Annotated in this window: 91 protein-coding genes, 2 tRNA genes, 4 pseudogenes and 1 riboswitch (1 of these 98 only partly in view); of the genes and pseudogenes, 59 read left to right on the forward strand and 38 right to left on the reverse strand. The window is 43.2% G+C overall.

What is annotated here, in order from left to right:
- Positions 1-52: 52 nt before the first annotated feature.
- Positions 53-1,663 (reverse strand): peptide ABC transporter substrate-binding protein, encoded by a 1,611-nt coding sequence (locus IJ23_RS01770; protein ID WP_033905169.1) that lies wholly within the window; start codon positions 1,661-1,663, stop codon positions 53-55.
- Positions 1,664-1,927: 264 nt separating this feature from the next.
- On the reverse strand, positions 1,928-3,034 hold the full coding sequence (locus tag IJ23_RS01775; protein ID WP_033905170.1) for a M20/M25/M40 family metallo-hydrolase: 1,107 nt from the start codon (positions 3,032-3,034) through the stop codon (positions 1,928-1,930).
- A 539-nt stretch (positions 3,035-3,573) separates the two neighbouring features.
- Between IJ23_RS01775 and hppD the strand changes: the two genes are divergently transcribed.
- The 8 genes from hppD to IJ23_RS01815 all read left to right on the forward strand — a co-directional run bounded on the left by hppD (position 3,574) and on the right by IJ23_RS01815 (position 9,186).
- On the forward strand, positions 3,574-4,647 hold the full coding sequence (gene hppD / locus IJ23_RS01780) for a 4-hydroxyphenylpyruvate dioxygenase (RefSeq protein WP_033905171.1): 1,074 nt from the start codon (positions 3,574-3,576) through the stop codon (positions 4,645-4,647).
- Positions 4,640-5,770 carry a homogentisate 1,2-dioxygenase gene (locus IJ23_RS01785; protein WP_033905172.1) on the forward strand — a complete coding sequence of 377 codons (1,131 nt, stop codon included), beginning with the start codon at positions 4,640-4,642 and terminating at the stop codon, positions 5,768-5,770. The genes hppD and IJ23_RS01785 overlap by 8 nt, the downstream gene beginning before the upstream one ends.
- Positions 5,771-5,779: 9 nt before the next feature.
- Positions 5,780-6,817: a fumarylacetoacetate hydrolase family protein gene (locus tag IJ23_RS01790; RefSeq protein WP_033905173.1), complete on the forward strand. Its 1,038-nt coding sequence runs from the start codon at positions 5,780-5,782 to the stop codon at positions 6,815-6,817.
- A gap of 21 nt (positions 6,818-6,838) precedes the next feature.
- Positions 6,839-7,507, forward strand: a complete 669-nt coding sequence (gene maiA / locus IJ23_RS01795; protein ID WP_005377832.1) for a maleylacetoacetate isomerase — start codon at positions 6,839-6,841, stop codon at positions 7,505-7,507.
- A gap of 195 nt (positions 7,508-7,702) precedes the next feature.
- Positions 7,703-8,362, forward strand: coding sequence for a DUF2726 domain-containing protein (locus IJ23_RS01800; RefSeq protein WP_005377831.1), 660 nt, complete (start codon positions 7,703-7,705; stop codon positions 8,360-8,362).
- Positions 8,363-8,481: 119 nt separating this feature from the next.
- Positions 8,482-8,820, forward strand: coding sequence for a hypothetical protein (locus IJ23_RS01805; RefSeq protein ID WP_005377830.1), 339 nt, complete (start codon positions 8,482-8,484; stop codon positions 8,818-8,820).
- Positions 8,821-8,999: 179 nt separating this feature from the next.
- A tRNA-Val gene (locus tag IJ23_RS01810) sits at positions 9,000-9,076 on the forward strand.
- A 33-nt stretch (positions 9,077-9,109) separates the two neighbouring features.
- Positions 9,110-9,186: transfer RNA gene (locus IJ23_RS01815), tRNA-Val, on the forward strand.
- A 185-nt stretch (positions 9,187-9,371) separates the two neighbouring features.
- On the opposite strand, the gene IJ23_RS01820 is transcribed toward IJ23_RS01815, so the two are convergent.
- Positions 9,372-10,184: a tyrosine-type recombinase/integrase gene (locus IJ23_RS01820; RefSeq protein WP_033905174.1), complete on the reverse strand. Its 813-nt coding sequence runs from the start codon at positions 10,182-10,184 to the stop codon at positions 9,372-9,374.
- 51 nt (positions 10,185-10,235) lie between these two features.
- Positions 10,236-10,517: pseudogene (locus IJ23_RS01825) on the reverse strand (helix-turn-helix domain-containing protein); the annotation flags it as partial.
- Positions 10,518-10,689: 172 nt separating this feature from the next.
- Between IJ23_RS01825 and IJ23_RS01830 the strand changes: the two are divergent.
- The 5 genes from IJ23_RS01830 (at position 10,690) to IJ23_RS01865 (ending at position 15,094) form a co-directional block, all read left to right on the forward strand.
- On the forward strand, positions 10,690-10,905 hold the full coding sequence (locus IJ23_RS01830; protein WP_033905175.1) for a hypothetical protein: 216 nt from the start codon (positions 10,690-10,692) through the stop codon (positions 10,903-10,905).
- Positions 10,906-11,456: 551 nt separating this feature from the next.
- Positions 11,457-11,900 carry a hypothetical protein gene (locus IJ23_RS01840; RefSeq protein WP_033905177.1) on the forward strand — a complete coding sequence of 148 codons (444 nt, stop codon included), beginning with the start codon at positions 11,457-11,459 and terminating at the stop codon, positions 11,898-11,900.
- Positions 11,901-12,051: 151 nt separating this feature from the next.
- On the forward strand, positions 12,052-12,360 hold the full coding sequence (locus IJ23_RS01845) for a hypothetical protein (protein ID WP_033905178.1): 309 nt from the start codon (positions 12,052-12,054) through the stop codon (positions 12,358-12,360).
- Between the two features lie 1,261 nt (positions 12,361-13,621).
- Positions 13,622-13,849, forward strand: coding sequence for a hypothetical protein (locus tag IJ23_RS01855; RefSeq protein ID WP_033905180.1), 228 nt, complete (start codon positions 13,622-13,624; stop codon positions 13,847-13,849).
- Positions 13,850-14,686: 837 nt separating this feature from the next.
- Positions 14,687-15,094: a hypothetical protein gene (locus IJ23_RS01865; RefSeq protein WP_033905182.1), complete on the forward strand. Its 408-nt coding sequence runs from the start codon at positions 14,687-14,689 to the stop codon at positions 15,092-15,094.
- Between the two features lie 184 nt (positions 15,095-15,278).
- On the opposite strand, the pseudogene IJ23_RS01870 reads toward IJ23_RS01865, so the two are convergent.
- From IJ23_RS01870 to IJ23_RS01880, 4 genes and pseudogenes are all read right to left on the reverse strand, one after another.
- A pseudogene (locus tag IJ23_RS01870) lies at positions 15,279-16,256 on the reverse strand (DDE-type integrase/transposase/recombinase).
- A 1,034-nt stretch (positions 16,257-17,290) separates the two neighbouring features.
- Positions 17,291-17,455, reverse strand: coding sequence for a hypothetical protein (locus IJ23_RS25260; protein WP_161781338.1), 165 nt, complete (start codon positions 17,453-17,455; stop codon positions 17,291-17,293).
- Between the two features lie 610 nt (positions 17,456-18,065).
- Positions 18,066-18,635, reverse strand: a complete 570-nt coding sequence (locus IJ23_RS01875) for a hypothetical protein (RefSeq protein WP_033905183.1) — start codon at positions 18,633-18,635, stop codon at positions 18,066-18,068.
- Positions 18,635-18,964 (reverse strand): AHH domain-containing protein, encoded by a 330-nt coding sequence (locus IJ23_RS01880; RefSeq protein ID WP_081248153.1) that lies wholly within the window; start codon positions 18,962-18,964, stop codon positions 18,635-18,637. Before IJ23_RS01880 ends, IJ23_RS01875 begins: the two co-directional genes overlap by 1 nt.
- 652 nt (positions 18,965-19,616) lie before the next feature.
- On the opposite strand from IJ23_RS01880, the gene IJ23_RS01885 reads away from it, so the two are divergent.
- The 4 genes from IJ23_RS01885 to IJ23_RS01905 all read left to right on the forward strand — a co-directional run bounded on the left by IJ23_RS01885 (position 19,617) and on the right by IJ23_RS01905 (position 22,152).
- The gene (locus IJ23_RS01885) at positions 19,617-19,886 is read left to right on the forward strand and encodes a YegP family protein (RefSeq protein WP_225452469.1); all 270 of its coding nucleotides are present in this window, start codon (positions 19,617-19,619) and stop codon (positions 19,884-19,886) included.
- 1,000 nt (positions 19,887-20,886) lie between these two features.
- Positions 20,887-21,120, forward strand: coding sequence for a hypothetical protein (locus IJ23_RS01895; protein WP_033905186.1), 234 nt, complete (start codon positions 20,887-20,889; stop codon positions 21,118-21,120).
- A gap of 183 nt (positions 21,121-21,303) precedes the next feature.
- Positions 21,304-21,597, forward strand: coding sequence for a hypothetical protein (locus IJ23_RS01900; RefSeq protein ID WP_033905187.1), 294 nt, complete (start codon positions 21,304-21,306; stop codon positions 21,595-21,597).
- A 165-nt stretch (positions 21,598-21,762) separates the two neighbouring features.
- Positions 21,763-22,152 (forward strand): hypothetical protein, encoded by a 390-nt coding sequence (locus tag IJ23_RS01905; protein WP_033905188.1) that lies wholly within the window; start codon positions 21,763-21,765, stop codon positions 22,150-22,152.
- A gap of 392 nt (positions 22,153-22,544) precedes the next feature.
- Here the strand turns inward: IJ23_RS01905 and istB are convergent, their stop codons facing one another.
- The 10 genes and pseudogenes from istB to IJ23_RS01955 all read right to left on the reverse strand — a co-directional run bounded on the left by istB (position 22,545) and on the right by IJ23_RS01955 (position 31,486).
- A complete protein-coding gene (gene istB / locus IJ23_RS01910) occupies positions 22,545-23,285 on the reverse strand; it encodes an IS21-like element helper ATPase IstB (protein WP_033905189.1) in 741 nt (246 codons plus the stop codon).
- Positions 23,286-23,295: 10 nt separating this feature from the next.
- Positions 23,296-24,807, reverse strand: a pseudogene (gene istA / locus IJ23_RS01915) (IS21 family transposase).
- A gap of 193 nt (positions 24,808-25,000) precedes the next feature.
- Positions 25,001-25,204, reverse strand: a pseudogene (locus IJ23_RS01920) (GNAT family N-acetyltransferase); the annotation flags it as partial.
- Positions 25,205-25,354: 150 nt separating this feature from the next.
- The gene (locus IJ23_RS01925; protein ID WP_033905190.1) at positions 25,355-25,735 is read right to left on the reverse strand and encodes a hypothetical protein; all 381 of its coding nucleotides are present in this window, start codon (positions 25,733-25,735) and stop codon (positions 25,355-25,357) included.
- A gap of 153 nt (positions 25,736-25,888) precedes the next feature.
- Positions 25,889-26,293 carry a DUF1801 domain-containing protein gene (locus tag IJ23_RS01930; protein WP_033905191.1) on the reverse strand — a complete coding sequence of 135 codons (405 nt, stop codon included), beginning with the start codon at positions 26,291-26,293 and terminating at the stop codon, positions 25,889-25,891.
- Between the two features lie 141 nt (positions 26,294-26,434).
- Entirely contained in the window at positions 26,435-26,767 is a 333-nt protein-coding gene (locus IJ23_RS01935) for a YnfA family protein (RefSeq protein ID WP_005377819.1), read from the reverse strand.
- 64 nt (positions 26,768-26,831) lie between these two features.
- The gene (locus IJ23_RS01940) at positions 26,832-27,299 is read right to left on the reverse strand and encodes an Sbal_3080 family lipoprotein (protein WP_005385757.1); all 468 of its coding nucleotides are present in this window, start codon (positions 27,297-27,299) and stop codon (positions 26,832-26,834) included.
- Between the two features lie 416 nt (positions 27,300-27,715).
- Complete coding sequence (locus tag IJ23_RS01945) at positions 27,716-28,399, reverse strand: DUF4336 domain-containing protein (RefSeq protein WP_033905192.1); 684 nt, start codon at positions 28,397-28,399, stop codon at positions 27,716-27,718.
- Positions 28,400-28,648: 249 nt separating this feature from the next.
- Positions 28,649-30,124 carry a Na+/H+ antiporter NhaC family protein gene (locus IJ23_RS01950; RefSeq protein WP_005377816.1) on the reverse strand — a complete coding sequence of 492 codons (1,476 nt, stop codon included), beginning with the start codon at positions 30,122-30,124 and terminating at the stop codon, positions 28,649-28,651.
- Between the two features lie 18 nt (positions 30,125-30,142).
- Positions 30,143-31,486: a glutamine synthetase family protein gene (locus tag IJ23_RS01955; RefSeq protein ID WP_005377815.1), complete on the reverse strand. Its 1,344-nt coding sequence runs from the start codon at positions 31,484-31,486 to the stop codon at positions 30,143-30,145.
- Positions 31,487-31,826: 340 nt separating this feature from the next.
- On the opposite strand from IJ23_RS01955, the gene IJ23_RS01960 reads away from it, so the two are divergent.
- The 9 genes from IJ23_RS01960 (at position 31,827) to IJ23_RS02000 (ending at position 42,573) form a co-directional block, all read left to right on the forward strand.
- Positions 31,827-32,573, forward strand: coding sequence for a gamma-glutamyl-gamma-aminobutyrate hydrolase family protein (locus tag IJ23_RS01960; protein WP_005377814.1), 747 nt, complete (start codon positions 31,827-31,829; stop codon positions 32,571-32,573).
- A gap of 18 nt (positions 32,574-32,591) precedes the next feature.
- Positions 32,592-33,149: an HTH-type transcriptional regulator PuuR gene (gene puuR / locus IJ23_RS01965; RefSeq protein ID WP_033905193.1), complete on the forward strand. Its 558-nt coding sequence runs from the start codon at positions 32,592-32,594 to the stop codon at positions 33,147-33,149.
- Positions 33,150-33,184: 35 nt separating this feature from the next.
- Positions 33,185-34,669, forward strand: coding sequence for an aldehyde dehydrogenase (locus IJ23_RS01970; RefSeq protein ID WP_033905194.1), 1,485 nt, complete (start codon positions 33,185-33,187; stop codon positions 34,667-34,669).
- Between the two features lie 37 nt (positions 34,670-34,706).
- A complete protein-coding gene (locus tag IJ23_RS01975; protein WP_033905195.1) occupies positions 34,707-35,984 on the forward strand; it encodes an NAD(P)/FAD-dependent oxidoreductase in 1,278 nt (425 codons plus the stop codon).
- 17 nt (positions 35,985-36,001) lie between these two features.
- The gene (gene aguB / locus IJ23_RS01980) at positions 36,002-36,868 is read left to right on the forward strand and encodes an N-carbamoylputrescine amidase (protein ID WP_033905196.1); all 867 of its coding nucleotides are present in this window, start codon (positions 36,002-36,004) and stop codon (positions 36,866-36,868) included.
- 12 nt (positions 36,869-36,880) lie between these two features.
- On the forward strand, positions 36,881-37,963 hold the full coding sequence (aguA, locus tag IJ23_RS01985) for an agmatine deiminase (protein WP_033905197.1): 1,083 nt from the start codon (positions 36,881-36,883) through the stop codon (positions 37,961-37,963).
- 54 nt (positions 37,964-38,017) lie between these two features.
- On the forward strand, positions 38,018-39,445 hold the full coding sequence (locus IJ23_RS01990) for an NAD-dependent succinate-semialdehyde dehydrogenase (RefSeq protein WP_033905198.1): 1,428 nt from the start codon (positions 38,018-38,020) through the stop codon (positions 39,443-39,445).
- Between the two features lie 14 nt (positions 39,446-39,459).
- A complete protein-coding gene (gene gabT, locus IJ23_RS01995; RefSeq protein WP_033905199.1) occupies positions 39,460-40,731 on the forward strand; it encodes a 4-aminobutyrate--2-oxoglutarate transaminase in 1,272 nt (423 codons plus the stop codon).
- Positions 40,732-41,076: 345 nt separating this feature from the next.
- Positions 41,077-42,573 (forward strand): EAL domain-containing protein, encoded by a 1,497-nt coding sequence (locus tag IJ23_RS02000; RefSeq protein WP_033905201.1) that lies wholly within the window; start codon positions 41,077-41,079, stop codon positions 42,571-42,573.
- 132 nt (positions 42,574-42,705) lie between these two features.
- Here IJ23_RS02000 and IJ23_RS02005 read toward each other — a convergent pair whose 3' ends face one another.
- Complete coding sequence (locus tag IJ23_RS02005; protein WP_033905202.1) at positions 42,706-43,593, reverse strand: DMT family transporter; 888 nt, start codon at positions 43,591-43,593, stop codon at positions 42,706-42,708.
- Positions 43,594-43,703: 110 nt separating this feature from the next.
- On the opposite strand from IJ23_RS02005, the gene IJ23_RS02010 reads away from it, so the two are divergent.
- The 4 genes from IJ23_RS02010 to IJ23_RS02025 all read left to right on the forward strand — a co-directional run bounded on the left by IJ23_RS02010 (position 43,704) and on the right by IJ23_RS02025 (position 45,631).
- On the forward strand, positions 43,704-44,186 hold the full coding sequence (locus IJ23_RS02010; RefSeq protein WP_017633984.1) for a MarR family winged helix-turn-helix transcriptional regulator: 483 nt from the start codon (positions 43,704-43,706) through the stop codon (positions 44,184-44,186).
- A gap of 23 nt (positions 44,187-44,209) precedes the next feature.
- On the forward strand, positions 44,210-44,563 hold the full coding sequence (locus tag IJ23_RS02015; protein WP_017633985.1) for an MmcQ/YjbR family DNA-binding protein: 354 nt from the start codon (positions 44,210-44,212) through the stop codon (positions 44,561-44,563).
- 119 nt (positions 44,564-44,682) lie between these two features.
- Positions 44,683-45,117 (forward strand): Mpo1 family 2-hydroxy fatty acid dioxygenase, encoded by a 435-nt coding sequence (locus IJ23_RS02020; protein WP_033905203.1) that lies wholly within the window; start codon positions 44,683-44,685, stop codon positions 45,115-45,117.
- 202 nt (positions 45,118-45,319) lie between these two features.
- Positions 45,320-45,631, forward strand: a complete 312-nt coding sequence (locus IJ23_RS02025; protein WP_005377799.1) for a hypothetical protein — start codon at positions 45,320-45,322, stop codon at positions 45,629-45,631.
- A gap of 146 nt (positions 45,632-45,777) precedes the next feature.
- Here IJ23_RS02025 and IJ23_RS02030 read toward each other — a convergent pair whose 3' ends face one another.
- The 7 genes from IJ23_RS02030 to metA all read right to left on the reverse strand — a co-directional run bounded on the left by IJ23_RS02030 (position 45,778) and on the right by metA (position 55,889).
- Positions 45,778-46,869, reverse strand: coding sequence for a hypothetical protein (locus IJ23_RS02030; protein ID WP_033905204.1), 1,092 nt, complete (start codon positions 46,867-46,869; stop codon positions 45,778-45,780).
- A gap of 1 nt (position 46,870) precedes the next feature.
- On the reverse strand, positions 46,871-47,347 hold the full coding sequence (locus IJ23_RS02035) for a hypothetical protein (protein ID WP_017633987.1): 477 nt from the start codon (positions 47,345-47,347) through the stop codon (positions 46,871-46,873).
- A gap of 9 nt (positions 47,348-47,356) precedes the next feature.
- Positions 47,357-50,533 carry a response regulator gene (locus IJ23_RS02040; RefSeq protein ID WP_081886387.1) on the reverse strand — a complete coding sequence of 1,059 codons (3,177 nt, stop codon included), beginning with the start codon at positions 50,531-50,533 and terminating at the stop codon, positions 47,357-47,359.
- A gap of 156 nt (positions 50,534-50,689) precedes the next feature.
- Entirely contained in the window at positions 50,690-52,846 is a 2,157-nt protein-coding gene (locus IJ23_RS02045; protein WP_033905205.1) for a GGDEF domain-containing phosphodiesterase, read from the reverse strand.
- Positions 52,846-53,775: a phosphate/phosphite/phosphonate ABC transporter substrate-binding protein gene (locus IJ23_RS02050; protein ID WP_033905206.1), complete on the reverse strand. Its 930-nt coding sequence runs from the start codon at positions 53,773-53,775 to the stop codon at positions 52,846-52,848. Before IJ23_RS02050 ends, IJ23_RS02045 begins: the two co-directional genes overlap by 1 nt.
- A 267-nt stretch (positions 53,776-54,042) precedes the next feature.
- Positions 54,043-54,768 (reverse strand): type IV pilus biogenesis/stability protein PilW, encoded by a 726-nt coding sequence (gene pilW, locus IJ23_RS02055; protein WP_033905207.1) that lies wholly within the window; start codon positions 54,766-54,768, stop codon positions 54,043-54,045.
- Positions 54,769-54,947: 179 nt separating this feature from the next.
- Positions 54,948-55,889, reverse strand: a complete 942-nt coding sequence (gene metA, locus IJ23_RS02060; protein ID WP_005377792.1) for a homoserine O-acetyltransferase MetA — start codon at positions 55,887-55,889, stop codon at positions 54,948-54,950.
- Positions 55,890-56,229: 340 nt separating this feature from the next.
- Between metA and IJ23_RS02065 the strand changes: the two genes are divergently transcribed.
- The 3 genes from IJ23_RS02065 (at position 56,230) to IJ23_RS02075 (ending at position 58,446) form a co-directional block, all read left to right on the forward strand.
- Positions 56,230-56,616, forward strand: coding sequence for a DUF6559 family protein (locus IJ23_RS02065; protein ID WP_005377791.1), 387 nt, complete (start codon positions 56,230-56,232; stop codon positions 56,614-56,616).
- A 123-nt stretch (positions 56,617-56,739) separates the two neighbouring features.
- Positions 56,740-57,075 carry a DMT family transporter gene (locus IJ23_RS02070; RefSeq protein WP_169644527.1) on the forward strand — a complete coding sequence of 112 codons (336 nt, stop codon included), beginning with the start codon at positions 56,740-56,742 and terminating at the stop codon, positions 57,073-57,075.
- 420 nt (positions 57,076-57,495) lie between these two features.
- The gene (locus tag IJ23_RS02075) at positions 57,496-58,446 is read left to right on the forward strand and encodes an LpxL/LpxP family Kdo(2)-lipid IV(A) lauroyl/palmitoleoyl acyltransferase (protein WP_031778977.1); all 951 of its coding nucleotides are present in this window, start codon (positions 57,496-57,498) and stop codon (positions 58,444-58,446) included.
- Positions 58,447-58,516: 70 nt separating this feature from the next.
- Here the strand turns inward: IJ23_RS02075 and IJ23_RS02080 are convergent, their stop codons facing one another.
- Positions 58,517-59,989 carry a carboxypeptidase M32 gene (locus IJ23_RS02080; RefSeq protein ID WP_033905209.1) on the reverse strand — a complete coding sequence of 491 codons (1,473 nt, stop codon included), beginning with the start codon at positions 59,987-59,989 and terminating at the stop codon, positions 58,517-58,519.
- A gap of 223 nt (positions 59,990-60,212) precedes the next feature.
- On the opposite strand from IJ23_RS02080, the gene IJ23_RS02085 reads away from it, so the two are divergent.
- On the forward strand, positions 60,213-60,848 hold the full coding sequence (locus tag IJ23_RS02085) for a LysE family translocator (protein WP_017820932.1): 636 nt from the start codon (positions 60,213-60,215) through the stop codon (positions 60,846-60,848).
- Entirely contained in the window at positions 60,848-61,414 is a 567-nt protein-coding gene (locus IJ23_RS02090) for a hypothetical protein (protein WP_005385713.1), read from the forward strand. Before IJ23_RS02085 ends, IJ23_RS02090 begins: the two co-directional genes overlap by 1 nt.
- 118 nt (positions 61,415-61,532) lie before the next feature.
- Here IJ23_RS02090 and IJ23_RS02095 read toward each other — a convergent pair whose 3' ends face one another.
- Positions 61,533-62,909, reverse strand: coding sequence for an alanine/glycine:cation symporter family protein (locus IJ23_RS02095; RefSeq protein WP_005377785.1), 1,377 nt, complete (start codon positions 62,907-62,909; stop codon positions 61,533-61,535).
- 122 nt (positions 62,910-63,031) lie between these two features.
- Positions 63,032-63,131, reverse strand: a riboswitch (glycine riboswitch).
- A gap of 527 nt (positions 63,132-63,658) precedes the next feature.
- Between IJ23_RS02095 and IJ23_RS25335 the strand changes: the two genes are divergently transcribed.
- Both IJ23_RS25335 and IJ23_RS02105 read left to right on the forward strand, forming a co-directional pair.
- Positions 63,659-63,817 carry a hypothetical protein gene (locus IJ23_RS25335; protein ID WP_005377784.1) on the forward strand — a complete coding sequence of 53 codons (159 nt, stop codon included), beginning with the start codon at positions 63,659-63,661 and terminating at the stop codon, positions 63,815-63,817.
- A 31-nt stretch (positions 63,818-63,848) separates the two neighbouring features.
- Positions 63,849-64,583 (forward strand): chromosome partitioning protein ParA, encoded by a 735-nt coding sequence (locus tag IJ23_RS02105; RefSeq protein WP_033905210.1) that lies wholly within the window; start codon positions 63,849-63,851, stop codon positions 64,581-64,583.
- A gap of 89 nt (positions 64,584-64,672) precedes the next feature.
- Here IJ23_RS02105 and IJ23_RS02110 read toward each other — a convergent pair whose 3' ends face one another.
- The 6 genes from IJ23_RS02110 to proV form a co-directional block, all read right to left on the reverse strand.
- Complete coding sequence (locus IJ23_RS02110) at positions 64,673-65,056, reverse strand: hypothetical protein (RefSeq protein ID WP_005377782.1); 384 nt, start codon at positions 65,054-65,056, stop codon at positions 64,673-64,675.
- 99 nt (positions 65,057-65,155) lie between these two features.
- Positions 65,156-65,521, reverse strand: a complete 366-nt coding sequence (locus IJ23_RS02115) for a VOC family protein (RefSeq protein ID WP_033905211.1) — start codon at positions 65,519-65,521, stop codon at positions 65,156-65,158.
- A 146-nt stretch (positions 65,522-65,667) separates the two neighbouring features.
- Positions 65,668-67,617: an LTA synthase family protein gene (locus IJ23_RS02120; RefSeq protein ID WP_033905213.1), complete on the reverse strand. Its 1,950-nt coding sequence runs from the start codon at positions 67,615-67,617 to the stop codon at positions 65,668-65,670.
- Between the two features lie 194 nt (positions 67,618-67,811).
- A complete protein-coding gene (gene proX, locus IJ23_RS02125) occupies positions 67,812-68,819 on the reverse strand; it encodes a glycine betaine/L-proline ABC transporter substrate-binding protein ProX (protein WP_005385703.1) in 1,008 nt (335 codons plus the stop codon).
- Positions 68,812-69,897 (reverse strand): glycine betaine/L-proline ABC transporter permease ProW, encoded by a 1,086-nt coding sequence (proW, locus tag IJ23_RS02130; RefSeq protein WP_005377778.1) that lies wholly within the window; start codon positions 69,895-69,897, stop codon positions 68,812-68,814. Before proW ends, proX begins: the two co-directional genes overlap by 8 nt.
- Before the next feature lie 4 nt (positions 69,898-69,901).
- Positions 69,902-71,089, reverse strand: a complete 1,188-nt coding sequence (proV, locus tag IJ23_RS02135) for a glycine betaine/L-proline ABC transporter ATP-binding protein ProV (protein ID WP_017633996.1) — start codon at positions 71,087-71,089, stop codon at positions 69,902-69,904.
- 438 nt (positions 71,090-71,527) lie between these two features.
- Here proV and IJ23_RS02140 point away from each other — a divergent pair, with 438 nt between their 5' ends.
- From IJ23_RS02140 to IJ23_RS02170, 7 genes are all read left to right on the forward strand, one after another.
- Complete coding sequence (locus IJ23_RS02140) at positions 71,528-73,408, forward strand: DUF294 nucleotidyltransferase-like domain-containing protein (protein ID WP_005377775.1); 1,881 nt, start codon at positions 71,528-71,530, stop codon at positions 73,406-73,408.
- On the forward strand, positions 73,408-74,154 hold the full coding sequence (locus IJ23_RS02145; RefSeq protein ID WP_017820938.1) for a 3'-5' exonuclease: 747 nt from the start codon (positions 73,408-73,410) through the stop codon (positions 74,152-74,154). Before IJ23_RS02140 ends, IJ23_RS02145 begins: the two co-directional genes overlap by 1 nt.
- A gap of 192 nt (positions 74,155-74,346) precedes the next feature.
- On the forward strand, positions 74,347-76,005 hold the full coding sequence (locus IJ23_RS02150) for a BCCT family transporter (protein WP_005377772.1): 1,659 nt from the start codon (positions 74,347-74,349) through the stop codon (positions 76,003-76,005).
- Between the two features lie 314 nt (positions 76,006-76,319).
- Positions 76,320-76,853: a diaminobutyrate acetyltransferase gene (gene ectA, locus IJ23_RS02155; RefSeq protein WP_005393379.1), complete on the forward strand. Its 534-nt coding sequence runs from the start codon at positions 76,320-76,322 to the stop codon at positions 76,851-76,853.
- A 34-nt stretch (positions 76,854-76,887) separates the two neighbouring features.
- Positions 76,888-78,153, forward strand: coding sequence for a diaminobutyrate--2-oxoglutarate transaminase (gene ectB, locus IJ23_RS02160; RefSeq protein ID WP_017820939.1), 1,266 nt, complete (start codon positions 76,888-76,890; stop codon positions 78,151-78,153).
- Between the two features lie 14 nt (positions 78,154-78,167).
- Positions 78,168-78,554, forward strand: coding sequence for an ectoine synthase (locus IJ23_RS02165; RefSeq protein WP_005377769.1), 387 nt, complete (start codon positions 78,168-78,170; stop codon positions 78,552-78,554).
- Positions 78,555-78,640: 86 nt separating this feature from the next.
- Positions 78,641-80,062, forward strand: a complete 1,422-nt coding sequence (locus tag IJ23_RS02170) for an aspartate kinase (protein ID WP_033905214.1) — start codon at positions 78,641-78,643, stop codon at positions 80,060-80,062.
- A 176-nt stretch (positions 80,063-80,238) separates the two neighbouring features.
- On the opposite strand, the gene IJ23_RS02175 is transcribed toward IJ23_RS02170, so the two are convergent.
- Positions 80,239-81,804 carry an arylsulfatase gene (locus IJ23_RS02175; RefSeq protein WP_005377767.1) on the reverse strand — a complete coding sequence of 522 codons (1,566 nt, stop codon included), beginning with the start codon at positions 81,802-81,804 and terminating at the stop codon, positions 80,239-80,241.
- Between the two features lie 389 nt (positions 81,805-82,193).
- Here IJ23_RS02175 and IJ23_RS02180 point away from each other — a divergent pair, with 389 nt between their 5' ends.
- Complete coding sequence (locus IJ23_RS02180) at positions 82,194-84,524, forward strand: tetratricopeptide repeat protein (protein ID WP_033905215.1); 2,331 nt, start codon at positions 82,194-82,196, stop codon at positions 84,522-84,524.
- Between the two features lie 46 nt (positions 84,525-84,570).
- Here IJ23_RS02180 and IJ23_RS02185 read toward each other — a convergent pair whose 3' ends face one another.
- Positions 84,571-85,359: a formylglycine-generating enzyme family protein gene (locus tag IJ23_RS02185; protein WP_033905216.1), complete on the reverse strand. Its 789-nt coding sequence runs from the start codon at positions 85,357-85,359 to the stop codon at positions 84,571-84,573.
- A gap of 178 nt (positions 85,360-85,537) precedes the next feature.
- On the opposite strand from IJ23_RS02185, the gene IJ23_RS02190 reads away from it, so the two are divergent.
- From IJ23_RS02190 to IJ23_RS02200, 3 genes are all read left to right on the forward strand, one after another.
- Positions 85,538-86,863 (forward strand): anaerobic sulfatase maturase, encoded by a 1,326-nt coding sequence (locus IJ23_RS02190; protein WP_033905217.1) that lies wholly within the window; start codon positions 85,538-85,540, stop codon positions 86,861-86,863.
- A gap of 53 nt (positions 86,864-86,916) precedes the next feature.
- Positions 86,917-88,014: a hypothetical protein gene (locus tag IJ23_RS02195; RefSeq protein ID WP_033905218.1), complete on the forward strand. Its 1,098-nt coding sequence runs from the start codon at positions 86,917-86,919 to the stop codon at positions 88,012-88,014.
- Positions 88,015-88,176: 162 nt separating this feature from the next.
- A complete protein-coding gene (locus IJ23_RS02200; RefSeq protein WP_033905219.1) occupies positions 88,177-89,175 on the forward strand; it encodes an HAD family hydrolase in 999 nt (332 codons plus the stop codon).
- Between the two features lie 107 nt (positions 89,176-89,282).
- Here IJ23_RS02200 and IJ23_RS02205 read toward each other — a convergent pair whose 3' ends face one another.
- Positions 89,283-90,800: an arylsulfatase gene (locus IJ23_RS02205; RefSeq protein ID WP_033905220.1), complete on the reverse strand. Its 1,518-nt coding sequence runs from the start codon at positions 90,798-90,800 to the stop codon at positions 89,283-89,285.
- A gap of 247 nt (positions 90,801-91,047) precedes the next feature.
- On the opposite strand from IJ23_RS02205, the gene IJ23_RS02210 reads away from it, so the two are divergent.
- From IJ23_RS02210 to IJ23_RS02260, 11 genes are all read left to right on the forward strand, one after another.
- Positions 91,048-92,484, forward strand: coding sequence for an arylsulfatase (locus IJ23_RS02210; protein WP_225455402.1), 1,437 nt, complete (start codon positions 91,048-91,050; stop codon positions 92,482-92,484).
- A gap of 152 nt (positions 92,485-92,636) precedes the next feature.
- Positions 92,637-104,777, forward strand: coding sequence for an Ig-like domain-containing protein (locus tag IJ23_RS02215; protein WP_033905222.1), 12,141 nt, complete (start codon positions 92,637-92,639; stop codon positions 104,775-104,777).
- Positions 104,774-106,945, forward strand: a complete 2,172-nt coding sequence (locus tag IJ23_RS02220) for a type I secretion system permease/ATPase (RefSeq protein ID WP_050550048.1) — start codon at positions 104,774-104,776, stop codon at positions 106,943-106,945. Before IJ23_RS02215 ends, IJ23_RS02220 begins: the two co-directional genes overlap by 4 nt.
- Positions 106,942-108,255, forward strand: coding sequence for an HlyD family type I secretion periplasmic adaptor subunit (locus IJ23_RS02225; RefSeq protein ID WP_021033865.1), 1,314 nt, complete (start codon positions 106,942-106,944; stop codon positions 108,253-108,255). Before IJ23_RS02220 ends, IJ23_RS02225 begins: the two co-directional genes overlap by 4 nt.
- 15 nt (positions 108,256-108,270) lie before the next feature.
- Positions 108,271-109,584, forward strand: coding sequence for a TolC family outer membrane protein (locus IJ23_RS02230; RefSeq protein ID WP_033905223.1), 1,314 nt, complete (start codon positions 108,271-108,273; stop codon positions 109,582-109,584).
- Positions 109,577-110,197, forward strand: coding sequence for an OmpA family protein (locus IJ23_RS02235; RefSeq protein ID WP_033905224.1), 621 nt, complete (start codon positions 109,577-109,579; stop codon positions 110,195-110,197). The genes IJ23_RS02230 and IJ23_RS02235 overlap by 8 nt, the downstream gene beginning before the upstream one ends.
- The gene (locus IJ23_RS02240) at positions 110,187-111,029 is read left to right on the forward strand and encodes a hypothetical protein (protein ID WP_033905225.1); all 843 of its coding nucleotides are present in this window, start codon (positions 110,187-110,189) and stop codon (positions 111,027-111,029) included. Before IJ23_RS02235 ends, IJ23_RS02240 begins: the two co-directional genes overlap by 11 nt.
- A 177-nt stretch (positions 111,030-111,206) precedes the next feature.
- Positions 111,207-111,980, forward strand: a complete 774-nt coding sequence (locus tag IJ23_RS02245) for a DeoR/GlpR family DNA-binding transcription regulator (protein ID WP_033905226.1) — start codon at positions 111,207-111,209, stop codon at positions 111,978-111,980.
- An 11-nt stretch (positions 111,981-111,991) separates the two neighbouring features.
- Positions 111,992-113,032 (forward strand): oxidoreductase, encoded by a 1,041-nt coding sequence (locus IJ23_RS02250; protein ID WP_033905227.1) that lies wholly within the window; start codon positions 111,992-111,994, stop codon positions 113,030-113,032.
- Positions 113,029-113,499, forward strand: a complete 471-nt coding sequence (locus IJ23_RS02255; RefSeq protein ID WP_033905228.1) for a heme-degrading domain-containing protein — start codon at positions 113,029-113,031, stop codon at positions 113,497-113,499. Before IJ23_RS02250 ends, IJ23_RS02255 begins: the two co-directional genes overlap by 4 nt.
- Before the next feature lie 184 nt (positions 113,500-113,683).
- Positions 113,684-115,261, forward strand: a complete 1,578-nt coding sequence (locus IJ23_RS02260) for a sensor domain-containing diguanylate cyclase (protein WP_005389121.1) — start codon at positions 113,684-113,686, stop codon at positions 115,259-115,261.
- Between the two features lie 51 nt (positions 115,262-115,312).
- Here IJ23_RS02260 and IJ23_RS02265 read toward each other — a convergent pair whose 3' ends face one another.
- Positions 115,313-115,343: the 3' end of a DUF3750 domain-containing protein gene (locus IJ23_RS02265; protein WP_033905229.1), read on the reverse strand. It continues 527 nt past the right edge of the window; 31 of the gene's 558 nt are visible here — the last part of the coding sequence; its start codon lies beyond the right edge, outside the window; the stop codon is at positions 115,313-115,315.

Below are 115,343 nucleotides of genomic sequence, written 5' to 3' on the forward strand. Positions count from 1 at the left end.
GAGGAACGGCAAGTAAACATTGAACTTGCCGACTCAGACCGAAAACATGCTTTTAGTGGGCTTTTACATAGACATTCTTGCGGTAGTACGACGACTCAGGGTTTGTCAGTTCGTAGCCGCCCACGTAAGGCTTGATGAGGTATTGATCGTTACCCGGACGATAAATAGGAATAATGGCCATGTCTTCAATCAGCATGCTTTCTGCTTGTAAATACAGTTCTGATGGGTTGCTCATGGTCTTTGAGCGAGCCATTAACTCGTCGTATTGCGGGTTGTTATAACGAGAATCGTTGTACTCACCACTAGAAACGAAGATATCCAACCATGTAGAGGCTTCATTGTAGTCGGCCGTCCAGCCGCCGCGAGTAATGTCGGTCGGCTCTTTAAGTGCGTAGAACACTTTCGGTTCTAGCTGTTTTATCGTGACTTGCGCACCCAACCGGCTTTTCCACATGCCTGCCATGGTGGTTGCCATTTTTACGTCCATCGAGAAAGTTGGTACGGTAAACGTTAACTTAAGCGGATTGCTTTTATCGTATCCAGCTTCTGACAGTAATTGCTGCGCTTTTTCGATACGTTTATGGCGGTTCCAAGTTGCGAACTCTGGAGTGTGAGATTTAAAACCATCTGTTTGAGGTGGCACAAGGGTATACATTGGAACCCCACCGTTTCTCAAAATAGCACTCGTTAATAGTTGACGGTCAATGGCATATGAGAGGGCTTTACGAACCCGCACGTCTTTTGTTGGCCCTTGTTGAGTGTTGAGGTAATAGAATGTGGAGCCAAGAGACGCACTGGTGCTTGCCACTTCTTGTGGGCGTTGTTGAATTAACTTTTTCTTCTGGGCGGCAGGAATGGAAACCGCTTGGTCTATCTCACCAGCTAGGTAGCGGTTTAGCACTACGTTTGCATCACCAATTGGTAGCCAGGTGACTTTTTCCAGCACTACATTGCTTGCGTCCCAATAATGTGGATTTTTAACCATCACCAGTTTTTCGTTAACTTTCCATTCAGAGACAGTAAACGCACCATTTGTAACGATATGCTCAGGCTGGGTCCAACGGTTGCCATGTTTTTCAATGGTCGCTTTATGAACGGGGGCAAGCACTGGATGACTTAATAGTTTCGTAAAGAAGGGAATAGGCTCTTCGAGTGTAACCTGGAATGTTTTTTCATCCAGCGCCTTCACGCCCAAAGACTCAGGCTCGGCTTCGCCCTTCATAATGGCTTGCGAGTTTTCGATATTTGGAATGGCTGCAAACCAAGCGTACGGTGAAGCAGTGCTTGGATTCAGTAAGCGTTGCCAACTGTAGACAAAATCTTGTGCAGTGACCGTTTCGCCATTTGACCATTTTGCATCACGTAAGTGGAAGGTATAAACCGTATTGTTGTCATTGACTGACCAAGATTCAGCAACACCAGGAATGGTTTTACCTTGCTTATCTTGAATGACCAGACCTTCAAACAGGTCTCGACCGAGATTGAAAGCGGGCTCTGCGGCTTGCTTGGCTGGGTCAATAGAAGTAACTTCAGCCCCATTGTTTAGCGTAATTTCTTGTGTCTCATCGAGGGTCACACCTACGGGATACGGCGCGGCATAGCTTGATGTTGCCAGTATTGGACTCATCATCGACGCTAATAAAAGCAACTTAGGTAATTTCATCCTTGTCTCACTCTTTTCATCCTGAAAGATGCCAAAAATGTATATTGTATAAATTGTCTACACAATCGAGTTTTAACATTACTGTAACAGGGTGTCAGGTGTTGAGCTGTCTAGTCTCAAAAAGTGAGCTAGGGGAATTTCTTTGAAGATCTGATATCAAGTTGGCATGACGGGAAGTAATTTTGCTTCGATACAAATTAAAATCCCCTTCAAGCACAGGCTAGAAGGGGAAGATAGTCAGTCTGCTCTTCAAAAGGCATGACGTTAACTGACTAGGAAATGTTTCACGAACTCAGTGATTTTGACCATATCACTTACCGCGATAAACTCTTCTGTCGTGTGTACTTTTGCCATGCCAGTTGAAAGGTTGACCGTTGTGAGACCTTTCTTGTTAAAGTTGTTGGCATCGCTACCGCCGCCAGTGCCTTTTGTGAAGGCGTCAATTCCCAACTCTGAAAACGCTGCTTTTATAGCGTTTACGTGTGGGTGGTTTTCTTCAATAACAAAAGCGTCGTAGGCTCGGCTAGATTCAATTTCGACTTCTGCACCGTGTTTTTTACAGACAGACTCTAATGTTGAGATCATATGATTGACCTGAGCATCTAGTTTATCGCCATTCAGGGAGCGTGCTTCTGCCACGATTTTTAATTCAGGCATAACAATGTTTGTGGCCTGACCGCCGTTAACCATACCGATGTTGGCTGTCGTTTCTTCGTCGATGCGAAGCAGCTTCATTTGGTTGATGGCATCTGCCGCCACCATGATCGCACTGATGCCTTCTTCTGGCGCAAGCCCTGCGTGTGCTGGTCGACCTTTGATTTTTGCCATGATTTTTTGCTGGCCTGGGGCTGCGGTCACAATGGTGCCAATAGGGCCACCTGTGTCTAACACGATTGCTTCCGTTGAAGTGACGTGTGACATATCGAAGTATTGTGAACCGAATAAGCCGCCTTCTTCATACACGGTGAAAGCAAGTTCTAACGTTTTGTGCTCACGGTTTTCCGCTTGAATACAACGAACGGCTTCCATGATAGCAGCAATACCAGATTTATCATCGCCACCAAGAATCGTATTGCCTTTTGAACGGATAACACCGTCTTCGATGATTGGCTCAATGCCAATGCCTGGAGTGACCGTATCCATATGACAGCTCATTAGGATAGAGCTGTCTTTTTTGCCGTCTAAACGGGCGTATAGGTTAAAGCCGTTAGAAATGTGCTTAGGCACTGGAAGCTTGTGCACGGTGAAGCCTAGGTCGCCTAGCTGCTCTGCCAGTGTTTCTGCAATTTGTTTTTCGTTTGTTGATTCGCTATCGATACGTACCAGTTGGCAAAAATGTTCAACTAAGCGTTCTTGATTAATGTGTGTCATTAGATGTCTCTTTTTCTGATCGAGCGTGAAGCCTTGTGGCTCGGCTCGATAGGGAACAGAGCACCACTTATGGCATAGTTACTTTTGAATAAAACTGAGGTGAATCAATAAAGGGGTATCCATGACACGATTCTGACCGATGAGTCCTTCGAACTGTATGAAGCGTCACGAAACATTACTTTCGATGTTTTGTAGGACCAAATGAATGAAGCAGATAGAAATAGGGGGCAATAGGCTTTCTATCCCTCTTTTACTTTTTAAGCTACGTTGCCAAGATAAAATGCCAAAGTAACAACTTATTTACATTTTACATGTTTGCGTAAAGCCGAAAATATCAATCTAATGTATTGAAAATAAGCAGTTTATTTAATGTTTACGAAAGTGGATTCGATGCGCCTCCTGTGTGTAACATATTTTTTACAATTATGCGTAAAAATCGCCAAGGTAAAGATTTCTCCCCACGTATTCCAATTTCTCAAGACCTGCGCCAAGTTAGAAAAATAAGTCCAAACAAAAGCTACTGAGACAAGGAGAAAGTCATGGTTGATGCATATAACCCACTAGGAACAGACGGATTTGAGTTTGTTGAATATACCGCTGCAGACAACAAAGGCATTCAACAGCTTAAAGATCTGTTTATATCGTTAGGTTTTGCGGAGATTGCAAAGCATCGCTCAAAAGAAGCGTGGTTATATCGACAAGGTGACATTAGCTTTATTGTGAATGCGCAGCCGCATAGCCAAGCTGAGGGATTCGCCAAAGTTCACGGTCCGTCGGTTTGTGGCATGGCATTTCGTGTGAAAGACGCCACCGTTGCTCTGGCGCATGCGTTAGAGAATGGCGGTAAAGAATATAAAACGGAAATTGGGCCGATGGAGCTTAGCATTCCTGCTATTTATGGCATCGGTGAAAGCTTGCTTTATTTTGTCGACCGTTATGGAAAGCAGAGTATTTATGATGTCGATTTTCGTTTTTATGATGATGCTGATGAGCGTTTATCAAAAGCGAATGTTGGTCTTTACGAAATCGACCACTTAACGCACAACGTTAAGCAGGGCAACATGGATGTCTGGTCAGGTTTCTATGAGCGCATTGGTAACTTCCGCGAAATTCGTTATTTCGATATCGAAGGTAAGCTGACTGGTCTTGTCAGCCGTGCGATGACCGCACCTTGCGGCAAAATCCGAATTCCTATCAATGAGTCGTCAGATGATAAATCACAGATTGAAGAGTTTATCCGTGAATACAATGGCGAAGGTATTCAACACATCGCATTGACCACAGACGACATCTACGAAACGGTCAAAACCTTGCGTGAGCGCGGCATGGACTTTATGCCAACGCCAGATACTTATTACGAGAAAGTCGATGAGCGTGTTGAAGGCCACGGTGAAGATGTAAGCAAGCTTCGTGATTTGCAGATTCTTATTGATGGTGCGCCAACGAAAGATGGCATCTTGCTACAAATCTTTACTCAAACCGTTATCGGCCCTGTGTTCTTCGAAATCATCCAACGTAAAGGCAATGAAGGCTTTGGCGAGGGTAACTTCAAAGCGTTGTTTGAATCGATAGAAGAAGACCAAATTCGCCGAGGAGTATTGAGCGATGCATAAATGGATCACATTCCCTCACCGGGAGGGAGTGTGCTCTAAACAAGCGCATGCTGACTTCCCGGAAGAGGCAATTTATGAACGTGAGGCAGGTCGAAGTGGCTTCTTCGGCCCCGCAACACATTTTCATCATCAACATGCCCCAACGGGGTGGTCTGAGTGGGAGGGCGAGCTACGTCCACGAGCGTTCGATTTTAATCTAGTTGAGAAAGCCAGCCATATTACCCCGTGGGCAGTCCCGCATCTATTACACAACGCGAATTGTAAAGTTCGTGTTTGGCGTATGGATGAAAAAATGGACTTCTTGGTGAGAAATGCAGATGGCGACGAACTGCTATTCATCCACCAAGGTACGGCAGATCTCTACTGTGATTATGGTCATTTGAAAGTGAGCGAAGGGGATTATGTCATGATCCCGCGCTCAACGAGCTGGCGTTTAGAGCCAAGCGAGCCGATGTTCATTCTGATGATCGAAAACACCGATGCGGCTTATACATTGCCCGAAAAAGGCATGGTTGGAAACCACGCGGTGTTTGATCCGGCGGTTCTAGAAACGCCGTCGATCAACGATCAGTTCCGTGCTCAATACTCTGATAATCAAACACAGGTTCAGGTGAAACGCCACGATAAAGTCAGTGTTATCACTTACCCATTCAACCCGTTGGATGCGATTGGGTGGCATGGTGATTTGGCGGTAGTAAAAGTGAACTGGCGTGATATTCGTCCACTTATGTCACATCGTTACCATTTACCGCCTTCTGCACATACTACATTTGTAGGAGCAGGATTTGTGGTGTGTACCTTCGTTCCTCGTCCAATTGAAAGTGATCCTGGAGCGCTCAAAGTACCGTTCTACCACAACAATGACGATTATGACGAAGTCTTGTTCTACCATGCAGGTGATTTCTTCAGCCGTGACAACATTGAAGCAGGCATGGTGACATTCCATCCAGCAGGATTTACGCATGGTCCTCACCCGAAAGCATTCAAAGCAGGGCGAGAGCACAAGAAGACTTTCACCGACGAAGTTGCGGTCATGATTGATACTCGTCACGCACTTCAGTTTTCGGATGAGCTGGAAAAAGTAGAAAACAAAGAATACGTCTATAGCTGGCAAGAGAAGTAAGAGGCAAGGATGAAATTAGCAACCAAGAAAAATGGCACTCGTGACGGTTTGTTGATGGTCGTGAGCAAAGACTTAACGCGCTGCGTACCTGCGACAGAAATTTTCCACCCCATGAACTTAGCTCCGACGATGCAGGTGGCGCTTGATAACTGGGATACGCTAGCACCACAACTGGAAGAGCTATACGTTGCACTGAACAATGGCATGGTTGCAGGGTATGAAGAGTTTGAAGCGCACTACTGTGAGTCGCCGCTTCCTCGCGCTTATCAGTGGGCTGATGGCAGTGCTTACGTAAACCACGTTGAGTTGGTTCGAAAAGCTCGCGGCGCTGAAATGCCAGAGAGTTTTTGGACGGACCCGTTGATGTACCAAGGAGGCTCTGATGCCTTTATTGGACCTTGTGACAACATCGAGTTTGCGAGTGATGAATGGGGTATTGATTTCGAAGGTGAAGTTGCTGTGGTAACTGGTGACGTACCAATGGGCGCGAGTGTTGCAGAGGCTCAGGAGTCGATTCGTTTGATCATGCTGGTGAATGATATCTCACTGCGTGGTCTAATTCCGGCAGAGTTAGCTAAAGGGTTTGGTTTTTTCCAATCTAAACCTTCTTCTGCGTTTTCTCCTGTGGCAGTAACACCTGACGAACTAGGCGATGCGTGGTACGAAAACAAAGTGCATTTACCACTGGTCTCTACATACAACCACAAGCCGTTTGGTCGCCCAAATGCGGGTATCGATATGACGTTTGATTTTGCAGACTTAATTGTTCATGCGACTAAAACGCGCCCGCTATCTGCTGGGGCGATTATAGGCTCAGGTACGGTATCCAACAAGCAGGGAACGGAACATGGCACTTCTATTGAAGAAGGTGGCGTTGGCTATTCATGTATCGCGGAAGTTCGCATGATTGAAACCATTCGTGATGGTAAGCCGTCGACTAACTTCATGTCGTTTGGAGATTCAATCAGATTGGAAATGTTCGATGCGGATGGCAACAACATATTCGGCTCGATTGACCAACAAGTTAGCCAATATCTCAAGCACTAACAATGCTGGTTGGGAGACGATATGAGCGATAGCATGATTTTATACGGATACTGGCGATCATCGGCGGCGTATCGTGTGCGTATTTGCTTGAATCTTAAAGAGTTATCGTATGATTCAAAATCGGTACACTTGGTGCGCAATGGTGGCGAACAACACAGTGACGAGTACCATGAGTTAAACGCTTCTGAACTGGTTCCTTTGCTGGTGGATGGGGAGGTTCAGTTAACCCAGTCACTGGCGATCATTCAATACTTAGAAGAACACTACCCGGATGTCACTGTGATCCCCGAGCAAACGCCGCTTCGATACCAAGCGCTAGCTTTGGCTCAGGATATTGCAATGGAGATTCATCCCCTGAATAACTTAAGAGTTCTACAGTATTTAGAGGGGGAGTTAGCTTGCGAGCCAGAGCGCAAAGTCGCTTGGATTCATCACTGGATCCACAAAGGTTTTACAGCATTAGAAGAGAAACTTCAGAAGCATCGTAAACTAAATGGTGATTGCAAGTTTAGCCTGACAAGCTCGCCATCTATTGTCGATATTTGTCTGGTACCACAATTTTATAACGCACAACGCTTTGGTGTAGATACCTCTCTTTATCCAACCATTAACGCTGTTGTGCAGTCATGCAATCAACTGCCAGCTTTTATTGATGCGATGCCAGAGAATCAGCCAGACGCTAATAGTTGATTCTTAGCATACATAATGTATTAACAAAATTTAAACGAGCCAATCCAAGTGTGTGATTGGCTCGTTTTTATTGGTGAGCAAAATTTTCTGTTTCTCGCTATCGTCGTGGCGCCTCAAAATTGCGAGGTTTTGTTGCTCTGCATAACATTTCCATTTACGCTTTGAGCAACGAGTTGTTTTGGATGCACTTTATTTATGACCAACATTTTTATCATTGTTGTTCTTCTGGTTTTATTCTTCTTTGTTATTCAAAAGTACGTGATTAAGCACGATGACACGCGTGATTATCCTTATCGCTCGAAAGGCCCTCTGCTCAGAGGTCAAGAGGGTGCGTTCTATAATGCGTTAAGAGCGGCGGTAGGGGAGCATGCCGTAGTATTCGCGAAAGTAAACATGTCCAGTTTGGTTACGCCAAAAGAAATCAAAAATAAGAAGCAGTTTTTTGTCGCGAACAATCGTATATCTCGAAGCTATTTTGATTACGTTATTTGTGACCCAAGGACACTAGAGCCGCGCGTTATCGTTGAATTGGATAATGGGCAGGAGCTAAACAAGGGTAAGATAGAAAGACAAAAGTTATTGATTCATGTTTGTAAGACGGCCAACCTGCCTTTAATTGGCGCCTCGATAAAGCACAGTTATCAAGTTGGGCGATTACGTCGTTTGCTTGCGGCACACATTGATTTGATTGAGCCCGATAAAGAAGTGCGTTTTTGTAAAAAATGCGGCAGTCCGATGATCATTAAAACCGCAAGCCAAGGTGAGTTCAAAGGGAGACGTTTCTTTACTTGTAGCCGTCAGCCGAATTGTACATACACCGAAAATTATAACGTTGTGTTTGAGGCGGACGACTAAACACGACAATTAACCAGCAGAAACAAGGGGCTTTGATTAGAGATGATCAAAGCCTTTTTTGTATCTGTCCTCAAGGCAAGACCTATACTTTGAAAAAGAGTGCAGAATAGGGCAGCCATATGCGATACGGATGGATTTTGTCAGCATTGTTCATCGCATCTAATGTTAGTGCGATACCTAATTTGAAACCACTGGAGTGTGAATTGACAGAGACACCCCAAGATCATTTCTTGTTTTACCGAGAGCAAATGGTTTACCACAGTGAGCAGTTTGTCATATTTCAAAACTTCAAAGGCAGGGTGAGCACTCAAGTGGACGTCAAAACAGGAGAGTTGATTCGTACAACCTATATCGGCGAACCATTTAAACCTAAATATCAGATTTTGTTCGGCACTTGCCCTAAGGTATCGCAAACCTTACAGATTTGGATGCTCAGTGAAGTGCCTTACGACAATTAAGTGAGATAATAAAAGTTATATAGATCACACTTTTAAACCCTGCAGGCTCAGTCCTTGTCGATAAAATCATCTGAAAACGCGTGTTGAGTTTACATTTTCGCCAAACGGTTCAAAGTTGGTAAATTTGTGCTTGCACCGTCGTTCGCTTATAGCTAATATCCTCGTCGTTCCAGAGAAATGCGTCCGTAGCTCAGCTGGTTAGAGTATCGCCTTGACATGGCGGGGGTCGGTGGTTCGAGTCCACTCGGACGCACCATTCTGAATTGAATGGTTAGGAACATAAAAATTTGGGTCCGTAGCTCAGTTGGTTAGAGTACTACCTTGACATGGTAGGGGTCGGCGATTCGAGTTCGCCCGGACCCACCAAATTTTAGAAAAAGCCCACCTCTTGGTGGGCTTTTTTGTGTCTATAACTTATTGATATTCAAGTGGAATTCCTTCTTTTTTCCTTTTTATCCCCTTGTTATTACTCTGCGTTAGTACTGAGTAAAGTTCGAGGGGGTGGTAAAAAGGTGGTAAAATACAGTAGTTTGTACAGCGCTTGAAATGGGCTATATTGCGACGCTTATGGCTGGTACTTCATGCCATTCTACGTCGTGACTATCAGTGTAAATCTGAGTGGTTCTATCACTGGCATGTGCCATGCGTTGGCGAGGGTTTACACCCATTTCATCGATGAGTTTTGCCGATAGCCTTCGGATTTCATGGAAAGTAGGGCGCTTAGCTTTTTCTACGTTAGAGTACAAACCGAGTTCGTCGCGTACTTTGGAAAATGTTTCGCTGATCATGCGACTGGTCACTTGGTAACGGTGGTCACACTGCTTAGCGATATTATTGTTTCTTGCAGGTCTACGATGCACTACGTAAGGGCAATGTAGCTTATCTGTTTTAGATAGCTCTACAACTTCTTTGATAGCGCTTGTCACCGGAATAGCAACATAAGACGTTTTAGCATTCTTAACCTTTGCTCGATGTATGTACAAGGTACCAAATACAATTTCTCCGTTCTCTGGTTTTGGAGTATCAAACCAGACAATTCCACATGTATCCGGTTTTGGTATACGGTATTTTATTCTATGTAGTTCAGCTACTGCGTGAGTCGATTGAATCGATAACCCCATCGCTACTTTTAAAAATAGAGGGGCCTCTTTTTCAATTGCTTTGAATGCTTCTATATCTAAACCCAAGCGTTCTTTCTTATTATCAGAAACATTTAGCCATTTTGGTTTTTTGTTAAACATAAAGTTTTCACTAATTGCGGATTCATCTGCTAGATAGCTAAAGCTCTTCTTTAATCGAGAAAGTTTCTTGTTATAAACCTCTTTGGATTTATCGCCATAATATGTATTTAGAAAGTCGTTCATGGTTTCCTAAGTTAATTGACTTGGAAAGCTTGTCTCCTACAAACTCATTAAGTCGAGCATTATAAGTGCGTCAATAATTTTGAAATCGTGCTTGGTATACCGCTTGTTACGCCGTGATCGGCTTAACCTGTTTCTAGCTCTTTGTTGCGCTCTAGCTGGCTGATAGGAAGGGTTGGGGCGATAGGCATTATATCGAGAGTTACGTTTAAAGTCTCGGTAGATAGTGCTCTTGTGACGCCCTAGCTCTTTAGCGATGTTGACGACACTAATGCCTTGCTTTCTAAGTGCGGACATCATATACCTTTCATTCTCAGTGAGGTGTGTGTAATTCATGGTTTTTCACTTCTTGGCGGGAGTAAAACTTATGAATAGCACATCTCACAGTTTTAAATTTCAGGGGTGTCGCACTTCGTACTTGAATCCAAGCGGTATAACAAGTTACTTCAGAGTGATTCGCAACGCACTAAGTCGACATGATATTTATAAACATTATTAAGAGGAAAAGATGAAATTTGATATGTCTGTTAATGATAACTCTGCTTCATTCTTTTATGAGGGGAGTGAAATGTGTATTTTCGTTGATAGTTTTGATAATAAAAGCTTTGATGTGAGACTAGGAAATATAAGTGAATCAGAGTTAATTGGCTCAATTTCTGCGAAAAGTGACTCTGAATTGAACTCGAAGCTTGAAGAGCTTTATCGTAGCTTTATGGAGGGGTAAACATGATTTCACGATCTCAAATAGCTGCTCTCGAACGTTCAGTGAATAAGATTTTACGTTGCCATAAATGTCATTTAAGTCATCTAAGCACTTTGTTAAAGATAGAATGAATGGCATACGTAATAATCTATTGATAATTATTACTGAGCTTAACTCTATATTTAACAGGTTAACAGTATTACATGTAGAGGTGCTTAAGAAGTTGAGTTACAATGATACTTTTAATATTAGGTGTACGGTTTCGCATATAAATATGCCTTGCGCTGTTAATAAGATTCACGTTGATGGTGATGAGCATCAACGTGAATATAGTTATTACAGTAATGAGGAAAAAAGGACTGGAAGTCAACGGACCCCAAAGAATTTCTTGTTTAACTTAATAGCGCGCTAACAAAGCGTTTAAGAGGGATTTTGCACACGTGGCATTTTTACTATGCGTCGATTTAAGTTATTAAGGTGGTATGCGTCAGCTTCGGCATTGCGTTGCTCACACCTTAACAGGGTGTTAGCTGTAATGCCAGATATTGCCTAATGTAAATTGGAGGAATAACATGAATGGAATCTTACCTGACTTGATTCAAAGCTTTGAAGAGTGCTTAAAAATGGTTGGCGGCCAAAACGATCATTACGATGTTGACGCAGCATTGGCGATGACTCTTATTTTGATGCAAAGAAAAGTTTTCAACGAACAAGAGCGCAGTATCTTGTCCATGAAATTATCCAAAAAGTGTCTAAAACGGGAAAATATATTTAATGATGTGAATGAGCAAGCTGAATTTTTAGAAATGGCCAGTTTTTATCCTGAGACAGTAAAATATTTGGTTAATAACGGAGTGTTTAATCTTTCAACTCTTCGTCTTGCGCTAGATAATTTGAATCATGAAGTACGTAAGAGTAGTGGCTATAGCTCTATGGCACAATGCGCGATGCAAACTCAAAGTAAAGCTGATAGTGCAATCATCATTCAAAACTGTATCAATTTGATAGATAGCTAACAAACTGTTTAAGAGTGATTTCCAACGCTTGGCATTTTTACTATGCGTTAATTTGAGTGATTAAGGTGCTTTGCGGTGCATCGGTTTTGCGTTACTCACCCCCTTAATTGGGCGTTAGCAGACAAAAGTAAATCAAGGAAGAGGGTACGTTATGTCTGATAAAGTAATTAAGTCTTCAACAGCTACAACTCAATTCGGTGCGACTAAAGCAGATGGGAAATTAGAACTAACGAAGCCGGATTTAATTTTTATTCCGTACAACGAAAAGTTGGGTTTTGGTCCATATCAATTAAAGCGCCAAGGCATTGCTGCCGTAGCTAAGTACTTGGGCAAAGGTGGTGGTGTAACTCCAACCAACACGAATGCATTTCGCATAAAGCTAGCCAACAACACGTGTTACGAGTTTATTGTAGCGAAGCCAGAGCAATGGATAGATGCACTCGGTGAAACTTTCAGCTAACAAACTGTTCAAGATGGATTCTCGATTTCATTACAAGGCATTGTTTTATATGTAATATTATCTTGGTGTTACCCTCTAGGGAAACATTGAGAGGAACTGCGAAAATAACTCCTAATTGTGATTTAAATCACTGTTTGTGCTTGTTTTTGTTTCGGATCTTCACCGAATAGCCTCTAAGATCAAAATGTGCTCAAGAGGAGTAATTCAAGTTTGTGGAATTAATCTCAGGATTTAAGATAGCGCCCAAGTTTTTTAAAGTGGAGTTCAAATTCGTTAATTTGCCTCATTTCCTGCTGGCAATAAGTAAGAAACCCTTACCTGTTGCTTTCCAACTCAAAGCAACTCTTTAGTTGTTGCGTCCGTATATTCGGTTTCTTGATGAAGGAGCTACCCTCTAGCCTTTTATGCTTCATCATCTTGTAAAGTTATTGAATTTATTAATGATTAAGCACTGAGCAATATGGGTTTGTATTCGGTGTGCTCTGTTCCAATGATACTGGGAGCTCAAATAAGCGAGTTGCCATACATCAGTTAATTCATGCTCTACTAAATTAGAAAAACGCAACTCTGAACTGTGCAAAGGCGTGTCAGATGTCGACCACGGCAGACTCACCTTTGCCTCAAAATAAGTTTCACCAAGTTACAATCAACGATGCAACTTTACAAGTTTGCATCAGCTTTTGTAACCTAAAAGTGGATACCCCTACCAGATCTCACTTTTAATATAGTTCTATATATCAATACATTAGAAGTAAATGACATTTTACAAACGAAACGCCTACTTAATATTATGTAATGATTTGTGTATTGAAATTACCTAAGGACTTTTAGGCATGGACTCTTTAAGCGTCACATCTTCCAGATACACCCATCGGCAACACAATCAAGATCCGTTAAAGTTTTTCATTGTTCTCATGGGTCTAGAACCATATAAAAATGATTTACATCGTGAAAATCAATCGTTAAGCCTTTTATCTGGTATTGTGTTGTACAGACATTTATCGAAGCCCGACCAAAGAATAGTAACGAGTAGTGTGTTGAATTTAAAAAACAATCGCTTGAAGTCTAAACTCTATGGAATGATAGGCCAAATCGGCGCAAATCCATACTGGTTCTGCTGGTCACTAAGTGATTCTGAGTTAAAAAGTTATTATAATTCAAACAAGAAAATCTCTGACTTACTCAGTAGCCCTGGCTTGATGTTCCAACGATTTCAGTCGGAGTGTTACCCGCTGGCGTATATTCTGTTTTTAATGAAGGAATGAAAACAACAGTGACCAAAGGTCTAACGAGTATCGTTAGTTCGAATAAGGTGTTAGAGACAGCGAAAAAATTGGGATTAAGAAAGCAACTTGTAGGTGAGTCAGGGCGAATGCTTGGCGCTTTTGTGATAATGATTATTGGTTTTAATGCAATGCAAACCAAAGGCATGAAAGATGCCAGAAAAGAGCTGATCCTCAGAGGTCTAATCAATCCTTCGGAGTTATAATGATTATAGCAATATTGGGTCTTTTCGGTGGGTGCACTTTACTCTTCTTTTACTTGCAAGGACTAAAGACAGAGCTAAGAGAGGGCTCATCCGGTATAGTTAAATTCAACGCTTTTCCATTCAACGTAGCGATGTTGATTGGTGTTATTGTCGGCTGCTTATTCTACATCGTGATGGCTGTAGACAGTTTGGCTGTGGTATCAGCGACGATAGCGATAACATGGTTTATCTTACGTATATTTCGCGATCGAATAATTCGTGCACTCTTAAAGGGCCTATGAACTACTATCTACCCTTTGATGTTTGCTTCGAGTTCTTAGTATCAAGTTTGAAGTGCGACACTTAGAGTAACTGCTATTTTTGAGTGTGTTAGAGTGCTTTTTGTTTCAGTGAGGTACGTACAGTGTCAGTAATTCAATTTGTCAAGTTGTGGAAAAACCATCCATACCCAAAATCTCCTTGTGATAGGGCTCATTTTCCTAATCAGTGTGCTATTCGTACGGGTTGCTCTGGAGGAAACAGGTATCGACACTTCAAGTTTTGACCAAAAATATCCTAATAGGCGCTGCTACCCTGGCTTTAAACATAGTCCTAGACACATTTTAGCAGCCCAAGAGTTAGCAAATTGGATCTCTGTTAACCCTAATATATTTGGAAATAAAGAGCTTATTAAAGAGCAAAGAGAAAATCATTAATGGGTCGGAGAGGGATTATCTTTATCAGGAATGGGTGGGGTAGTACCGATCACATTGACGTTTGGGATGGCGAGCATATGAAGGGAGGCGCCCCTGATTGGATTAATCTTGGTGATGAAGTTTGGTTTTGGGAGATAAAACAGTGAAACAAACAACTACGCTACTTTTATCGTTTGTTAGTTTTTCTTCCTTAGCATTTAATCTGTCAGTTAACAATGGATCATCTTGTACTTTGTTTGAAGAGTCTACCATTTTTGAAACAAAACTAACTTCTCAATGTAATTGGGCAGTTAATGCTCAAGGTGATTTACAGACACTCAGTGTAAAAGGTAACAAAGTAGCCATTCTTCTAGGCCAACCTATATCTTCTAATCAAGCTGAAAAATGGGGGGTGAGTGTCGAACAGAACTGTTCTCTTGAATCTGTTGGTGTAATGATTGATGAGGTTTCAAAAGTAATCGCGGTCAGTAAGCCGCTTGAAGGGGCATTGTTGTGCCCGGTTCTTCCTATAGATGATGTGTTTTTCAAAAGCTACAATTGGTCTCTCTAGCCGCTATACATAACAAAGCATTTAAGAGTGATTCCCAACGCGTGGCATTTTCATTATGCGTTGGTTTTAGGGATTAGAGTGGTGTGCGGCGGCTTTCGTATTGCGTTGCTCACACCTTCACAGGGCGTTAGTCGCCAGAAAAAGCTAGCAATCAAAATCATGTTTCTAAGCTTAAATGTGTGATTCATAGAGATGGTTTCACTTTTCTTAGCTGAAGATCGAGCTTGTAATTCTGCTCTTGATACCTCTCTTTCTTGATCTCGTAGTTCTGAGATACCTCTTCAGACAAAAGGGTTTGATCAGAATCTTAGTAATCCTGTCTATCCGAGGTTAGCCCATTTAACGAGCTGTGGGGCCGTTCCTAGGTGTAGTAGTGTTGCCATTCAGCTAGCAGCAGGTCCAGTTCTTCCAACCCCACATAGACATCTATGGTCGGATAGAACTCACTTTTATCTGTTTTCTGCGAGAGTTCCATTTTACCATTCAAGTGAGGTGAACCAGGGTTATTTGGGCGAAACTTGATCCCATAAATCATGAGTTGTTTCTGGACTTTCTCAGCAAAGAATTCACGCTCTCTGTCCGTCTGAATACGCTGGATAGGAAATGGTATCTCTTCCACGACACAATCGATAAAGTCAACTGTATTTGCTGCTGTGCGCCGAGAGCAGCACCTTAGAACCCGATAGCGAGAGCAGTCATCAATAGCTGTATAATGGTAAATTCCAGGCGCTATTTTACAGGTGTTCATGTGGACTCTATCACCAGGAATTGGGCGCTCATATCTTTGGAAATCTTTTTTTCGTCGGTAAGTTACGATGAGTTTGACTGGTGCTTCGTATAAAACTTTATGGAGTGTCGCTGTGCTTAGATGTATTTGGTGAAGTCGGATTACTTTCGTTTGTATACGCCGCGCCCCTAAATTGCCTTTCTCACGCATCGTAACGATCAATGCTCTTAGCTCATCATAGAGCTTGGCAACTGGAGATGAATGAGGGCGTCTGCTCTGGCTTTCCAGACCAGCGATTCCATACTGCTTCTATCGCCTAGCCCACTTATGTAATGTTGGTCTGGAAATACTACAGCGTCGACATACCAGGCCTGCATAACCACATTCCTCATACATTTTTACCCACCGTAGTCTTTGTTGGATTTCTCTGTCCATAGACACCCAGCATAGTTGAAAGAATGTCTATGAATCACACAGTTTAGGATAAAGACTCTAAAATCTGAAGGGGCTGGTTTGTGTACGGATAGCGTCTTGGTTGTAGAGGTTTAAATTAGAGACATCCTTTAAAACATGATAGGGCCAAGCTTTGAAAGTTAACTCTAGTCACTTCGTAATATCTTGTATTTGAGGTTGAAAATCCTCCCCTATGGCTGACCGATAAATTAAATTCTTAGCTAACTCACGCATCACTTTAGTACGCATTGACATAAAATGATTTATTTTGTCTCGGTCGACACTATAAGTAATTAAATGAATCAACCCCATTCTCATGTGTTAACTTCAGTTTCTTGCGGAGTTTCTTAATATACTGTTTATCGTCATCTTTTTTGCCCTTGCAATCTCCTGGCTCAAACACATAATTAATTAGTATATCTTCCAATTGTTGATATTTTAGAGGGTGCTCGTCATTTTTCGGCGACGTGAATTACGCTGAAGCCAGTCCGTAACCACTACTAGTTCTTCATCGGATTGAGTAGTAATCAGAAAGCTAGTTGTAGATAGAATAATCAACATCTTTGGTATATTCTTGGGTTTTTCGTCGTCATTTGTGTTTGGGGTACATAGATAATTTGACTCCCTTCTGGATCATACCCTGCACAATTTCGAGAACCACAGTATAAAAATATCATACTAGTCTCATACTCTTTAGTCCGGAATGTGACTTTGTCATTTCCATTGCTTTTTATAACTGCTATCACATCATTTTCTCTAGTGACGCCTTGTTTTTCATGATTGGATATATGACAATAAAAATGAATTTTGCTAAAAGCAATCCTCAAGATACCTTTAAATATGATAGATATTTATCTTCTATTTTCGTTGGATTTTTAGTATTTAACCTAAAGTGCTTTTGACCTGGCTACTTTTCTGGCTAAAAATTTTACGTATATTTGTACTGATTGATATTCTAAAAAATGAATATACAAACACGCATCCAAACGAAAGAAGCTAAAAATCTACAATATTATTTAAGATTTATATAAAACCTCATAAATAATTTCTTGGAAGCTTCGCTCTAATAAATCGCCATCAAGACCTAAGGTTCTAAAATATCCATGTTTAAATTCTGTGCTAGCACAGTATAAACATTCAGTAATTAAAGCAGTAGCTCCCGCGCTGTCAACTAACTTCATATAATTCCCTTTTAAGACTATAATGGAATATTACTTTGTGATAATTTTAATAATTAACTTTAACCACGAAGGTCGCTATTTAATTGAAAATGCCAAGCGTTTGAGTCATTCTTAAGGGATTTTATAAAAGCCGACGTATGTTTACCACCAAGGAAAATACTTTGCTATTGATGTACTCAAAGAAACAGCTATGAGAAATAGCAAACCAAACATAAACATAGGATACATGGTGAAGTTTGTTATAAAATTAAAGTATTTTTGCTCTAGGCCTAGTAGTATTAACTTTGTCTTCTCGTCTGATTTTGCTTTAACTCTTAACTGCCAAGTTTTATGAGGTAAATACTGGGAGCCACTAATCCTTACAAAGAAAATAACGAGTAAAGAAAGAACCCGATTTACCGACGGTGAAGATGTTCCCATATACGTTATTGCCAGAGTAAAAGTTAACACCCCGAACCTGTATTGAGGAAGTTAGCCCACAGTTTAAATTGTTCGCTAACTAGTGCAATGTACTCGTTTGTTCATTCTATTTTATCCAATCACGGTTTCCTCATTGTTACTCTTGAATAATTTAATACATTTCATAGCTGCTACTTGAAATTTAAGTTGGCTAAAACACTCTTAGCAGCTCTTCTTCAAACCGAAGCCCACGCAAGTCATAGTGGTCACATAAGTGTTTAAAAGATTCAGTGGCATACAGTCTTTGACAACCTTCAAGTCGTGATTTAAATAGATATCGCTTCTCGATATCCGATTCTTCGAAATAAAGTATTTCGTAACCATCTTCGATGCCATCAAGATATTTCTTCACGCAAACAGATTCGTCTTCTTGGCCAAAGGAGAGGCAGTTAAAGACATAAACTTGTTCCTCTCCGACAGTTACCAATAGAAACTCACCTTCATTTTCTAAGGTGGGTTTTAATATTTCGTAAGCACGATGGGACAGTACTAGGTATGTCATAGACCACAGCGACACATCAGGGATGTCAGCGTTAGTTCCTAAAACGTCATCGAATGAGCCGGATACATTTTTCCAAATATCTAGTAATGACGTGTTCTGAGAGCGCTGGCGGTGTATGGTAATTAGATGTTGTTTGCCTATGGCACCGAAGAGTTCCGTTGGACCTAATTGCAAAGCCTTGTAATCATGCGGCGCCTCTTTCAATTGGTAGACGTTCATTATTCATCATTCCAGTTCGGGTTTTTGCTAGAAATCATACCTTCGGGGTAAGTAGAAGTTTTTAATTTAATTTTGATATTACGAAGACGGTTAATGAACACATCTTTTTTAAGAGAGTTATTGCTTAAATTTGTAACTACCCATGCTTCATAGTCATAGCGATGAACTTTCTTATATGCTTCAGCATCTGGAGAACTCCAATATCCTTTGTTTTTCACATTTCTAGGTAACCAAACACCATTGGATGGGTCATTGATTCCAAGACCAAGCGTATGAAGGTTGCGTGTTACAAAGATCATTTCCATTTTTCGGAAATGCCCAGTTCCCATAATAATATGGTGGCTTCATGTCGTTTAGTTTGCTTGGTGTCACCGATACTGGGTAGGTATCTTGCCAAAACACGGGTAAGGTGATGAGGTTCATCCATTAAATCGTCTGGCGAAGTCACTGCGCTTCGCTCTTGATATTCTGTAAGTTATTTTGTAATGATACCGTGCATTTAAGCTACGTCTCAAGGTTTTGAGGTGTTTCAAATCTTCTTGAGAATCTTTGAAAGATTTAGGGTTGTCTCATCCAAGTTTGATTATAAAGTTTAATAGTTGAAACCTCATATCGGTGTACAGCTAGTTCAAGTGCCATTGGATTTTGGGACGTAGTGGTACAGAAAGTGATTTGCCTCTAGGTTGCACAACATAATCTCCATTTCCGATTGTGCGTCTATCATATGCACAACTACAGATAGCTTCAACGCTAATTAGTTGATATTGTAATTAGCTCTCAAAAATGTCCTTGGTTGTTTATAACTCTATAGATGGCAGCTACTTGTGAGTGCATTAAGTTCTTTGAGAACACACCTACAGAAGCTAGTGTGTATTACTTATTCAACATAATTGAAAATTTTGAAAAATTGATTATATTTTGTATGATCTGACATGCATATATCTTTAATGTTTGATTTGTCAATAATATTGTGGGGCGTCTATGTCTGGAAAATTTGAACTTTATAAAGATACAGCGGGAGAATATCGCTTTCGTTTAAAAGCAGGAAATGGACAAAATATCTTAGCTAGTGAGAGCTACACAACAAAACCAAGTTGTGAGAATGGCATTGACTCAGTGAAAAAGAAGGCGCCTGACGATTCAAAATATGAAAGGAAAGAAACAGCGGCTGGCAAATACATGTTCAACCTAAAAGCTGGTAACTATCCAAGGAATCTAAAGCTAGAGGTAAACTTGGCAGAGGTGGTTTAGCTATGTTTGTCATTTTGGGAGCTGTTGCGTTTAATAAGTCTGAATTAAAAAAAGTAAATACAGAGTTAGAAAATCGAAGTGTGCGATTAGTTTCGGGGCTTCATCAATGATTTCAAATATTATTTCTTATGTGCTTGTCACTGTCTTCGCTATATGGTTGTGGAATGATGCTCCAGCTCAACATAGAGATAACCTGTTCTATGTGGCCGTAGTATGTTCTCAAATCGGTTTCTTTATTTATTCTCGAAAGTTAGAGAAACTTAAAAACAGGTTAGACGACTTGGAAAATAAGCACACTCTAGAAACAAAAAACTAACAAGGTATTTAAGAGTGATTTCCAACGCGTGGCATTTTTATGTCATCGTTGGGTTTTGTATTTAAGGCGTATAAGTTAGTGTGGTGGTGACGTTGCTCACACCTTAATGCGGCATTAGTGCGGGTTTGGCGTCGAAGGTCATAAGTTTTGGTATTTATCTGTGTTGGCGCTCGTTTTTACACCTTTCAGTTTGTGTCTTTCATGTTCTTTCCGGTGGCACTATATATGGATTGTTCGCTTCGATTTCATCGTTTACGGTTTCTAACTATTAGCCTACTTCTTTGGAGCTTCTTCGTTTTCGCTGTACTTCCTAAGTTAATCTTGTCGTTTTTCGGGTGTTGCCATAAAAGTGCGATGAATGAATCCTTTTCTAATTTGAAGCCAGTGAAAGTAGGGCAGTTCAGTGCATTTTTCTTCTAGTCAACTCTCGTCCATTAATCGAGTTGAAGTTTTGTAGCTGCCCGTCTCACTTCAGTGTTCAAATTCTTTCATATTATGCCACTTTTCAATATTTTTGAGCGTATAAATAGAAGTGGCGCATGTACGAACAAATTGCTTAAGAGTGATTCGTAACGTGTGGCATTTTTACTTTACGGTGGCTTATGGTGATTAAGGCGCTGTGCGGTAGCTTATTATTGCGTTACTCACACTTTAGCAAGGCGTTAGCATTCATGGAGAAAAAGAATGTCTCACAAAACAGAAGTTCGTTACTGTTCAGATTGCGGTACGGATACTCATCACGTAGTTGTCTTGGTCAGAAAGCCGAGTGCTTTTAAAGGTGCCAAAAATCAGAAATTTAAGGAATTTATAGCAGGCGCGATTAAAGGCTGGGCTCTTGGAGCATTTGTTGCCTCTATGGATGAGTTTGAACGCCACCTAGTTTGTGAAAAGTGCGGTAAAAAGACAGTAGAAGGTTAGCTACCTATATAACGTAGAAAATTTATAGTATAACTTGGTGCTGAATGCTAACAAACGCTTTAAGACGGATTCGCAACGCGCTGCATTTTCACTATGCGTTGGTTTTAGTGTTTAAGGTGGTATGCGGCGGCTTCGGTATTGCGTTGCTCACCCCTTAGCAAGGCATTATTGCCCAGAGGAAAAATGAAGCATAAACAAAGAGAGCTGTTAGCATATATTGAGTTGGAAAGTGGTACTGTTTTGATTGATATCGTCAAACTGACTCGAAACGGTCGCTCTTATTATTTTCAAGGTAAAAGATGGTTACGCAATCAATATGGATTAGGTTGCGATGATTGCACATCAGAATCTGGGGATAAGCTAAATATTTCCATTTTGAATCGAAGACATGCTCCTAAGTGGATTGAGGGCACAGTGTTGCGTGTATCTGAAAGGGCAAAAGAACGGTATGAATTTTGGCTATCAAATGGGCGCTGACAGCGTAGCCGTTAGCTCAGTGCAATAACAAACTATTCAAGAGGGATTCGCAACGCGTGGCATTTTCATTATGCGTTGGTTTTAGGGATTAGAGTGGTGTGCGGCGGCTTTCGTATTGCGTTGCTCACACCTTCACAGGGCGTTAGCTTTCTTTGGGAGAATGAAATGAACCAATATTTGATCGAACCAGAAGTTCCTGGAAGCTTGGGTGAAAATACGCTGGCAAATTTCGATTTGCATCCACCGACAATAGAAAAGCTACATTTTCAGTTTGATGGTTGGTTAGGTGATGATTTATTGACTTCATTTCCATGCTTTTTAGTCTCTGAGCGTTTAGCCATGGCCTTACGCTCATCGCAGTTGTCAGGATACAATCTGGAAGTGGCTGAAATATCTATTTCTGACATATTTGAAGAACTGTATCCAGAGTGTACGTTACCTCGTTTTTCGTGGTTCCAAGTCTCTGGAACCATAGATAAAGACGATTTTAGCGTGACAGATACTGGGCTACCCTTAGTTTCTGAAAGGGCACTGGTTTTGTTACAAAAATATTAACTAAAAAATGCTGACGTCGTAGAGTACGAAAGCTAACAAAGCATTTAAGAGGGATTCCCAACGCTCGGCAGTTTCAGTTCAAAGTTTTAGTGCGGTGTTTATGGCACTATATTTCGGGTTAGGCGGTGAGTTGCTCACCACTTAATGCGGCGTTATACGCAGGGTGAATTTTGCTTCTAATTCCTTGCGTCAAAGGCTCCTTCTCTGTAGCTTATCGCTTTGTTTTATATGCATTAGTTCCTCTTAGTTTTGCTAAATCATTAGGTAATGGACTCCAAGCCTTCATGCCAAAATTCTAAATTTGCGAGTGTTTTGCGTATTTCGGTGATTGCGATCGCTTGTTTCGTTTTATTCCGATCACCTGATCCTGCCGTTTTTCTCTCTTCCTATTTTTACTCTAAGTGATCGGATTGCGCCAGTTTTCTCATCGACTCACCTCCTAGTTCTGTTCGATGACTATTATGTACCAGCCGATCCATGAGAGCGTCTGCGACGGTTGCGTTGCCGATCATGTTGTACCACTCTTTTACAGGTAACTGAATAATGACGATTGTGCTGCTGTTTTGGTAATGATCTTCGAATACTTCCAGAAGATGGCCTGCATGCTCTTGAGTCAGTTTTTCCATCCCCCAGTCGTCAAGGATCAGTAAGGCTTTCTTAGCCTTCGATTGGAGTTGTTTTTGATAGCTGCCATCTAGACGTTCTGCGGTCAGAGCATCAAGCAAGCGAATTAATCGGTAGTACCTGACGGTTTGTTGTTGGTCGAAGGCACTGGTTGCCAGTGCGCAGCCAAGATAGGTTTTGCCTGCGCCTGTTGGGCCTGTGATCAAGATGTTCTGATGCTTGTAAAGATAACTACCCGTCATAAGTTCGCTTATCTGTTGACGATTGAGATTTCGTCCTTCTTTGTAGATGAGTTGGCTTGGCTTCGCATCTACTCTCAGCTTGGCTTGTCGCTTTAGACGTTGGATTTTGGTCTGAGTACGATTCAAGATTTCACTTTCCAGAAGCAGGCTTATTCTTTCCTCGAAGTCCAACTCTGCGTAGGTGCTTAGTTGTTCCTGTTGCTGCTCTAACGATTTTACAGCATGGCTCAGGCGGAGAGTTTTGGTTTGGTCGTTCAGTGAGTTCATGTCTTTTCTCCTAGTGATAACAGTTCGGGCCACGGACATTGCTATGAACTAGGTTCGGCGTGCTCGCCTTGTCTTTGCTTAGTTGCCCTTCTCGATTATTTTTCAGTAGATTGCTGATGAAGGTGTAGTTCGGTTTTGTCAGCATCAGCGCATCGTTACAGGCTTGCTTTAAGCGCGATTCGCCATGCGCTTTGTTCAGATTGAGCAGCTCAAGGCAGGAGCGATACGACTGCTCTGGATGAGGCTTGGAGTTGAGCATCTTATTAACGGCTTCTCGCATAGCTGGGCCGATATTGGCTCCCTTAGTTGAGCAGGCGTCCAAGCGACCACTTCTGATGTTGATGATTACTCGGCATGTGCTCTGGTTGGGTGCTGTTTCCGCGCTCTCTTTGGCTGAGTGGATGCTGGGCGACCAAGTTACCTTGATGGTAGATCTGCACGAGACGGTTGTAGGCTTCCAGTTCGACATGGTGACCTACAAGTTGATGTGGCACGAGTAGTGGTGGCGGCGATATTCGATGTGATAATCAGGCCCGACTTTGGCTCGTTTGGTTTAGGTATACAGGTAACGCTGTATTTTTTTGGGGAGGGGGAACGGAGGCTTATCGAGTTTGTCGAACAACGCTTTACGACTTGCACCATACTGTTTCATCTCACGTTGGTTTAAGTCGTTCATAAGCTGACGGATGGCGAGATTCAGTTCCTTGAAGGTATGGAAGGTTTGTGTCGTAGCCGCACCATGATCCAGCGCTCTACTAAGAGTTCGGCATTCTCGGCCTTCGCTTTGCCTTTTGGTTTGCAGGGACGAGCTGGCATTACGGCAGTTTGATAGTGATTCGCCAGTTTCTGATAACTCTCGTTAAGCCTTGGCTCATATTGGTTAGCTTTGGTGACCGCGCTACGCAGATTATCGGGAACCAAGTGTTGTGGTACGCCGCCGAGGTGCTCTAACGCATTGGCGCGCCTCTAACCTGTATGACTTACCTTGGCTTGAGAAGGCTTCAACATAGGTGTAATTGGACGCGCCCAAGGTCGCCACGAACACTTCTGCTTCTCGTACTTCGCCTGTGTCAGGATTGACTACCTGAAGCCGAAGCCCACAGTAATCGATAAACAGCTTGTCACCTGCCACATGGAGCTGACGCATGCTGCGCTTTTAGGTTTTGAACCAACGAGTGAAGTGCTCGCAGAACTGAGTGTAAGCGTAAGCTTGCTCTTGATATTGCTCATGATGTTCCTGCCACAACAACATCTTCGTCATACCTTTACGTCTGAGTTCGACTGCGTATTGAATGGAGTCTGGCATGACTTTATCGCGACTGGCTTTGTTGCCGTGATACAGAGCTTGAGTGAGATCAGCATCGCTACAACTTTCAGGTAGAGGCCAACCAAGTTGGCTTTGTTTAAAGCGAGTAAGGAGTTCCGATATGGTGGAAGGGCCGAGTTTAAGGCAAGAAGCGATGCTGCGATTTGAAAGACTGCAGTCGTACTTAAGGCGTAATACCTCTCTTATTTTGTTCATTGGATTCCTCTTTTTGCCATTGTCGCTTCCTTACTTACTTGTTTAAGAAGTAAAGAATAGCGAGCTATTGTTCTAAAAGAGGAAAGGTAGGAGTTCGGGCTTTCCGATCGCGGTTTTCGCTATTCCGATCACCAATTTCGGAGTTAGGTTAAAAGTGATCGGATAATCCCGAAATGACTGATCGGAATGTTCCGAAATATGCAACTTGTGAGCTATTTTCGGATAAAGCGACTGTAAACACGCCCCGTTCTGGGAAATGAGTAATGAACTCTTTTTTTTCTTCAGGTGTGAAAGGCGTATCTAATACAGTGTATAAACCTTCAATAATGATGGGATTGAGGACGTTTGTAATGCATTCAGCATCACCTAAAGTTACCTGACGTACAATTAAATTCATGCCACTTAGCTCCTATTAAAATTAGGGCTGTTTTGTACATGAGTTGGAGACTTGCGGCAACAAGTAACGTCATTAAGTCGTAAAGAATATACCTATTACACTTAAACGGCGGTTAATAGTGCTGATTGTTACTTTAGTATTTCTGATATATCACTTTTTAAGTGACGGCTTAACTTCTACAGAATATTTCCACATCACGATCCCGTTTTCTACAAGATCATAACTCGCGCTTTGACCCTCGGAGTTGAGTACAAATACCGGCATTTCCATCCTTGACGTAGCGCCATCTCGGTTGCATGACATGGTAGCTTCAAGCTGTATGCTATTTTTGCTCGGTTCTGAAAGGGTTCCTAAGTACGTGCAGCCGTCGACAAAACTGGTTTTGCTTTTTCCTTTAGAGGATATTTCAAAAGTCGGAAAAATGAATGTTGATTGAGGCTCTGTTACTACCACATTGACTTGATAGTTCGTCGCTGAAAAAGCATTGAAATGAGCTCCAAGCATAAGTAAGAACAAGATTTTTGATTTCATAAACTCTTCTTTATTTCGATATTACTAGTTTGGTTACGGCGCTATTAACGTGACCACTTAATCTAAAACTTTACTGCGGAAGCATTAAAAAGGATACAAAGGTAGAGTAGTTGAATATGGTTAATCGGCCGTAAATAGTTTTATTAAGCGATTTTACATACCTAAAAGAGGTAAGTTCTTTCGCTTTTGATAGGTTAATGCTAATTCTAAACAGGTCTTGATTGAAGCTTCTGGCAAAGGTGCTGATAAAGATAGAATTATTGCTCGATTACCCTGAAACTCAAGTGAGTCACTATACAGTTCGCGGAATGTGTCGACGAGCTTAGTTTGGCAATTAAAGAACAGATAATAACGACTAGGCGTTTTCTGTTTCCAATCCATCCTTACCGGGCTACCTGTTTTCACACTGTAGCTTGGCTCTCCCCATTTTAGAGATTCTTCAACTTCCCCCAGTTTTAATTCAGAAGCGATAGTTAAGACGATATTTCGTAGCTCTTCTATCCGAATACGCACATGTTTTGGATGCTCATCAAATCTTGCCTTCACTGCATGGTTCATTGGTATCTCCTATAAATAGCGCTGTTTTGGGGTGAAGCCCAAGCATACTTTGGCTATGTAGCAATTACGTCATAATGTTATTAATCAATAAATCTAGCACATAGCCAAAATACTAAGCGTAAGGGTTTCCCTCGGTTACGTTTAGGATGCTCTGGGTGAAAACATGATGATTGACATGCCAAGCATAGCGACAGAAACCCCCACTATGTCCCAGAGCGTTGGTCGAACGCCGTCGATACACCACAACCATAGAATTGCGACAAAAATATAGACACCACCGTAAGCGGCATAAACTCTGCCAGTTGCGGTAGGATGTAAAGATAGAAGCCAAGCAAACATAGCAAGGCATAGCGCTGCTGGTACCAAAAGCCAAACTGACTTATCTTCCTTTAACCAGAGATAAGGTAAGTAGCAGCCTAATATTTCTGCAATGGCGGTTATAAAGAAAAGCCCAATGGTTTTGACTTCAGTCACTTAAACATTCCTATCTTTCTCTACAAATATATGATGCTTGTTAAATGGGCAATTGTTCGACTCATTACATTTCGCCCAGCTTAATCTTGGATTGAGCCTCACTCACGGTTTGTTTACCGAATAACAAATCCATCATCGAAATGATTCGTTTGTTGTCTTTACCCCATTTATCTGGATTCGCGCTGTTTGGTGCTTTAAATTCAACTTGTCCTACTTTTTCGTTATTTTTGTAGGCTTTGATCTGAGCATCAGCGATAAATGTTCTAAAATCCCAGCTCCAGCGTGATACGTAAGTAAGTGTTAGCTCAGAGCTAACAGGAGGCGTGCCGTCGCTTACGACTGTGCATTTATGGGCGGTATCCAAACACCAGTCTTGCATCGAATCTAAGAAAACATCTCGCGTGGCGTTGTCTTTTACGATGGTGATTTCCTTGCTCTGATTTTCTTTCGAGATTGTTTCTACCGTATACTTTGGTGCCGCACATGCGGCTAATAGAATAGGCAAGCTTAGAATGATGAGTTTTTTGTGCATCTTATGTCTCTTTTTTAAATTTATATATTCAAACAACTTCAAGATACTGAGTTCAACGAGAATAACTAACAAGCATGGCAACAGTTATTAACAAAACCTTTAGAGTCGAAGGGTTTGTTTCGGGAGTATGCCAATGTCTCGAAGCAAAATAATTAGTAAGAGATTGCTATAGCGTTATGTTAACTCTTGAACTTATGTCCGTATCAATGTTCAGAATTCTTCGCATTGAAGTTTTTGAAGTGCAATTCTAACGGAATTTTAAATTGCTGCATAATGCTCAATTAAGAGGAATAGGGGAGCTTATCGTTAAACATAACGTGTAGTTCTGTAAATTGCCCCCTAAGACTAAGCTAAAAGGGCCTAATGTTTTAAAATAGCTTCTTGTCTATTCTGTTGTGTGAGTTTTCAATGTTGTCTCATACTAGCCACTTAAAAGAGCGCTGTAAGAACTCGTCTGCATTATCAAGGACGATTTCGCCGTGAGCCATAACCAATATATTAGGTTTCCAAGACAGCAATTTATTTAAGTGTTTTCGAGCCTCTTGTTTGCTAAACATAAAACTTAGGCGCCAATCCAAAGGCATTTTTCCATTCGGAGCAAGAATACCGGCCCCTTTAGCCACAAACCGCTGCCAGTAGTTAAAGTTCTGGCCAGAAAAATTCTCGACGAGGTCAGTAACAATTAAGGTCTTTGAACGTCGATGATAAAACACACACTCTTCCATTAATGGAGAGCCAGAAAATAGTTCTTGTTCAATCTCAGAGTTCCAAGCATTACCGCCTTGGTTAAGTGAAGCGTGAAAGTGTATATCACGGCACTTCTTAATGACTTCATCTGTGCCATAAACTTCTGCGCTAGGATAGGCAGATACCCATTCAGATAAGAACAAGTGGTGTAAATGATTAGGAGCGATTAAGTATTTCACTTGGCCTAGATTGTTGATTTGCTCTCTAATCGAATTTGATAACTTAATTGGACTATGAATCCAAAGGCCACCATCAGAAAGCCTAACAATAGTCATACGAGTGGTGTATGGGAGTCCTAAGAATTGGACGGGATCTCCGTCAAATATCCATATCTCATGGGCTAACTTTTTCATGTCTCTCCAACCGTTAACACTGTATTAAGGCGGCATTTAAGTTACTCAAAAGCTGCCTTGTTGCACAATAAACGCTTCGCTAAGCGTAAACCAAAAATATTAGGTTTACCAAACCCTTATTGAGTGCAGCTGTATATCTTTGAGTATTTTTATACTGAACGGGCGTAAAGTAGTTTTAAGAGGATCATTTGACTTGATAGAACAAAACCCCGCTATTTTTGAGCAGGGTTTTGCAATTAGATAAAGGGGCTAACCGATGATGAAGAAGAAAATCGCGGTTGCAACAATACCAATCAACGCATAAGGAAACTGTGTGGTTGCGTGTTGCATTGCTGTACAGCCCGAACCTTGTGCAGATAACACGGTTGAGTCACTAAAGAAACAAGAGTGGCTCCCTGCCGCTGATGCTGAAAGCAGCGCTGCAACGGTTAAGTGTAGAGGCACACCAAGCTGTTCGCCCAAAGGTAGAACAATTGGCATCGCTACTGCAAACGTTCCCCAAGACGATGCCGTTGCAAATACCAACGCGCCCGTAATCATAAAGATAATCGCCGGGAAGTAAGACGCTGACAGGTAAGGGCTGACGGTCTCAATGACATACTGCGTGACGCCCAATGAGTCGTTGACCGATTTCAACATGAAACCACCAATAACGGTCGCAAGCGGCAGTAGCATAACCTTAATGCCATCATAAACAGCTTCGAACATGTCGTTCATCGAGATCAGTTTTTGTGCGCCGTAAAAGCTAATAGTAAAGATTAGCGCGACGAAAACACCAGCAAGTAGATCGATACCAAAGTACCAACTTGCGGCAACGAGTACGATCATCGGCAACAAGAAGTTGACAAGGCCCATGGTTGGGTTGGTATGTGCAGATACATCGGGACCAAAGTCGACATCTGTTGCACCGTCTGGACGAACTTGACCATTCTTCGCACGCTTTTCTGCCTTTTTCATCGCACCTAGATCTGGGATCTTTTCCATTGCAACCAGCAAAACAATCACCAGCGTTACCCAGCCGTAAGCCATGTATGGAATAGCTTCAATGTATGCTTTGATACCATCTCCCGCTTCTGCTACTCCGTTTGCTTCTAGCAACGAACTGAAGAAAATTGCCCAAGTGGAAATCGGTACGAGGATACAGATAGGCGCGGCGGTTGAATCCACAAGATATGAGAGCTTTTCACGCGAGATTTGGTAGCCGTCCGTAACTTTTTTCATTGAGGAAGAAATTGCAATCGCATTCAAATAATCGTCGATAAAGATCAGAATACCTAACGCAAAGGTCATCAGCATCGATTGCTTACGGCTTTTTACTTTCGTGACCAGCATGTCGGAGAAGCTTAAGATACTGCCGCCTTTCTCCAAAATAGCAATTAGGCCGCCCATCAAACCACAAACGAGGATGATCCAGGCGATAGTTTCATCCATCATTACACTCATGGAAATATCAACAATCTGTTCCACCGCTTCAGTTGGGTTAAGCAGAAGAACACCGGCAATAGCGCCGCTAAAGAGGGCTTCCACAGTTCGGTGTGTTGTCAGCGCAAAGACCAATACCAACGCCGTTGGTAAAAGACTCATCCATCCGTAGGCTTCGCCTTCCTCATGGTTCAAACCGATTGTGGTAAAAAAGACAAACGTCGCAACCGAGATTAAAGAAACAATAATGTGTTGAGAGTTGATTTTAAGAGGCGCATCCAGCGCCTTGGTCTGCGTAGTCATAAAGTTCATTTCCTTTGTTTATGCCGAGTGCAACATCCAGTCGATTTCCAATGGAGTAATCGCTCGCTCAAATTCTGCGAGTTCACTCTGTTTGCAAGCTAGATACAAATCGATAAAGTCTCTTGAGATGTATTGAGCTAGCTCACTGTGCTCCAGTCGCTCTAGAGCTTCTGACATACGCAGAGGTAACTCAATTGCATCATCACTGAGAGTCGGTGGACATTGATCTTTGGTGTAGCTTTCACTCGCTAATACTGCGGAAAGTACTACTGCAGCGAGAATGTATGGGTTAACGTCAGCGCCTGCTATACGATGCTCTATACGGCGATTTTTGCTATCGCTGATAGGCACACGCAACGCAACACCGCGGTGGTTTTCTCCCCAATCGGCTTTGGTTGGGACGTAAGCGCCAGGAACAAAGCGACGGTAAGAGTTAACGTTAGGACAGATTAGGGCCATGGCATCGGATGTTTGTGACAGCATCGCTGCCATGGTTTGATAGAAGAAGGCGCTCGCTTGACCGTCTGATTGGCTAAAGTGGTTGTTACCATCTGTATCAACCAAGCTGAGATGAATGTGCATGCCATTACCCGCTTGCTCACTAAAAGGTTTCGCCATAAATGTGGCGTCAAATCCGTGCTGATGAGCGACCTGGCGAATCAAGCGTTTTGCGATGATGATTTCATCACATGCTCGAAGTACATCTTTAGAATGGTTGAAGTTGATTTCGAACTGCCCTGGTGCCGATTCAGATAGGGCTCCGGAAGTGTTTAAACCTTGTTCTAATGCAATTCGATTAAGGTCGGCCAAGAAATCAGCGTAGTCATCTAGTCCATCAAGGTCGTAAACCTCGGTATCTTTTTCTCGAGTTTTTTTCGTGGGGTTAATTGCCGTTAATGGTTCGCCATTTTCGCCGCGGGTTTTGTCTATTAAATAGAACTCCAGCTCGAGCGCGACACAAGGATATTGGTCTTTAGCATGCAGTGTTTGCAATATAGAAGCGAGAATGTTTCGGATGAACAGTGGGTTAGGGTGCTGCCCGGTTTCATCCATCATACTAAGCAGTAGCTGACCAACTTGTTCTTTTGCCGTCGGCATTAAGGTGCCGCTGATTGGATAGCAGAGATTATCTGGCTCTCCGAGATCTTCTCCCAACCCGGCCGTTTCAACGACGTTACCTTTGGTATCTAGGGTGATGGTCGAAAGGGGGAGGGCAACACCTTTATTCAGTTTTTCTAGAGCATCTATCGGGATGCGTTTTCCTCTTGGGGTGGCATTTATATCGGTAAAGATGAGATCGATAAATTCAATATCGGGCCATTTTTGTTTAAAATTTTGTACTTCCTGTAGATACGATTCCATTTTCTTCTCCAAATAGCCTGACGAGTAGAAATTAGAAATAACCAAATTAACAAATAAATTACAGCACTCTGAGCGAGCTGTTTGTTTTTTAGGTTATTTTTAATTTAAACAGTTATTTACACTGTGTTTTTGATGTTTAACGGCTGGTTTTTATGTCTTTCTGTTAACTATTTTGTAACAGTTGGTTTTGTTTTGTTCAATATAATGAGCATAAATATTCAGTTTTGAAGCCTAAAAAGTGCTTCAGATCACGTTGTGACGATAATAATGGTCATCTGTGTTGATAATTTTGTACATGGTTTGTAGGGTTTGTGTTAAATAAATTGAACAAGGACATATCATGGCAGATACACACAAACCCATCATTGGTGTGGTTAGCTGCGCTAAAGAGTTGGGTGGCTATCAGATACAAGCGGTCAACGACTTTTACCTTCGCGCCATAAAGGATTTTGGAGGACTACCGATTATGTTGGCTCCCGACATGTCGGGCGATGACGTAACCACCATCCTAGACATATGTGATGGTTTTCTTTTTCCTGGCAGCCACTCTAACGTTGCGCCACATCGATACAATGCAACGCACGAAGAGAGCTACAAAGATGAAGCTCGTGATGAGCTCTCATTCACGTTAATTCGTCATGCGGTTGACCAAAACATTCCGTGCCTTGGTATTTGCCGCGGTTTTCAAGAGATGAATGTCGCACTTGGTGGCTCGTTAAACCCAGCCGTTCATGACTCCGGCTTCAATGACCATCGTGAAGCGCCTGTTGAAGATTTCGAACAAAAATACGCGCCAGCACACGCTGTGCTAGTTCAAAAGCAGAGCTTATTTGAACAATGGCTGGTGCAAAATCATTGGGAAAATACCACCTTCTTTGAAGTGAACACACTACACAACCAAGGCGTCGATCAGCTTGCTCCTCTCTTACAAGTAGAAGCTAAAGCCCCGGATGGCTTGGTAGAAGCATTTAGTCTTCCTAATCAAAAATTTTTCGTTGGCGTGCAGTGGCACCCAGAATGGGAAGCAAAAACCAATCATTTCTCTCAAATTTTGTTCAATGAATTTATGATGGCTACCTCTCGTTAAACGTTTGGAGCTGTATGAATGGACAATCAAGAGATTGGTAAAAATATTGTTCAGTTACGAAAAAAACATGGATTGTCACAAAGGGAACTAGCCGAGCGCGCAGGTATTACCCACAGTGCAATCTCATCCATTGAAAATGGCAAAGTGAGCCCGTCGGTCAGCTCACTACAAAAAATCGTTAATGTATTTTCTTTATCGTTATCAGAGTTTTTCACTTTTGAACAACCTTCGAACGATGAAGTGAAAGTAGTCATCAGGCCGTCAGATCTTGTGGAAATCGGGAGCGAGACGGTGTCCATGAAACTGGTAACGAATGGCGACAAAGATCAAGTCATCGGATTCTTGATCGAGGAATACGCACCTTATGGAACCACTGGTGCGGCAGAAATCAAACACGAAGGCGAAGAGATTGGCACCGTATTAGAGGGTGAAATCACTCTGGAATATAAAGGGCAATCTCATGTCATAACAGCGGGCGAGTCGTACATTATTGATACGACGAAGCCCCATCGATTTACTAATCACACAGACAAGGCTTGTCGAATGATAAGTGCGCATACGCCAACCACATTTTAGTGGGGGCTTGCCTTGTGTGATCACAAGGAGAGCGTATGAAAACCCAAGAGCAATGGATTGAACTAAAAAACAATCTAAACATCGAAAACAGGGCGTACATTAACGGTGAATACAGTGCCGCTTTAACAGGGCAAACCATCCCGGTAGTTAACCCAGCAACAGATGAGATATTCACCGAAATCGCCCGTTGCCAAAATGAAGATGTTGATCTCGCGGTTTCATACGCTCGCCAAGCATTTCAATCCGGTCAGTGGAGCGAGAGCAGCCCAGCTCATCGCAAAGCAGTGCTTAAACAGTTTGCTGACTTGATTGATCAACACCAAGAAGACTTGGCTCTGCTAGAAACGCTTGATACCGGTAAGCCTATCTCTCACAGCTTCTCTACCGATATTCCTGGTGCGGCGAGTGCATTACGCTGGTACGCAGAAGCAATCGACAAAGTATACGGCGAAGTTGCCCCAACTGAAAAAGATGTACACGCTTTTATTTCTCATCAACCAATTGGTGTGGTTGCTGCGGTTGTACCGTGGAACTTCCCCCTTTGGCTTGCGTGCTGGAAGCTTGGCCCTGCTTTAGCCGCTGGTAACAGCGTGATTCTAAAACCGTCAGAAAAATCTTCTCTCACCGCGATATTCCTAGGTCAACTTGCTTCTCGAGCGGGCTTACCAACAGGCGTTTTTCAAGTCGTTACGGGTTTTGGTCATGAAGCTGGCGACGCGCTGGCGAAACACCAAGACGTAGACTGCATCGCCTTCACAGGCTCGACGCGCATTGCAGGTCAACTGATGGTCAGATCGGGTGAGAGCAACCTAAAACGCGTGTTTGCAGAAGCGGGCGGTAAGAACGCGAACATCGTGTTCGAAGATTGTGACAACCTAGACCGCGCAGCAGCAGAAACCGCCGCAGGGTGTTTCTACAACCAAGGTGAGGTGTGCGTCGCGGCAACCCGCCTGCTTGTTCACGAAAGCATCAAAGATCAGTTCTTAGAAAAAGTTATTCAAGCGTCGAAAGCGTTCACGCCAAAAGACCCAATGGACCCAAGTTCATCCATGGGAGCGCTCATCGACCAAGATCATAAATCAAAAGTGTTGGAATACATCTCGTTAGGTGAATCAGAAGGTGCAAACGTACGTTGTGGCGGCGATGTCGATGGGCAAGGTGCATTTGTTTCCCCAACCATTTTAGACAACGTCGACAACAAGATGCGTGTCGCTCAAGAGGAAATTTTTGGTCCGGTGCTGTGTGTCATTCCATTCAAAGACGAAGCGCAAGCAATTGAGATCGCTAACGATTCGAAGTACGGCTTAGGCGCGGCACTCTGGAGTAGCAATATCAACCGCGTTCATCGCGTAGCAAAACGACTGCAAGCCGGCTCGGTTTGGGTCAACAACTATAACGAAGGTGACATGACGGTTCCATTTGGTGGATTCAAAATGAGCGGAAACGGTCGAGACAAGTCTCTCCACGCGATTGAAAAATTCACCGAAACCAAAACCACTTGGATTCGCCTCCATCCTTAAGCCTGCTGACGATTACGATAAATAAAGGAATAGTTCTATGAACAAGCATACGGATTCGTTCTACGCGCACTCTGTGCCAAACATGCCGGAATACCCACAGTTGCAAAACGACATCGAGTGCGATGTGTGTGTAGTCGGTGCGGGATTTTCTGGTCTTTCTTCTGCACTACACCTTGCAGAAAAAGGTTTTAAAGTTGTTGTGCTAGAAAGCGCAAAAGTGGGCTTTGGAGCAACTGGTCGTAACGGTGGCCAAATCGTTAACAGCTACAGCCGAGATGTTGACGTGATTGAAAGCCGTTACGACCAAAACCAAGCCAAAGCTCTGTGCGATATGATTTTTGAAGGCGGCGATATCATCCGTGGTCTGATCGACAAATACGACATCAACTGTGATTACAAGCAAGGCGGCTTGTTCACGGCACTGAACAGTAAACAACTCAAAGGGCTAGAAGAACATAAGAAGAACTGGGAGCGTTACGGCAACGACCAACTGACTCTGCTTGACGCAGGAGAGGTAGAACAAGCGGTAGGTACGAAAGTGTACACTGGCGGTTTGCTGGATATGCGCGGTGGTCACATTCACCCGCTTAAACTGGCATTGGGTGAAGCTGCTGCGTTTACGTCTCTAGGCGGTCAAATCTTTGAGCAGTCGGCGGTCGTGTCGATTGATAAAGGTATTAACCCAGTAGTGAAAACGGCGAAAGGCAGCGTGAAGAGCAAGTACGTGGTACTGGCAGGTAACGCCTACCTTGGTGGTTTGGCACCAAACATCAGCAACAAAGCGATTCCGTGTGGCACACAAGTGGTGGCGACGCAGCCTTTGAGTTATGAGCAGCTAAAACAAGTGCTGACCAGTGACTACTGCGTTGAGGACTGTAACTACTTGCTTGACTACTTCCGCTTAACCGCCGACAAGCGTTTGTTGTTCGGAGGTGGCGTGGTTTACGGCGCACGTGACCCAGAAAACATTGAAGCATTGATTCGTCCGAAGATGGAGAAAGTCTTCCCACAATTGAAAGGCATCAAGATTGATTACACTTGGACAGGTAACTTCTTGCTGACTTACTCACGCATGCCGCAATTTGGCTCGTTTGCAGACAACATTTACTACCTACAAGGCTACAGCGGTCACGGTGTAACGTGTACTCACCTAGCAGGTAAGTTGCTGGCCGAAGCTCTGACCGGACACGCTGAACGTTTCGACGCGTTTGCTGCACTGAAACATTACTCCTTCCCGGGTGGCCGCCACTTCCAAATTCCGTTTACGGCAATGGGCGCGGCTTACTACAACCTACGTGACAAACTGGCGATTTAAGAGATAAGGAATATCCAATGAGCAAAGTGGTGAAATTTGCAGCCCTTCAACTGACGAAAAGCTGGGATCTGGAAGATAACCTAGCCAAAGCAAAAAAGGCGATTCGTGAAGCAGCACAAAACGGTGCGAACGTGATTCTTCCGCAAGAGCTGTTCGCTGCGCCTTACTTCTGCAAAAAACAGGAAGCAAAGTATTTCGAGCTTGCAGAAGAAACGGAGAATTGTCGTCTTATTAAAGAGATGAGTGCGTTGGCTAAAGAGCTCGGCGTCGTTATTCCAGTCAGTTACTTTGAAAAAGCGGGCAACACGTTTTTTAACTCGCTAGTGATGATTGATGCCGATGGTACGGTACTAGATAACTACCGCAAGTCACACATTCCTGATGGCCCGGGCTACAGCGAAAAGTACTATTTTAGCCCTGGCGATACCGGTTTCAAAGTGTGGCAAACCAAGTTCGGTAAGTTCGGTGCTGGCATTTGTTGGGACCAATGGTTCCCAGAGCTTGCGCGCAGCTTGGCTCTGCACGGCGCGGAAGCGATTTTTTACCCAACTGCAATCGGTTCTGAGCCACAAGATCCAACGTTGGATTCACGTGACCACTGGCAACGTACAATGCAAGGTCACTCGGCAGCAAACCTCGTTCCAGTCATCGCGTCAAACCGAGTTGGTACTGAGGTCGATGATGGTATCGAGACCACGTTCTACGGCTCTTCTTTTATCACTGACCACACTGGTGCAAAAATTGCCGAAGCACCACGTGAAGGTGAAACCATCATTTACGCAGAAATCGATCTCGCTGCGATAGCGAAAGCGCGTCACGCATGGGGCTTGTTCCGCGACCGTCGTCCAGACCTTTACACCAGCGTTGGCAAGCTAGCTGTTTAAAGAGGCGTTAGTATGAAGTTATCGACAACACCAGCGCAAGATGGCTTCTATTTTCCGGCTGAGTTTCAGCCGGTTAGTGAAGTTTGGCTAGCGTGGCCAGAAAGGAAAGACAATTGGCGTGATGACGCATTACCCGCGCAAGAAACCTTTGCCAGAATCGCGAACTTAATCGCGGAAGTGACCAAGGTGTGCGTGGCGGTATGCTCGCACAACTTTGACCGAGCGCGTCAAATGCTCCACTCAGACGTACGTTTGGTGGAAATCCCATTTAACGATGCGTGGATGCGCGATATTGGACCGACCGTGCTCGTGAATCAGGCGGGCGAGCGCCGTGGGATTAGTTGGCAATTTAACGCGTGGGGCGGCGAATACAACGGGCTTTACGATAACTGGCAGCAGGACGATCTTGTCGCTGGCTCGGTGTGCGACATCATCGGTATAGATTATTACCGCGCACCGTTTGTACTTGAAGGTGGGGCGATTCACACCGATGGTGAAGGCACCCTTTACACCACAGAAGAGTGCTTGCTTAGTCCGGGGCGAAATCCGCAATTGAGCAAAGCGCAAATCGAAGAGCAGTTAAAGGCGTATCTCGGCATCGAAAAAATCATTTGGTTGCCAAATGGTTTATTCAATGACGAAACAGACGGCCATGTTGACAACCTGATGCACGTTATCGCACCGGGTAAGGTGGTACTAAGTTGGAGCGATGACCCAAGCGATCCGCAATACGCGTTGTCTCGTCAAGCGGAACAAGTACTGAAATCTCAGCACGATGCGAAAGGGCGCGAGATTGAAATTGTCCGTTTGCCATTACCGGGTCCGTTGCATTACAGCGAGCGCGAAGCCAATGGCATTGACGCCAGTTCAGGAATGAGTCGACAAGCTGGCGAACGTCTAAGTGCCTCTTATGCGAACTTTCTTATCGTCAACGGACATGTGTTCTTACCGATGTTGGATGAAGATACCGACGCTATTGCGATCGATATTTTGCAAAACGCGATGCCGGAATACCAAATCATCGCGATACCGTCGAGAGAGGTTCTACTCGGCGGAGGGAACATTCACTGCATTACGCAGCAGATCCCTGCTTAAACATAAACTCGCCGCTGGCTTAGCGGCGATGATGAGTTGTCAAAAGGAATGACCATGCAACAGATACAAAACCAAAGCCTTGTTTCGTTTATGGTAGCGAATCCACAACAGGGCATTGCAGTGACTAATCCGGCGACCGGAGAACTCCTCGGGTACGCACCAGTCTCAACCGAAAACGACATTTTAAATGGCATTGAACGTGCCAGTGTGGCGCAGAAAAAGTGGGCGGCACTGCCAGCAAAAATGCGTGCTGGCATGCTCAATCGTTGGTTCCAACTTCTGTTAGAAAACAAAGCCGACCTTGGCCGTTTGATGACGTTAGAGCAAGGTAAGCCGCTAGCGGAAGCTCAAGGTGAAGTGCTTTACGGTGCGAGCTTTATCGAATGGTTTGCTGAAGAAGCGAAACGTACCTACGGTGAGACGATTCCTGCCCCAAGTGCAGACAAGCGTTTGGTGACCATCAAACAGCCAATTGGTGTCGCCTGTGCGATTACACCGTGGAACTTCCCAATTGCGATGATCACGCGCAAAGCAGGGCCAGCTTTAGCGGCCGGTTGTAGCTTTGTCGTAAAACCATCTGAATCTACGCCGCTGTCTGCGTTTGTGGTCGCAGAGCTTGCCTATCAAGCGGGTATCCCTCGCGATGTGCTGCAAGTGGTTCTGGGTGAAAATTCACGTCAGGTAGGCGCTATTTTCACTTCGCATCCGTTGATTCGTAAGTTGTCTTTCACTGGCTCTACCCAAGTTGGTAGTGTGCTGATGCAGCAAAGCGCGGCGGACATTAAACGTACCTCAATGGAGCTCGGTGGCAACGCGCCGTTTATCGTATTCGATGATGCCGACATTGATGCAGCCGTGGCGGGTGCGATGGTGTCGAAGTTCCGTAACGCAGGCCAAACGTGTGTTTGTGCGAACCGTTTCTATGTACACAGCAAAGTGTATGACGAATTCGTTGCTAAGTTTGACGCTGCGGTTCAGCAGCTCAAAGTTGGTAACGGATTGGAAGAGGGGGTCAACATTGGTCCAGTGATCAGCGAGTCAGCGAAGCAAGGCATTCAAGCGTTGATCGATGGTGCTATCGAGCAAGGCGCGAAGCCGGTTTCAGAACTCAAAACGCTCGATGGTCTATTTATGCAGCCAGTGGTGCTCAAAGACGTTACTCACGACATGAAGATTGTCTCTGAGGAAATCTTTGGTCCTGTCGCACCAGTGATTCGTTTTGACAGCGACGAACAGCTAGTCGAAATGGCGAACGACACCATCTACGGCCTTGCGTCGTACTTCTACAGCCAAAACATCCACCGTGTTTGGAAAATCGCAGAAGCGCTCGAATACGGCATGGTTGGCATTAACGAAGGCATGATTTCTACTGAAGTCGCTCCTTTCGGCGGTGTTAAGCAGTCCGGCATCGGACGCGAAGGAGCAAAACAAGGTATCGATGAATATATGGACGTGAAATATCTCTGCTTTGGCGGCAACTAATTAAGGACAAAACAATGACAAATCAACAACTGCACGAAAGAAGAAGCCAAGTTATCGCTCAAGGCATGGGCGCACTGTACCCACTTTACGTAGAGAAAGCAGAAAACGCTTACGTATGGGATATCGAAGGCAACAAATACATAGACTTTGCAGCGGGTATCGCGGTAACTAACACCGGGCATTCTCACAAGCGCATTAGCGAAGCGGTAAAAGCTCAGCTGGACAATTTCTCACACACGTGTGCGATGGTTACGCCATACGCGTCATTCGTAGAGCTGGCTGAAAAGCTGACAGAACTTGTACCAGGTGAGACTAAGAAGAAAGCGATCTTTCTAACCACTGGCGCCGAGGCGGTCGAAAATGCCGTAAAAGTGGCACGCGCTCATACAGGCCGTAGCGGCGTGATAGCGTTTAAAGGCGGCTTTCACGGTCGCACAAACATGACTATGGGGTTAACTGGTAAAGTTGCGCCATATAAAGCAGGCTTTGGTCCTTTCCCGAATGAAATCTATCACGCGCCGTACCCAAATGCGTTCCACGGCATCAGCGTTGAGCAAAGCTTACAAGCAATCGACGATCTATTTGCTTGCGATATCGAACCTTCACGCGTTGCGGCGATAATCTTCGAGCCAGTACAAGGTGAGGGCGGCTTCTACAAAGCACCTGAAGCGTTTGCACAAGGCTTACGTCAGCTGTGTGATAAGCACGGTATCATGCTGATTGCCGATGAAATCCAAACGGGTTTTGCTCGTACCGGTAAAATGTTTGCAACAGAGTACCTAGGCATTGAACCAGACCTAATGACAATGGCGAAAGGCATTGCTGGTGGTTTCCCAATCTCAGCGGTGGTTGGGAAAGCGGATGTGATGGACTCTGCGCTGCCGGGTGGTTTAGGTGGCACTTACGCGGGCTCTCCACTTGGTTGTGTTGCTGGTCTTGAAGTGCTGAAAATCATCGAAGAAGAAGATTTGTGTGCTAAAGCGATTGGGATCGGTGAAGTGGTCAATGCACGTATGACCAAACTGCAACAATCTGTGCCTGCTATTGGTGAAATCCGTACCACGGGTGCAATGATGGCGATTGAGTTTACTGACCCAGAATCAGGCAAACCACTGCAAGAGATGACCAAAGCGGTGATTTCTAAAGCGCAAGAAAACGGCCTTATCCTGCTTTCTTGTGGAGTAAAAGCGAACGTGATTCGTCTGTTACCTCCACTGACCATCGAATCTGACGTGCTAAATGAAGGCCTAGATAAGTTGGAAAAAGTGATTCTTGAAGTGGCGTAATTCACGCACTTTTAAATAGCAATAACAAATCAAGGAAGCGGTTGGCATCAATCGTTTCCTTTTTGTTTTTTAGCGTATCTGCTGCCTATCTAAAAAGTATTGCTCAAGCTCCAAGTCGTCACTTTTATTACGGATGACTTAACAATTGGGCTCGTTCTTACTTTCCACTTATTCGCTACTTTGTTCTCCTCGAATGTGGTTTGGTGCTCACATTCTAAATCCCGACATCTGAAAGCCACTTGAGCCTATCATTTTATTGAGCGTCATTCCTCACTTTTTGGACTATAAAAATGAGATAGTATTCATATCCCACTTAGGTTGCTTGACAGATTAGCAGGACGAACTTTGATAACAAAGAATACAAGGTATGCCACTTTACTCGGCTTAGTTCCCATCGCCATATTTGTAGTGGCCTTTCATTCGATAACCAACTTTTACGTCAACTCGGTAAAAGCGTCGAAAATAGATGCTTACGTAGATTATTTAAATCAAAGGTCTGCCTATTTGGACGGAGCAATAGTGAAGCAGATTGCTCAGTTAGATTTTACTTGTAGTGATAGTGATGTAAGAACTTTACGCGACTCACGTTTTTATAACCGTTACATTCGTTTTATTGCGATGACCACAGAAGGCGGAAAAACGTGTTCCACGGTTGGTAGTGAAGTGTCTCGCCCATCTAGTAGTGAACGATTTCAGATGGATGAGAACTTTTTCGCATCACTTATTTTGCCGCAACAGAATGACCAAATAGAGTGGATGGTCATTTATGATAATGAACACGTTGAAGTTTTCTGGGTGCTTGATAACAGTTGGGTTAACGAGGTAATAAAAACGCCTTGCAAAGACTGCCTATTTGTAGAGTTTAAGTATGATGAACCAATATTTGGTGATTTAACGATAAGCCGTGGCAAAGCGAATATTGCAGGAGAAGAAAGCGCACTCTCAAAAGAGTTTTTCTTTTCAGGAGAGTCTCAAGCCAACATGCTCATCAAGATATACAGCGGTGAAAAACTTAAAAATTATGCTCAGGAAAGAGTACTTTTGTGGGGCGGTCTTGTAAGTGTGCTTGCTGGTCTTGTGACTGCCTTTGCATACATATCTGGTAAAAGCTTGAGAAAATCCATTACAGGTCTAATTGAAAATGGGATTAGTAATGCAGAATTTATTCCTTACTACCAGGCGATTGTCGATAGTCGCGATGGTAAGACAGTAGGATATGAAGCTCTGATTCGATGGTCGCGGCGTGATGGAATGGTGCCACCAAATATGTTTATTGGTGCTGCAGAAGAAAGTGGCCTGATTATCCCGATGACGAATCAGCTTATTCGTAAAATCATACAAGACTTAAGTGACTTACCCGAGCATACGTGGGTCAGCATCAATATTGTTTCCTCCCATTTAGAGTCAGGTGTATTAACGAAGTTGCTGTCGGAGTTAAATTGGCCAATCTCTAATAGAATTCATTTTGAATTGACCGAGAGAATACCAGTAAAAGACACTGAGGCCGCGAAAAAAGAGATTTTGTATTTAACGAATAAAGGCTACAAGTTCAAAATTGACGATTTTGGTACCGGATATGGTGGCTTTTCTTACCTACAAGATTTGGGCATCCGGTGTGTAAAAGTGGATAAGATGTTCATTGATCCAATAGGATCTGACGACCAAAAGTTGAAAGTGCTAGACTCAATTGTGTCTGCAGCGAACAAAGCGGAATGTGAGATGATTGCAGAAGGTGTAGAGAGCCAGGCTCAAGTCGAATACCTGGCTCAGCATGCGATTTACCTTATTCAAGGTTATGTTTACGCTAAACCAGAGCCCCTGACTAACCTTGCAAGTGCTTAATAGCCATAACGTCATAACATCCCGCTTTAAAGGTGCCAGTTTCCTAGGTTAGCGCTGATTTCTGCTGGTGGGCTCACGCTTGAGGATTCCTAACACTCTCATTACTCCTAGAGTGTTAGGAATTAACGTTACTTAGGAGGAGAGTGCGGCTCTTTTCGTTTTGATTGACGTAATGAGCTGAGGTAGTAATGACATTACGATCATTCCCAGCATTAAGCTGTATTGCAGAGGAGTGAACGTTTCCCCCAATAGCAGTAGGCCCGAAACAATGCCTGCGACTGGGTTTGCAATACCACCAAAGGTAAAATCTACGACCGACATCCGCTGTAATAACCATACATACATGCCATACCCTAATGCGGTGTTCAGAATAATTACCCACAGTAACCCTAGAATATTCGTCATGGATACGTCCTGAACGACCGTAGCATATGGCTCTGGATTGTTTATCGCCTGCACACTTGTTGCGATAGACATAATCACGCCACCCAAAATGAGCTGCCATGTTAACACTGTCCACCAGTGCATTTTTGTACCTAGTGACTTTGTTACGCTACTTCCTATCACGATGCACATAATGGCGGAGATCATCGCAAGTAAGCCCACGGGGTCGAGAGAAATAGAGCTAGGATCAAATAAGAACCAAGCTAAAGCAATCAAAGTTGCGCCGCTTATCGCTTGAATGCCACTAGGTTGACGTTTGTAGACCGCCCAACCAAACAGCATCGCAAAAACGGGGACCGAAACCATACCAACACCAGAGATGGCAGAAGGAAGCGTTAACGCCATGACAAAAATAAGACCAAAGAAGCAAGCGATGTTGATGGTTCCTAAAACAAGCAGCACCTTCCACTCACTTCTTTTTGGAAACGAGGGCTTTATTGCCAGCAACAAAAGACCCGCAGGCAGTGCCCTTAGAGCGCCAAGTAAAACGGGAGGCCAGTCCGGTAGAGTAAACTGAGTAACAGCGTAAGTCGTCCCCCAAAAAAAGGCAGGAATCATCGCAAGTAAAATGTTCATGTTAAATATCTTTATGTAGAGATAATTAAATGTAACGATATCGGCAAGGTGGCTTTTTGTAAAGTATCTTTATGTTAAAATAAAAAATATATGATGTTTGGAGAGAAATAATGGATGCAATTGATAGAGTGGTAGAGCAGTGGGCTAGGGAGAAGCCAGACCTCGACACTGAACCGATGGCAATAATGGGTCGACTAATGCGAATTGCAAAACACATGGAATCTAGGGTCGCCGAGCTACATAAGAAGTACGACCTGAAAATGGGTGAATTTGATGTGTTAGCGACACTGCGTCGAGCTGGTTCACCATATTGTCTTACTCCCTCAGCGTTAATAGAGTCGATGATGCTCACTTCGGGTGCGATGACTAATCGCTTAGATAAACTTGAGAAGAAAGGGTTTATTACCAGAACCCATAGTAAAGAAGACCGACGTAGCGTCACCGTTGAACTAACAGAGCAAGGCTTAACCTTAATTGACAAGCTAATTTTGGAGCATGTAGACGTTCAGCAATCGTTATTGCATGGTTTAGAAGGCAATGAAAAAGAGCAGGTTAACCAGGCGTTAAAATTGCTATTGCCACAATTTGAGTGAGAACGCTGAAGGAGGTAGGGGATATGAAAAGCAAAGAACTAGAACAATACTTAAGTACCTTCATGTGTGCAGAAAGCGATTTCCCATTTGGGCCTGAAGCGCTTGTTTACAAAATCAAAGGCAAGATGTTTGCCATCATTGCAGAGAGAAACGGTCGGGAGTATGTCAGCGTAAAAGTAAAACCAGAAGATGGGGAAGTCTTAACGTCGCAGTTTACGGACATTATCCCAGGTTATCACTTAAATAAGCGTCATTGGATAACGGTTTATTTTAACGGTGATGTCGAGGATGGGTTGATTCAAGACTTGTGTGAACGCTCTTATGCTCTTGTCGTTGCCAAGCTGCCGAAAGCACAACGAGCGTTGCTTGGTGAGTAATCGGCAACGCACTGGCCTCTGTTGTTTTGTCGCTCGTTGCTCGTAGCCTTTACGGAAAAATTCGCACCTTTTTCATCCTCGGGCTATATAAGAATAAGAAGGTGGAAAAGGGGAATGATATGCGAGCATTATCTGAATGGCTAAAAGAATACGGGGAGAGTCACCAAAACCCTATCAACCAAAAGATTCACACAATCGCAGTTCCAGGTATTTACCTTTCTGTGGTTGGACTTATTTGGTCGATTCCCCAGATTTCATTATTAGGCTTCGAACTTAATTGGGTTTGGGTAGCGGTGATCCCCACTTGGGTTTTCTATTTTCGTTTGTCTCTGAGTGTATTCATGATGATGATCGGCTACACATTAGCGTGCATTGGCCTTATTTGGTCGCTAGAGGTATTGATGTTGCCCGTTCTGCATATTTCTATGCTCTTGTTTGGCGTATTGTGGATATTGCAATTTATCGGTCACAAGATTGAAGGTAAAAAACCGTCGTTTTTTGAGGATTTACAGTTTCTACTCATCGGCCCGGTTTGGGTGTTCAGAAAACACTAGCGATAAGCAAAATCAGGCATCATCCGAATTACACAAGACATATAACGTTCAGAGATTTTGTAGCTCTTACTACAGAATACCTCTCCTTCTTATTGCCACGACAAGCATTCACTTTAGATACGCACTATGATTAAAGAGGTGCCAACGCACTTTACGCTATCGAGATACTTAAACTTACGGCAAGTTTACTTTAGGGGGATGAATGTACGACCGACAATATAAATATGCCTATTGGAGAGAAGAGCGTAAAAAAGGCAAATGGCACTATATATTAAAGTCCTTCTTTATGATTTGTTGTGCATTACTGCTTGGTAAAGTCATCGGTTTGTTCATTTTTGGAGAGCTGCATTCTTTAAGCGACATTTGGGAACAACTCCCTGCGGATGTTTTTATTATGATGCTCGTGGGCTTCCCAATTAGTGTCCTTGGTTGGTACCACGAAGAGTCAAAGTTTTTCCGGGCACTGCGACGCAAAGAAAAGCGGTTAAAAGGCAATCAAAACAAACCGAAATAGAGTAACCTTTGTCTCTGTTTGGATTGCCACTTACCTATCTGATCGATTCTATCCCTTCCAGTCGTTTAGCGTTTAGTTACGTGTTGCAAAAAGCCTTCTTAATACAACAGCCCCCAGTGTTGTGGAAATTGGTACTGTAAGAAACATTAAAAAACGAAGTTGAGCATTAGCGTATAAAGGCTCGCACTGTCATCCTTTGGGGCTGATGAAAACGCGCCAGAGCTATTATTGTAGGCGTTGAACCTTTGCCATTCTGCGTTCAGGGAAACGTTGTAATCTAGGTCGTATCTCAACCCGAGTAAGAAACTGTCTCCACTTTTTTTATCCCGATTATTAAACTGCTGACCGTAAACAATATAAGGAGTTAGCTTGTTTACATTATAACTTGTTGTCGCGTACCAAGATGAGGAAAGATTGCTGGTCTGTCCTTCTGCCATAATCACAATGTTATCGAGCTCGTATCTTAACCCTAGAGAAAACAGATCGATCGTGTTGTTTTTTTCTGTTTCAACTAGACGGTCAATGATTGTGGTTCCGCCACCGGGAGTGGATTGCTCAATGTTAGAGAGCGTCGTTGTTTGATCATAATCGCCGTGGAGGTAGGAAAAATTCCAACGATAACTCTCTCCGCTTAGCGTTAAGTTCATCCCTGCAGTGTTGTTTGACTCAATTTCCAATTCAGTACGTTCATTGATGGTTACGTCACTATTGTCTTTAAACCCGACAAACGGCATGGCAGTAAGTACGACTTGCTCATTGAGGTCATGAATCCAGCGTGCAGATAGGCCGTTATAAGCCGTGATACCTAGAATGCTGTCATATACCTCATTCGGTGGGCGGGCTTGGGTAAAAGCGTGGCCGACATAGTTGTACTCAGACATCAAAAACAGTGGCAGTCTTAAGCGTCCTCCTCGTATTTCTATGTTTTGATAGGTATAAGCCAAATACGCCCACTCGAGCTGAGGCGAGCTCCAATGGTCTTGCGGGCGCTTTACGACTTGTGCGGATGCCCGAAATGCCTTGTGAAAATAATCGAGCTGCATGCCGAAAGTGGTATCGCAATCGAAACAAGATTCATCGCCAATAAAGCGGTTAACTAGTAACGTAGTTGGGTTATCGGATTTTGCCCACGAAGTAGAGCCAAAACCACTTAAAGAAAGTTGTTCTGTTAGTTCAATCGTGGCTGAGCTCGGAAAGGTCGCGATACTCAGCGATAACATGGTTAAATATTTTTTCATATCAATTCTCCGAGCTAACCACACATAAAACGTGAGCATTACTAGGGACGCTCGATGTTGGGGCATAACCAATTCTATTCGGCTTCTCTTGCATCCATGCTATGAGGTCATCAATGCTGGAGCGTGCAATCACTTTTGGCGGTCTAGCTTTACCTGAAAAAGACAAGCTTGCCCAATGCGCGTTCATTTGCGCTAAATTTTTGTTGAGAAGATAACGATAGAACTCAGCTCTTTCTGTTGATGTCGCAGGCCAGTCAGAGAGTTCAATTCGCTGGCCTTGTAAAAGTTGCGTCTTCCCTCTGTACAACTTTCGCGCTTTATTGACAGTGAGCGGAGAGAATTCGTCATTAAATGAGAAAACGGCGTAGCTCTCTGCAGCGAGAGCTTGGCAATTTAATGAAAGAAGGGCAATCAGAATAAACAGATAGCGTTTTATGTAACGCAAAGGAAAAGCAACGCGAGAATGATTTCTACTCATAGAATCCACCTACATTGCTTGTTCAATTTGATACAACAGTTTTTCTTTGCGCACAGGCTTTGGTACGTAGGCATCCATTCCTGAATCAAAGCAGCGTTGAATATCATCATCAACGACGCTTGCTGTTAATGCGATAATGGGCGTCTTAGCTAATCCTTTACTCGCTTCATAAGCTCTAATTTGCCTAGAAGCTTCAAACCCATCCATTATGGGCATCATGCAATCCATCAAAATAACATCAAACTTTCCATCTTTTTGGAACATTTCGACTGCAATTTGTCCGTTTTCTGCGACTTCGAATTGATAGCCTGCTTTAGATAGCAATAGAGAAGCCACTTTCTGGTTCACTCTATTGTCTTCGACAAGCAAGATACGTTCGGAGCGAATAGGCGTTACCGTTGCTTCTGGTTGCTCTGAACTCGCAGGTAGTTTATGAGTTGTATCGAGAGTAGTGTTCTCTTGGTGTGGTTCAGCAGGCGTCGTGTTGGAAACACGTAACCCAATTGCCTTATCTAACTTCTCTTTAAGCAACCCTGCTTTAAACGGTTTGGGCACATAGTCATCCATTCCAACGTCAAAGCATTTTTGTATATCGTCATCGACCACACTTGCCGTTAGAGCAATAATCGGAATTCTGAAAGCGCGTTTTTCTTTTACTTCTATTTGACGAATTATTTGGGTGGCTTCAAATCCATCCATTACGGGCATCATGCAGTCCATTAAAATTAGGCTGTATTGATTCTGTTGAAATTTCTCAACCGCTTCTTGTCCGTTTACTGCGACATCAAAGTCGAAGCCAGCTTTTGTGACGTGTAGCCCCGCGATTTTTTGATTGACCGTATTGTCATCAACGACCAAAATTTTCGGCAAAGATTTAACATGTTGCGCTGAAATGCTCTCTTGTTGTGCGTGCGAGAAATTTGCCGCACAACTTTCAAGTGCTTTAATTAAGCGCTGCCCTAGTAGTGGCTGAGTGACCAAGGCGCTGATACTGCTTCTAAAGTCGAATTGTGGGCTATGAAGGTGCTTGATGAGGCAGACACGAATGTTTCGTTTACAAAGGCTTTCTATCTCATCGATATGCATCGCCGCTGCATTTGGTGATCCTTCTACATGAATAACGATAACGCGCTCGTTATCAATCCACGTTGGCAACGCACTTAAGGTATCTACTGACTGCGTTATATTGATGTTGAAAAAACTTAACTCGTTACGCAGTTTTTGTTCTAGTTGAGTACTGCTGCATACAATCCATATATCGTTGTGATTCAGAGCGTGATAAGCGTTAAACTCTTGCGTCACAACAGGAGCAGTTAGTTCAAAGAAGAAGCGACTGCCTTTACCTTTCTCGGATTCAAGTTGAATTTCTCCACCCATTAGCTCAACTAATTGCGTGCTAATGGCAAGCCCAAGTCCAGTTCCCCCAAATTGTCGGGTAGTAGAGTTATCCTCTTGGGCAAATGGAGCAAATATTTTCTTTTGCTGCTGGGCATCAATACCAATCCCAGAATCTTTAACGGAAAACTCGATGACCGCTTCACCATTTTTAATTTCGCGGGTGATGACCGATAGCTCTACACTGCCTTGTTCGGTAAATTTTACCGCGTTAGACATGAAGTTCATGACAACTTGGCGTATACGATGGTCATCCAACATTACGTGGTAAGGCGTGTTACGGCTAATGTTGACTTGCACATCGATGCCTTTTTCCTTTGCTTTCGGTGAAATGATAGAAGCAATGTCATAGATAGACTCTCGAACACAAGTTGAATGTGGGCTAATGAGCAACATCCCAGATTCAATTTTTGAGAAGTCTAGAACGTCATTAATTAAACTCAAAAGCAGTTGGGAGGAGGTTTCAATCGTGTCGACGTAATCGCGTTGTGTGGCAGTCAGGGAAGTATCGGATAACACTTCAGAGATGCCAATAACGCCATTTAGCGGCGTGCGGATCTCGTGGGACATGTTGGCCAAAAAGCTACTTTTGGCTTTACTCGCCTTAATTGCATCATCTTTTGCTTGTTCTGCATCTTCTTTAGCTTGTGTGAGCTTTAGTCTGGACAACATCCGCTCATCACTAAGCTTTTTTACCTCTCGAGCAAACTTACTCAGCTCGTCTTTACCCTTTATTAGTTGAGCAAGAGGTGAATTTTCAGTGTTACTTTGTTCATTGCTTTCGTTACTGAGAAATTTGAGGACTAGATTCAAGTTTCCAGTAACTTTTCGCACCAATCTTAGCGTTAAACTTACGACCAACAGCGTTAAAAGGCTCATCATTGCGATAAAGGTAAAGCGGTGCTGTGTCGTCGTGTTGATTGTCTTTGATATATCATCACTCAGCTGTTGTTCCATTTTGTCGTCAACACTTTGTAATAACGATAAGCGTTTGTTGAGTGCAGATAACCCCGCATCAATCTCATCCGGGGTTAATGATTTGAGTTGAGCTGGTTGCAATAAATAAGCACGAAACTCTTGGCTTTTGATAAAGACTTCACCCGTAAACGTCTCAATGAGCAGATCTACTTGTTGTTGATTGGCATTTAGCGTCACAAAACGCTCTAGAAATAGTTGTTGGTTCTGGATTAAAGATCGGATAGAAGCCTGTGTTGTGAGGTCATACTCGTTATTTTCCTCTGAAGATCGAATCAAATATTCGCTTAATCTATGCTCTTCAGTGGACCAAAACATCAACCATTCAAGTTGCATCAAAGAAGAAAGGTGAGTGTTTGTTTCATAACTCACATTTCTAAAATAGACTTTGTCTAAGCTCATGAGGATTTCTTTGAACGTATCAGCGCGCCACTCTGCCGCATCTAACTTTTCTTCTTGATTTTGCGAAGAGAGCATCGAGAGGGTTGCTTCCTCAAAGCTTGTCAACTGGTTTAGTATCTCAGCGTTTTCACCGAATACTGGTGCAGCGGTGTCGCGTAACAATTGAGATATCTGCTGAGTTTTTAGTTGCTTATCTATTACATCAGGGTTATTCGGTAGGTGATAAAGCGAAGATACGCGGTCGATGTAGACAGAGAATAACTGTGCTTTTTGTAGTTCCTGAGCCTGGATAGAAAGGCTTTGTACATGTTTACCCGCGAGGACAAGCAACAATAAAATTGGCAGCAAAACCAACCCAAATAGCTTTTGTTTTACCGACAGGTTGTTCCAAGAAAAGATTCCTACCACGCGCATTTCCATATCCAAGAAGTTGATATGAAAAGTGTAGTTTATTTATCTCAGATGTTAGATTTTAAGAGAAAATTCATATTAATGAGGTGGGGGAAGTGTGACCGATATTGCATTACGAGTACTAACGCGCTAAGCGGCAATAGTTAACAAAACGGCGTTCTAAGCAAAGTGATTGACGCTTTGAGCGCCACTCCCTCGTTGGTATTCAAATGCAATCAATTCCTCAGCAGGTACAGGCCTACCTAAGAAAAAGCCTTGTACGACGTCACAGTGGAGAGACTCCATTCGTGTGAGTTGAGTTTGAGTTTCTACGCCTTCGGCTACTACTTTCATTCTTAGGTTGTGAGCCATGGATACAATCGCGCGAACTAATGAATCGTCTTGATCGCTTTTTCGGATTTGAGCGATAAATGAACGATCAATCTTGAGCCCGTCAAAAGCCATATGTTGTAGGTAGGCAAGGGCTGAATACCCCGTACCAAAGTCATCTAGCCAAACTTCCACTCCGATACTTTGTAGTTTTTTAAGCACATATTGAGCTTTCTCTGTATCATCAATAAAAAGTGACTCTGTCACTTCAACATGAATGGTTTGAGGGGCGACATCATGTCGTCGTAAATACTTAGAAAATAATTGACTTAAATCTTGGCGATAGATTTGTCTTGGGGACAAGTTTAATGCGATGTGAAAATCAGTACCGAAATGTTCTGCCCAAATTGCCCGCTGAGCAACTGCCGTCTCAATGATATGTTCTCCAAGCTCCAATATTAAATCACTTTGCTCTGCGATCGGGATAAACGATTCTGGACTGATATAGCCTTTCTCGGGATGATTCCACCTAACCAATGCTTCGACCCCAATTAGGCGATAGGTTTTTAGATCAAATTGTGGTTGATACCACAGCTCGAATTGAGACAAGTCACGTACTGAACGACGCAGTTCTCGTTCTATGTATAAACGTTGTTTAATCGTTTCATCAAACGTGGAATCGTATATCGTCATAATGTCTTTACCGCGTCTTTTAGATTCCTGCGCCGCAAGAGAGGAAAGCTGTAAAAGAGACTCAGCGTTTGAACCAAATTCTGGATACACAGCAATTCCGAGGCTTGCCGTAATTTGAATATCGTTCTCTTCCAAACTAAAGGGAGAGAGTAGTTGGCGATGAATAGCGTGCGCTTTTTCTCTAGCTTCATGATTGTCCGAGCACGGAAAGGCCAGTACAAATTCGTCCGCACCTACTCGACTTACGATGGTAGAAAGGCGGTAAAGCGGCTTAAAATAACTCGGCAAACGGCTTTGAAGCTCTGAGGCAAGATGGCCTAGCAATTTATCCCCAATGTTATGTCCATAGTTATCGTTAATGTGCTTAAAGTCATCCAAGTCAATAAACACAACCGCGAGTGAGGGGGATTTGTGGTCAGTTATTTGCGTTTGAATATCAATGAGTAACTTTTCTCGGTTTGGCAGGGAAGTCAGAATATCGTGGTACGCCATGAACTCAACTCGGCTGGTGTATCGGTTCACTTTGTTTGACATTTTGTTGTACGCCGAAATAAGTTCTCCCACTTCATCTTTGCTTTGTATGTCGGTGACTGGCAGCGCTTGGGTATTTGACTCTGAAAATTGATCTTTTAGTTGCTTGAGTGGTTTAGTTAACGACCGCCCCAAAGCATAAGCGATGATGCTACCGAATAGAACGGATATCCCACTGATCGTTAGCAGCAAGTTAAACATCTTCTGTTTATCGTTTGAGGTAATCGCTTGGACTTGTTCAATGTTCTGTTCTTTCTCTTCCAGTAGATGTATCAAGTTAAGCTCAAGATACACCGCCCCAAGAGTAATGTTTGATTGCTGAATCGGCGCTGCGATCTCCAACTGATGCTTGGAAAAGGAAACGAGAGTTCTAGATTCTTCTATTGCTTTCAAAATAAAAGGAGAGCGGTAATGAGGTTGGGCAAACATCCTTAGCTGAGTAGTGCCGTCGTGAAAGATTAGCCCTTCATTGTCAACAACATGTATTTTCGAGACATCTGGCTGGCTCAATGTTGCCTTAATTTGCTCATACGCTTGACTGATATTGTCTGTATAGAGTGGATCAAAAAGCTGTTTTGATAATAGCTCTGCATAAACCAACCCTTTTTGCTTAACGTAAGATTCTGTTTTTTCTTGAGAGTTGTTCGTGATCTGTTGAGTTAAGCTATTTGAATACGCATCGTAACCGTGCATGTATAACGCAAGATTTATCACCACAACAAACAAGACAACGAACATTGTCGAGCAAATGTATTTGGTTTCGAGTGAGAGCTTTTGAAACATCAATCCACCTTCGGTAACAAGTGAACTGACTTGCGCACTGTACTTAAGGAGGCTCGCATTTCTGGAGTAAGCGCGCTGAATTTTTTGGTGTTCTGAAACTTTTTAAGTGCGAGAGAGCCTTCGTGAGTTGTATCCATATCAAGCAGTATGGACGTGATTTTACGCTGTTGCTCTAGGCTCATGCTTGGAGAAGCGAGAATTAAATCCCTGGGTATTTCAACAGAACGAGAAAAAATCGCTAGTTTGTCTTTCATGTTCTCTGGCAAATCTTTGGGATTGTTCCAGTTGAAGTTACTGAATGCTCCTGCTGCAACTCTCTGTTTATATACCCATACAGATAGGTTGATTTCATTTGACTGAGCGAGTTGCTCATCAAGGAATAAATAACCAATGCTGTCTTTGGCCGGTTTGTCATCAGGAGAGGGAAGGTATTGCAGTTTTTCTCCGTGATTCAGCAATGTAATCGCAGGTAGGTAATAGCTGCTGGTAGACGTGCGCTTTTCGAAAACAAGCGTTTTTCCGCGCAGGTCAGAAAATGACTCAATGCCACTCTCTTTATTAGTAAAGAACACCGTATGATATTTTTGCAGGCCTTTTTTCCATCGTATAGCGAGGACTTGGCTATTAGACTCCTTTTCTAAGGTCATCGCATTAAAGGGGGTCGCCGTTGCAATTTGAACGGTGCCATTTTCAAGCGCAACCGCGAGCTGACGATAATTTTTAAATACCTTTACCGCCCCTTTTGCGTAACCATATTCAGCCATATTTTCAGTTACATACTGGGTAAGGGGCGTCGCTTTTTTGATTTTGCTTTGGGCTTTATTCGACACAATGCCAAACGTGAATGTTTTCTCAATATTATCTTGTGCACTGACGACAAAAGGTGAACTCAGCAAAGTGAGTAATAACAGAGTGCAGGCAGGTTTCATCCGGCTTCAACTTCCTTCTGGTGCATGTCAGTAATATTTAGTATTTATCAATGTGCCGAAATCAATCTTAAAAACAGTATGATGTACAAATTTCGTTGTGTGCGCACTTTTTATAATGTGACTTGGTCACTTATTCCGTTCAAATAGTACCGAATTTGACGTTTATGTACAGGATGAATGTATCACCGTGAGTCTGAATTCACTGGATTCTTGGTCAAGCGCTGTATTGGCTGTGAGCTAATGCGCCTTATGTATCGCTATTTTGTACTAAGAAAATTTTTCCAATTGTTTTTGATACTTTTTCTCGAGAGCTTCATTGCCTGCTGCACGTTCAAGTTGAATCATGAGTTGCAAAGAGGGCTTCTTCACGCCATACATTTGATTGAATCTCATTAATCGAATTCTAGCTTCAGTATAATCACCGCTATCAATTTCTATTTTAGCGAGTTGCAAAATCGATTTTGGTCTATGGGGATCATGATCGATAGCTCTAGTAAAGTAGTATCTCGCTTTGTCTTTATCTTGTGATTTTAGAGCACAAAAAGCTGCATTCTCATAGCTCGCTGGAATAAGGTAGTAATAAGGCTGCTCAATGGCTCGATTAAACATCTGATCGGCTTTTTCGAAGGCACCTCGCTTGCAAAGAAAAGTACCGTAGTTATTGAGCACATTTCCGTTTTTAGTGTGTTGGCGTAGAGAGCGTTTATACATCTGTTCGGCTTTAATATCTTCACCAACCGTTTCGTAGTAGTGAGCCATAGATAATTGCGCGCGATAGTATTGAGGTGCGTGGTTTAAGGCTTGTTGTAAGTTATCATGCGCGCGAATCATGTTACCGCCGTCTAAATAACCTAAGCCAAGTGCGATACGTGATTCTGCCATTGCCACAGGATCGGCTTTAACGACAGGGCTTCCATCTTCTTTCACCGTCACGCAACCCACGAGTGCAAACTGAGACAATAATATTAGTGCACCGAGCTTTGCTGTTTTCATTCTTTATCCCTACATCCCTGAATCTTTCTGCATGATATGAATTACTTAGCAAAAGCCTATTGAGGAAAAAACACTATGCGATCAGGTTTGCAAACTGTTATGAAAAAGCCGCCATATGGCGGCTTGGTTCACATATTACATTTCGGTAATGATGAGTGCTTTGTTTGCTTATTTTGAAGCTAATCGTCTTTAGTGAAAGCATCTTCACTGAAGTGATCGAGGTCGTACGGTGTTTGCTGATAAACACAGTAGTTCAGCCAGTTTAAAAAGAGGAGGTGTCCATGGCTTCTCCAGCTTGCAATTGGTGGGTTATCTGGGTTGTTGTTTGGGTAATAGTTGACAGGAATAGCGGGCTCCATACCTTCGCTTAAATCTCGGATATATTCATTATGTAAGGTGTGAGAATCATACTCAGGGTGTCCTGTGACAAAGACATTGCGTTTGTCTTTTGTGGTGGCCAAGTACACACCTGCGACATCCGATGTCGCTAAAATGTCTAAGTCAGTATGCTCTTCTAGAAAGTGAGGCGAAAAATCTGCGTAACGCGAGTGAGGAGCCAAAAACGTGTCATCAAATCCACGTAAGATAGGGTGAAATTGATGATGGATTTGGTGATGATACACGCCTGAAAGTTTTTCTTTACGCGTTTTTTTAGGTAGATCGTAGAGTAGCTTTAGTCCTGCTTGCGCAGCCCAGCAAACATAAAGAGTGGATGTCACATGATCTTTTGCCCACTCCATGATGGTTTTGAGATGATCCCAATAAATGACATCTTCAAATTGCACCAAACCTAATGGAGCTCCAGTAATGATCATGCCATCGAAGTTTTTATCTCTCACCATTTCAAATTGGCGATAAAACGTGTCTAAATGTTCAGTTGGCGTATTTTTACTCGGGCGGTTATCAATGCGCAGTAATTCGACGTTAACCTGTAGTGGGCTGTTTGAGAGTAGACGCAGAAACTGAGTTTCAGTCTCTATTTTTTTTGGCATCAGATTAAGGATCAGCACTCTTAAAGGACGTATTTCCTGACTCGCTGCACGCGTTTCACTCATCACGAAGATGTTTTCTGTCCTTAATACATCGGTAGCTGGTAATTGATCTGGAATTCTAATTGGCACGACTTTCTCTCCCTAAGTATAGTCAATCTAGACGTCTATACTTCTAAAGCTAACTTAATTAAGTTTAGATGTCGATACGAAATCCGACTTTTCAATCTACTCTTTACATTATGGTAAACCGTACTCGGGGTTGTCACACAATTGTGACTAAAGCAGAGTTTCTGATGAGATAGGTTTGAAACGCAGTGTGTACTATTTGCTGGTAATTATGCGATCACGTTAATATGTGAAGGTGACTTCGTAGTAAGGAAGTCTCAAATTAATGAGCCATACTAAAAACAATCAGCTCACCATTTTGCATTAATGTGCATATTTGGAAACATCGTCAGTGGAGGACATTATGTTCGGTATTTTCAAGAGAAAGACAAAGATTCAGAGCATAGCTCAAGAAGTTCCTTGCGTGCTACTGCATTCGTTTGGTGATAAAGACATTTATACGCCGGAAGAGATTGATCAAGCTCTTCAAAAGCTGGGTTATGATAAGAGCAAGGATATCAGTCATTATCAGTATGCGTATGGAATGTTTGCCGATGAAGCCTCTTACGAGCTCCTAGAACTAACGGATGAGCTAGGTAATTATGGTCATTTCCAACGTGAAGTAGGTAAGATGCTACTCAATACACCTGAGCCGATTGATATGCATATCTACTTTGAAATTTCTCGTCAGCACCAAAACGTCAGCCTTTCACCTGGTCATCAAAAAGTAAGCGAAAGTGATGGTGTGTAAACATCGTTAGTGGTATTCCATCGTGAGATGAGTTGGGTATAATGCGCGGCCTAATTATCCGGACATGTTGTCGGTTACATTTCTGTTGAGCGTTAATGCCTTATGTTCAAAATGCTTGTCTCTATGCCACCAATGTTGGCGCTGTCGATAGCGATTGTATGTGAAGTGATTGCCACTTCTTATATTCCCAAAACAGAGCAATTTACGAAAGTAATGCCGAGCACAGTCGTTTTGATTGGTTACGGCATCGCTTTCTTCTTGCTTTCCGTCACAGTGCAAACAATGCCTGTCGGGGTTGTTTATGCCATATGGAGTGGTGCTGGGATCGTTTTGGTTGCGACGGTTGGTTACTTTGTTTACGGACAGCGGCTAGACTTACCAGCCCTAGTTGGTATTGGGTTTATCATCGCTGGTGTGTTGATCGTAAATTTATTATCCAAAACAGTAGGGTACGAATAACGCCACTCTACTTGTTAAGTGAATAAGAAGCCGCAGCGAGAAATTGCTGCGGCTTTTTAGTACAAATTCAATCGCTAATGGCGAGTATTGATATGATGTCTTATTGTTGCATTCATCACGGTCGCATTATGTGATTGAACAATAGGCATTATTTAGCGCATTGAAAATACAAAGTTATGTTTCTTCAAACTTTAGGAAAGGGCAGTAGATAAATCACTCCGATAGATGTTAACGTGGCGACTCATCTTTACTGCTTTTTCATTCCCTACATATTTCTGCAAAGTTCTTATTGTGTAGTGTGTCGAAGAACCATAGAATCCGCGCGCTTTAATTTATGTTATTAGCGTTATCAATGATAAAAGTGCAGTCCATTATCATTGTTTTTATCACTTATAGATGGGCACATCTGACAATACTTACATGAACAAATACAAAAAGCCTGCATTCAAGGCCGAATTTCTTTTGCCTCGTTACTGGGGAACGTTAATTATCATTAGCGTGATGTACTTACTTAGCCTCCTTCCTTTTAAAGTTCAACTAGCTTTGGGACGCAACATTGGTCGTTTAGCTATGCGAATCATGAGAAAACGTCAAGTTACTATCAGACGCAATCTTGAGCTTTGCTTCCCTCATATGGAAGAATGCCAACGCGAAGCAATTCTAAAAGACAACATCGACAATACTGGCATCGCACTTTTTGAGACCGCAATGGCATGGTTTTGGTCAGATAAACGGGTAAACAAACACGTCACGATAAAAGGCATGGAGCATCTAGAGGCTTTAGAGAAGTCAGGCAAAGGTGCATTAATGTTGGCCGTACACTCAATGAATCTAGAGTTAGGTGCTCGAGCTTTTGGCATTAAAAAGTCTGGAACCGGTGTTTATCGCCCAAACAATAATCCGTGCTTTGATTATTTTCAGTATAAGGGACGCTCTCGCTCTAATCGTACACTGATTGATCGTAAAAACGTCAAAGCCATGCTTGAATCACTTAAAACGGGTGAGCGGGTTTGGTATGCACCGGACCACGATTATGGTAACCGACGCTCGACATTTGCACCGTTATTTGCCGTTAAAAATGCTTGTACTACGACAGGTACAAGTTTGTTGGTTGATTCTACAGATTGCGCCATTGTGCCTTTTACGATGGTAAGAGGAAAAGACGGACACTATACCCTAACCATTAGTGCGCCCGTCGACGGTTTCCCGAAAGAGGATCATCAACGTGCCGCCGCATTCGTGAATCAAATAGTTGAAACATCAATCATGGCAAGTCCGAGCCAGTATATGTGGCTTCATCGTCGGTTTAAAACTAGACCAGAGGGTGAGGACTGTTTGTACAAGCCTAGGCTCATCCCTAGCTTGGCATAACACATAGAGAGCCTACAAAAAGCCCAAGGAACATACGAACCTTGGGCTTTTACTTTCTATTCTTTTCGCTTTATAAGTAGCGATCTTTTAGGTGAGCTTGAAAGTGTTTAGCATTCAGTGTTTCACCCGTGGCTTGTTTTACCAATTCATCAGTGGTGAATAAGCTACCTTTACTCCAGATGTTTTCCGAGAGCCAATTGAATATCGGAGCTAAGTCGCCAGAACGAATAACCGCATCTACATCGACGGTTTGTTTCATTGCTGCCATAAATTGTGCAGCGTACATCGCACCGAGCGTGTAGGACGGGAAATAGCCAAAACTTCCGTCTGTCCAATGGATATCTTGCATACAGCCATTTTTGAAGTTTCCTTCGGTTGATAGCCCCAAGTACGCTTTCATCTTTTCGTTCCAGAGTTCTGGTACATCTGTATGTTTGATGACGCCGTTCATGAGATCTCGCTCAATTTCATATCGAAGAATAACGTGAGCAGGATATGTTAGTTCGTCAGCATCTACGCGAATAAAGCCTTTTTCTACGCGAGTGTAAATTTTGGCTAAATTGTCTTTTTCGAATTCACTACCAGAAAAATGGTTAGAAGCCAGTCGAGCGAGGTGATCGATAAACGCGCTGCTTCGTCCTATTTGCATTTCAAAGAAGAGTGATTGTGATTCATGAATACCCATAGAGCGAGCTTCTCCCGCGGGTGTTCCTGATAAATCTTTTGGTAGCCCTTGCTCGTATCGAGCATGGCCGGTTTCGTGGACAATCCCCATCAATGATTGGACAAACTCGTTTTCATTATAACGTGTCGTAATACGCACATCTGTCGGTACACCGCCACAAAATGGGTGGGTACTCTCATCAAGTCGACCGTGTTCAAAATCGAATTGAAGTAGCTTCATGACTTCCAAACCGAGCGCTTTTTGCTTTTCCGTAGGGTAGTGCGCAGTTGGCAATAAGATGTTGTCTGATTGTTGTTTTTCAAGCGCTTCATCGATCAAAGTAGGAAGCCAGGTTTTCACGTCAGCAAAAAGAATGTCTAACGACGCAGACGTTGTGCCAGGCTCATAAACATCGAGCATGGCATCATAAGGAGTCGTGCCATTTGCTTCGGCTCTAATTTGCGCTTCTTCCTGCGATAGCTTTACGACTTCAGCCCAGTTCTTTTCAAAACCAGCCCAGTCGTTTTCTCCACGCTGTGTACGCCATGCATGTTCACATTTGGAGCCAGCAAGAGATTGAGCTTGAACTAATGATTCTGGTAGTAAGTTAGCTTGCTGCCACCCACGCTTCATTTCTCTTAGGATAGATTTTTCTTTTGTAGACAGCGTCTCTTCTTCTGCCTGAGCGAAAAGCTCTCCCAAGTGCGGTTGAGTCATTAAAGAATGGATATGTACATCGAGCTCTGCCGTGGCATTCGAGCGTGCTTCAGCGCCACCAGGTGGCATGACCGCTGCTTGATCCCAATCTATGATGGCAGATAGATGCTCAAAATTTGCCACTTTTTTGGAATGTTCAACGAGTTTTGTAAATGCGTTCATGTGACTACTCTTATTCTTTTGTTCTTTCCCTAAACACCCGATAACGGGTCCTTCATATGGTGTTGCACTAAGCAACCTGCGTTAATTTACTAATAATTAACAATTAACTCCAACCCATTGTCCATAAACTCACCCAGTTGTATAGCTCTCTTAAAAAAGAAGCTTGCGAATCTTGTGGATTGGCGGTATTGATGAAGGATTGACAATTAATTATCACGATAATATGGATATTTTGAATTTCGAGGCATTTATTATTGCCATTACGATTTTAACGTTAACGCCAGGTTTAGATACTGCACTTGTTATCCGTAACACTAGCCGATCGGGCCTAAAAGATGGATGTACAACCAGTCTAGGGATTTGCTTTGGCTTATTCGTACATGCTTTTTTTTCTGCGGTTGGTATCTCGGCGATTCTTGCGCAATCAGCAGAGTTGTTCCAAATCGTAAAAATGATTGGCGCAGCTTATCTTATCTGGCTTGGTTTGAGCAGTTTAAAAGCGCTAATGTCGTCGAAAGATGGATTGACCGTGACCGAGCAGATTCACGAAGTGTTTAATGGTAAGCGCTCTTTTAGAGAGGGCTTTCTTTCTAACGTCTTGAACCCGAAAACGGCGGTCTTCTATTTGGCTTTCTTGCCACAGTTTGTGAATCCAGAAGGTTCACCCTTGCTTCAATCAATGATGATGGCATCTGTACACTTTGCTATTGCGATGGTTTGGCAGTGTGGTTTAGCTGGCGCGCTTAACTCGGCTAAAAATCTACTAAAGAATGCAAGCTTTATGAAGTGGATGGAAGGCGCGACGGGCGCAGTATTAGTCGCACTTGGTGTGAAGTTATTAATTGAAAAACCCGTTTAATGCGTAATATTTATCGATTGTTGATACTACTCGCTGTATTTATTGTGGGGATAGGTGCCGCTGTTGCTTGGCATACGTGGCCACAAGTACAGTTTGCGCAACGCGGCATGATCTGGTCTTGGCACTGGGGCTACTTCGAGCCTTTTGCTAATGGAATACAACAAACGCGAACTCAAGACACTAAACAGTTATTGCTCAGGCGTGTGTATTTGCATGACGCTATTGTCGTTTTTGTTTCGACAACTATGGACAATAAATTTGAGGTCGACGTTGTAAAAGAGCAAACCTGTGAACCTAAAACGACGACTTGGGCTTCGGTCTCTGTCAATCATCAACGTGTCAGGCATGTACCTATGGTGTGCGATGCGTTTGGGCAAGGCTACTTTTATCGCTACATCGGGAAACATCTGGAATCGATTGAGGTTGGTGTCGGCGACTCGTTTGTAACAGAAGCATTTTTAGACTGGCCGCTATCAGAGTTGAAAGCGGATCAATTCAAGCAAAAAAATGCGAAGTTTTTTGAAGAACGTGGAGAAAACGTTGAGCATCAATGGTTGAGAGATTAACCATTTAACCGAAGATAAATAAAGCCCGCTAAATAATAGCGGGCTTTATGTTTTTACCATTTCTAATGTGCTTTGCTCTCCGTTACTGGTAGTTTGTGACCGAACAGCTGTCATTTCACTAAGCTTTCACTGCTTCAACTTCACCTGATTGCGATGTTGAGCTAAAGAACAGTTTGGTTTCTGCCAGTACGACGTGACGCAGTGCGATCAAACCAATCAGGTTAGGAATTGCCATCAGACCGTTTACGATATCAGCCAGTAGCCAAATCATATCGAGGTGAAGGAATGCACCAGATGCCACCAAGCCAACGAAAATCAGTTTGTATGGAAGCACAGCTTTAGTTCCGAACAGGAACACAACGCAACGCTCACCGTAGTAGTTCCAACCAAGAATGGTGGTAAAAGCGAAGAACATCAAACCGATTGAGACGAGCATAGGGCCAAATGTATCTGCATTTAAACCCACCGCAAAAGCATGAGTCGTCATCGCGGCGCCTGCTAGGTCACTTTGCCATGCACCGGTCAGGATTAGAGCAAGGCCTGTCATGGTACAAATAATGATGGTATCGAAAAAGGTACCCGTCATTGAAATTAGGCCTTGTTTAACACAAGAGTCTGTCTTCGCTGCTGCTGCTGCCATAGGCGCGCTACCCAAACCTGATTCATTTGAGAACACACCGCGAGCGATACCTGATTGGATTGCCAACATGATGCTTGCACCTAGAAAACCACCAGTCGCTGCTGTTGATGTAAAGGCTGAAACCAGCACTAATTCAACGGCATTGAACAATTGGTCTGCATTCATGATGATCACGCTTAAACACGCCAACACATAAAATACAGCCATGGTAGGAACCACTTTTCCTGCAACGTTAGCAATGGATTTGATGCCACCCAAAGTTACGAAAGCAACCAAAAGAGTTAGTACAAAGGCAGATAGCTCACGGTTAACACCAAGAGATATCTCACTTGCATCCAGAATCGCGTTTACTTGTGGAAACGTACCGATACCAAAACAAGCAACACCTAAAGCAAACACTGCAAACATGATCGCGAGAGCTTTTGAGCCAACACCGTATTGCAAGTAATACATTGGGCCACCAATCATTTGGCCTTTATCATCGACTCTTCGGTACTTAACCGCCAACAAACATTCGGCGTATTTAGTCGCCATTCCGAAAAGGGCAGCGAGCCACATCCAGAATAGAGCGCCTGGTCCACCGAGTTTGATTGCTGTGGCAACACCAACAATGTTACCAGTACCAATTGTTGCTGAGAGTGCAGTACAAAGAGCTGCAAAGCTAGAAACGTCACCTTGAGTATTAGATGACTTATCTTTACTGAATACCATCGCTAGCGCTGTTGGGAGGTGTTTAAACTGGATCAAGCCAAGGCTAAAAGTGAAGTAAACACCTGTACCCACTAGCAAAATAAGCAGCGGTGGACCCCAGACAAAATTATCGATGGTTTGTAGTAAAGATTGTAGGTTGTTCATGATTTCCCCTTAATAAAACAACTAATAAGGAGAAGAGGGAAAGGACGAGATCAACGATCTCTAAAAGAACTAAGCTATTGGCTGTAGGCGGGAAGGCCAAGCAAAATAGTTAGGTTGTAACTTTCCACTCCTCTGTCCTTTTGCCTGAGAGTTTCACCTTGCGTGAGTGCAAGACTTGCTCCTTCGGCGACCGATTTAACGGTTCTCTCCAGAGGTTCCTCCAACTACAGTCCCCGCTACCTAGGTAGCACCTGAAATAGTTAATTCTTCGGCGAGTTATGCTAATCAAATGTTAAAATTTGATTAATAACCACTCTCCTGCAGTCTTCATCGGAACAATTACTCAATTAAATGAGTAAAGGTTAGTTAATGATGCTGGTCATCATTAACGTGTGAACTCTATCATGTTTTTGGTCCATTTCAACACCCTATGTCAATTTATTTTCAATGAAATAACCTTATCTATTTTCATGAAGGTATGTTTGCCAATCTTTTTGTGCGAGTCACGGCATAAATAAAATTTATTGGGTTAGGGAATGGAACCCAAAAACACTTCAGAACGATAAATGTGTTTCGATCGTTACGACATAAGTTATTCAATTAAGGACACAAAATTGATTAAAATCGGAGCACTTATTTTAAAATCTACGCTAAGTTGACCTTATGGTACGTATAAATGGGTTACAATGAATCTTTGTGAAACAGTCTACGGACCTAGGCAGTTTTTCATGAGTGGACAAGGAGGCGGTATGACCAGATTATTAGCCATTGCGGTGTTGATTGCAGTAGCATTTGTGCTGTTTCGTTATCGAACCAATGAAAAAGTCCAAAAAGCGACCGTTATAACATTAATTGGCGCATTTCTGATTTATACAGCATCAATTATGTTTGCGGAATTGATCCGCTAGCAAAGTAAAAGAGTCCTTGGAGTAGTATACGGTGAGTTCTCAGAACAAAATGGAAGAGCAAGACGACGTAGTTGTCATTGAAGAGCGTGACAAACGTACGCATATCTATATCGCAATCGCTGCGGTGTTAGGCTTGGCATTTGGTGGCCTTGTTGGATCGGTTGTCACTGCGAACAAGTGGGAATCGACTTACCACGTATTAGAAGAAAAGTATCAAGCACTAACGCAAGATAAAACCCAGTTGGAATCTCAAGTAAAAGTGCGTGAAGAGGCGCTTGACCAAGAAATACAAAACCAAGTTAGTGAGTTACTTGCCGCGAAAGACGAAGCGCACCAGAAAGCACTTAAGAAGTTGCAAAAGCAATTGACTGAGGTCGAGAAGGTCAACTTGTCACTAGAGTCTCAATTGAAGCAGCAGGCAGATAAGATCAACACGACGAAGTCAGAAAATGAGAAGTTGAGTCGTCAAGCGGATATGCAAGCGACTATGTTTGAGCGGTCCCGCGAAGTATTCCAGAAAGAGCTGAAAATTTCGCAAGAATTAGAGTCTCTCGAGAAAGAACGGTCGAAATTATTACCTAAGATTGAGAAACTCAAGAAAGAGTGTGACGTATTTTTAGAAGGCAAATCTTGGGACGTGAAGTCGGACGCGTGTGATAAACATGATGAAGCTAATTCACGACTAAGTCAGGTCGATCAAATGATTGAAGTCTATAAAATGGACCTCAAACAAATCAAAGCAATAACGGAAGATATCGGCCTTTAAGTCTTTTGTATCCGGTTTTGAAAAGCAAAAGGAGCTCTTTAAGAGCTCCTTTTTCGTTGTTAGCTATGACTTTTAGCCTGTCGCGTATATTAGATTCGTGAGGCGTCATAGCCTGAGGCGAGCAGGAGCTCTCGTTCGTGTTTAATCAGCTGAGCTCGATCTTCAATTAGTTCATTGAGTGCTTGAGATGGCTTACCTGCTAATGCTTTGAACGAAGCAAAAGATTCCGCGGTGTCGATTTTATCAATCATCTGACTGATGACATTACGAGCCTCACACGGGTTACTCGTCGTTGTAAAGTATTCTACTTGCTTTGCTGCCGATTTCATCTCAGTTAATAGCTCAAGCGGGCTACTTTCTTTGGCTACTGCCATGTAGTTATCCAGCACGCGCTTTGCATAAAGCAGTTCTTTGAGGGGGATATCTCTTCCGCTCTCGATTAGGGATTCGCTAAGGATCATACTTGAGCTCATGGGCATTCCTTCTTATTACTACGCCGCTTTTGATATTTCCTTGAGTCTAATTTATTGAAGTCACATTGGGAATGGGTAAAAAGCATTTTTAACGCATTTTTATTCATTTATGAAAACACGAATGCGATGCTTATCTGGATCGATAGCCATAAAATTTAACCCATACACTGATGTCGCTGGTGGTTGAACAAACTCAACACCTAGGTCTTTCCAGCGCTTGTAAATGCGCTCTAACGTATGCCTGTTGGACACTGATAAAGACAGCTCGGTGCCACCACCTCTAATTCCGCTGTAGGGTGAAAGATTATCTCTTTGCTTGAGTGTCAACGTTAAGCCTTCGGTCATTGGAATAGCGGCAAAGGTTGGAGACAACTGCGTGACTTTGCGTTCGAACAGTTTCGAATAAAAAACTTGGCTTATGTGGATGTCCTCAACGTAGAGAACGAATGAATTGATAGTCAGCATGGTTTGTTCCTTAATCAATTAGAAATAGTAGGGGCAATCTAACGGAAAGGAACGACAGGAGTTGTCAGTAGCACATTCTCGAAGGTAAGTGAAAGAATAAGAAAAAGGAGCCGTTTAGCTCCTTTTTATCAGCGGAATCATTGGTATTAATGAGTGTGTTTGGAAGAATACCAGTTGTTTTGATACGCTTTAGATGCAAATAATGCGTTTGCTTTTGCACGCTCGATAATAGACTCGTCCACCTCTAGCGGCTTCATGGTTTGGTCTTTAAAGTCGTACGCCAGGGTCGATACCTTTTCACCAGGGGAAAGCACAACTAGATTGTCGCGCGTTAAATAACCAAAGTTTTTGTCGTATTGCATCATTGCGCGTTCATCTTCGCGAGCTAGTGGCTTCGTTAAATCACGACCAATCATCGGTGTTTTAGCATCTACCCCAATTAGAGATAACAGTGTAGGCGGCATGTCGATGTTGTTTGCTATGCGATCATCTTTACGTGGTTGAATGCCTTTACCAAGGATCAATGCTGGAATGTGAAAGTGCTTAACCGGAACAAGGTTAGCGCCAGAAACACGTGCATCATGATCTGCAATTACAATGAAAATGGTATCATCCCAATAAGATGACTTTTTCGCCTTTTCAAAGAAAGTGCCCAAAGCGTAATCGGAATATTTTACGGCGTTGTTACGCGTCATATATTCTGAATCGTATGGCTCAATTTTGCCTTTCGGATACTCATAAGGGCTATGATTACTTGACGTAAAAACTAAGCTAAAGAAAGGTTTGTCGCTTTTTGAAAGGCGTTCAAACTCTTCGTTTGCTTTGTTATATAGATCTTCATCACTAACACCCCAAGAGCCAACAAAGCTTGGGTTGTTATAATCATCTTCTTCTACTATTTGATCAAAACCGTTACCAAAGAAGAAAGTTTTCATGTTGTCAAAGTTGGCTTCACCGCCGTAAATAAATTGCGTGTGATAACCTTGAGCTTTCAGTAAGTCCGCGATGGTAAAGAAACCCGTTTGGCTTTTACTCAGCTTCACTACCGCGCGAGACGGGGATGGAGGAAAGCCCGTGGTTACGGCTTCAATTCCACGAACAGAACGAGTACCAGTGGCGTACATTTGTGTGAACTGCCAACCTTCCTTCATGAGTTCATCAAGGTTTGGTGTTAGAGGCAAACCATCCAAAGCACCGACAAATTGGGCGCCTAAGCTTTCTTGTAGCAAAATCACTAAGTTTTTATGTTTACCTTGGTAAGTCGCGGGGTTACTGTTCATGGTTGGGAGTAATGAAGGGGTGAAGTCGGACTTTGTTGATGAAGTGCGAACTAATTCCAACATCTTTTGAGTGTCCATTTTTCCGTAGAACTGCTCCGCGCTCTTTTCTGACTTCATGCTATTAACCGCAAACAACAATGAGTAAGATGAGTTCAGTGCTAAGTCGTTAAGCAGTGGATCGTTAGAAAAGGCGACCATAGCAGGATTTAGCGGGCGGTGACCTAAAGATGAGCGAGCACCTGCAACCCCAAAAAGAACAACGAAAAGTGCCAATAGTGGTCGCCATTTCCAGTTGACCTGCTGCGCCTTATCGGTCAGTTTCTTACTCCACTTCCAACCTAAAGTGATGGTTAAAACTGTACCTAACGCACCAATAAACAGTTCTAATTTGTAGCCATTCCAGAGCATACTCAAGACTTCTTTTGGGTAGATTAAGTATTCCACAAACAGGCGGTTTGGACGTAGGTCGTATTCCTGAATGAATGGCGCTGTTGCTAGCTCCATGTATACAAGCACCCAAAGCCCTAAAACCATCCATATGCGTAATATTCGCTTCCAACACTCTCCCATCTTACCGGTTAATGGCATGAAGGTTGATAACAGTGCTGGAAGAATAAATAACCAGCACAGCGTTGCAATATCTACGCGCAAACCTTGACCTAGGATGTAAATTAAGTCGTTTAGAGAGTCAATACGGTCAATCTGCCAAAAAGCTAGCAAAACTCTTGAGATAGACAGAAATAGAAGCGAAAACAAAGAAAAGGCAGCAATTGGCTGCAAAGGCCCCCACACAGAGCTCTTTGATAAGTTTTTCATATTTATTCGAATAGTTTAATTGTTATGTTGTGTTGTTTTTAGCAAAGCAAGCGTGAAATAAACGTGAATTATAATGTGGGTTTATGGTCGAGTAGTGTAAGTGTTGGTATGTCTATGTAAGGGGGAGGGGCGTTTGTGTAAAAAAAGAGCCAGTTGATAACACCAACTGGCTCTAGAGATTGATAAAGGCATGATTACATTGCGGCTTTCTTCGCTTCTTCGACCCATGCGTCGAACTTTTTCTGGTTCGCTTTGATCCAGCCATTTACATGAGACTCGATGTCCGCTGAGCTGTTCTTACCTTGGCTCATCATCATATTCTGCGCACTAACATCATTGATATTTAGTTTGATGATTTCAAACAGCTTTGCAGCAGCAGGGTTGTTTTCTGTAAACTCTTTATTGGCAACGATGCGCATAGAGTTCATCTCGAAGCCGTAGTTCTTACCGTTCTCTAGTGTCGTATCAATGTCTTTACGCTCACCAGGAAGTGAAGAGAATGGCACTTCTAACCACACAACATCTTTCCCTGGAACTAAAACGCCACTTACCCAGTACGGTGTCCAAGTGTAGTAAAGAATCGGATCGCCTTTTTTGTAACGTGAGATCGTATCAGCGATAATCGCTGCGTAGTTACCTTGGTTGTGTGTTACTGTGTCACGGAGTTTGAAAGCATCCAACTGATGCTCAACAACCATTTCACAACCCCAACCTGGGTTACAACCAGTTAAGTCCGCTTTGCCATCGCCGTTTGCATCGAATAGCTTCGCCAATTTTGGATCTTTTAACTGACCAATGTTAGTGATGTTATATTTTTCCGCGGTTTTCTTATCGATCAAATAACCTTGCGCAGCACCACTTACGTATTGGCCTTTACGGAAGAACTTATCATCACCGCCAGACATCGTGTACTTATCGGCGTGAAGAGGGAACCAACCAACCGCTAAGAAAGTAGCATCACCTTTAGCAATAGAGGTGTAGCCTACGTTGTAGTCCACTTCTTTGGTCGGTTTAACATCGTAACCAAGCTCTTCAAGTGCGCGGTTTACGATCAACGTTTGAAATGTTTCTTCTGCAACGGTTGATTGAACAGGCTGAACAGTGACACCTTCACCCGGTAGTTCACTTGCCACACCATAAGTTGAAAATGCGATAGTACTTAGAGCTCCAACAGAGAGCGCTTTCTTCCATGAATTATTCATTGATGTTTCTCCTAAGTTTTAGATCGTCTTGGTTCGTCTTTGTTTTCAGTTTTAATAGGTATGAAACAGGACCTGTGTGATACCAGCGAAGTTTAGTGTTGCCCGCATTAACCCCTAACACCTGGGTGATACGGTCTAACAAAATCGCAAGAATAACGATGCCTAAGCCACCAACGGCAGCAAGACCCATATCAAGTCGGCCAATACCACGAAGTACCATTTGGCCTAAGCCGCCAACAGCAATCATTGAAGCAATCACTACCATAGAAAGTGACAGCATTAAGGTTTGGTTTACACCTGCCATGATAGTTGGTAACGCCAACGGTAACTGGATGCGATAAAGCATCTGTTTTTTGTTTGCCCCGAAAGAGTGGCCAGCTTCGATAAGCTCTTCAGGTACTTGCTGAATACCCAAAATAGTCAGGCGCACAACGGGAGGCAGGGCGAAAATGATCGTTACTACTACGCCAGGAACGTTACCAATACCAAACAACATAACAATTGGCACAAGGTAAACGAACGCGGGAGTCGTTTGCATTGCATCTAATATTGGCCTAACAAATTTGGCAGCGGTTTGGCTCCTTGCCAACCATATCCCCATTGGTAGCCCTATAAGCAAACAGAAGAAAACGGCGGTTAACACCAGTGCTAGCGTTGTCATCGCTTGTGACCACGCACCAATTAGGCCGATGAAAACAAGGGATACAAGAGTAGAAAAACCAAGTTTTACATTGGAAAACTGCCACGCTAGCAAAAATAAAATGAGTACCATTATAGGCGCAGGTGTAGACACCAAAGCAGTTTCAAACGACGTTAGAATAAAGTCGATTGGAACTCGTATTGCTTGGAAAACAGGTCGACCATGTTCCACCAGCCAGTTCAAACCGGACTCTACCCAGCTATCGAGGGGTAAAACCGCATCTTGGAATGGGTTCATAATATCGAATGGTGCTTGCTCTACAGTTTCTGAGTTGAGCCAATCATTACTTGGCGCGGCCTCTGTACCTTGCGACCAAGGATCATCTTGCGCAGGAGCAGTATTTGACCAGGGATCATTGTTAGTTTGCTCTGAAGACATCGTGTTAATCCTTATCTAGTGTTTGTAGAAGACGTGATTTAGTCACGACACCAAAGTAAGTTCCTTGCTCATCTACGACAGGCACGGCATAAGGAACACCAGCAACCAGACCCAAAATGTCATTAATTGACTGATCAGGCTGAAGAGTAACTTCATCCGGTAATTGAGCACTGGCTAACGAACGGTTTTCTTTATGAGCCAAACGTAGTGAATCAAGAGATACGATGCCGGAATATCGGCTAGATTTATCGACGACAATGCCGTAATCACGGTCGTGATCCATCAGAATCTGCATCGCAGAGCCTGGACCGTCATTTTCCGATTTCTTAAAAACAGCCGCTGGCTTCTTGCGCGCGATATCTTTTGCTGTCAAGACACTTGCGATGTTTACGCCGCGGAAAAAGGCTTCGACATAATCATTTGCTGGACTGTGTAATATTTCATCAGGTGTACCAACCTGAACAACCTCACCGTTTTGCATGATGGCGATACGGTCGCCAATGCGCATTGCTTCATCCAAATCATGAGAAATGAAGACAATTGTGCGTTTGTCATCGTTCTGTAGACGAATAAGCTCATCTTGCATCTCAGAACGGATCAATGGGTCTAAAGCGGAAAACGCCTCGTCCATTAATAGGATGTCTGGATCACAAGCTAACGCTCTCGCTAAACCAACGCGCTGTTTCATACCACCGGATAATTCGTCAGGGAAAGATTCTGCATAAGGGTCTAAACCCACTCTTTCTAAGGCGGAAAGGGCACTTTTCTGACGCTCATTAACGTCGATGCCGGCAAGTTCTAAACCAAAGGCGGCATTTTCAATCACCGTCATGTGTGGCATGAGTGCGAAACTTTGAAACACCATTGAGATATTGTTACGACGAACTTCTCGAAGTTCATTCTCGGAGATGTGGGCGATATCTCTTCCTTTGAGATAAACACTACCTTTAGTCGGCTCAATGAGCCGGTTAAGAAGTCGAACAAGGGTGGATTTCCCGGAGCCAGAAAGGCCCATGATTACGAAAATTTCCCCTTCATTTATGGTGAGAGATACATCGTTTACGCCGACTGTTAAACCTGTCTGTTCAAAAATACCGTCTTTATCGACGCCTTTGTCGATAAGCGAGAAGGCTCTCTCTGGGTCTTCTCCAAACACTTTATACAGTCCCTTAACTTCCAGTATGGGATCCATGTTATCTGTCCTTTTTCGTGTGTTTATAACTGTTTAACGATTTGTACTCTAATTAATTTTAGTTCAACTTTCAACGAAAGGGGGTTGGTTAACTAGTTCTGCCGTGCATAGAGAATTCGTTGAGTAAGGTCTGTTCAACTCTTGTTTTTTATATTTAAAACAATTGTTTGCAATATGTTTTTATCCGCCGTAACGTTGCCTTGACGTAGGGTTGAATTTATTTTGAATTTTTTTGTACATTTCAACTCAACTCACTTGCATAGATATAAGCCGTGATAGCTTAGAGTTCTACATATAAAAAGGTTAGAGCTCTAATTTTTGGTTAAGGCTTGGTCCTGTGAAATCGGTTAGGTACTGTTATCCTTAGATTTATTTATTGCTTGATTTCACTCAGGGTGATATTTATCGCTGTAGTTTAGGCAACGTATGGAATAAAAAATGGAAGCCGAACAGTTAGAAGTGCTCAATTTCATTAGCCAGTACCCACCTTTTGACGACCTACCTGAAGAGCAGCTTAGAAAAATTGCTCTCAATGCCGAGGTTGCATACTTTCGGCAAGGAACAAAAATCCTTAACTTCGGAGATACGATCCGCGACTTGTATATGGTGAGAAGTGGGGCGGTAGAGATTTATCGACGTAAAGGTGAACTTTACAACAGGATTGATGCTGGTGGACTGTTTGGTCAGATGGGGTTGTTGATGAACAACCGCGTACGTATGCCAGCCAAAGCGATAGAAGACACTCTCGTTTACTGTATTCCGGAAAACATCTTCAATGAACTTTGTGATGAGTTTGAAAACTTTGCGGACTACATGGAACTGGAAGATAGCGCGCGTTTGCGAAGCGCAATATCTAGCCGCTCCGAAAGCAATGACTTTACCACCGCTAAGGCACGTAAAATCTTAGCAAGAGATCCAGTAACTCTGGAGGCAACGGCTTCAATTCAGGAAGCTGCGATACTAATGGCAGAGGAAAATGTCACCTCTCTGCTCATTATTCGCCCGACAGAGGAGCTCACAGAAGAAGATGATGAACAGCTGCTTGGAATATTGACTGATCGCGATCTTTGCATTCGCGTACTAGCTCAAGGTATTGATACCAATATTCCAGTGAGTGAGGTCATGAGTTATGACGTGGTTTCATTGGATTATAACGCCTATGTGTTTGAGGCCATGTTAACCATGTTGCGTTACAACGTGCATCATTTACCAATTTTAAAAGATAAAAAGCCGATAGGAATTATTGGCATGACGGACATCGTTCGTTACGAATCTCAGAACAGCCTATTGCTAGTGAGCTCTATTTTTCAGCAAACCAGTGTCGAGGATCTCAAGCAGGTTTCTGAACAAGTAAAAGACTGTTTCGTAAGAATGGTCAATGAAGATGCCAACGCGCACATGATTGGTCGAGCCATGTCGGTTATAGGCAGTAGTTTCAAACAACGCCTCGCTGAATTAGCTGAGCAAGAGTTCGGCCCAGCGCCCATTCCTTATTGTTTAGTCGCAATGGGTTCAATGGCGAGGGATGAGCAGCTAATTGTAACGGATCAAGATAACGCCCTTATTCTCGATAACAGTTATGACGTTGAGATTCACGGAGAGTACTTTGAAAAGTTTGCTAAATTTGTTTGTGATGGTTTAGCGGCATGCGGCTATGCTTATTGTACTGGAGACATTATGGCTACCAACCCAGAATGGCGAAAAACTCGTGCAGAATGGGAAGAATGCTTTGGAAACTGGATAGACAATCCAACCCCTGAGAGATTGTTAAATAGTAATATCTTTTTTGATCTCCTCGGTGTGCATGGGCGAGTGAAATGGGCGGAGCAATTAAGCAGCTTTATTGTGAGACGAGCGAAAAGAAATAACCGCTTTCTTGCTTGTATGGCGTATAACGCAATACGTAGGACGCCTCCACTGGGCTTTTTCAAAGACTTTGTGATGGAGAAAGATGGTCGTCATCGCAACTCGATTAACTTGAAGCGAAGGGGGACGGCTCCGTTGGCCGATTTAATACGGGTGCATTCTCTGGCAATCGGTTCGCGATCGCAAAACTCTTTCGACCGTTTAGATGACATTAATGATGCTGGCATTTTACCGAAAGGTCGAGGTTTGGATTTAAGGGATGCGATGGAGCTAATCTACATGGTTCGAATTCGTCACCAAGCCCTTGATATAGAAAATGGAGAAGAGCCAGACAACAATATTGAGCCGGAGAACATGTCTGAATTTGAACGTCGAAACTTAAAAGCAGCATTTCAAATTCTAAGTAACGCTCAGAACTTCATTAAGTTTCGATACCAGAGAAGTAGCAAATAATGTGGTTCTCAAAAAAAGTAGAAAAAGAACAGCCGTTGTTGGATACATCCCAGACGCCAGAGTGGTCAATGTTGTTCAAACAACTCGCTAAAGAAGCGAAAGACGAGAGGCTCAAACGCTACTATTCGACACCGATGGTTAATGGGGAAACACCAATTGAACAAGTGCCATTTGTCTCGGTAGACTTTGAGACAACAGGATTGAACTCGGAAGAGGATGTCATTCTCACGATCGGACTTGTGCCGTTCACTATTGATCGTGTTCAATGTAATGGTTCTGCTCATTGGGTCGTTAACCCAAACAGAGAGTTAAACCACGAGTCTGTCATTATTCACGGTATCACTGACTCTGAGGTTAAAAACGCGCCGCAGCTGTCTCAGATCTTGGGTGAAATATTGGATGCGTTGTCAGGCAAAGTGGTACTTGTTCACTACAAGAACATTGAAAGGCAGTTCTTTAATAACGCCTTGCTAAATAGCATCGGAGAGGGGATACAGTTTCCTGTTGTTGATACGTTAGATATTGAGTATGCGATACAACGCCGTGAATGCAGAGGTTTTATCAATAAGTTGAAAGGCAAGAAACCCGGTTCTGTACGATTAGGGCACGCTCGTGAAAGATATGGCCTCCCTGCTTATCAACCTCACCATGCCCTGACGGATGCGTTAGCAACTGCGGAGCTGTTTCAAGCACAACTGCAGTATCACTTTAATCGAAACATGCCAATATCTTCGGTTTGGCAATAGGCGTTATTTATGGTGAAAACAATAAAATGCAATGAGAGATAGGGGGCTTTAAGATTATGATGGCGGATTGAGTAACCGCTTATAAGAACAATGTTTTATGAACATGTGCTTGGTAGTGATGAAGACGTTTCATTACTCGAACTCCGACGAAAGTAATTTAAACTTGGTCACGTATTTTTAAGGAGATTATCCGTGAGCACCGATAATAACGGTGGCATTCAACGCCCCGATGGAAAAGTAAACGCAATAGATACTGACTATCAAATTGGTCAGGATAACGTTGCGCTAAAGGTAGGCCCATTTGGCCTTGATATTCACAACCGTGTTTTTGCAATTTCTGGCTTAGCAATCGTCATGTTTGTTGTGATAACACTATTATTCCGAGAACAGGTAGAGCCGTTTTTTGCAGACCTACGAGCGGGTTTGTTACACAATTTAGACTGGTTTTTTCTCGCTTCAGGTAATATTTTTGTCATTGTCTGTGTCGGATTGATCTTCACACCATTGGGCCGTGTGCGAATCGGTGGTACTGAAGCAACACCGGATTACTCCTATGCCGGATGGTTGGCAATGCTATTTGCTGCAGGTATGGGCATTGGTCTCGTATTCTTCGGTGTATCAGAACCGATGTCCCATTTTAGTTCTGCGATTGGTGGCGTGAGCGTTGAGAATGGTGTACGTACTGACTGGGCACCGCTAGGTGGTGCAGAGGGCGATGCAACTGCAGCTTCGGCATTAGGGATGGCTGCGACGATTTACCACTGGGCACTTCATCCGTGGTCAATATACGCGCTCTTGGCTCTTGGACTGGCTATCTTTTCATTTAACAAAGGTTTGCCACTCACCATGCGCTCAATTTTTTACCCTTTGTTTGGTGAGCGTGTATGGGGTTGGACTGGTCATATTATCGATATTCTTGCAGTGGTAGCGACGGTTTTTGGTTTAGCAACATCGCTAGGCTACGGTGCGTCTCAAGCCGCAACGGGTTTGAACTTCCTGTTTGATGTCCCAATGACCAATACCACGCAGGTTATATTGATTATTGGTATTACTGCGCTCGCTTTAATCTCTGTTGTGGCTGGACTCGATAAGGGCGTGAAAATCTTATCTGAAATCAACATGGGTCTTGCAGCGCTGCTATTGCTATTTGTTATTGTTGTTGGCCCGACGATTGCGATTTTAACTGGTTTCTTCGAGAACATCGTTTCCTATGTGGCTAATATCCCTGCCTTATCTATGCCATTTGGACGAGAGGATGTGAATTACTCTCAAGGCTGGACGGCGTTTTACTGGGCGTGGTGGATTTCTTGGTCACCATTTGTGGGTATGTTCATCGCACGTGTGTCTCGCGGTCGTTCAGTTCGTGAGTTTATTATTTGCGTTATTCTTATCCCATCTTCAGTTTGTGTGTTATGGATGACGGCTTTTGGCGGTAACGCAATTAGCCAATACGTTAATGATGGCTACGAGGCGGTGTTTAACGCAGAACTACCTTTAAAACTTTTTGCCATGTTAGATGTTATGCCATTGGCTGAGATAACATCTTTTGTCGGCATTATCTTAGTCGTGGTGTTCTTCATTACCTCTTCTGACTCAGGATCACTGGTTATTGATACTATTGCTGCGGGCGGTAAGGTCGATGCACCAACGCCACAACGCGTGTTCTGGTGTACGTTTGAAGGTTTGGTTGCGATTGCATTGATGTTGGGTGGTGGTCTAGCTGCTGCTCAAGCAATGGCGGTGACGACTGGTTTACCGTTTACTATTGTTTTACTTGTTGCAACGGTATCTTTGATAAAAGGTTTGATGGATGAACCTCGTCCAAAGGCGGTTTCTAAGAAATCAAAATAACTAGTATCAGCAGTTAAATTATTGATAAAAGCGGTATGCGAAAGCATGCCGCTTTTTTTTGGATTTCTATTTTTCTCTGAGAAATGAACAGCATGGAAAACGGTCTTATTCTGGTTGTTTTTTGTACTGTGCATTTAGGTGACTATTTAATAAATTAGACCTCGAACTATTTTAACTTTTGGTTAATAGGTTTATTTTTGTGATTTGAATCACAAAAATACCGATAAAAAGGCGGATTATTTGATTTTTAGTCGCGAGGGATGCCCATAATAAAAAGGAAATTTAATTAGACCTCAAAGGATATGTATTTTCACATGATCACATCAGCACCTTGGGTCCTTTATCCAGAGATTGGAGAAGACTCAAGTAAAAAATGGATTTTTCGTGAGCCTAAAATCTCTGATGGTGACGACATTTACAGCTTGATTGCAGACTGTCCTCCATTGGACATGAACTCATCTTATTGCAATTTCCTACAGTCTACGCATTTCAGCAAAACCAGTATTTTGGTTGAGCAAAAAGGCGAAATCGCAGGTTTCATTTCCGGTTATCAGAAACCAGACGAGCAAGACGTTTTATTTGTCTGGCAAGTTGCAGTCTCACCTCGCTTTAGAGGTCATGGTTTAGCATTCCGCATGTTGAAAGAACTTCTCACCCGAGAGGAATTAGGCGGTGTTAAATCGGTAGAAACTACCATCACGGAAGATAATAAAGCCTCTTGGGCACTGTTCAAAAAGTTAGATGCGATGAACGGCAATTCTGGCCAAGTAAGCACATTTTTGGATGAAGAAGCCCACTTTAAAGGCAAACACGATACAGAATATTTGTATCGCATTCCTCTCAAATAATCCTCAAACAATAGGAATTAAAAACGGTCTCATCATGGATATTTTCAAAAAGCAGGAATCCAACGTACGCTCATATTCAAACAATTTCCCGGTCGTTTTTCGTAAAGCGAAAGGCTGCTGGCTAGAAACAGAACAAGGTGAACGATACTTAGACTTCCTTGCTGGAGCGGGATCTCTAAATTACGGCCATAACAATCCAGTACTAAAACAAGCGTTGCTTGAGTACATTGAAATGGACGGTATTACTCACGGTTTGGATATGCACTCAGAAGCGAAAGCATCGTTTCTGGAAGCGTTGGATACTTACATCCTTAAACCAAGAAACTTGGATTACAAGGTTCAGTTTACGGGCCCAACAGGCACTAACGCTGTTGAGGCGGCATTGAAGCTGGCTAAAAAAGTAAAAGGCCGCGACAGCGTCGTTGCGTTTACTAACGGTTTCCATGGTTGTACTGCTGGCGCACTGGCTGCAACGGGTAACCAGCATCACAGACAAGGTAACGGTTCTAGTCTAAGTAACGTCACTCGTATTCCATTTGAAGGTTACGCTGGCGTAGATGGTCTCGCGCTGTTCGAAACCATGCTAAATGATAACTCTGCAGGTATGGATAAACCAGCCGCTGTACTTCTTGAAACTGTGCAGGGTGAAGGTGGTTTAAATGCTGCTTCAAACGAGTGGTTACAACGTTTGAGCAAAATCTGTAAAGCCAATGACATTCTTGTGATTGTCGATGACATTCAAGCAGGTTGTGGACGTACCGGTACTTTCTTTAGTTTCGAGCCGTCTGGTATCCAACCGGATATCGTGACGCTATCGAAGTCGATCGGTGGTTACGGTTTGCCGATGGCTGTCGTATTACTTAAGCCTGAGCTTGACCAGTGGAAGCCAGGCGAGCATAACGGTACGTTCCGTGGCAATAATCACGCCTTTATTACTGCTGCAAAAGCACTAGAAATTTACTGGGCAAACGATGATTTTGAAACACACATCAAGCAGTGTTCAGACAAGGTAAGTGCTGTTATTGACCGTTGTGTTCGTCGCTTTCCACAAATGTTTGTGCAGAAAAAAGGCCGCGGCATGATGGTTGGTATTGAATGTATCAATGGTGACATGGCATCTGAAATTGCGAAAAACTGTTTCGAGAATGGAATGGTGATAGAGACAGCGGGTCCAGACGATGAAGTTGTGAAGTTCTTCTGTCCACTAACCATCAGCGAATCAGAGCTAGATCAAGGACTAAGCATCTTTGAAAATGCAGTAGAGACTATCGCTGCGAAACATTTCAAACAAGCATCTTAATAAGGATTTTAATTATGATCGTCAGAACTCTAGATGAATGCCGCAACAGCGAACGACGTGTTGTTTCAGATAACTGGGAAAGTGTCCGCATGTTGTTGAAAGACGACAACATGGGTTTCTCTTTCCACATCACAACGATTTATGAAGATACAGAAACTCATATTCACTATCAAAACCACCTTGAATCGGTGTTTTGTATGAGTGGTGAAGGTGAGATTGAAGTTGTAGGTGGAGAAACGTACCCAATCAAACCAGGTACATTATACATCCTTGATAAACACGATGAGCACTACTTGAGAGCTTATAAGAATAAAGAAATGGTAATGGCGTGTGTGTTTAACCCACCGATTACTGGCGCTGAAGTGCACGATGAAAACGGTGTTTATCCTCTCGTTGACTAAAAGATGATGGTGGGGTGCTTTGCCACCCCACACTTTACTATCTCTTCTTTTTTCTTTTTAAAGTTACCAATCAAAAAAGGCTTATCATGACATTTACCGTAGAAAAAATCGGCGGTACATCAATGACAGCATTTGATGCTGTTCTCGACAATATTATTCTTCGTCCCAAAACACCATACAATCGTATTTTTGTCGTATCTGCATACGGTGGTATGACCGATGCGCTGCTTGAGTGTAAAAAAACCAGTAAACCAGGCGTTTATCAGCTTATCGCGAAACGCGACGACAAATGGGAAGAAGCGTTAGCGTACGTTGAAAGCCGTATGTTGCTGACCAATGAAAATATTTTTGCGGACCCAATGAATCGTATCCGTGCGGATAAATTCATTCGCTCCCGCATTGCTGAAGCGAAAAACTGTATCGCGAATATTTTAGAAACCTGTCAGTACGGTCAATTTTCGTTGCGCCAGTACTTGCCTCAAATTCGAGAGTTTCTCTCGTCTATCGGTGAGGCACATAGTGCTTACAACACAGCACTAAAACTAAAAAATATGGGTATTAACGCTAAGTTCGTTGACCTGTCTGGTTGGGATAATCAAGCGCCAAGAAGCCTTGATGAGTCGATCAGTGACGCGTTTGCTGATATCGATGTATCAAAAGAACTGCCAATCGTGACAGGTTATGCTTACTGTAAAGAGGGCCTAATGCACACTTATGACCGGGGTTATAGTGAGATGACATTTAGCCGAATTGCAGCAATAACAAAAGCGGATTTAGCAGTAATTCACAAAGAGTACCACTTGAGCTCAGCGGACCCACGCGTTGTTGGCCCTGAAAAAGTATTACCAATTGGTAGTACAAACTATGACGTAGCAGACCAACTTGCCAACCTTGGCATGGAAGCGATTCACCCAAATGCCGCTGCGGGTTTGCGTGAAAGTGGTATTGAGCTACAGATTAAAAATACATTCGAACCTGAACACGAAGGTACTTTGATCTCTTCAAGCTACCGCCCAGAAGAAGACAAAGTCGAGATCATCGCAGGTAAAGAGAAAGTATTTGCACTGCATTTGTTTGACCAAGCAATGGTAGGAAAAGCCGATAACGTTAGTTACGAATTGATGGAAATCATCTCCGATGCTCGTGTAAGTTTGGTTGGTAAAGAGATGAACGCTAACTCTATTACTTACTATCTAGGTGGCAGTACAGATAGCTTAAACAAAGTATTGTATAAAGCCGAGAAACGTTATCCGAATGCCTCGATTAAAGGTCGTATGGTCGCGCTTATCTCAGCCATCGGTTCTCAAATTGATACCAACAAGACGTTGGCGAAAGGTGTGCTTGCATTGATGAATAATGGCGTTACGCCAGTTGCACTGCACTCATCATTGAGAAATGTAAATGTTCAATTTGTTGTCGGTGATAAGGAATACCAGAACGCGATTTGCGCATTGCATGATGAGTTTTTCCAAAGTAGCAGTTTAGCTAAATCGGTTAATGTGGCTTAGTTTATCCACGGTTAAAATACAAAGGAGAGCAGGTTAGCTCTCCTTTTTTGTTTTTCAGTTTGTACTTTTGCATAGTCTAAACAGACGATTTAAGTAAGTTCCTATGTGGCGATACACATAAGCCAGCAGAATGGTCTGCTGGCTTAATGTTACTGATTAACTAACGTTAACTTAGTTTACTTAAACTTGCTGATTTCTTGTTCAACTTTGTCTAGTTGCTGCAGCTTCTCTTGCATTTTTAGAGAGTCGTAGTTTAGTGAAGCAGGGTTCATCGCTGTGCCACGTTGCATTGGGTATTCTGGAAGTGTTTTAAAGAACTCTCCCACAACGTCTTGAACAGGTACAAATAGCCACATGTTGTCAGCCATCCAACGCAAGTACATTTGTGATTCGCTTGGGCCTTTTTCGAATGGGTCAGCGCGTAGGTGGATGATTTTAGGCCAGTTCGGAGCAAAACGAACTGCGTTACTTAGGTTCCCTTCAAGCGTTGCAAAGTGAAGTTTCCAGTCATTCCAGCGGACAGCGTTTAATTCACCATTAGACGTAAAGTAAAGCAGCGACTCACGAGGGCCTTTTTCTTCCTTACCTTCAAAGTATGGCATGAAGTTATAACCATCTAAATGTACACGCCACTCTTTGCCATTTGCTTTGTAGCCTTCTGCCAGTTTTTCTTTTACATCAGGTACGCCAGCAGCTGCCAATAATGTAGGCAACCAGTCTTGGTGTGCCATCATTTCATTGATCTTGGTTCCTGGCTTAATGACGCCTGGCCAACGAACCAGTTGAGGAACACGCATACCGCCTTCCCAAGTTGTACCTTTTTCACCATGGAATGGTGTTGCGCCACCATCTGGCCAAGTCATGGTTTCTGCGCCGTTGTCCGTTGAGTAGATAACGATAGTGTTGTCTGCAACACCTAGCTCATCCAGCTTGTCGAGTAAAACACCTACATGATCATCATGTTCCAGCATACCATCGGCATAAATGCTTACACCTGATTTACCTTGGTATTTTTCCTGCAAGCGAGTCCAAACGTGCATACGAGTGGCGTTATGCCAAATAAAGAAGGGTTTATCCGCCTTAACTGCTTTTTCCATAAATGCCAAAGAGCTCTCTAGGAACTCTTCATCTGCGTGCTCCATACGTTTTCGTGTCATCGGGCCAGTGTCTTCAATCTTACCGTCGGCATAAGACTTAATGACACCACGAGGGCCATAGTTTTTACGAAACTCTGGGTCTTTAGGGTAGTAATAAGTTTCAGGCTCTTCTTCTGCGTTTAGGTGGTATAAGTTACCGAAGAATTCGTCAAAGCCGTGTTTTGTCGGTAAGTGCTTATCTTGGTCACCTAAATGGTTTTTACCAAATTGACCCGTCATGTAACCTTGTTCTTTTAACAGGTCTGCAATGGTTGGCGCCCAATCAGGTATGCCGTGGTCAGATCCTGGCATACCAATTGTTAACAAACCCGTACGAAATGGCTCTTCACCCGTAATAAAGGCAGCGCGACCAGCAGTACAAGACTGTTGTCCGTAGTGATCTGTGAACAACGCACCTTCATTCGCGATACGGTCGATGTTTGGCGTTTTGTAACTCATCATACCTTGGTTGTATGCGCTGATATTCCAGTAGCCGATATCGTCACCAAAAATTGCCAGAATATTCGGTTTGTCGGCTGCCATAGCAGCACTGGACGCCGCTAACAGTCCTGCGCCTACAGCGATTTTGCTCAATTGATTTGCCATAAAAACTCCAGATTGTTGAGAGTAAAGATAAGCACAAGTGAGCCTTATGCTTAGTTGCTGCATAAGTTAATGATGTATATAGAAAAAATCCTCTTATACTCGATATAACCATAAGTTATTGCTAGGTAGTAACCATTTGTTAATTAAGAAGAAATAGGGTTGTCCTGTTAGTTTGTAGAGATTCGTAAAGTAGATTTAGATCACTTAAGAGCCTTATTTTTATTGCGTAGTAGAAGAGGGGATGGAAATGAAAAACAATAGGATGCTAGCTTGTTTTACGGTCCTAAAGCAATACTAAAGTCGTTATGTATTGCTTGTAATTATTTGTATAACCAGTGATTTAGTGTCTATATTGATTTAGGTTGTACATTATAAATATAAGGATATCTATGAGTCAGTGGGCAGGCCGGATTCGCATTTTATTGCTGGTCAACGTTGTTGTCAGTTTTATGGCTTTTTCTCAAGAGTTATTAATAGAGAAACCAAATATTCCTTCAGGCTTAAATCCGGAATATGCTGGCACACAAGCTTGTATAGATTGCCACCAAAACGAGGTAGCGGCCTGGAAAGGGTCACATCACGATATGGCCATGAAGCATGCAAGTACAACCTCTGTACGTGGTGATTTTGATAACCATGTTGTAACGCACAAAGGAATGCCTAATCGTTTTTTTAAAAAAGGCGACGAATTTTGGGTCAATATTCAAGGTGCTGACGGGCAATGGCATGACTATAAGATCAGCTATACATTTGGCTGGGAGCCATTACAGCAGTACATGGTCGAGTTTGAAGATGGACGCGTGCAGCTTATTCCTTTTGCTTGGGACACAAGAGCTAAAGTTGAAGGGGGACAGCGTTGGTTTCATCTTTATCCAGAAACGACAACAACGGATGAATTCTATTGGACCAATACCGGGCAAAATTGGAACTTCATGTGTGCTGATTGCCATTCAACGAACCTAAAGAAGAATTACGACGTAGACAAAAACACTTACAACAGCTCATGGTCAGAGATTAATGTGGGATGCGAAGCATGCCATGGTCCCGCTAGTCAGCACATAGAACTGGCCAAGAAATACAAAAATGCTGGCACGTCTTTTGAGCATGACAGCCATTATGGCTTTGATCGAAATTTGTCTAAAGCAGTGTCGGATTGGGTGTTTGAGGAAGGCCATAGTACGTTACAGCCGAAATCAATTGAAGCAACCAATCAAGTGCAAACATGCGCTCAATGCCATAGTCGCCGAACCCAGTTAAATGAAACAGGTGATCATGTTAAAGGTTCCTTTTTTGATAAATATCGCTTAAGTCTTATAACACCTGAACTCTACTATCATGATGGACAGATTTACGACGAAGATTATGTTTATGGTTCGTTTCTTCAATCTGAAATGGCGGAGAAGGGGGTCACGTGCACTAATTGTCATGATCCACACACGGCAGAATTGACGATCCCAGAAGAGGCAGTATGTTCGCAATGCCATATTGCATCGGAATATACACCTGAAAAGCATACCTTTCATAAGGCTGGATCTGAAGCATCGCAATGTACGACTTGTCACATGCCAGAAACGACTTACATGCAAGTCGATCCTCGTAGAGACCACAGTTGGCATATTCCACGACCGGATTTGAGCAAACATATTGGAACGCCCAATGTTTGCATGTCATGCCATGAAGATAAAAGCAATCAATGGGCCGATGAACAGATAGCAAAATGGTACCCGAATTCGAAGTATCGTAATCAGCAACATTTTGCTGTCGCATTTTATGCGGATTCAATTGGTCATCAAGGAGCAGCAAATGCGTTGGCATACTCTGCTCAGGATTCGTCGTTAAAAGACATTATTCGTGCTTCAGCCCTGGAGAGAATGGGGGGCAATACTGACCAAAATACAACAGTATCTTTGGCTAGGGCCGTTAAGAATGAGAATGAAATGGTTCGATTAGGGGCAATTTCAGGCTCGTCTGGTTATGAATTTCATGATCGGTGGCGGATTCTAGAGCCATTGCTTGGTGACCCGGTGCTTTCAGTGAGAGCGGAAGCTGCCTCGGTGCTGGTAGCGAACTACGCACAAATGACCCCTTTACAAAAAGATATCATTAAATCGCCTTTAGAAGAGTACATGGAAATTCAAGAGTTTAATGCCGATCGTGGTTTCGGAAGAACCAATTTGGCGAATGTGTACCGCAGCTTAGGTGAAATCGACAAAGCGGCCGAGCTGTATAAACAAGCGATCAGCATCGAACCCTATTTCGAAAATAGCTACGTTAACCTAGCAGATTTGTATCGTCACCTAGGTAAAGAAGAAGCTGCGCTCACGGTGCTACAACAAGGGATGAAAGCTCAACCTAAATCCAGCACGTTACCATACAGCGCAGGTCTTTCTTTGTTGCGTCAAGGCAAAGCTGATGATGCGAAAAAGCTACTTAGACGCGCCGCAGAAATTGGTGAAACTAATGCTCATTATTGGTACGTGTACGGTCTAGCTCTAGAAAAAAGCGATGTTCTAGAAGCCAGTAAAGCGTTGCATACAGCATTTGAAGTCGGTGGCAATCCACAACACTTGTTTGCTCAATGCGAGGTTCTAGCGAGAAATCATAAAAAAGGTGCTGTCGCTTTTGCTTTCGATAGGTGCATACAAGAGCTTAGTCACTATGCACCTAAGCAAGCTATTGATCAGCTTAAAGCCTCTATTGTTGGGGTCAATAGGAGCTAATTACCAAAAGTGGAGCTTTTATCGATCCACTTTTTTCTTACTTAGTTTAATCAGCGTCTTTCGCTAATCTCAGCCCCATGTCGGACATGATTACTGACTGGCTAGCAAAATCGCGACGATAGTTTTCGGATTCGTCAGCATCATAGGCAAAGCTACCACCTCGTACAGACTTGTGTGCCAGGCTTTCTTTTTCATCTTTTGCGTTTACCGGATTATCACTTGGTGCTGATTTGTAATAGCCTTCATCAAACGCATCAATAACAAACTCACCAACATTACCCGTCATATCGTATAAGCCAAGCTCATTCGGTTTTTTCTGACCTACCTTGTGTGCCTTATTGTTTGAGTTACTGGCATACCAGGCAACGTCGTTAATATCATCAGACCCCGCGTAAGTGAATCCTTGACTTAGATTCCCCCCTTTCGCTGCAAACTCCCATTCTGCTTCCGTGGGTAAACGATAGTGCTCTCCCGTTTTTTCATTCAATTTCTTTATAAAATAATTGGCTTGTTGCCAGCTAATGTTATTCACGGGCGTATTTGGGTTTCTAAAATAACTCAGAGAAGAGCCTGTAACCGATTCGAATAACTCTTGGGTTACCTCAAATTTTGCCAAATAGAAATCATCCACGCGAACGGTGCGAGCCGGGCGCTCGGATTTATTTGCTGATGGATTATCCGAGCCCATCATAAATTGTCCACCTTCAATAAGAACCATATCTTGATCGATTTTTTGAGCAAGAGGGCTAGGTTGTGTTGTTGCACATCCAGTGATAATTAGCGAAATCGAAATAGTGGCACCAAGGTAAAGAGTATTACTTTTGGAATGCTTCATAGGGGAGCTCCATCAACATTTATGATCAAAAAATTTTATCAGGCAAGTCTATGAAAAACAGTTATACACACTATAACAAGCGCCACGAATAATTGAACATTATCATCACACTAGGCGATTAACTTAATGATTAGTCTTAACGCCGTTGGGCGCAGGCTAGCAACTAAGAAGGTGATGAATGCACATAACTCAAGGTCCGCAGTTCAATGGAAAAGCATCCAAGCGATTACATGTCATGGCGAAACCTATCGGTGCAGTGTGCAATATCGATTGCACCTATTGTTACTACCTAAGCAAACAAGATTTACTTGAGTACAAGCCAGGCTGCTCACCAGTCATGGATGAGGAAACGCTCGAGACCTATATCCGTCAATATATAGCGGGACAAAATACACCTGAAATTATTTTCTCTTGGCAGGGTGGTGAGCCGACAATGCTAGGTTTGGATTATTTCAAGACAATTGTTGAGCTACAGAATAAATACCGTCCCGATGGCATTACGATCTCCAATGATCTCCAGACTAATGGCACACTGCTTAACGATGAATGGTGTGAGTTTTTAAAGGCGAACAACTTTCTCGTCGGTTTAAGCATTGATGGCCCAGAAATGATGCATAACGCTTATCGAACAAACCGAGCTGGTAGAGGCACATTCCGGCAAGTCATGAATGCGGTTGAACTATTACATAAGCACGAAGTAAAGTTTGCTACGCTCACTTGTGTTAACAACTTGACCAGCCGTAACCCACTTGAAGTGTACCGATTCTTGCGAGATGAAGTACGCTCCCCTCAAATGCAGTTTATTCCAATAGTTGAGCAGAAAACATTCAGAACAACCGCCCCTCAAACTTGGGAGCCAAACGAGCAACTAAAGCAAGGAGATAAACGGTTGATCCCAGGTCATAAAGATGCCGTTGTTGAGCCTTTTTGCGTTGCGGATGAAGCATGGGGAAATTTTCTGATCGCGATTTTCAATGAATGGGTTTTACACGATATCGGCAACGTGTTTGTGCAGTACTTTGAAGCCAGTATCGAAACCTGGATGGGCAGAAAAAACCCACTGTGTACGTTAGGTGAAATCTGCGGGAAGGGCTTAGCAATGGAGCCTAATGGTGATGTGTTTGCGTGTGATCATTACGTGTACCCAGAATATAAGGTTGGAAACATTCATCACGAAAAGCTCGATACGCTCGCTTATAGCTCTAAGCAGCAGAAATTTGGGTTTGCTAAAAGTCGTACGCTGCCCCAACAGTGCCTTCAATGTGATTATCAATTTGCATGTTTTGGAGAATGTCCGAAAAACCGTTTTATCCGTACTAGGCAAGGTGAGCCTGGTCTTAATTATCTCTGCGCGGGTTGGAAGAAGTTTTTTACCCATGTTGATCAGTCGATGGCGTACATCTTACGAGCGACAGGTAACCCAGTGGTTCACGGTAAATACAGTGACCAGATTCTACGCCAGCAAGCTACTCAAACACAGACTGTGTTTGAAACGAAGTTTTAAGATAGTCACTACGCCTGCTACAGGCCCGGAAATGAAAGAATATAGGTTATTGAATGCAAAAAATTAAGCTGCTCTCTAAATCATTACTCGTGATCTCGATCGGCATTGCTGCGAGTCAAGCAGCAGTGGCACAAGAAACAACATTGCTAGACCCAGATCAAGTATCGCCGACAACGGTTGTCACTCCACAAGAAGCTCAAATGACACCGGCGCAACGAGTCGAAAAGCTGTCTTATGATGCGCAAAATAAAAAGTTGTCTTCAGAAAAACGTATTGATGCTTTACGTGAGTTAGCCAACTATCCAAGCCAAAATGCATTGGTTGCAGTTGCGCGTGGGTTGCAGGATGAAGATGCAGGTATTCGCGAAGCTGCGATTGTGGGAGCACAGCCATATATGATTGAGCACCGTTGGCGTTTGATTTCACCATTATTGAGTGATGACGCCGCCATGGTGCGAATTACAGCAGCGATTAACCTCGTTCGAGATTACGCCAATTTGAGTTCGGAGCAACAGCAGTCACTTGAGGGGCCTGTTTCAGAGCTGACAGCACACTTGTCCAGTAAGAACGATAATGTTTCCAAGTTATTACTTGCAGACGTTTACCGTTGGCATCGTGATTGGGATAAAGCGGCGCTGATATACCCAGAGTTAACTAAGCTTGAGCCAAACAACCCTCAAGTTTGGTTAAGCTACGCAGACAACTTCCGAACGCAACAGCTAGACCAAAAAGCTATCAACGTGCTTGACGAGGGTATCAAGCTAAATTCAGAAGATGCCTCGCTGCATTATTCTAAATCTCTCGCTTTGGTTAGATTAGACAAAAAGAAAGAAGCGGCGTTTGAAATAGACAAAGCTGCGACGATGGCAAAGACGAACAGTTACTTTTGGTACTTAAATGGTGTTCTGCAAGAAGAGTTAGACTTGAAGAAGTCTGTCAACGCTTTTGAGCAAGCGTATTTGATATCCGGTGCTCCAGAACAATTGTATGCCGTGTGTGACATCTATGTTAGATACGGCAACCCTAAAACGGATGACTGCTTAACAGAGCTAACGAAGGTCGCTCCCGACTATGTTATTGAAGAGCTCAATCAGAAAAAGGGACGTAAAAGTGCCTCTACATCAGTTGAAGCCAATGAATTTAAACTCTAATCGTTAAATTCCATGTTCCTATTTCAATAAAATAGTGAACCAATTTAGTGACAGCGTCACTCTTTGGTGGTCGTTGGATATTTCAGTTCAATATGCGCCTGTTTCACTTGAACTATACTTTTGATTGGATTCGCACCTAGCACCTCAATATAAGGAATTAAGATGGCTATAAAGTTAAAGGCGATTGTCTTAGCAACAGGTTTTGCTCTGTCTAGTTACGCTGTTGCTGCTGATATGCAAGATCCACTTCCGTCATGGAACAACACTGACGCTAAGCAAGCTATTATGGCGTTTGTTACGAAAACAACGACCCAAGGTTCGGATTCCTATGTGCCTGAAAGCCAACGAATCGCGACGTTTGATAATGATGGAACACTTTGGGCAGAAAAGCCTGTTTATCTACAGTTGTTTTTTGCGATCGATAGAGTAAAAGAAATGGCCTCTGAGCATCCTGATTGGAAGACAACCGAACCCTTTGCTTCCGCATTAAAAGGTGACATGGAGGGGATTGGTAAACAAGGACTCGAAGGTGTAATGAAGCTTGTTATGGCAACCCATTCTGGAATGTCTACTGAACAGTTTCATCAAGAAGTTAAGGAATGGTTGAAAACGGCTGTCCATCCAACAACGGGTAGACCATACACTGAAATGGTCTATCAACCTATGCTCGAACTGCTCGACTATTTAAGAGCGAACGACTATCAGACCTACATCGTTTCTGGAGGCGGAATTGAATTTATGCGCGTTTGGGCGCCGGAAGTATACGGCATTCCAACGCAAAACATCGTGGGGACGACGTTAAAGGCGGAATATCAAAGTGTTGATGGAAAACCTACCATCCAACGCATGCCGGAAATAGACTTTGTCAATGACAAAGCAGTAAAGCCTGTGACGATTCAAAACTTCATTGGCAAACGTCCGGTCATGGCGTTTGGTAATTCTGATGGTGATTTACAGATGTTAGAGTGGACGAAAGCAGGTTCAGGTCCAAGATTTTCTGCGATTATCCATCACACGGATGACAAGCGTGAATGGGCGTATGATAAAGATTCTCATGTTGGTAAGTTAGATAAATCGTTTAAAGTAGGTGAAGAGCAAGGTTGGCTATTTGTCGATATGAAACAAGATTGGAATCAAGTGTTTAAAGAGAGCACTAAATGATAATCTTTGTTTGACCATAACTTGCTGCAACCAAACAATTGCAACGAAATAAAAGGCCTCACAATTGAGGCCTTAGTTAATTCCACAATAGCTTCGATACCTAGGGTCTAGTTTCTAGGTTGCTGTGTCATTGTTTCTACCACTTTTTCAATACTTAACGAGCTACCTTTCGTTGCAGGGAACTCCTTAAATGTCTCTAGGAACTTACGCACGATAGCTTGAGCAGGAACGAACATCCACATTTGATCAGCGTAAAAATGTCTGACGTAAAGTGCTGCATCTGGACCGACCTCAAATGGATCCATACGAAGGTTTACAATCAAAGGCCAACTAGGTGTTTTGCGGTATGCCTCATTAATGGCACCCTCCATAACACTGAAGTGGATCTTCCAGTCTTTATAACGAACGGCGTTTAAATTACCACCAGCATCGAAGTAAAAGATTTCTTTGCGTGCGCCTTCATCAGCTTTACCAGTCAGCAGGTCAAGTTGGTTGTAGCCATCTAAATGTGCTTTAAAGGTTTTGCCCGCTGCTTTATGACCCTTCAATAGTTTTTCTTTCACATCAGGTTCGCCCACAGCTGCTAGTAGAGTTGGCATCCAGTCTTCTTGTGAAAAGATATCGTTGATAACCGTTCCTGGTTTAATGTTTCCAGGCCAGCGTACCATCATCGGAACGCGGAATCCGCCTTCCCAAGTCGTACCTTTTTCGCCCTTGAACGGTGTAGTACCACCATCTGGCCAGGTAAATTTCTCAGCGCCATTATCAGTACTAAAAACAACAATGGTGTTATCTGCTACGCCTAGCTCTTCAAGTTTATCAAGCATGACACCTACTTGATCATCTAGGTCCATCATGCCATCGGCGTATAAGCCGTAACCTGACTTCCCTTGATATTCTTCACTCAAATGTGTCCAGACGTGCATACGGGTTGAGTTATGCCAAATAAAGAATGGTTTGTCTTCTTTTACTGCTTTTTCCATAAATGCCAAGCTAGCATCCATGAACTCTCGGTCTACGTTTTCCATACGCTTACGAGTAAGGGGACCTGTGTCCTCGATTTTGCCATCCGCAGTCGCCTTCAACACGCCTCGAGGTCCGAATTTTTTACGAAACTCTGGATCTTTTGGATAAAACTCAGACTCAGGCTCTTCTTCCGCGTTTAAATGGTATAGGTTACCAAAGAACTCATCAAACCCATGGTTAGTTGGTAGGTGCTCATCTTGATCACCAAGGTGGTTTTTACCAAACTGACCAGACACATAGCCGTGATTTTTAAGTAACTCTGCGATAGTAGGATCTTTCGATTGAATACCCTCTTTTGCGCCGGGCATACCAATAGTCAATAGACCGGTACGAAACGGATGTTGACCCAGAATAAATGAGGCTCGTCCGGCAGTACAACTCTGTTGTGCGTAAGCGTCTGTGAAAATGGCACCTTCATTGGCGATTTTATCAATGTTAGGAGTCTTCCCTCCCATCATACCATTGTGATACGCACTAATGTTGTATACACCTACATCGTCACCCCAGAACACAAGGATGTTGGGCTTATCGGCAGCAAAGGCTGTGGACGCAGCTAATGTACCGACCAATGCCATTACCTTTTTAATCGAGTTTCGCATGAAAATCCTCCGCGATAAATGAATCCATTATCGTTATATAACGTTACTAATTGTGTTCATCATGGCGAAGTCGAGTTAGATGACACCAAATGAGACAATGTAGTCAGTTGAATATAGTAGAGGTTTTTTGTTGCTTCCAAGTAATCCCTGTTTTTCAAAAATGTTAACTAACATGGACTAGACTTTAGTGTGTTTTAAGTGTGATAAGACGCACTTACAGGATTGAATTTCAATGAAAGGCGACACTATGAAAAATAAACTAGCAACTATCCTGTTTCTATGTATCCCGTTAGAAGTGGTTGCGGAAGAGACACCAAATGTCGTGGTAATGTTGGTTGATAACCTTGGGTGGGGGGAACTAAGTTCCTATGGGAGTACCAGAGGTGTTGAAACTAAAAACTTAGATCAACTTGCTAGAGAAGGTGTACGCCTTACTAATTTTAATGTGGAACCGCAATGCACGCCAACTCGCTCCTCATTCATGACGGGGAGGCGAGCGCTTAGATCTGGGACAGATAAGGTTGTTTGGGGAGTGCCTTACGGTATGGTGAACTGGGAGATAACCATTGCAGAGAAGTTTAAGGAACAAGGATATAACACGAGCCTTTACGGGAAATGGCATTTGGGAGACCAAAAAGGGCGCTTTCCAACGGATCAAGGCTTTGATGAATGGTATGGCATTGCAAATACGACGGATGAGTCAGAATATAGCTCTCAACCCGGTTATAAAGCTATATTACCTAAACCTCAAATCCTTTCAGCTAGAGCAGGGCAGGATCCTAAAGGGGTCAAAGAATATAATTTGGACTCACGTAGAACGATTGACAGTGAGCTAGTTGAACATGCCACAGATTTTATAAATCGAAATGTGAAAGAGAATAAGCCATTTTTCTCTGTAATTACTTTTACTCAACCACATTTACCGACGCTACCTCATCCTGATTTTATTGGTAAAACAGGCAAAGGAAATTACTCAGATGTGTTAGCTGAGATAGATTTTCGAGCTGGGCAAGTTATTGGTGCAATAGAAAAAGCAGGAATTAAAGACAATACACTAGTGATTTGGTTTTCTGACAACGGTCCAGAGTGGCATATGCCATACCAAGGCTCTAGCGGACCATGGCGTGGTGCGTACTTTACGGCTCTTGAAGGCTCTCTCCGAACACCATTTATTGCCTCTTGGCCTAACCACATCAAACCGGGCAGAGTGAGTGATGAAATTATCCATGTTGTGGATCTATTTGCCTCACTTTCTCATGTCGGTGGATACAAATTACCAAGCGATAGAACAATAGATAGTATTGATCAGTGGGCCTTTTTAAAGGGAGATAGTGAAAAGTCTAATCGAGATGGTTTTATCGTTAACAATGGCTCTGAAACCTACGCTTATAAGTGGGAAAATTACAAGATGCACTTTATTGATCAAGATATCATGCCGGAGAAAGGGCGCCCATTACAGATCCCTGAAATATACAATTTGATTGATGACCCTAAAGAGGAGTTTGATTTAAGAAATAATGCCACATGGTTATTTCCTATCATGATAGGAAAGAGAGTAAAGTTTGAATCTTCCGTTGCAACAAGCTGCGATACGATTCCTTTCCCTGCTCCATTTGGATATAAGCCCGATTGTAGCAAGGGGAATTTCAATCAATTTCCAGTGGATGGGTTACGCCAGAAGTAGTTTATCCCAATGGCTCTTTCTCGCATACATGAGGTATGTTTTTGGTTCAATATCTCATTAGAGCCATTTAGGGCCATGTTTTTTCTAGTTTCATTTGAACAGTCATATTCGTCGACCATACTTAAAGTTCGTTGTTTCATATGGGGCGAATTATGCAGCCAATACTCTACATTCAAATCGGTAATGTTCTTTGGGCGGTTTTAAGTGACGGTTCTTGGATCCAAATGTTGCCCAACGAACAATTAGTTCCAGAAGTAGAGGTGGTTGTTCTTAATACTGACATTCTCGATATTGCATTTAATGAAGATACAACAAGTGAGGATGAATCGAGTTCGAATGATCTTTTAATTGCATCTCAAAACGGTATTGAATCCAATTTTAATCAGAGCGTTCGAGATTTTAGTGAGTCTTCTGGTGGGTTAAGTTTTGTTGCCTATATTCGCGCTGTTTTACCTGAGCAACTCGTTTCTAATGGCTATGTTACTAGGCCAGCAGTGCAAGAAAGAGAGAACCCAACTTCTGAGACTCAGGCTCCTGAGCGGTTGAATCCCGATGCTATATTAACGGTGGATATTCTTGATGGCGGCGATGGATACGAAAACCAGTTTGAAGTTCCTAGTGTCACGATTCAAGGTGACGCACTCAAGATAAGCGATGAGTGGCTTGTTACTATCACCATTACCGATAGCCTCAATAATTCTATTACTGTTACAACGACCGTAGAGAACGAGTCTTATACCCTATCAGGCGTTGATCTGTCTTCTCTTGCCGAAGGGCCGCTTACGGTGACTTCTGTGGTTTCTGACATTTATGGCAATAACCTGAACGCCGTCGATACGACCATTAAAGATACGCTTGCAACGGTGAACGTCAATTTTGATGGTGGAGGGGATGAGTATTTAAATCAGTACGAAATCGCGACTACTCGCCTCGAAGGGACGATTGAAAACATTGAAGATGGCCAGCGTATCCAAGTTACGGTAACCGACTCGTTAGGAGCGGTCATAAACTTAGAAACGGTGGTGACTGGTGGAAGTTGGTCTCTGGACGACGTTGACCTTTCTGGATTGTCTGAAGGTACGCTGACAGTTGTTGCTGAGAGTATTGATATAGCGGGCAACCCTACAACCAGTGAAAACACCATCATCAAAGATACGCTCGCAAGTGTGACGGTGGACGTTGACGATGGCGGAGACGGCTATTTAAACACTGAAGAGCGCCAATCTGTCACTTTGTCAGGGCAAGTCAGTGATGTTGAAAATGGTCAGACGGTTTCTGTCACGGTTCAAGACAGCTTGGGGGTGATGCTCTCGTTCAATACCGTTGTCGTTGATGGTATGTGGCAAGTCGAAGGGGCGAACTTATCCACGTTAGCCGATGGGGCGTTAACCGTATCTGCCTCCGTGAATGATGTGGCGGGCAACCAAGCGAAAGCGATGGATGAGGCTACGACCATAGATGCCACTGCTCCCACCATTGATATCGATACGGATTTTTATATTAGCGGTGGTCTTGCCATTGATGATTTCCGTGAGGGTATAGTCACGGAAATGAGAGGGACAACCAGTGGTGTAGAGCAAGGTTTGGCAGTGACGATTCGGGTAAGTGACGGAGACAGCACGCTGAATTTTACTGGCCTCGTTGATGCATCAGGTTCGTGGACAGTAACCGGAATTGACGTAAACACTCTCAATCTAAACAACACGTGGACCATTGAAGCAGAAGTGTTGGATGCCGCCGGCAACCACGTGGTCGATACCATGCCGACAATAGTGCTACCCGGTTCAACGGTATTTTCTGAAAACATCGTTGGATTTTTTGGTGAGCAAAGCAGCTCGGCAGCCATCAACATAGAAAATGGTGTGCCAGCACTGCATGCAGAGCAACCAAGTTTGAGCGCGCTTACATCGGTCGGTCAATCTATAAATGTTGTTGTTGCAGAAGATGGGTTGAGCTTACAAGGAACATCGACTGACGACCGATTAGTTTTCTCAGCAGAAGTCAATGATGATGGTACGGTTCAAATTACTTTTTATGAAGCGATTGATCATGGTGTAGGTCAAGATGAGCTGGTGACTAACGTATTGGTTGAAAGCATTCAAAGTGATGCTGACGGCACACAAGAGGCTGTTGTGGCTCCCCTAGAAATCGCCATCCTTGATGCCGATCCAGTGATCGAAAATGAGTCATATAGTGTAACCGAAGGCCAAGTCATTTCTGGCAATGTACTGGAGAATGACATTGATATTGATGGTGACTTGTACATTCGATATGTCAGAGCCGGAGGAGAGATCCAGTCTGTCCCTGATGGTGGCTCAGTAAGTTTTAGTCTAGAGAAGGGTGAATTAACCGTATTTTCAGATGGCTCTTGGCAGTTGAATGCCAGTCGCAACTTAGATCACACGGTTGAGCAAAGTCTCGTTTTTGATTATCTCGCAGCCGATGATTCAAAAGATTACGGTGTAGCAACCGCAACTATCGACATTATAGATGGCCAAGCGGGTTATGTAGGCAGCGCTACTATAAACGCAGCAGAAGTACCTCTGGGAGAGGCATTATTAACCACCGAAGGCAGTGTTAATGTGATTGCTGGCTCTGATAACCCTGATCCGACTAGTTTGTATTTTGGTGGGGCATCCATTACTAAGTTAGAGGCATTAGGGCTTACAAGCTCAGTCTCTGATAATGAGCTTAGCTACACGTTAAGTTCCAGTGGAAAGCAAATCACAGCATTTGCCAATGGTGTCACTGTATTTACGTTAACATTGAGTGGCATTGAGTCGGGTAACGATGTACTAGCTTCAATCTCGCTTACTCTTGATCATCCTATCGATCAATTCAATAGTAGTGATACGGTCACTTTCCCGCTGATCATTGGAGGGACAGATCTAGACTCCACACCGCTTGTAGAGAATGAAATTGATTTCGTGTTGAAAGATGGTGTTGATCCTACGTTGAGCAACTTGACTGTCGTTGCAATGGAAGAGATTAATCTAGAAAGTGGGGCAATCTTTAAGACTGGGAGCCTTCAACTCGATATCGGGAGTGATTATGTTGACTCTCTTCGATTTAGCGAATTAAACCAGCCCACATTAGTGAGTAGTGAAAGTGAGTTGCTTTACCGTCTGTCTGATGACGGTACGACAATTACTGGCTATATCTTAGAAGGTGGGGTGGAAGTAAATATTTTTCAATCGAAACTATTGTCCACATTACCTTTAGAGTCTAGTAGTGAAATAGAGTATTCCTTTGAATTATATCGCTCTTTCGATCTGTCAAAAGATCAAATCCTGGATATACCATTGTTAGTTAATGCAACAGATTCAGACGGTGACACCACCTCCGTAACACTGGATATTACCTTAGAGGCAATAGAAGGTTTGAACGATGATGCCTCTTTAACAGTAGATATTCTTGATGGTGGTGATGGATACGAAAACCAGTTTGAAGTTCCTAGTGTCACGATTCAAGGTGACGCACTCAAGATAAGCGATGAGTGGCTTGTTACTATCACCATTACCGACAGCCTCAATAATTCCATTACTGTTACAACGACCGTAGAGAACGAGGCTTATACCCTATCAGGCGTTGATCTGTCTTCTCTTGCCGAAGGGCCGCTTACGGTGACTTCTGTGGTTTCTGACATTTATGGCAATAACCTGAACGCTGTCGATACGACCATTAAAGATACGCTTGCAACGGTGAACGTCAATTTTGATGGTGGAGGGGATGAGTATTTAAATCAGTACGAAATCGCGACTACTCGCCTCGAAGGGACGATTGAAAACATTGAAGATGGCCAGCGTATCCAAGTTACGGTAACCGACTCGTTAGGAGCGGTCATAAACTTAGAAACGGTGGTGACTGGTGGAAGTTGGTCTCTGGACGACGTTGACCTTTCTGGGTTGTCTGAAGGTACGTTGACTGTTGTTGCTGAGAGTATAGATATAGCGGGCAACCCTGCAACCAGTGAAAACACCATCATCAAAGATACGCTCGCAAGTGTGACGGTGGACGTTGACGATGGCGGAGACGGCTATTTAAACATTGAAGAGCGCCAATCTGTCACTTTGTCAGGGCAAGTCAGTGATGTTGAAAATGGTCAGACGGTTTCTGTCACGGTTCAAGACAGCTTGGGAGCGATGCTCTCGTTCAATGCCGTTGTCGTTGATGGTATGTGGCAAGTCGAAGGGGCGAACTTATCCACGTTAGCCGATGGGGCGTTAACCGTATCTGCCTCCGTGAGTGATGTGGCGGGCAACCAAGCGAAAGCAATGGATGAGGCTACGACCATAGATGCCACTGCTCCCACCATTGATATCGATACGGATTTTTATATTAGCGGTGGCCTTGCCATTGATGATTTCCGTGAGGGTATAGTCACGGAAATGAGAGGGACAACCAGTGGTGTAGAGCAAGGTCTGGCAGTGACGATTCGGGTAAGTGACGGAGACAGCACGCTGAATTTTACTGGCCTCGTTGATGCCTCAGGTTCGTGGACAGTAACCGGAATTGACGTAAACACTCTCAATCTAAACAACACGTGGACCATTGAAGCAGAAGTGTTGGATACCGCCGGCAACCACGCGGTAGATACCATGCCGACAATAGTGCTACCCGGTTCAACGGTATTTTCTGAAAACATCGTTGGATTTTTTGGTGAGCAAAGCAGCTCGGCAGCCATCAACATAGAAAATGGTGTGCCAGCACTGCATGCAGAGCAGCCAAGTTTGAGCGCGCTTACATCGGTCGGTCAATCTATAAATGTTGTTGTTGCAGAAGATGGGTTGAGCTTACAAGGAACATCGACTGACGACCGATTAGTTTTCTCAGCAGAGGTCAATGATGATGGTACGGTTCAAATTACTTTTTATGAAGCGATTGATCATGGTGTAGGTCAAGATGAGCTGGTGACTAACGTATTGGTTGAAAGCACTCAAAGTGATGCTGACGGCACACAAGAGACGGTTGTGGCACCGTTAACGATTACTATTTATGACTCTGATCCGGTGATTAGAGATGACACATACTCAGTCGTAGAAGATCAAACAATTACGGGCAATCTACTTGAAAATGATATTGATCTTGATGGAACACTTTATGTGAAATTTGTAGAGGCTGGCGGGGAGCAGAAGTCAATTCTAGAGGGGGGATCCGTAAGTTTTAGTTTAGAAAAAGGCGAATTAACCGTATTTTCTGATGGCTCTTGGCAGTTTGATGCAGGTCGAAACCTAGATCATTCGGTCGAGCAAAGTGTTTCTTTCAGCTATTTAGCTGCAGATGACTCCCAAGACTATGGCTTGGCTAACGCGACCATTGATATTAGTGATGGACAAGCAGGTTACGTAGGCAATGCGACTATAGACGTAACAGAAGTCCCTTTGGATGGCCCGATATTGAACTTTGAAGGAACTGTCAATATTGTCGCGGGATCTGACAACCCTGATCCGAGTAGTTTGTATTTCGGTGGGTCATCTATTACTAAGTTAGAAGCATTAGGGCTTACAAGCTCAGTCTCTGATAATGAGCTTAGCTACACGTTAAGTTCCAGTGGAAAGCAAATTACAGCATTTGCGAATGGTGTCACTGTATTTACGTTAACATTGAGTGGCGTTGAGTCGGGTAACGATGTATTAGCATCAATTTCGCTTACTCTTGAGCACCCTATCGATCAATTCAATAGCAGTGATATGGTCACTTTCCCGTTGACCATTGGTGGCGTAGATTTAGATGCCACACCGCTTGTAGAGAATGAAATTGACTATGTTCTAAAGGATGGCGCAGACCCAACTTTAAATAATTTGAATGGGGTAGAAGTAAAAGAATCTGATCTCGCAAATGGAAGTGTGTTGAGCTCAGGGAATTTTCAAGTTGAGGTTGGCAGTGATTACCTCGAATCTTTGTCGTTCATCGTCTCTGAACAACCCTTGTTGACGAGTGGTGAACAAGTTGTGCTTTATCAAGTCTCTGCGGATGGCAAAACACTTGATGGTTATATTCTTGACGAAGATGGGCAAACTCAGATTCCCATCTTTCAAGCTACCCTCAATGCTTCATTACCTATTGATGCAAATAGCGACATTACCTACTCCTTTGAGCTTTTTCAGGCTCTCGACCAACAAGAAAATACTGATCCAAACGTGCCTCTCGTTGTTACTGCAATGGACTCAGACCAAGATAACACGTCGGTCGTTTTAGACATTAATGTGATAGATAACGACAATGAACAAGCGCTAATCAATAGTGGCAATGTCGAGTTAACCGAAACACCTGTCGATACAAACATTGCTCCTGATGGTGTTTCAGCCATAGCGAATACGGATGTGATAGTTACGTCATCATTCGATCCGATTGTGTATCTGGGTGTTGACATAAATGATGGAGATACTGTCAAAACTACGCTTGGTGATGCTGTTACTTATAACGGAGAGGCTGCCACTTGGTACGATAACAATGATGGAAGCTTTGACGCAATTTCAGACACTGGAGACGTTGTATTTAGGGTCACGTTACCTAGTGACTTCTCTTTGCCATCAAATGATACGTCTACCGTTAATGTAACTGTAGAGCTTTATCACTCGCTTGACCATGTTTTAGGTGATGGGACGCAATTGTCGATCTCTATGCCCATCGTGGCGAGAGATTCTGATGGAAGCGAGATCTCTACGGAGTCCAACATACTGGTCTATGATGGCTTGTTTCCGGAACTAGTAATTACAGAGGGAATCACAGTCAATGAAAGCGGGTTGAATGATGATTCGCTTGATTCTGGCATCGAGGGCTCGTCACCATCCATTACGCTATTACAAGGTTCAGACTCTATCGCCAGTGTGAGCGTGAATATCGATATGTTCAATGCGCTCGGCTATAAAACAAGTAGTGGTAGCCTGGTTTCGCTTGATTCACCGGACTCGAATGGTTGGTTATATGCAAGAGATGAAAGCGAGCAAGACGTCTTTAGAATTAGATTTAATACCGATGGGACTGCCGAGTTTGATCTATACCGTGCACTTGAACACGATGAACCTGACGGTGTTCCAGCGGACGAGAACACATTAGAACTCAGTTTTTCAATTTATGCCGTTGATAAGGATGGCGACCAGTCTGAAGCTGAGACATATACCGTTAGTGTAGTAGATGATATCCCTGAAGACACAAGCTCACCAATAGAAATTGAACTTACCGAGGGGGATGAGTTTTCGGGAAACTGGTTTAGCAATAATGCCGACTTAATCAGTTCAGATGGCACGTTGATTTCAAGTTTGACCTATGCAGGTGAAACATACGATACGGCGAGTTCGGTATTTAGCAATGATGCTTGGACCATCGATTTAATCAATAGTAGTGATGGTAACTTAAAATATGGAACGCTGACTATTGCTCAAGATGGGACATTTACGCTAACTACCGAGCTTATTGTTAATACGCCTGTAGGTGGTTTGCTTGATGATCTAACGATAACTGTGACGGATGCAGACGGTGACCAAGCAAGCAGTGAAGCTCAATTAATTCTTGATGATGCTAGGGGCTTTATTCGAACCGTTAATGTAGATACGTTAGAAGATAATGGCGCGAATAATAGTGGAGACCCTACGCCAGTCGCGTTACCGATTAGAGTTTCTCCTGGGGATACGGAGAATAATGAGCGTGTTGAAGCGATAAGGATCTCTGTTGAATCTCTACAAGGAGGGGCTCTGTTTTTAGACGGAGCGCGCCTTGAAGATGATGATAATGACGGATTTATTAGTCTTTCTGGTACAGAGCTAATGGGGGTGGGTATATTCACTGTTCCAAATGGTGATCTCACTTATCAACCAGCACTAAACCTGTCGGGCAACACTATCAAAGTTTCGTTAGCAGTGTCTGCATTAATCGTATCTGATGTCGAACCAGATGGTTTTGTATTACAAGGCAATAATACGTTAAATGTTAACGTTTTACCGGTTGCAGATTTGCCAGAGTGGTCTAATGATTCGGACTTTTCTTATCAAAGTGTTGAAGATTCCGCTGAATCACTTTCACTCAATATTGTCGCTGAAAAGTTTGACCAAGACGGTTCTGAAACGCTCCACTACCAAATTTCGAATATTCCAGATGGACTTATATTAACACTTAACGGAAGTGCTATTGAGGAAGGGAAAGCGTATAGCCAATCCGAGTTAGATCAAATTGAAATCACATCTAACGAAAACTTAGCCGGAAGATTTACTTTTGATGTAACGGCAGTAACGACTGAGTCGGGTAGTGTGTTTGCCGATGAGCAAGATAAAACAGCGGAGATCACTGAGCAAGTTGTTATCGATATATCTCCAGATGCCGATGTGCCTACGCTGACCGTTAAAAACATTCAGGGGCTTGAAGACCAAGCGATTGACTTAAAAGAGTACATCTTAGGGCGGCTCACTGACACAGATGGCTCGGAGTCTCTGTCTTATCGCATAGAAGTTCAAGATGGTTGGACATTGCCTGTCGGAGCTGGGATTACGCTTATCGGTATTAATACCTACCTAGTGACCTCCAATGCTCTAGCCAATTCGGAGGCGTTACTTCAACCAAAATCGGATATCAGCTCATTTACTGAATCTCTATCCCTTCAAGTAACCGCCATTTCAACAGAGTCGACTATTGATGGCTTAGCACCTATTAATGAAACCGCCGAGAGCCAATCTGCAACCATTGACATTAAGCTAAAAGGCGTGGTCGATGAACCAATTGTTCTAGATGGTGGACAGGGGAATTGGCAATATGATCAAGCGACTAAAGTAATTAGTAATCTCTCTACGTTAGACGAAGATAACCTGATACAACTGGATTTTATCATCCAGACATCAGACGACGATCTATCAGAAGAAATTAATATCTTGCTTCAGAACATCCCTGTGGGAACACAACTGACAGATGTAAATGGTGACCCTATTGTTCTTCCAATTGCTTACGTGGACCCAATAACGGGGCCAGTTTATCAGGTCTCAAACGCTGTTCTTGAAAACACTTACCTCAAAACAGAGCAAGATTTTAGTGGAACACTGAGCATGGATGTTATCGTCGTTTCAACAGAGCCGGATGGTGATTCTGCTGAAACCCCTCTTAAAGTGGAAATGGAAATCTCACCTATTGTTGATCAAACTGACGGTCAAGAATTACAAAGCAATGGTATTGAGGACAATTTCATCACACTAAATCTTGAGCCTGTCGTTAATCAAGATATAGATTCTAGTGAGTCCTTGACAGGATACACCATTGTATCCATTCCAGATGGCTTAACACTTTACTTTGATGGTAATGCAGTAGAGGAAAGTAATTTACCGTTAGAACTCAATGAACTACTCGATGGTAGCTCGGCAACATTATCTGAGTTGTTAAACAGTGGACGAATCACTGTAAAAGCTAATGAAGACCTAAGTGGGACGTTTAGCCTGGAAGTTCAGTACGAAGTGACAGACACGTCTCCTACGCTGGAGACTGATGTAAAGGCAATCAACGGTTCTTTGAGCGTCGTGGTTTCTGGAAAAGTGGATATTGGTAATGAAGATATTGACAAAACACGTTTAGAAGGTGCGACTGAAGTATTCACAAGTACCGATGGGTCTGCTGTCGACGTGAGTGGAGGCATTACATTTACAGAAGCGGATATTGATGGTTCAGAGTATCTCGATTACATCGTTTTACAGATACCGCAGGGTCAAGACCTCATTGTTACTCATCCGAACGGTGCTTCTCAAGATGCCGATGGGAACTGGCTGATTCCAATGGAAGGAATCACAAGTGATAGCGTGTTGGAAACCGCTCAAGATTTGCTTGCTAGCGCATCGATTTATAGCCCATCTAACACAGAGATACTTGATGTGAATGTGTTAGCGTATGTTCGAGATGGAACGGATGCTCAATACATCACTGGTCAGTTCCAAATTCAAATTACTGGCCATGAAGGAGATGGAGACCAGTGTGCTGATCCTGGTGAACCAGGAAGCGTTCAAAGTGGGGATATTGTAGGTAAAGAAGGTGAAGATGTCTCAATTGGGGCGTTTTTAAACCCTGATGTAGCGAGTAGTGACGGTAACTTAGTTTCCTTCTTTGTCGCCGCAGATTCTTTACCTGAAGGAGTCGAGCTTACTGGCGAAGGTGTGATACCTGCTTATGATAATGCGGGCAATCTGTTGGGTTATTCAATTTCTAGCGCTGGATTGTCTTCCTTGACGCTTACTGGCGTGGATGAGGACTTTGCTGGATGCATTACTTTCAATTTAGAAGTGACAGAAACGGCCCCATGCGATGGTGACTCGAAAACAACCGCTCAGACCATTACGGTACAAATCTCTCCTGTTGTCGATGATATCGCGATAGCACCAAGCCAAGTTACGGTTCAAGAAGATACTATAACCAACCTGAATCTTGCTCTTGTATTGGGCGATAGTGAAGGGCCAATGCAGTCCATTACTGGAGAAGGTGACGCAGCGACTGGCCTTGAAAGTGTCAATTGGGTTTCTTTATCTGTGTCTGACGAGAATGCGCGGTTTACTGCCGTGGACCCGAGCCTACTCATTGACAACGGTGATGGAACATGGGTAGTGACAGATGTTACGCGTCTAAACGAAATTCAGTTAATCCCACCTGAAAACTACAGTGGAGAGCTTGTTATTTCCGTTGACGCAAACATTACTGATGAAGTCACGGGAAGTTGTTTAAGTACTGACAGTGCGAAAGATACTCAAACTAAATCAACAGAAGTTACCGTTACCATTGCCCCAGTGGTTGATAAAGCGGTTCTGGAAACAGAAGACGTAGTTGGTAATGAAGATAATTATATTTATTTAGGAAACTTATCTGCATCATTAATCGATCAAGATGGTTCTGAGTCGATGTCTTTGGTCATGACAGGAGTGCCAGACGGAGCCGTGTTGGTTTGGGACAATAATGGGACGTTCGAATTACTCCCTGATAACGGTTCAACGGATGGTGAGAGCAAGGAGTGGCAGCTAACTCAAGCACAACTTGATAAGGTTTACTTTCTACCGCCACTAGATTTTAGTGGGGATATTTCATTAACACTGCAAGCTATTACCCAAGAGTCTGGATCAAACGACTATAACTATACCACTTCTCAGTTCAACGTCGGCGTAAAACCGATTGGCGATGATGTATCGTTGAATACAACCTCTAACACGTTCACTGGAGATGAAGGTGATTCCATTTCGATTGACTTTTTAGCGAGCGGTTTTGAAACAAATAGCAACGAATATATAGAAGTGTCGATGTTGATCAAAGCAAGCTCTGAACCCTCTGCATTGGAAGGCTTAGGTAGGATTCGTATTGGAACTCAATTCTCATCCTTTACCTTCGATGACGCGGGCAATGCCGTGGCGACGGTATTAGTGCGAGCAAATGAAGTGTCAGGTTTGGAGTTCATTCCGAAGGATGCATTTGGAACGATGGATGTTGCTCTCAATGTTAGAACGTTTGATCAAGCGATAGTGTCAGAGACACTCGAAACCGATTTTGGAGATGTGCAAACTACCGATCTAACCATTGTTGTTACCCCTGAAGCTGATGAGCCAACACTAACGGCCGATTATCAGTCTATTGTGTCTGAAGCGTCTGGGAGTATTCCTTTGGGGTTGAGCATGAATTTAGTCAATCCTGCACCCGAAGAGTTTGGAAGTGTGGAGATTCGCGGATTACCAACAGATCTAGAGTTGAGTCATGGTGAAAGATTGAACGGCATTTATACTGTTGATCAAGAGGATGTCGCTGATCTTTCCATCGTTGGCGGGTTTAGCGGTGCAAGTGATTTTACGTTGTCGATAAAACCGATTGCAACACTGGGTGCTACAGTCGCAGAAGGTGCTGCTCAGACAGTCAATGTTACCTTAGTGGAAGAAGGGGGCCAAACATTACTTGCGACAGATGCTAATGATTTGCTTATTGGAGGAAGTGGCAGCGATGTATTCCAGTTTGACAGTTCAGGGCTCGGTAACGAGTTAAAGCCCTCGTACGATGTGATCAACGATTTCCAAATATCCGTTATTGGTGATGATAATGACACAATTGACATCGCCTCGATAATCACCGCTACCTCGATAACAGAAGTCGATAATAAGCTCGATTTAACAGAGAATGATGATGGCGTAACGCTTCACATAAAACCAGAAGAGACGGGGACAAAACAACAGATTCTTATGCAGGGCGTCACTCTTGATCAGCTTTACAAAGGTGACTCGACTGGCGTAGCCGAAGAAAATGTCTTACAGAAGATGATTGATGACAACAACTTGCTAGTAGGTGGTATGTCATGAAGCATCACTCATCCTCATCAAGTGAGCTGACTAACGATCCTTGGGGGCAATCGTTAACTTGGTTGATGCGTTATTTTGAGGTTAGACACCATACAAAAAAGGTGCTTTCTGGATTACCTCTTGTTGAGGGTAGATTGGATAGTGACTTATTCATCAGAGCCGCTGAGCGAGCCGATCTTGAACTCACATTAATCGATTTAAAATCCACCGCAATGTTGAGCTTTCCATTGGTGGGAATCAATAGGAAGACGTTACAACCCGCTATTATATCTGAGCGACATAACAGCGATTATCAAGTCACGTTATTTAGTGAAGATCAAGGTGAAACGCAATACGTCACGAGCGAGGAGCTGCATAATCAATTCCAGCCTCAAGCATGGCAAGTTTCTATGCGTCCAGAGTTGGACAAACGGATAAGTTCTATTCAAGCGGATTATAATGAACATTGGCTTTTCGCCGTAGTGAAAGAAATGTCTCCGTGGTATCGAGATCTTTTGATTGCCTCTTTCCTTATCAATACGCTAGCGCTAGTTATTCCGCTTTTCACTATGAACGTTTACGATCGTGTAGTGCCTAATCAAGCTTTCAGTACATTATGGGTTTTGGTCGCTGGTGTCTCCGTCATCATTATTTTTGATTGGCTATTGCGTAAAGCAAGGGGAGTTGTCACTGATACCGCGGGTAAGTACATCGATAACAAGCTTTCTTCGATACTTTTTTCTAAAGTTATGGGGATGAAACTTGAACACCGTCCTGCATCAGTCGGTGCATTCGCTCGACAACTACAAGATTTTGATAGTGTTCGCGATTTTTTTACTTCTGCATCTCTTGTGACCTTAGTTGATCTCCCATTTACGTTGTTATTTTTAGTCTTAATAGGTTGGCTAGGTGGGGCAATGATGTTCATACCTATTGCCGTCATGTTTATCCTGCTGATCCTTGGCTTTGCGGTAAAAGCAAAAATAGAACAATCACATACGGAAAGTGCTGCACTATCCATGAAGCGACAAGCTCACTTGTTTGATTCATTGTCCTCTTTAAAAGAGATTAAGCAAAATAACGCTACGGGAGAAGCACAAAAGCGTTGGGAGCAGACGGTATCCATGCTTTCTGATTGGCAAAATCAATCGCGAAACTATTCGAATATCGTTGCTTACTCCATTCAATCTAGCCAGCAGATAATTACCGTAATGTTACTTGTAACAGGCGTGTACAGAATTTCTGAGGGATTGCTCAGCATGGGGGGGCTCATTGCTATTGTCATGCTTAGCGGTCGTGCTGCAGGGGCGATTAACCAGTTAGCTATGCTGTTACTTCGCTATCAACAGACAAAAACAGCGGTTGAAGGCTTAAATTCTATCATGTCTTTACCTCAGGAGGTGCAACGCAGTCAGGTCATTACGTCTGCCGAATTTACAGGGAATATACGTTTAGAAAACGTGAGCTTCCAATACCCAGATGTTGATATGCCATGTTTGAGAGATATTAATCTTACTATCAAGCAAGGCGAACGCGTTGGCGTTATTGGTAGTGCAGGAGCAGGAAAGTCTACACTCCTTTCTATTATTACCAATCAACTCAGTGCCTTACAGGGTAGCGTTTATTTTGATGACATTGACAGTCAGCTTTGGCCCGCCGAATTGATAAGAGAGAAAACGGGTTGGGTTGGCCAAGATTCGCATCTTATATACGGCAGCATTATGGAAAACATAGTATTAGGACATCATGTTATTGATCAAGAACGTTTACGCCGTGCGATAGAATTATCGGGTTTGAACCAGTACATGAGCCGCCTTCCTCATGGTCTAGAAACGCAAGTCGGAGAAGGAGGGCGTTATTTGTCGGGGGGGCAAAGGCAAGCTGTAGCGATTTCAAGAGCGTTTTATCGAAACCCTGCAGCATTAATTTTAGACGAGCCAACCAGTTCCTTAGACCAGCCAGCTGAGAATGCGTTGTTTAATGCTCTTAAATCGTTGCCGCACTCGACGACGATGATTATTAGCTCTCATAAACATTCCTTATTATCGCTTTGTGATCGAATTGTTGTGCTTGATAAAGGCACAATTTTGAGGGAAGGAGCGCCCCAAGAAATTTTTGCTAAACAACAGTCTAACGCGAAAACGAACAGAGTACGCGCAGTATCAATTGTACGCGAAGGAGGTCAATGATGAGCACAGTTCGTTGGAGTAATGCTCATTTAGCAAACCGTTCGAGAACGTTGATTTGGTTGTCTGCCGCGTTAGTGCTAAGTGTGATTATTTGGGCCTCGTGGGCGAGGTTAGACGAAGTGGTTGTCGGCGAAGGAAAGGTTGTTCCTACTTTGTCTGTTCAGACGATTCAGAGCTTAGAGGGAGGCATTCTAAAGGAGTTACTTGTCATGCCTGGTGAAAGCGTCACTAAGGGGCAAACCATCGCTATTCTGGATGATACAAGGTTTAAGTCGACCTATTCGGAGACCTCTGAACAAGTTGAATCTTTGCTCGCCAGAAAGCAGAGGCTTCAAATTGAATTAGAAACGGTAAAAGTGAATAGCCTCCAACTGGATTGGAAACAACAAGTGAGTATCGAGCCTCAGCCATTTGATATTTCGATGACCGGCCACTCTGCCTATCTGAATGCCAAAGCAAACTATCTTGAGCGGTTGAGCCAACTGGAGTCTGAGCTGGAGGAGGCTAAATTGCGAATTGAGCAACAATCGCAAGCTTATCTAGATACCTTGAATACCATTCAAACACTAAAAAGCAGTCTGGTTATTGTCTCGAAAGAGCGAGATATGTTGAGAGAGGTGGTTTCTAGTGGCGCGGTGGCTGAAGTGGAATTATTAAAACTGAATAGAGACGTTATAAAGCTCAAAGGAGACATCGCGAGTTCACAAGCTGCTGCCCAAAAGCAAAGGGCTGTGTATTCTGAATCCATCGCAGATTATCGTGGTACTGCGCTTGCTTTTAGGGCAGAGGCACAAGGGCAGCTCAATGAAGTTGTGACGCAACTAGCGCAGCTCAATGAAAGTCGTCAGGCGATTGCGGATCAGTTGAATCGAACGCAGTTACTTTCTCCGGTCGATGGAACCATCAAAGATGTTTTTGTCAGAACCATCGGAGGTGTGGTTAAGCCGGGTGAGCCTATTTTAGAAATAGTCCCTCGTAATAGCACGTTAATCGTTGAAGCGAGAATTTCTCCTCAGAATATCGCCTTCATAAGGCCTGGCCTGCCGGCAACGGTAAAGTTGTCTGCCTATGACTTTGTCATTTACGGAGGCCTAGAAGGAGAAGTGACCTACGTAAGCGCCGATGCACTTCAAAATGAAGAGGGCAATGCCTACTACCGTGCCAACGTTACTTTCAAGGTTGATGATAAGTTTACGATCATCCCGGGAATGCAGGTTGTGGTAGACATTCTTACAGGAGAAAAAACAGTACTGAATTATTGGTTAAAACCTATATTACGTGCGAAAGAGAATTCGCTCAGAGAAAGATAGACATAAGGATATAAGATGCGGCTTAAATCAACGTTATTGGTCTTGTTTGCAGTATCATCGTCGCCAAACGCTTTGACTTTAGAAGAGTCAGTTACGTTATCTCTCGATAGCTCCCCCAGTTTGCTTGCTCGCTATTCTCGCTATGAGTCGATGGTACGAGACCGAAATGCCATAAATGGTTCATTTCTTCCTCAGGTTAATTTGTATGCAGCAGCAGGGTACGAAGGTACTCGATATAACAACGGAAACTACATCGACAGTGAAGATAGAACATTAGAAAGAACGGAGATGGGCGTAAGAATCTCCCAACTGTTATTTGATGGATTTAAAACAAGTGCTGATGTTGATCGCCTATCTTACGAGGCTGAAGCTGAACGCTTGGACTTATTGGCATCTGCGGAAAATGTTGCATTAGATACTGTCAGAGCGTATGTGGATGTTTTACATGCCCGAGAGTTGATGAAACTGACAGAAAGAAACCTAAATGAACACCAAGAGATCTACCGTTTCATTCTAGATAAAAAAGAAAAAGGTTTAACCAGCAACTCCGACTTAGCGCAGGTTTCTTCGCGTGTCGCGACAACACAGTCCTCATTGATTGCCGCCCAAAACAATCTTTCCGATGCTAGAACAAGATTTGTACGTTTGGTTGGTCGAGCGCCGCAAAACTTAGTTGAACCTGTTTACCCGCAGGAGTTGCTTCCGAATAAGCTTGACGAAGCACTCAAACAAGCGGTTAGGTTGCACCCATCCATACAGTCAGCGATGAAAGATTTAGAGGCGGCTCGACATGAAGTAAAAAGAGAAAAGGGGGATTACTACCCAGAGCTCAAGCTTGAGCTGTCAGCCAACAAAACAGACAACGTGGATAATATTGAAGGCATTAACGAAGATGCAAAGGTTATGCTGACGGTCAACTACGATCTTTTTAACGGCTTTTCTACAGACTCCCGAGTGGAGTCATCCGCCTGGAGAGTAGAGGAGGCGAGGGCTATTCGAGCAAATGCAGAACTAGATGCGAATGAAGGTGTAAGGCTAGCATGGGACGCACATACATTGCTTCAACAGCAAATGGAGTATTTAAAAGTCAACGTTGATGCGGCGAAAGTAACTGAATTAGGGTACATCCAGCAGTTCAATGTAGGGCGACGCAGTTTGTTAGATGTATTAGATGCCAAAGTTGAAACGTTTGTTGCGAGACGGAACTATACCCGAACAAAGTACGATCATTTGGTTGCCACTTACCGTTTATTCAACTCGATGGGGATTCTGACTTATGCGTTGCGAGTTGAGTATCCAGAGAACTGGAAGGAGAACAATAATGGATAAATTCGCAGTGACGAGTCTTCTAGTTTTTATGTTAGCAGGCTGTGCTGAATCACCGAATACGACGTTGACCACTTACCAGTACAACGACCTTAAAGACAATGATAGTGATGGCGTGATAAACCAACGAGATAACTGCGCAGATACGCCAAAAGGTGTCGTTGTTGACAGTGAAGGCTGTGCGAATTGGGTCAACGACTCGCAGACACACCTGATCAGTTTTTTCTTTGCGATGGATGAGCATCAGGTAACGCCATTTCATGATATGCCGCTAAGCGAATTGAAAGCACTGCTTCAGAGTAACCCAAATGCGCAAGTCATACTGATAGGAGACACAAGCCCTGAAGCGTCACTCGAATACAACAAAGCGTTGGCAAAGAAAAGAACGGCAGCTATACGAAAATTGCTAGTGAGAAACGGCATTCAAGATAATCGAATTGAAGAGCAAGAGTTTTATCAGAATACGGCATTGACGGTACAACTAAAAAAACGGGAAAGGCGCACAATTGCTGTTGTAAACACGAAAGCTGAAAGTACTGAACAAGCGTGGACTATATTTAGTTCGGACAGCGAGTTGACACCTAATTCGAAGTTGGAGTTGAATTATGAAAATTAAAGTATTGCCTTTCTTTGCTCTAGCTTCATGTTTGATTTCACCGCTGGCATTTTCTGACTCTGAGGCTCGAACATCGATTTTTGTCGAGCCAGAGATACTAGAAACGATAGAAACATTGATAGATGAGCCAAGTGTAAATGTAGCGCTTGCATCTCAGTCTGGTGGTTTTAACGACATGCTAAATGACGGAACCTCTATTGCGATCACATCTAAGAAATGGTCAGATGAAAACATCTCCCGATTTCAACGAGAAAGAGGCCACAGGCCTACACGTTTGTTTTTAATGGCAAACGCTATTGTCGTAATCAATAGTCAAAAGAGTACGGTAGATAGTGTTTCCGTTAGTGAATTGAAACGCTGTGATGCAAATACGTATGCTTTCGGGGAGATGCGTTTAAGTAACCCAGGTGTGAGCTCTAATGGTTGTCAATCATCGATTCAAATGCTTGATGAAGACCGATTGAAACGGGCTTTAAGCGACGACTTGTCAGCCAAAGCTTATATGCGATACTCCGATTTTAAATACTCAGAACAGTGGTCGAGCTACAAGGCTCTCTCTGTTCATCATAACGATGACTCATGCTCTTTGAGCACAGATTGCATCTATTCTCTTCGCTATCCATTTTCCGTGGTCTATTACGTTTATATAAATAAACAATTCGACACTAATCAGAAGATCAAAAAATCAAAGCTATTTGAACTCCTTACAACCGACCACAATACACAACAGGTACGAAATGCTGGGTTTATTCCACTACCAAAAGCGCTTATTAAAAGAAATAGAGTGAAGTTAGGGCTAGATGAGCCAGTTGTTTTAAACGGGTATAAATAAACTTCATACGCCTAACTATGTGGGCTGAGTGAACGTACCGTCCTAGGAAGTTTTGCCTTGCTGCTCATTTATCTTTGGTTAACCTTTGGTCAATTGAGTTGGTTGTAAGTGGTTTTGTTGGTAATTTTTCTATTATTGTGGCAAATTCACTTAAAATCACTTAAGTGAATTTAAGTTATGACACAAGAAGAAAGACTCGTAGCACTCAGAGCGAAGCTGGAGCAGCAAAACAAAGTAACGTTGTCTGAAGTTTGTGAGTACTTTGGTATCTCGCGAGATTCAGCTCGCCGAGACTTAGTTAAGTTGAGTCAGCAACCTGGGTTACAAAGAATACGAGGTGGTGTCATGCTTGCGCCGATCTCTTCCCATACCGAGGCATACGCGAGTCGACCCGTGAGTGACGTTAAACATCGACTGGCTCAAGCTGCCGCAGCGTTGTTGGATGAGCGCGACCATCTTGTTATTGATACCAGCACCATTTTATCTCTGCTCCCACTCTATGCAGGAAAAGCACATTGTGGAGAAAACAAGCTCAACGTCGTTACTAACAGCATTGATGTGCTGACCGCTGCTGAGACAAACGACACAATGGACGTTTATTTCTTAGGCGGACACTTTGACCCTTATGCCAGAGCAGTTTTAGGGGCGCAAGCAGAGCAGCAAATGCAGCATTATCACGTGAACAAAGCGTTCATTGGCGTGTGTGCATTGTCATCCCGGGGGCTGACAACAAATAGTTTGTTAGAAGCAACAATGAAACAAGCGATGATTGCTCAAGCTCAGCAGGTCATCGTCGTTTGTGAATCCCGAAAAATTGGTAGCGACAATTTCCACCACGTATGTGATTTGTCAAAGATCGACATCATTATTACCGATCATCCTCCTCAATCAGATTTTCAACAACTCCTCGATCACAATGATATTGAATGTATTGTTGTGTCACCGAAATAAGGAATCTTAGAATGGCTTACGATCCCGTAAAAACCGCTGTGATTGGTTACGGATATTCAGCAAAAACGTTTCATTTACCCTTCATTAAAGCGCTACCAAATTTAACGCTGAGCGCGATAAGCTCGCGTCAACAGGAGGCGGTTCAAAATGATTGGCCAGATGCTAAGTGGTTTTCTGATGCGAATACTTTACTCGATGATAGTGATGCAGAGCTCGTAATCATTACTGCGCCAAATGACGTACATTACGAACTTGCAAAGCGTGCGTTGAACAATGGGAAACACGTCATCGTCGAAAAACCGTTTGTTACTCGGATAGAAGATGGTAATGAACTTATCGCCTTGGCGGAAGAGAAAGGTCTGGTGCTGAGCGTTTTTCACAATAGACGTTGGGATGGAGACTTTCTCACGGTTAAATCTCTTATCGAACAAGGTAAGTTAGGTGATATAAAGCTGTTCGAGTCACACTTTGACCGTTACCGCCCTGAAGTTCGTCAACGCTGGCGAGAGCTAGCTCAAGATGGTGGTGGTATTCTATTCGACCTTGCTCCTCATCTTCTCGATCAAGCATTGGTGTTGTTTGGCTTGCCAGATGCGATAGACGCACAATGTCGAATGATGCGTCCGGGCGCGACGACGATTGATTATTACAACTTGATACTTCATTACCCTGAGCATATTGTGCACTTGCATTCAAACTTGTATAGCCCAGAGCCGAATCTCCGCTACAAAGTATTGGGTACGGAAGCTAAATATGAAAAGTTCGGATTAGATCCTCAAGAGGGCTACTTAAAAGAAGGCCGTTTGCCGGAAAACGATGCTTGGTCGGAAGAAGATGAGGTGTTATACGGCGTCCGTTACGACGAAGACGGTGCGCAAACTATCAAAACGGAGAGAGGCGAGTACCAAGCTTACTTTGTTGGTGTGGCAGACGCCATTCGTTTGGGCACTGATAACCCGGTTCCTGCCGCTCAAGCAGTACAGAATATCGCTCTGATTGAGATGGCATTGGAAAGCAGTAAAACGGGTAAAACGATTCAGGTGAAACCATGAGTTTGACGCTTGAACTCGTGGCCCTGCAAGAGCATGAACTTCAGTTGGCGGAATTTAATCACCATATTGCGTGGTCTATCGGCCTCGCTCTAAAAGAAGAGGCTGAAGCTCGCGGCGCGGCTGTTGCTATTGAGGTTTACGGCTTTGGACAAACGCTATTTCAATACGCGATGGCAGGAACCTGCGCTGATCATTTAGATTGGGTCCGTAGGAAGCGAAACTCAGTATTAAGGTATGGCCACAGCTCTTACTATCTTTCTCTGTACAACAAGCAAAAGCAACGTGATTTCGAAAATCAGCCTCATCTCGATGCTCGTGAGTACTGTGCTCATGGTGGCGCGTTCCCAATTCGGCTTTCTGGGTCTGGTTTGGTTGGGGTTGTGACGGTATCGGGTTTACCGCAGTTAGATGATCATCAGCTAGTTGTGGATATATTAAAAACGATGACAGAGACAAAACCCTCTTAAACGCCAAATATGAAAGTAGCACGGTTCTTTATCGTGCTACTGAATTCTCTTTTTAGCTCATAAAGTGTTCTTTAATGTGAGCAAATATTAACATTGATCCCAACTTACTACCTGAAAATCAAATCAATTTCATATAACCTATACGCTCATTCATATAGAAAGCCTTCAAAGTTGGCCATTGGCAATGTCTTTTAGAAGAAAAGAAAAACTCAATCTTAGAAATCTTATTGTCACCCTATGTGTGTTCAGTGTGCTTGTCACTTTGATCAACGCATTCTACTCGATTTATCGTGTTCAAAGGGATCTCATCATCAATAACACGTTAGAATCAAACCGTGTTTACGCCCAAAAAATGTCTGAAATGACAGACTCTTTCATAGAAAGCTCAATGTCGCAGCTAAAATACAGTGCGAACGTGCTAAAAGACAAGATGCATGACGCTCAGCTTCTTGATAAAGAGGCTGAGAGATTAAGAACGCAAACCAAATCATTTAACTCTGTGGTTGTCGTTAATGCAAAAGGGGTTATTATTTCCGTATCACCTGAAACACTTCAGGTGAAAGGTGTAAGGTTAGTGGGTGAAAGAAAACGCCAATCTTTAAACGCTCAAGCACCAGTTGTTACTGAACCATTTATATCGCCCGCTGGAAATTACTTGTTAACCATCTCATACCCTATATTTTCTCAATCTAATGAATATTTAGGTTATATCGGCGGCACTATTTATCTAGAAAAAGAAAATATTCTCGCAGAGTTACTCAGCCAGCACGCATACAAAGATGGTTCTTTCCTTTACGTTGTCGATGAGAGTAACACTCTGATTTATCACCCAGATCAATCGAGGGTTGGTGAAGTAATCGACGATAATGAAGCAATCAAAGCGGTGACGATGGGGCAGAGCGGCAACAAAGAAATTGTTAACTCTCGCGGCGTCGAAATGCTTGCTGGTTATGCGCCAGTAAAGTCATCAGGATGGGGAATTGTTGCTCAGCGCCCGAAATCGATGACGTTATCTGTGCTAGATGAACAGATGTGGAATGTTTTCCTTAAGTCGATTCCAATTGGTTTATTAACTTTGTTGCTAATTTGGTTCTTGTCCCTTCTTATTTCTAGACCACTTTGGCAGTTAGCGGGTGCTGTGCGAGGTGTCGAAGAACATTCATCATCTATCGATGATCTCAAACTGGTTAAGTCTTGGTATTTTGAGGTCTCACATTTGAAGCTTAGTTTTCTTAAAGCATTTGGTATCGTGTCAAAAACCATTGATAAGCTGCAACTGGATACATTAACAGATTCGATGACTGGATTATTGAATCGACGTGGATTAGATAAAGTTCTTGGTTTGTTTAAGCAGGAAAATACCGCGTTCTCTGTTTTGGCGCTAGATATTGACCACTTTAAGAGCGTAAACGATAACTATGGCCATGACGTGGGTGACAACTTACTTAGAGAGTTTGCGCAGTTAATGAAAGACCAAGCTCGCTCTAATGATCACCTGTGTCGTTCTGGCGGTGAAGAGTTTATGATGTTTTTGGAAAAAACAGACGTAAACCACGCTATGGATGTTGCAGAGCGTATTAGACACAACGTGGAACAACATGACTTTCAGGTGGTTGGTAAGGTCACGGTTTCGTTGGGCGTTTCTCACTGGAAAGGCAATGACACACCAATTGAAGCGGTAATGAAAGACGCCGATAATGCACTGTATAAAGCGAAACATAATGGAAGAAATAGAACGGAGTTGGGTGACGACGCACAATAGATATTGCGCTTTATGCTGAACATAAAACGAGCCAGTGACTAATCTTTGCTGTTAATCGCTGGCGTAACCGCTACCAATTGCG

Source organism: Vibrio sp. OY15 (assembly GCF_000742455.1).
Taxonomy (GTDB): domain Bacteria; phylum Pseudomonadota; class Gammaproteobacteria; order Enterobacterales; family Vibrionaceae; genus Vibrio; species Vibrio alginolyticus.

Excerpts from the sequence above, each read along its gene's own strand:
- IJ23_RS01770 (WP_033905169.1), bottom strand. The coding sequence starts at position 1,663 with ATGAAATTACCTAAGTTGCTTTTATTAGCGTCGATGATGAGTCCAATA.
- IJ23_RS01775 (WP_033905170.1), bottom strand. The coding sequence starts at position 3,034 with ATGACACACATTAATCAAGAACGCTTAGTTGAACATTTTTGCCAACTG.
- hppD (WP_033905171.1), top strand. The coding sequence starts at position 3,574 with ATGGTTGATGCATATAACCCACTAGGAACAGACGGATTTGAGTTTGTT.
- IJ23_RS01785 (WP_033905172.1), top strand. The coding sequence starts at position 4,640 with ATGCATAAATGGATCACATTCCCTCACCGGGAGGGAGTGTGCTCTAAA.
- IJ23_RS01790 (WP_033905173.1), top strand. The coding sequence starts at position 5,780 with ATGAAATTAGCAACCAAGAAAAATGGCACTCGTGACGGTTTGTTGATG.
- maiA (WP_005377832.1), top strand. The coding sequence starts at position 6,839 with ATGAGCGATAGCATGATTTTATACGGATACTGGCGATCATCGGCGGCG.
- IJ23_RS01800 (WP_005377831.1), top strand. The coding sequence starts at position 7,703 with ATGACCAACATTTTTATCATTGTTGTTCTTCTGGTTTTATTCTTCTTT.
- IJ23_RS01805 (WP_005377830.1), top strand. The coding sequence starts at position 8,482 with ATGCGATACGGATGGATTTTGTCAGCATTGTTCATCGCATCTAATGTT.
- IJ23_RS01820 (WP_033905174.1), bottom strand. The coding sequence starts at position 10,184 with ATGAACGACTTTCTAAATACATATTATGGCGATAAATCCAAAGAGGTT.
- IJ23_RS01830 (WP_033905175.1), top strand. The coding sequence starts at position 10,690 with ATGAAATTTGATATGTCTGTTAATGATAACTCTGCTTCATTCTTTTAT.
- IJ23_RS01840 (WP_033905177.1), top strand. The coding sequence starts at position 11,457 with ATGAATGGAATCTTACCTGACTTGATTCAAAGCTTTGAAGAGTGCTTA.
- IJ23_RS01845 (WP_033905178.1), top strand. The coding sequence starts at position 12,052 with ATGTCTGATAAAGTAATTAAGTCTTCAACAGCTACAACTCAATTCGGT.
- IJ23_RS01855 (WP_033905180.1), top strand. The coding sequence starts at position 13,622 with ATGAAAACAACAGTGACCAAAGGTCTAACGAGTATCGTTAGTTCGAAT.
- IJ23_RS25260 (WP_161781338.1), bottom strand. The coding sequence starts at position 17,455 with ATGAAGTTAGTTGACAGCGCGGGAGCTACTGCTTTAATTACTGAATGT.
- IJ23_RS01875 (WP_033905183.1), bottom strand. The coding sequence starts at position 18,635 with ATGAACGTCTACCAATTGAAAGAGGCGCCGCATGATTACAAGGCTTTG.
- IJ23_RS01880 (WP_081248153.1), bottom strand. The coding sequence starts at position 18,964 with ATGGGAACTGGGCATTTCCGAAAAATGGAAATGATCTTTGTAACACGC.
- IJ23_RS01885 (WP_225452469.1), top strand. The coding sequence starts at position 19,617 with ATGTCTGGAAAATTTGAACTTTATAAAGATACAGCGGGAGAATATCGC.
- IJ23_RS01895 (WP_033905186.1), top strand. The coding sequence starts at position 20,887 with ATGTCTCACAAAACAGAAGTTCGTTACTGTTCAGATTGCGGTACGGAT.
- IJ23_RS01900 (WP_033905187.1), top strand. The coding sequence starts at position 21,304 with ATGAAGCATAAACAAAGAGAGCTGTTAGCATATATTGAGTTGGAAAGT.
- IJ23_RS01905 (WP_033905188.1), top strand. The coding sequence starts at position 21,763 with ATGAACCAATATTTGATCGAACCAGAAGTTCCTGGAAGCTTGGGTGAA.
- istB (WP_033905189.1), bottom strand. The coding sequence starts at position 23,285 with ATGAACTCACTGAACGACCAAACCAAAACTCTCCGCCTGAGCCATGCT.
- IJ23_RS01925 (WP_033905190.1), bottom strand. The coding sequence starts at position 25,735 with ATGAAATCAAAAATCTTGTTCTTACTTATGCTTGGAGCTCATTTCAAT.
- IJ23_RS01930 (WP_033905191.1), bottom strand. The coding sequence starts at position 26,293 with ATGAACCATGCAGTGAAGGCAAGATTTGATGAGCATCCAAAACATGTG.
- IJ23_RS01940 (WP_005385757.1), bottom strand. The coding sequence starts at position 27,299 with ATGCACAAAAAACTCATCATTCTAAGCTTGCCTATTCTATTAGCCGCA.
- IJ23_RS01945 (WP_033905192.1), bottom strand. The coding sequence starts at position 28,399 with ATGAAAAAGTTAGCCCATGAGATATGGATATTTGACGGAGATCCCGTC.
- IJ23_RS01950 (WP_005377816.1), bottom strand. The coding sequence starts at position 30,124 with ATGACTACGCAGACCAAGGCGCTGGATGCGCCTCTTAAAATCAACTCT.
- IJ23_RS01955 (WP_005377815.1), bottom strand. The coding sequence starts at position 31,486 with ATGGAATCGTATCTACAGGAAGTACAAAATTTTAAACAAAAATGGCCC.
- IJ23_RS01960 (WP_005377814.1), top strand. The coding sequence starts at position 31,827 with ATGGCAGATACACACAAACCCATCATTGGTGTGGTTAGCTGCGCTAAA.
- puuR (WP_033905193.1), top strand. The coding sequence starts at position 32,592 with ATGGACAATCAAGAGATTGGTAAAAATATTGTTCAGTTACGAAAAAAA.
- IJ23_RS01970 (WP_033905194.1), top strand. The coding sequence starts at position 33,185 with ATGAAAACCCAAGAGCAATGGATTGAACTAAAAAACAATCTAAACATC.
- IJ23_RS01975 (WP_033905195.1), top strand. The coding sequence starts at position 34,707 with ATGAACAAGCATACGGATTCGTTCTACGCGCACTCTGTGCCAAACATG.
- aguB (WP_033905196.1), top strand. The coding sequence starts at position 36,002 with ATGAGCAAAGTGGTGAAATTTGCAGCCCTTCAACTGACGAAAAGCTGG.
- aguA (WP_033905197.1), top strand. The coding sequence starts at position 36,881 with ATGAAGTTATCGACAACACCAGCGCAAGATGGCTTCTATTTTCCGGCT.
- IJ23_RS01990 (WP_033905198.1), top strand. The coding sequence starts at position 38,018 with ATGCAACAGATACAAAACCAAAGCCTTGTTTCGTTTATGGTAGCGAAT.
- gabT (WP_033905199.1), top strand. The coding sequence starts at position 39,460 with ATGACAAATCAACAACTGCACGAAAGAAGAAGCCAAGTTATCGCTCAA.
- IJ23_RS02005 (WP_033905202.1), bottom strand. The coding sequence starts at position 43,593 with ATGAACATTTTACTTGCGATGATTCCTGCCTTTTTTTGGGGGACGACT.
- IJ23_RS02010 (WP_017633984.1), top strand. The coding sequence starts at position 43,704 with ATGGATGCAATTGATAGAGTGGTAGAGCAGTGGGCTAGGGAGAAGCCA.
- IJ23_RS02015 (WP_017633985.1), top strand. The coding sequence starts at position 44,210 with ATGAAAAGCAAAGAACTAGAACAATACTTAAGTACCTTCATGTGTGCA.
- IJ23_RS02020 (WP_033905203.1), top strand. The coding sequence starts at position 44,683 with ATGCGAGCATTATCTGAATGGCTAAAAGAATACGGGGAGAGTCACCAA.
- IJ23_RS02025 (WP_005377799.1), top strand. The coding sequence starts at position 45,320 with ATGTACGACCGACAATATAAATATGCCTATTGGAGAGAAGAGCGTAAA.
- IJ23_RS02030 (WP_033905204.1), bottom strand. The coding sequence starts at position 46,869 with ATGAAAAAATATTTAACCATGTTATCGCTGAGTATCGCGACCTTTCCG.
- IJ23_RS02035 (WP_017633987.1), bottom strand. The coding sequence starts at position 47,347 with ATGAGTAGAAATCATTCTCGCGTTGCTTTTCCTTTGCGTTACATAAAA.
- IJ23_RS02040 (WP_081886387.1), bottom strand. The coding sequence starts at position 50,533 with ATGCGCGTGGTAGGAATCTTTTCTTGGAACAACCTGTCGGTAAAACAA.
- IJ23_RS02045 (WP_033905205.1), bottom strand. The coding sequence starts at position 52,846 with ATGTTTCAAAAGCTCTCACTCGAAACCAAATACATTTGCTCGACAATG.
- IJ23_RS02050 (WP_033905206.1), bottom strand. The coding sequence starts at position 53,775 with ATGAAACCTGCCTGCACTCTGTTATTACTCACTTTGCTGAGTTCACCT.
- pilW (WP_033905207.1), bottom strand. The coding sequence starts at position 54,768 with ATGAAAACAGCAAAGCTCGGTGCACTAATATTATTGTCTCAGTTTGCA.
- IJ23_RS02065 (WP_005377791.1), top strand. The coding sequence starts at position 56,230 with ATGTTCGGTATTTTCAAGAGAAAGACAAAGATTCAGAGCATAGCTCAA.
- IJ23_RS02070 (WP_169644527.1), top strand. The coding sequence starts at position 56,740 with ATGCCACCAATGTTGGCGCTGTCGATAGCGATTGTATGTGAAGTGATT.
- IJ23_RS02075 (WP_031778977.1), top strand. The coding sequence starts at position 57,496 with ATGAACAAATACAAAAAGCCTGCATTCAAGGCCGAATTTCTTTTGCCT.
- IJ23_RS02080 (WP_033905209.1), bottom strand. The coding sequence starts at position 59,989 with ATGAACGCATTTACAAAACTCGTTGAACATTCCAAAAAAGTGGCAAAT.
- IJ23_RS02085 (WP_017820932.1), top strand. The coding sequence starts at position 60,213 with ATGGATATTTTGAATTTCGAGGCATTTATTATTGCCATTACGATTTTA.
- IJ23_RS02090 (WP_005385713.1), top strand. The coding sequence starts at position 60,848 with ATGCGTAATATTTATCGATTGTTGATACTACTCGCTGTATTTATTGTG.
- IJ23_RS02095 (WP_005377785.1), bottom strand. The coding sequence starts at position 62,909 with ATGAACAACCTACAATCTTTACTACAAACCATCGATAATTTTGTCTGG.
- IJ23_RS25335 (WP_005377784.1), top strand. The coding sequence starts at position 63,659 with ATGACCAGATTATTAGCCATTGCGGTGTTGATTGCAGTAGCATTTGTG.
- IJ23_RS02110 (WP_005377782.1), bottom strand. The coding sequence starts at position 65,056 with ATGAGCTCAAGTATGATCCTTAGCGAATCCCTAATCGAGAGCGGAAGA.
- IJ23_RS02115 (WP_033905211.1), bottom strand. The coding sequence starts at position 65,521 with ATGCTGACTATCAATTCATTCGTTCTCTACGTTGAGGACATCCACATA.
- IJ23_RS02120 (WP_033905213.1), bottom strand. The coding sequence starts at position 67,617 with ATGAAAAACTTATCAAAGAGCTCTGTGTGGGGGCCTTTGCAGCCAATT.
- proX (WP_005385703.1), bottom strand. The coding sequence starts at position 68,819 with ATGAATAATTCATGGAAGAAAGCGCTCTCTGTTGGAGCTCTAAGTACT.
- proW (WP_005377778.1), bottom strand. The coding sequence starts at position 69,897 with ATGTCTTCAGAGCAAACTAACAATGATCCCTGGTCAAATACTGCTCCT.
- proV (WP_017633996.1), bottom strand. The coding sequence starts at position 71,089 with ATGGATCCCATACTGGAAGTTAAGGGACTGTATAAAGTGTTTGGAGAA.
- IJ23_RS02140 (WP_005377775.1), top strand. The coding sequence starts at position 71,528 with ATGGAAGCCGAACAGTTAGAAGTGCTCAATTTCATTAGCCAGTACCCA.
- IJ23_RS02145 (WP_017820938.1), top strand. The coding sequence starts at position 73,408 with ATGTGGTTCTCAAAAAAAGTAGAAAAAGAACAGCCGTTGTTGGATACA.
- ectA (WP_005393379.1), top strand. The coding sequence starts at position 76,320 with ATGATCACATCAGCACCTTGGGTCCTTTATCCAGAGATTGGAGAAGAC.
- ectB (WP_017820939.1), top strand. The coding sequence starts at position 76,888 with ATGGATATTTTCAAAAAGCAGGAATCCAACGTACGCTCATATTCAAAC.
- IJ23_RS02165 (WP_005377769.1), top strand. The coding sequence starts at position 78,168 with ATGATCGTCAGAACTCTAGATGAATGCCGCAACAGCGAACGACGTGTT.
- IJ23_RS02170 (WP_033905214.1), top strand. The coding sequence starts at position 78,641 with ATGACATTTACCGTAGAAAAAATCGGCGGTACATCAATGACAGCATTT.
- IJ23_RS02175 (WP_005377767.1), bottom strand. The coding sequence starts at position 81,804 with ATGGCAAATCAATTGAGCAAAATCGCTGTAGGCGCAGGACTGTTAGCG.
- IJ23_RS02180 (WP_033905215.1), top strand. The coding sequence starts at position 82,194 with ATGAGTCAGTGGGCAGGCCGGATTCGCATTTTATTGCTGGTCAACGTT.
- IJ23_RS02185 (WP_033905216.1), bottom strand. The coding sequence starts at position 85,359 with ATGAAGCATTCCAAAAGTAATACTCTTTACCTTGGTGCCACTATTTCG.
- IJ23_RS02190 (WP_033905217.1), top strand. The coding sequence starts at position 85,538 with ATGCACATAACTCAAGGTCCGCAGTTCAATGGAAAAGCATCCAAGCGA.
- IJ23_RS02195 (WP_033905218.1), top strand. The coding sequence starts at position 86,917 with ATGCAAAAAATTAAGCTGCTCTCTAAATCATTACTCGTGATCTCGATC.
- IJ23_RS02200 (WP_033905219.1), top strand. The coding sequence starts at position 88,177 with ATGGCTATAAAGTTAAAGGCGATTGTCTTAGCAACAGGTTTTGCTCTG.
- IJ23_RS02205 (WP_033905220.1), bottom strand. The coding sequence starts at position 90,800 with ATGCGAAACTCGATTAAAAAGGTAATGGCATTGGTCGGTACATTAGCT.
- IJ23_RS02210 (WP_225455402.1), top strand. The coding sequence starts at position 91,048 with ATGAAAAATAAACTAGCAACTATCCTGTTTCTATGTATCCCGTTAGAA.
- IJ23_RS02215 (WP_033905222.1), top strand. The coding sequence starts at position 92,637 with ATGCAGCCAATACTCTACATTCAAATCGGTAATGTTCTTTGGGCGGTT.
- IJ23_RS02220 (WP_050550048.1), top strand. The coding sequence starts at position 104,774 with ATGAAGCATCACTCATCCTCATCAAGTGAGCTGACTAACGATCCTTGG.
- IJ23_RS02225 (WP_021033865.1), top strand. The coding sequence starts at position 106,942 with ATGATGAGCACAGTTCGTTGGAGTAATGCTCATTTAGCAAACCGTTCG.
- IJ23_RS02230 (WP_033905223.1), top strand. The coding sequence starts at position 108,271 with ATGCGGCTTAAATCAACGTTATTGGTCTTGTTTGCAGTATCATCGTCG.
- IJ23_RS02235 (WP_033905224.1), top strand. The coding sequence starts at position 109,577 with ATGGATAAATTCGCAGTGACGAGTCTTCTAGTTTTTATGTTAGCAGGC.
- IJ23_RS02240 (WP_033905225.1), top strand. The coding sequence starts at position 110,187 with ATGAAAATTAAAGTATTGCCTTTCTTTGCTCTAGCTTCATGTTTGATT.
- IJ23_RS02245 (WP_033905226.1), top strand. The coding sequence starts at position 111,207 with ATGACACAAGAAGAAAGACTCGTAGCACTCAGAGCGAAGCTGGAGCAG.
- IJ23_RS02250 (WP_033905227.1), top strand. The coding sequence starts at position 111,992 with ATGGCTTACGATCCCGTAAAAACCGCTGTGATTGGTTACGGATATTCA.
- IJ23_RS02255 (WP_033905228.1), top strand. The coding sequence starts at position 113,029 with ATGAGTTTGACGCTTGAACTCGTGGCCCTGCAAGAGCATGAACTTCAG.
- IJ23_RS02260 (WP_005389121.1), top strand. The coding sequence starts at position 113,684 with ATGTCTTTTAGAAGAAAAGAAAAACTCAATCTTAGAAATCTTATTGTC.